The 114,122-nt window shown below is 66.9% G+C and carries 104 protein-coding genes, 3 rRNA genes and 3 pseudogenes (1 of these 110 running past the window's edge); 87 read left to right on the top strand and 23 right to left on the bottom strand.

The window, feature by feature from the left end:
- The 4 genes in view from AC2JAJ_RS00550 to AC2JAJ_RS00535 are tightly spaced (at most 4 nt apart) and all read left to right on the top strand, a layout consistent with a single transcriptional unit that may run on beyond the window.
- On the top strand, positions 1–519 hold the 3' portion of the coding sequence (locus AC2JAJ_RS00550; RefSeq protein WP_501053291.1) for a 3-oxoacid CoA-transferase subunit A. 246 nt of this gene lie to the left of the window's left edge; only the last 519 of its 765 coding nucleotides appear in the window; its start codon lies off the left edge, out of view; it ends in the stop codon at positions 517–519.
- Between the two features lie 2 nt (positions 520–521).
- Positions 522–1,295, top strand: coding sequence for a CoA transferase subunit B (locus tag AC2JAJ_RS00545; protein WP_486414649.1), 774 nt, complete (start codon positions 522–524; stop codon positions 1,293–1,295).
- Complete coding sequence (locus AC2JAJ_RS00540) at positions 1,292–1,846, top strand: MaoC family dehydratase (protein WP_221383824.1); 555 nt, start codon at positions 1,292–1,294, stop codon at positions 1,844–1,846. The genes AC2JAJ_RS00545 and AC2JAJ_RS00540 overlap by 4 nt, the downstream gene beginning before the upstream one ends.
- A gap of 4 nt (positions 1,847–1,850) precedes the next feature.
- The gene (locus tag AC2JAJ_RS00535; RefSeq protein ID WP_501053290.1) at positions 1,851–2,690 is read left to right on the top strand and encodes an aldolase/citrate lyase family protein; all 840 of its coding nucleotides are present in this window, start codon (positions 1,851–1,853) and stop codon (positions 2,688–2,690) included.
- A 6-nt stretch (positions 2,691–2,696) separates the two neighbouring features.
- Here AC2JAJ_RS00535 and AC2JAJ_RS00530 read toward each other — a convergent pair whose 3' ends face one another.
- A complete protein-coding gene (locus tag AC2JAJ_RS00530) occupies positions 2,697–4,160 on the bottom strand; it encodes a lipase maturation factor family protein (RefSeq protein WP_486414650.1) in 1,464 nt (487 codons plus the stop codon).
- Between the two features lie 84 nt (positions 4,161–4,244).
- Between AC2JAJ_RS00530 and dxr the strand changes: the two genes are divergently transcribed.
- The 10 genes from dxr (at position 4,245) to AC2JAJ_RS00480 (ending at position 15,005) form a co-directional block, all read left to right on the top strand.
- The gene (dxr, locus tag AC2JAJ_RS00525; protein WP_486414651.1) at positions 4,245–5,429 is read left to right on the top strand and encodes a 1-deoxy-D-xylulose-5-phosphate reductoisomerase; all 1,185 of its coding nucleotides are present in this window, start codon (positions 4,245–4,247) and stop codon (positions 5,427–5,429) included.
- A gap of 17 nt (positions 5,430–5,446) precedes the next feature.
- Positions 5,447–6,778 (top strand): site-2 protease family protein, encoded by a 1,332-nt coding sequence (locus AC2JAJ_RS00520; protein ID WP_501053289.1) that lies wholly within the window; start codon positions 5,447–5,449, stop codon positions 6,776–6,778.
- A gap of 77 nt (positions 6,779–6,855) precedes the next feature.
- Entirely contained in the window at positions 6,856–7,575 is a 720-nt protein-coding gene (locus AC2JAJ_RS00515; RefSeq protein WP_486414652.1) for a MarR family transcriptional regulator, read from the top strand.
- 50 nt (positions 7,576–7,625) lie between these two features.
- Entirely contained in the window at positions 7,626–8,168 is a 543-nt protein-coding gene (locus tag AC2JAJ_RS00510) for a hypothetical protein (RefSeq protein ID WP_486414653.1), read from the top strand.
- A gap of 66 nt (positions 8,169–8,234) precedes the next feature.
- Complete coding sequence (locus AC2JAJ_RS00505; protein ID WP_221383817.1) at positions 8,235–8,528, top strand: YciI family protein; 294 nt, start codon at positions 8,235–8,237, stop codon at positions 8,526–8,528.
- 40 nt (positions 8,529–8,568) lie between these two features.
- Positions 8,569–9,735, top strand: a complete 1,167-nt coding sequence (gene ispG, locus AC2JAJ_RS00500) for a flavodoxin-dependent (E)-4-hydroxy-3-methylbut-2-enyl-diphosphate synthase (RefSeq protein WP_142134593.1) — start codon at positions 8,569–8,571, stop codon at positions 9,733–9,735.
- Positions 9,698–10,588 (top strand): GNAT family N-acetyltransferase, encoded by an 891-nt coding sequence (locus AC2JAJ_RS00495; protein WP_221384055.1) that lies wholly within the window; start codon positions 9,698–9,700, stop codon positions 10,586–10,588. The genes ispG and AC2JAJ_RS00495 overlap by 38 nt, the downstream gene beginning before the upstream one ends.
- 352 nt (positions 10,589–10,940) lie before the next feature.
- Positions 10,941–12,752: a proline--tRNA ligase gene (locus tag AC2JAJ_RS00490; protein WP_501053288.1), complete on the top strand. Its 1,812-nt coding sequence runs from the start codon at positions 10,941–10,943 to the stop codon at positions 12,750–12,752.
- Positions 12,749–13,543 (top strand): sulfite exporter TauE/SafE family protein, encoded by a 795-nt coding sequence (locus tag AC2JAJ_RS00485; protein WP_486414655.1) that lies wholly within the window; start codon positions 12,749–12,751, stop codon positions 13,541–13,543. Before AC2JAJ_RS00490 ends, AC2JAJ_RS00485 begins: the two co-directional genes overlap by 4 nt.
- A gap of 70 nt (positions 13,544–13,613) precedes the next feature.
- The gene (locus tag AC2JAJ_RS00480; RefSeq protein ID WP_486414656.1) at positions 13,614–15,005 is read left to right on the top strand and encodes a pyridoxal phosphate-dependent decarboxylase family protein; all 1,392 of its coding nucleotides are present in this window, start codon (positions 13,614–13,616) and stop codon (positions 15,003–15,005) included.
- Here the strand turns inward: AC2JAJ_RS00480 and AC2JAJ_RS00475 are convergent, their stop codons facing one another.
- The 3 genes from AC2JAJ_RS00475 to AC2JAJ_RS00465 all read right to left on the bottom strand — a co-directional run bounded on the left by AC2JAJ_RS00475 (position 15,006) and on the right by AC2JAJ_RS00465 (position 18,049).
- The gene (locus AC2JAJ_RS00475; protein WP_486414657.1) at positions 15,006–16,049 is read right to left on the bottom strand and encodes an aminoglycoside phosphotransferase family protein; all 1,044 of its coding nucleotides are present in this window, start codon (positions 16,047–16,049) and stop codon (positions 15,006–15,008) included.
- Positions 16,050–16,052: 3 nt separating this feature from the next.
- Positions 16,053–16,820 carry a VIT1/CCC1 transporter family protein gene (locus tag AC2JAJ_RS00470; protein WP_486414658.1) on the bottom strand — a complete coding sequence of 256 codons (768 nt, stop codon included), beginning with the start codon at positions 16,818–16,820 and terminating at the stop codon, positions 16,053–16,055.
- Positions 16,821–16,903: 83 nt separating this feature from the next.
- Positions 16,904–18,049 (bottom strand): DUF4439 domain-containing protein, encoded by a 1,146-nt coding sequence (locus AC2JAJ_RS00465; protein ID WP_486414659.1) that lies wholly within the window; start codon positions 18,047–18,049, stop codon positions 16,904–16,906.
- 103 nt (positions 18,050–18,152) lie between these two features.
- On the opposite strand from AC2JAJ_RS00465, the gene rimP reads away from it, so the two are divergent.
- The 5 genes from rimP to rbfA all read left to right on the top strand — a co-directional run bounded on the left by rimP (position 18,153) and on the right by rbfA (position 24,093).
- Positions 18,153–18,767: a ribosome maturation factor RimP gene (gene rimP / locus AC2JAJ_RS00460; RefSeq protein WP_473692929.1), complete on the top strand. Its 615-nt coding sequence runs from the start codon at positions 18,153–18,155 to the stop codon at positions 18,765–18,767.
- Positions 18,767–19,747 carry a transcription termination factor NusA gene (gene nusA, locus AC2JAJ_RS00455; protein WP_486414660.1) on the top strand — a complete coding sequence of 327 codons (981 nt, stop codon included), beginning with the start codon at positions 18,767–18,769 and terminating at the stop codon, positions 19,745–19,747. The genes rimP and nusA overlap by 1 nt, the downstream gene beginning before the upstream one ends.
- A gap of 175 nt (positions 19,748–19,922) precedes the next feature.
- Positions 19,923–20,270 (top strand): YlxR family protein, encoded by a 348-nt coding sequence (locus AC2JAJ_RS00450; protein ID WP_221384052.1) that lies wholly within the window; start codon positions 19,923–19,925, stop codon positions 20,268–20,270.
- 152 nt (positions 20,271–20,422) lie between these two features.
- A complete protein-coding gene (infB, locus tag AC2JAJ_RS00445; protein ID WP_486414661.1) occupies positions 20,423–23,329 on the top strand; it encodes a translation initiation factor IF-2 in 2,907 nt (968 codons plus the stop codon).
- A 254-nt stretch (positions 23,330–23,583) separates the two neighbouring features.
- A complete protein-coding gene (gene rbfA / locus AC2JAJ_RS00440; RefSeq protein WP_221383809.1) occupies positions 23,584–24,093 on the top strand; it encodes a 30S ribosome-binding factor RbfA in 510 nt (169 codons plus the stop codon).
- 77 nt (positions 24,094–24,170) lie between these two features.
- Here rbfA and AC2JAJ_RS00435 read toward each other — a convergent pair whose 3' ends face one another.
- Entirely contained in the window at positions 24,171–25,298 is a 1,128-nt protein-coding gene (locus AC2JAJ_RS00435) for a ScyD/ScyE family protein (RefSeq protein ID WP_221383808.1), read from the bottom strand.
- Positions 25,299–25,472: 174 nt separating this feature from the next.
- Between AC2JAJ_RS00435 and AC2JAJ_RS00430 the strand changes: the two genes are divergently transcribed.
- Together AC2JAJ_RS00430 and trxA are read left to right on the top strand one after the other, a co-directional pair.
- A complete protein-coding gene (locus tag AC2JAJ_RS00430) occupies positions 25,473–25,958 on the top strand; it encodes a nucleoside deaminase (RefSeq protein ID WP_221383807.1) in 486 nt (161 codons plus the stop codon).
- A gap of 2 nt (positions 25,959–25,960) precedes the next feature.
- Positions 25,961–26,398 (top strand): thioredoxin, encoded by a 438-nt coding sequence (gene trxA, locus AC2JAJ_RS00425; RefSeq protein ID WP_486414662.1) that lies wholly within the window; start codon positions 25,961–25,963, stop codon positions 26,396–26,398.
- On the opposite strand, the gene AC2JAJ_RS00420 is transcribed toward trxA, so the two are convergent.
- Positions 26,395–27,567, bottom strand: a complete 1,173-nt coding sequence (locus AC2JAJ_RS00420) for a pyridoxal phosphate-dependent aminotransferase (RefSeq protein ID WP_486414663.1) — start codon at positions 27,565–27,567, stop codon at positions 26,395–26,397. The genes trxA and AC2JAJ_RS00420 overlap by 4 nt on opposite strands.
- Positions 27,568–27,631: 64 nt before the next feature.
- Here AC2JAJ_RS00420 and truB point away from each other — a divergent pair, with 64 nt between their 5' ends.
- The 10 genes from truB (at position 27,632) to AC2JAJ_RS00370 (ending at position 37,698) form a co-directional block, all read left to right on the top strand.
- Complete coding sequence (gene truB / locus AC2JAJ_RS00415) at positions 27,632–28,567, top strand: tRNA pseudouridine(55) synthase TruB (protein ID WP_473692919.1); 936 nt, start codon at positions 27,632–27,634, stop codon at positions 28,565–28,567.
- Positions 28,568–28,569: 2 nt separating this feature from the next.
- Positions 28,570–28,923 carry a hypothetical protein gene (locus tag AC2JAJ_RS00410; RefSeq protein WP_486414664.1) on the top strand — a complete coding sequence of 118 codons (354 nt, stop codon included), beginning with the start codon at positions 28,570–28,572 and terminating at the stop codon, positions 28,921–28,923.
- A 19-nt stretch (positions 28,924–28,942) separates the two neighbouring features.
- Positions 28,943–29,419: a hypothetical protein gene (locus tag AC2JAJ_RS00405; RefSeq protein ID WP_486414665.1), complete on the top strand. Its 477-nt coding sequence runs from the start codon at positions 28,943–28,945 to the stop codon at positions 29,417–29,419.
- Positions 29,420–29,498: 79 nt separating this feature from the next.
- Positions 29,499–30,482 carry a bifunctional riboflavin kinase/FAD synthetase gene (locus AC2JAJ_RS00400; protein ID WP_486416762.1) on the top strand — a complete coding sequence of 328 codons (984 nt, stop codon included), beginning with the start codon at positions 29,499–29,501 and terminating at the stop codon, positions 30,480–30,482.
- 36 nt (positions 30,483–30,518) lie between these two features.
- On the top strand, positions 30,519–31,373 hold the full coding sequence (gene kynA / locus AC2JAJ_RS00395; RefSeq protein ID WP_486414666.1) for a tryptophan 2,3-dioxygenase: 855 nt from the start codon (positions 30,519–30,521) through the stop codon (positions 31,371–31,373).
- Positions 31,370–32,626, top strand: coding sequence for a kynureninase (kynU, locus tag AC2JAJ_RS00390; protein WP_486414667.1), 1,257 nt, complete (start codon positions 31,370–31,372; stop codon positions 32,624–32,626). The genes kynA and kynU overlap by 4 nt, the downstream gene beginning before the upstream one ends.
- A 183-nt stretch (positions 32,627–32,809) precedes the next feature.
- Positions 32,810–33,079, top strand: a complete 270-nt coding sequence (gene rpsO, locus AC2JAJ_RS00385) for a 30S ribosomal protein S15 (protein ID WP_221383798.1) — start codon at positions 32,810–32,812, stop codon at positions 33,077–33,079.
- Between the two features lie 243 nt (positions 33,080–33,322).
- Positions 33,323–35,581, top strand: a complete 2,259-nt coding sequence (locus AC2JAJ_RS00380) for a polyribonucleotide nucleotidyltransferase (protein WP_486416763.1) — start codon at positions 33,323–33,325, stop codon at positions 35,579–35,581.
- 113 nt (positions 35,582–35,694) lie between these two features.
- Positions 35,695–37,056 carry a M16 family metallopeptidase gene (locus AC2JAJ_RS00375; protein WP_473692911.1) on the top strand — a complete coding sequence of 454 codons (1,362 nt, stop codon included), beginning with the start codon at positions 35,695–35,697 and terminating at the stop codon, positions 37,054–37,056.
- 96 nt (positions 37,057–37,152) lie between these two features.
- Entirely contained in the window at positions 37,153–37,698 is a 546-nt protein-coding gene (locus AC2JAJ_RS00370; RefSeq protein ID WP_486414668.1) for a DUF1579 family protein, read from the top strand.
- A gap of 10 nt (positions 37,699–37,708) precedes the next feature.
- Here the strand turns inward: AC2JAJ_RS00370 and AC2JAJ_RS00365 are convergent, their stop codons facing one another.
- Entirely contained in the window at positions 37,709–37,894 is a 186-nt protein-coding gene (locus AC2JAJ_RS00365; RefSeq protein WP_486414669.1) for a hypothetical protein, read from the bottom strand.
- Positions 37,895–38,724: 830 nt separating this feature from the next.
- Between AC2JAJ_RS00365 and AC2JAJ_RS00360 the strand changes: the two genes are divergently transcribed.
- On the top strand, positions 38,725–38,910 hold the full coding sequence (locus AC2JAJ_RS00360; protein WP_501053286.1) for a hypothetical protein: 186 nt from the start codon (positions 38,725–38,727) through the stop codon (positions 38,908–38,910).
- Positions 38,911–39,379: 469 nt separating this feature from the next.
- Here the strand turns inward: AC2JAJ_RS00360 and AC2JAJ_RS00355 are convergent, their stop codons facing one another.
- The 3 genes from AC2JAJ_RS00355 to moaA all read right to left on the bottom strand — a co-directional run bounded on the left by AC2JAJ_RS00355 (position 39,380) and on the right by moaA (position 42,449).
- The gene (locus tag AC2JAJ_RS00355; RefSeq protein WP_486414670.1) at positions 39,380–40,984 is read right to left on the bottom strand and encodes an HNH endonuclease signature motif containing protein; all 1,605 of its coding nucleotides are present in this window, start codon (positions 40,982–40,984) and stop codon (positions 39,380–39,382) included.
- A gap of 63 nt (positions 40,985–41,047) precedes the next feature.
- Positions 41,048–41,314 carry a MoaD/ThiS family protein gene (locus AC2JAJ_RS00350; protein WP_501053285.1) on the bottom strand — a complete coding sequence of 89 codons (267 nt, stop codon included), beginning with the start codon at positions 41,312–41,314 and terminating at the stop codon, positions 41,048–41,050.
- A gap of 7 nt (positions 41,315–41,321) precedes the next feature.
- Positions 41,322–42,449 (bottom strand): GTP 3',8-cyclase MoaA, encoded by a 1,128-nt coding sequence (gene moaA / locus AC2JAJ_RS00345; protein WP_486414671.1) that lies wholly within the window; start codon positions 42,447–42,449, stop codon positions 41,322–41,324.
- 180 nt (positions 42,450–42,629) lie between these two features.
- Between moaA and AC2JAJ_RS00340 the strand changes: the two genes are divergently transcribed.
- The 8 genes and pseudogenes from AC2JAJ_RS00340 to AC2JAJ_RS00305 all read left to right on the top strand — a co-directional run bounded on the left by AC2JAJ_RS00340 (position 42,630) and on the right by AC2JAJ_RS00305 (position 48,690).
- Complete coding sequence (locus AC2JAJ_RS00340) at positions 42,630–44,177, top strand: molybdopterin-dependent oxidoreductase (RefSeq protein WP_486414672.1); 1,548 nt, start codon at positions 42,630–42,632, stop codon at positions 44,175–44,177.
- Between the two features lie 23 nt (positions 44,178–44,200).
- Positions 44,201–45,451 carry a molybdopterin molybdotransferase MoeA gene (locus AC2JAJ_RS00335; protein ID WP_486414673.1) on the top strand — a complete coding sequence of 417 codons (1,251 nt, stop codon included), beginning with the start codon at positions 44,201–44,203 and terminating at the stop codon, positions 45,449–45,451.
- Positions 45,439–45,933, top strand: a complete 495-nt coding sequence (moaC, locus tag AC2JAJ_RS00330) for a cyclic pyranopterin monophosphate synthase MoaC (RefSeq protein WP_221383789.1) — start codon at positions 45,439–45,441, stop codon at positions 45,931–45,933. Before AC2JAJ_RS00335 ends, moaC begins: the two co-directional genes overlap by 13 nt.
- Positions 45,930–46,461: pseudogene (locus AC2JAJ_RS00325) on the top strand (MogA/MoaB family molybdenum cofactor biosynthesis protein). The gene moaC and the pseudogene AC2JAJ_RS00325 overlap by 4 nt, the downstream one beginning before the upstream one ends.
- Positions 46,451–46,927 (top strand): molybdenum cofactor biosynthesis protein MoaE, encoded by a 477-nt coding sequence (locus AC2JAJ_RS00320; RefSeq protein WP_473692892.1) that lies wholly within the window; start codon positions 46,451–46,453, stop codon positions 46,925–46,927. Before AC2JAJ_RS00325 ends, AC2JAJ_RS00320 begins: the two are co-directional and overlap by 11 nt.
- A 111-nt stretch (positions 46,928–47,038) precedes the next feature.
- Positions 47,039–47,809, top strand: a complete 771-nt coding sequence (gene dapB, locus AC2JAJ_RS00315) for a 4-hydroxy-tetrahydrodipicolinate reductase (protein WP_221383787.1) — start codon at positions 47,039–47,041, stop codon at positions 47,807–47,809.
- A 3-nt stretch (positions 47,810–47,812) separates the two neighbouring features.
- A complete protein-coding gene (locus AC2JAJ_RS00310) occupies positions 47,813–48,292 on the top strand; it encodes a hypothetical protein (protein ID WP_221383786.1) in 480 nt (159 codons plus the stop codon).
- Between the two features lie 101 nt (positions 48,293–48,393).
- Entirely contained in the window at positions 48,394–48,690 is a 297-nt protein-coding gene (locus tag AC2JAJ_RS00305; RefSeq protein ID WP_486414674.1) for a hypothetical protein, read from the top strand.
- Between the two features lie 57 nt (positions 48,691–48,747).
- On the opposite strand, the gene AC2JAJ_RS00300 is transcribed toward AC2JAJ_RS00305, so the two are convergent.
- Positions 48,748–49,983 (bottom strand): heparan-alpha-glucosaminide N-acetyltransferase domain-containing protein, encoded by a 1,236-nt coding sequence (locus tag AC2JAJ_RS00300; protein ID WP_486414675.1) that lies wholly within the window; start codon positions 49,981–49,983, stop codon positions 48,748–48,750.
- A 581-nt stretch (positions 49,984–50,564) separates the two neighbouring features.
- Between AC2JAJ_RS00300 and AC2JAJ_RS00295 the strand changes: the two genes are divergently transcribed.
- From AC2JAJ_RS00295 to AC2JAJ_RS00265, 7 genes and pseudogenes are all read left to right on the top strand, one after another.
- Positions 50,565–50,849 carry a hypothetical protein gene (locus tag AC2JAJ_RS00295; protein ID WP_486414676.1) on the top strand — a complete coding sequence of 95 codons (285 nt, stop codon included), beginning with the start codon at positions 50,565–50,567 and terminating at the stop codon, positions 50,847–50,849.
- A gap of 233 nt (positions 50,850–51,082) precedes the next feature.
- A complete protein-coding gene (gene dapA / locus AC2JAJ_RS00290; RefSeq protein WP_221383783.1) occupies positions 51,083–51,991 on the top strand; it encodes a 4-hydroxy-tetrahydrodipicolinate synthase in 909 nt (302 codons plus the stop codon).
- A 40-nt stretch (positions 51,992–52,031) separates the two neighbouring features.
- Positions 52,032–53,723: a ribonuclease J gene (locus tag AC2JAJ_RS00285; protein ID WP_221383782.1), complete on the top strand. Its 1,692-nt coding sequence runs from the start codon at positions 52,032–52,034 to the stop codon at positions 53,721–53,723.
- A gap of 140 nt (positions 53,724–53,863) precedes the next feature.
- Positions 53,864–56,753: pseudogene (locus AC2JAJ_RS00280) on the top strand (FtsK/SpoIIIE family DNA translocase).
- Positions 56,754–56,770: 17 nt separating this feature from the next.
- Positions 56,771–57,430 carry a CDP-diacylglycerol--glycerol-3-phosphate 3-phosphatidyltransferase gene (pgsA, locus tag AC2JAJ_RS00275; RefSeq protein WP_221383780.1) on the top strand — a complete coding sequence of 220 codons (660 nt, stop codon included), beginning with the start codon at positions 56,771–56,773 and terminating at the stop codon, positions 57,428–57,430.
- On the top strand, positions 57,427–57,906 hold the full coding sequence (locus AC2JAJ_RS00270; RefSeq protein WP_486414677.1) for a CinA family protein: 480 nt from the start codon (positions 57,427–57,429) through the stop codon (positions 57,904–57,906). The genes pgsA and AC2JAJ_RS00270 overlap by 4 nt, the downstream gene beginning before the upstream one ends.
- Before the next feature lie 166 nt (positions 57,907–58,072).
- Complete coding sequence (locus tag AC2JAJ_RS00265; protein WP_260323035.1) at positions 58,073–58,525, top strand: helix-turn-helix domain-containing protein; 453 nt, start codon at positions 58,073–58,075, stop codon at positions 58,523–58,525.
- 93 nt (positions 58,526–58,618) lie between these two features.
- Here the strand turns inward: AC2JAJ_RS00265 and AC2JAJ_RS00260 are convergent, their stop codons facing one another.
- Positions 58,619–59,164: a MarR family winged helix-turn-helix transcriptional regulator gene (locus AC2JAJ_RS00260; RefSeq protein WP_486414678.1), complete on the bottom strand. Its 546-nt coding sequence runs from the start codon at positions 59,162–59,164 to the stop codon at positions 58,619–58,621.
- Between the two features lie 41 nt (positions 59,165–59,205).
- On the opposite strand from AC2JAJ_RS00260, the gene AC2JAJ_RS00255 reads away from it, so the two are divergent.
- The 6 genes from AC2JAJ_RS00255 (at position 59,206) to dapF (ending at position 64,865) form a co-directional block, all read left to right on the top strand.
- Positions 59,206–59,433 carry a DUF3046 domain-containing protein gene (locus tag AC2JAJ_RS00255; protein WP_221383777.1) on the top strand — a complete coding sequence of 76 codons (228 nt, stop codon included), beginning with the start codon at positions 59,206–59,208 and terminating at the stop codon, positions 59,431–59,433.
- Between the two features lie 241 nt (positions 59,434–59,674).
- On the top strand, positions 59,675–60,730 hold the full coding sequence (gene recA / locus AC2JAJ_RS00250; RefSeq protein ID WP_221384047.1) for a recombinase RecA: 1,056 nt from the start codon (positions 59,675–59,677) through the stop codon (positions 60,728–60,730).
- A 162-nt stretch (positions 60,731–60,892) separates the two neighbouring features.
- On the top strand, positions 60,893–61,417 hold the full coding sequence (locus tag AC2JAJ_RS00245) for a regulatory protein RecX (RefSeq protein ID WP_486414679.1): 525 nt from the start codon (positions 60,893–60,895) through the stop codon (positions 61,415–61,417).
- Positions 61,418–61,420: 3 nt separating this feature from the next.
- A complete protein-coding gene (gene miaB, locus AC2JAJ_RS00240; RefSeq protein WP_501053284.1) occupies positions 61,421–62,977 on the top strand; it encodes a tRNA (N6-isopentenyl adenosine(37)-C2)-methylthiotransferase MiaB in 1,557 nt (518 codons plus the stop codon).
- Between the two features lie 3 nt (positions 62,978–62,980).
- A complete protein-coding gene (gene miaA, locus AC2JAJ_RS00235; protein ID WP_486414681.1) occupies positions 62,981–63,877 on the top strand; it encodes a tRNA (adenosine(37)-N6)-dimethylallyltransferase MiaA in 897 nt (298 codons plus the stop codon).
- Between the two features lie 43 nt (positions 63,878–63,920).
- Positions 63,921–64,865, top strand: a complete 945-nt coding sequence (gene dapF, locus AC2JAJ_RS00230; RefSeq protein ID WP_486414682.1) for a diaminopimelate epimerase — start codon at positions 63,921–63,923, stop codon at positions 64,863–64,865.
- Here the strand turns inward: dapF and AC2JAJ_RS00225 are convergent.
- Positions 64,837–65,460 (bottom strand): class I SAM-dependent methyltransferase, encoded by a 624-nt coding sequence (locus AC2JAJ_RS00225; protein WP_486414683.1) that lies wholly within the window; start codon positions 65,458–65,460, stop codon positions 64,837–64,839. The genes dapF and AC2JAJ_RS00225 overlap by 29 nt on opposite strands.
- 420 nt (positions 65,461–65,880) lie before the next feature.
- Between AC2JAJ_RS00225 and hflX the strand changes: the two genes are divergently transcribed.
- Together hflX and AC2JAJ_RS00215 are read left to right on the top strand one after the other, a co-directional pair.
- Positions 65,881–67,461: a GTPase HflX gene (gene hflX, locus AC2JAJ_RS00220; RefSeq protein WP_486414684.1), complete on the top strand. Its 1,581-nt coding sequence runs from the start codon at positions 65,881–65,883 to the stop codon at positions 67,459–67,461.
- Positions 67,454–69,513, top strand: a pseudogene (locus AC2JAJ_RS00215) (ATP-dependent DNA helicase). Before hflX ends, AC2JAJ_RS00215 begins: the two are co-directional and overlap by 8 nt.
- A 32-nt stretch (positions 69,514–69,545) precedes the next feature.
- Here AC2JAJ_RS00215 and lexA read toward each other — a convergent pair.
- Positions 69,546–70,280, bottom strand: coding sequence for a transcriptional repressor LexA (gene lexA, locus AC2JAJ_RS00210; protein ID WP_486414686.1), 735 nt, complete (start codon positions 70,278–70,280; stop codon positions 69,546–69,548).
- Positions 70,281–70,670: 390 nt separating this feature from the next.
- On the opposite strand from lexA, the gene AC2JAJ_RS00205 reads away from it, so the two are divergent.
- The 8 genes from AC2JAJ_RS00205 (at position 70,671) to AC2JAJ_RS00170 (ending at position 77,005) form a co-directional block, all read left to right on the top strand.
- Entirely contained in the window at positions 70,671–71,087 is a 417-nt protein-coding gene (locus AC2JAJ_RS00205) for a LysM peptidoglycan-binding domain-containing protein (protein ID WP_486414687.1), read from the top strand.
- A 91-nt stretch (positions 71,088–71,178) separates the two neighbouring features.
- A complete protein-coding gene (locus AC2JAJ_RS00200) occupies positions 71,179–72,297 on the top strand; it encodes a histidinol-phosphate transaminase (RefSeq protein WP_221383767.1) in 1,119 nt (372 codons plus the stop codon).
- A 75-nt stretch (positions 72,298–72,372) separates the two neighbouring features.
- The gene (gene hisB / locus AC2JAJ_RS00195) at positions 72,373–72,999 is read left to right on the top strand and encodes an imidazoleglycerol-phosphate dehydratase HisB (protein WP_221383766.1); all 627 of its coding nucleotides are present in this window, start codon (positions 72,373–72,375) and stop codon (positions 72,997–72,999) included.
- Positions 72,996–73,760: an imidazole glycerol phosphate synthase subunit HisH gene (hisH, locus tag AC2JAJ_RS00190; RefSeq protein WP_486414689.1), complete on the top strand. Its 765-nt coding sequence runs from the start codon at positions 72,996–72,998 to the stop codon at positions 73,758–73,760. Before hisB ends, hisH begins: the two co-directional genes overlap by 4 nt.
- The gene (locus AC2JAJ_RS00185) at positions 73,761–73,919 is read left to right on the top strand and encodes a CG2302 family histidine operon protein (RefSeq protein WP_486414690.1); all 159 of its coding nucleotides are present in this window, start codon (positions 73,761–73,763) and stop codon (positions 73,917–73,919) included. It abuts the gene before it with no gap.
- A gap of 51 nt (positions 73,920–73,970) precedes the next feature.
- Complete coding sequence (gene priA, locus AC2JAJ_RS00180; RefSeq protein ID WP_221383763.1) at positions 73,971–74,717, top strand: bifunctional 1-(5-phosphoribosyl)-5-((5-phosphoribosylamino)methylideneamino)imidazole-4-carboxamide isomerase/phosphoribosylanthranilate isomerase PriA; 747 nt, start codon at positions 73,971–73,973, stop codon at positions 74,715–74,717.
- Between the two features lie 22 nt (positions 74,718–74,739).
- Positions 74,740–75,660, top strand: coding sequence for an SseB family protein (locus AC2JAJ_RS00175; protein ID WP_486414691.1), 921 nt, complete (start codon positions 74,740–74,742; stop codon positions 75,658–75,660).
- Positions 75,661–75,715: 55 nt separating this feature from the next.
- Positions 75,716–77,005 carry an MFS transporter gene (locus tag AC2JAJ_RS00170; protein WP_486414692.1) on the top strand — a complete coding sequence of 430 codons (1,290 nt, stop codon included), beginning with the start codon at positions 75,716–75,718 and terminating at the stop codon, positions 77,003–77,005.
- A gap of 150 nt (positions 77,006–77,155) precedes the next feature.
- Here the strand turns inward: AC2JAJ_RS00170 and AC2JAJ_RS00165 are convergent, their stop codons facing one another.
- Complete coding sequence (locus AC2JAJ_RS00165; protein WP_221384102.1) at positions 77,156–77,554, bottom strand: DUF1844 domain-containing protein; 399 nt, start codon at positions 77,552–77,554, stop codon at positions 77,156–77,158.
- A 249-nt stretch (positions 77,555–77,803) separates the two neighbouring features.
- Here AC2JAJ_RS00165 and infC point away from each other — a divergent pair, with 249 nt between their 5' ends.
- The 4 genes from infC (at position 77,804) to AC2JAJ_RS00145 (ending at position 80,825) form a co-directional block, all read left to right on the top strand.
- A complete protein-coding gene (gene infC / locus AC2JAJ_RS00160) occupies positions 77,804–78,958 on the top strand; it encodes a translation initiation factor IF-3 (RefSeq protein ID WP_501053467.1) in 1,155 nt (384 codons plus the stop codon).
- 121 nt (positions 78,959–79,079) lie between these two features.
- Complete coding sequence (gene rpmI, locus AC2JAJ_RS00155) at positions 79,080–79,274, top strand: 50S ribosomal protein L35 (protein WP_221384100.1); 195 nt, start codon at positions 79,080–79,082, stop codon at positions 79,272–79,274.
- 118 nt (positions 79,275–79,392) lie between these two features.
- On the top strand, positions 79,393–79,782 hold the full coding sequence (gene rplT / locus AC2JAJ_RS00150) for a 50S ribosomal protein L20 (protein WP_018771574.1): 390 nt from the start codon (positions 79,393–79,395) through the stop codon (positions 79,780–79,782).
- Between the two features lie 71 nt (positions 79,783–79,853).
- Complete coding sequence (locus AC2JAJ_RS00145) at positions 79,854–80,825, top strand: TrmH family RNA methyltransferase (protein ID WP_486414694.1); 972 nt, start codon at positions 79,854–79,856, stop codon at positions 80,823–80,825.
- A 206-nt stretch (positions 80,826–81,031) separates the two neighbouring features.
- Here AC2JAJ_RS00145 and AC2JAJ_RS00140 read toward each other — a convergent pair whose 3' ends face one another.
- Positions 81,032–81,307, bottom strand: a complete 276-nt coding sequence (locus AC2JAJ_RS00140) for a GlsB/YeaQ/YmgE family stress response membrane protein (RefSeq protein ID WP_018771572.1) — start codon at positions 81,305–81,307, stop codon at positions 81,032–81,034.
- A 194-nt stretch (positions 81,308–81,501) separates the two neighbouring features.
- Here AC2JAJ_RS00140 and AC2JAJ_RS00135 point away from each other — a divergent pair, with 194 nt between their 5' ends.
- Positions 81,502–82,461 carry a cation diffusion facilitator family transporter gene (locus AC2JAJ_RS00135; protein ID WP_221384098.1) on the top strand — a complete coding sequence of 320 codons (960 nt, stop codon included), beginning with the start codon at positions 81,502–81,504 and terminating at the stop codon, positions 82,459–82,461.
- Between the two features lie 51 nt (positions 82,462–82,512).
- Here AC2JAJ_RS00135 and AC2JAJ_RS00130 read toward each other — a convergent pair whose 3' ends face one another.
- The gene (locus AC2JAJ_RS00130) at positions 82,513–83,721 is read right to left on the bottom strand and encodes an MFS transporter (RefSeq protein WP_501053283.1); all 1,209 of its coding nucleotides are present in this window, start codon (positions 83,719–83,721) and stop codon (positions 82,513–82,515) included.
- 154 nt (positions 83,722–83,875) lie between these two features.
- Between AC2JAJ_RS00130 and AC2JAJ_RS00125 the strand changes: the two genes are divergently transcribed.
- On the top strand, positions 83,876–84,322 hold the full coding sequence (locus AC2JAJ_RS00125) for a (deoxy)nucleoside triphosphate pyrophosphohydrolase (RefSeq protein WP_221384096.1): 447 nt from the start codon (positions 83,876–83,878) through the stop codon (positions 84,320–84,322).
- Between the two features lie 10 nt (positions 84,323–84,332).
- On the opposite strand, the gene AC2JAJ_RS00120 is transcribed toward AC2JAJ_RS00125, so the two are convergent.
- Genes AC2JAJ_RS00120 through AC2JAJ_RS00110 form a run of 3 tightly spaced genes read right to left on the bottom strand, consistent with a single transcriptional unit; the run spans position 84,333 to position 86,589 of the window.
- The gene (locus tag AC2JAJ_RS00120) at positions 84,333–85,430 is read right to left on the bottom strand and encodes an Rv2578c family radical SAM protein (protein WP_501053282.1); all 1,098 of its coding nucleotides are present in this window, start codon (positions 85,428–85,430) and stop codon (positions 84,333–84,335) included.
- Between the two features lie 59 nt (positions 85,431–85,489).
- A complete protein-coding gene (locus tag AC2JAJ_RS00115) occupies positions 85,490–86,137 on the bottom strand; it encodes an SIMPL domain-containing protein (RefSeq protein ID WP_486414696.1) in 648 nt (215 codons plus the stop codon).
- Positions 86,137–86,589 carry a hypothetical protein gene (locus AC2JAJ_RS00110; protein WP_486414697.1) on the bottom strand — a complete coding sequence of 151 codons (453 nt, stop codon included), beginning with the start codon at positions 86,587–86,589 and terminating at the stop codon, positions 86,137–86,139. Before AC2JAJ_RS00110 ends, AC2JAJ_RS00115 begins: the two co-directional genes overlap by 1 nt.
- A 200-nt stretch (positions 86,590–86,789) precedes the next feature.
- Here AC2JAJ_RS00110 and pheS point away from each other — a divergent pair, with 200 nt between their 5' ends.
- Together pheS and pheT are read left to right on the top strand one after the other, a co-directional pair.
- The gene (gene pheS / locus AC2JAJ_RS00105) at positions 86,790–87,851 is read left to right on the top strand and encodes a phenylalanine--tRNA ligase subunit alpha (protein WP_486414698.1); all 1,062 of its coding nucleotides are present in this window, start codon (positions 86,790–86,792) and stop codon (positions 87,849–87,851) included.
- Between the two features lie 2 nt (positions 87,852–87,853).
- A complete protein-coding gene (gene pheT, locus AC2JAJ_RS00100; RefSeq protein WP_486414699.1) occupies positions 87,854–90,397 on the top strand; it encodes a phenylalanine--tRNA ligase subunit beta in 2,544 nt (847 codons plus the stop codon).
- An 89-nt stretch (positions 90,398–90,486) separates the two neighbouring features.
- Here pheT and AC2JAJ_RS00095 read toward each other — a convergent pair whose 3' ends face one another.
- Positions 90,487–91,452, bottom strand: coding sequence for a quinone oxidoreductase family protein (locus tag AC2JAJ_RS00095; RefSeq protein WP_486414700.1), 966 nt, complete (start codon positions 91,450–91,452; stop codon positions 90,487–90,489).
- A gap of 159 nt (positions 91,453–91,611) precedes the next feature.
- Here AC2JAJ_RS00095 and argC point away from each other — a divergent pair, with 159 nt between their 5' ends.
- The 10 genes from argC (at position 91,612) to AC2JAJ_RS00045 (ending at position 101,659) form a co-directional block, all read left to right on the top strand.
- Positions 91,612–92,643, top strand: coding sequence for an N-acetyl-gamma-glutamyl-phosphate reductase (gene argC, locus AC2JAJ_RS00090; RefSeq protein WP_486414701.1), 1,032 nt, complete (start codon positions 91,612–91,614; stop codon positions 92,641–92,643).
- Positions 92,640–93,806, top strand: coding sequence for a bifunctional glutamate N-acetyltransferase/amino-acid acetyltransferase ArgJ (gene argJ, locus AC2JAJ_RS00085; protein ID WP_221384088.1), 1,167 nt, complete (start codon positions 92,640–92,642; stop codon positions 93,804–93,806). The genes argC and argJ overlap by 4 nt, the downstream gene beginning before the upstream one ends.
- A 41-nt stretch (positions 93,807–93,847) precedes the next feature.
- Positions 93,848–94,804: an acetylglutamate kinase gene (gene argB, locus AC2JAJ_RS00080; protein WP_221384087.1), complete on the top strand. Its 957-nt coding sequence runs from the start codon at positions 93,848–93,850 to the stop codon at positions 94,802–94,804.
- Complete coding sequence (locus AC2JAJ_RS00075; RefSeq protein WP_501053281.1) at positions 94,801–96,072, top strand: acetylornithine transaminase; 1,272 nt, start codon at positions 94,801–94,803, stop codon at positions 96,070–96,072. Before argB ends, AC2JAJ_RS00075 begins: the two co-directional genes overlap by 4 nt.
- A complete protein-coding gene (gene argF / locus AC2JAJ_RS00070) occupies positions 96,069–97,073 on the top strand; it encodes an ornithine carbamoyltransferase (RefSeq protein ID WP_486414703.1) in 1,005 nt (334 codons plus the stop codon). Before AC2JAJ_RS00075 ends, argF begins: the two co-directional genes overlap by 4 nt.
- Complete coding sequence (locus AC2JAJ_RS00065; protein ID WP_221384084.1) at positions 97,073–97,603, top strand: arginine repressor; 531 nt, start codon at positions 97,073–97,075, stop codon at positions 97,601–97,603. Before argF ends, AC2JAJ_RS00065 begins: the two co-directional genes overlap by 1 nt.
- 43 nt (positions 97,604–97,646) lie before the next feature.
- A complete protein-coding gene (locus tag AC2JAJ_RS00060; RefSeq protein WP_221384083.1) occupies positions 97,647–98,852 on the top strand; it encodes an argininosuccinate synthase in 1,206 nt (401 codons plus the stop codon).
- A 5-nt stretch (positions 98,853–98,857) separates the two neighbouring features.
- Positions 98,858–100,285, top strand: coding sequence for an argininosuccinate lyase (argH, locus tag AC2JAJ_RS00055; protein WP_486414704.1), 1,428 nt, complete (start codon positions 98,858–98,860; stop codon positions 100,283–100,285).
- Positions 100,286–100,351: 66 nt separating this feature from the next.
- Positions 100,352–100,900, top strand: coding sequence for a pyridoxine/pyridoxamine 5'-phosphate oxidase (locus AC2JAJ_RS00050; RefSeq protein ID WP_486414705.1), 549 nt, complete (start codon positions 100,352–100,354; stop codon positions 100,898–100,900).
- 21 nt (positions 100,901–100,921) lie between these two features.
- The gene (locus tag AC2JAJ_RS00045) at positions 100,922–101,659 is read left to right on the top strand and encodes a maleylpyruvate isomerase family mycothiol-dependent enzyme (protein WP_486414706.1); all 738 of its coding nucleotides are present in this window, start codon (positions 100,922–100,924) and stop codon (positions 101,657–101,659) included.
- Between the two features lie 2 nt (positions 101,660–101,661).
- Here the strand turns inward: AC2JAJ_RS00045 and AC2JAJ_RS00040 are convergent, their stop codons facing one another.
- Positions 101,662–102,156, bottom strand: a complete 495-nt coding sequence (locus AC2JAJ_RS00040) for a methylated-DNA--[protein]-cysteine S-methyltransferase (RefSeq protein WP_486414707.1) — start codon at positions 102,154–102,156, stop codon at positions 101,662–101,664.
- Entirely contained in the window at positions 102,153–103,670 is a 1,518-nt protein-coding gene (locus AC2JAJ_RS00035) for an AlkA N-terminal domain-containing protein (RefSeq protein ID WP_486414708.1), read from the bottom strand. Before AC2JAJ_RS00035 ends, AC2JAJ_RS00040 begins: the two co-directional genes overlap by 4 nt.
- A gap of 129 nt (positions 103,671–103,799) precedes the next feature.
- Between AC2JAJ_RS00035 and AC2JAJ_RS00030 the strand changes: the two genes are divergently transcribed.
- The 6 genes from AC2JAJ_RS00030 (at position 103,800) to rrf (ending at position 114,074) form a co-directional block, all read left to right on the top strand.
- The gene (locus AC2JAJ_RS00030; protein WP_486414709.1) at positions 103,800–104,495 is read left to right on the top strand and encodes a DNA-3-methyladenine glycosylase; all 696 of its coding nucleotides are present in this window, start codon (positions 103,800–103,802) and stop codon (positions 104,493–104,495) included.
- 51 nt (positions 104,496–104,546) lie between these two features.
- Positions 104,547–106,775: a HelD family protein gene (locus AC2JAJ_RS00025; protein ID WP_221384076.1), complete on the top strand. Its 2,229-nt coding sequence runs from the start codon at positions 104,547–104,549 to the stop codon at positions 106,773–106,775.
- 29 nt (positions 106,776–106,804) lie between these two features.
- Complete coding sequence (gene tyrS, locus AC2JAJ_RS00020; RefSeq protein WP_486414710.1) at positions 106,805–108,118, top strand: tyrosine--tRNA ligase; 1,314 nt, start codon at positions 106,805–106,807, stop codon at positions 108,116–108,118.
- 497 nt (positions 108,119–108,615) lie between these two features.
- Positions 108,616–110,137: ribosomal RNA gene (locus tag AC2JAJ_RS00015) — 16S ribosomal RNA — on the top strand.
- Between the two features lie 516 nt (positions 110,138–110,653).
- A 23S ribosomal RNA gene (locus tag AC2JAJ_RS00010) occupies positions 110,654–113,782 on the top strand.
- A 175-nt stretch (positions 113,783–113,957) separates the two neighbouring features.
- A 5S ribosomal RNA gene (rrf, locus tag AC2JAJ_RS00005) occupies positions 113,958–114,074 on the top strand.
- The 16S, 23S and 5S rRNA genes sit together here, the layout of an rRNA operon.
- Positions 114,075–114,122: the final 48 nt, after the last annotated feature.

Genomic DNA, 114,122 nt, shown 5'->3' with positions numbered 1-114,122 from the left:
AAAGAGTTCGCCCGCCAGTACCTTGCCGGCGAGCTCGAGGTGGTGCTCACCCCGCAGGGCACCTTGGCGGAGAAACTGCGGGCCGGCGGCGCCGGCATTCCGGCGTTCTACACCAAGGCGGGGGTGGGCACCCAGGTGTCCGACGGCGGCCTGCCGCAGAAGTACGACGCGCACGGCGGCATCGCGGTTGCCTCCGCCCCGAAGGAGGTCCGGTCGTTCGGCGGCGTGGACTACGTGCTCGAAGAATCCCTCACTCCCGACTTTGGGCTGGTGCATGCCTGGAAAGGCGACCGGCACGGCAACCTCGTCTTCCACGCCACCGCCATGAACTTCAACCCGCTGTGCGCCATGGCGGGACGCATCACCATCGCGGAGGTGGAGGAACTCGTCGAACCCGGCGAACTGGACCCGGAACACATCCACACCCCCGGCATCTTCGTCCAGCGCGTGGTCCTGGCGCAGGACGGCGAGAAGCGGATTGAAAAGCGCACGGTCGCACTCACCCAGGCAGGAGCGTAACCATGGATCCGAACAGCCCTGAAGCACCCCGGCCGGAAGCAGTCCGTCCCGAATACCGGCGCGCCGCCTCCCAGCATGACGCCCCCGGGGACGGGCGGGACACGACGGAAACCAAAGGCTGGACCCGCAACGAGCTGGCGGCCCGGGTGGCCAAGGAACTCCACAACGGCCAGTACGTGAATCTGGGCATCGGGATGCCCACCCTGATCCCCAACTACATCCCGGCAGGCGTCGAAGTGGTGCTGCACTCCGAAAACGGGATCCTCGGCGTCGGGCCCTACCCTGCGGATGACGCCGTCGACCCTGACCTGATCAACGCGGGCAAGGAAACGGTGACGGTGAACAAGGGCGCAGCCTTCTTCGACTCGGCAGCCTCCTTCGGCATGATCCGCGGCGGGCATGTGGACGTCGCCGTCCTGGGCGCCATGGAGGTGGCCCAGAACGGTGACCTGGCCAACTGGATGATCCCCGGCAAGATGGTCAAGGGCATGGGCGGGGCCATGGACCTGGTGTTCGGTGCCAAGAAGGTGATCGTGATGATGGAGCACGTGGACCGGAACGGCAACCCCAAGATCGTTCGGGAATGCTCGCTGCCGCTGACGGGCAAGGGGTGCGTGGACCGGATCATCACGGACCTGGCCGTGATCGACGTCGTCCAGGACCCGTCCGGCCCGCGCCTGGTCCTGCGCGAACTGGCGCCCAATGTTTCGGCGCAGGACGTCGCCGCCGCCACCGGCGCGGACCTGTTCGAGGAAGACCAGGAACTGACGGTATGACGCACGGGGTTTCCGCTGGGCCGGCCGCCGGGAAGGACGACGCCGGCCCCCGGGTCATCGAGCAGCGCGGGCTGTACTTCGACGAGCTGGAGGAGGACGTCATCTATGCGCACCGCCCCGGCCGGACGGTGACCGAAACCGACAACGTCCTGTTCACCACCCTCACCATGAACACCCAGGCCCTGCACCTGGACGCAGCCTGGAGCGCCGGGCAGCCCTTCGGCCAGCGGCTGATGAACTCCATGTTCACCCTGGCCACGATGGTGGGCCAGTCCGTCACCCAGCTGACCCAGGGGACCATCATCGCCCAGCTCGGCCTGACCGACGTCTCCTTTCCGAACCCCCTCTTCCACGGCGACACGCTCTACACGGAAACGGTTGTCACCGGGAAGCGGCTATCGGCCTCCCGCCCCGGCCAGGGCATCGTGACCATGGAGCTCACCGGGCGCAACCAGGACGGCACGGTGGTGGCACGGGCCACGCGCAATTGCCTGATGTGGACCCGGGAGGCCCACAGGGAGGCACACACCGGCCAAAACACCGGAGAATAGCCTTATGACTTTTGTGATGGGACCTGCCCTGCTCTTCTGCCCTGCCGACCGTCCCGAGCGGTACCAGAAGGCCGCCGCCCGGGCCGACGCCGTGATCCTGGACCTTGAGGACGCGGTGGCGCCTGGGGACAAGCAGCGCGCCCGCGGCGCGATCCTCGCCCAGCTGGGGACTACAGGGGTCGAGCCGGAGCTTGAGCCCAGCTGCACCATCGTCAGGGTGAATCCGGTCGGCACCGAGGACTTCGAGAAGGACCTGCACTGCCTGGCCCACACCCCGTACCGCACGGTGATGCTGGCCAAAGCCGAGAGTGCCGAACAACTCAAGGCACTGGAGGGGTACCAGGTGATCGCGCTGTGCGAAACGGCAATGGGGGTGCTGAACGCCCCGGCCATCGCCGCCGCCCCCAATGTGGTGGGCCTGATGTGGGGTGCCGAGGACCTGCTGGCAACCCTCGGCGGTACCTCCAGCAGGAAGGACGACGGCGGCTACCGGGCTGTGGCGCTGCACGCCCGTTCGTCCGTGCTCCTTGCCGCCCGGGCCTACGGCAAGGAGGCCGTGGACGCGGTCTACACCGACATCCCCGACCTCGACGGGCTGGCTGCGGAAGCTGCCGACGCCGTCGCCTCGGGGTTCAGCTCCAAGGCATGTATCCACCCCAGCCAGGCAGCCGTGGTCCGCAAGGCCTACGCGCCCTCCGAAGCCGAGGTTGCCGCTGCTGCCGCCCTCCTGGATGCTGCCGGGTCGGCCGGATCAGGGGTGTTCCGGTACGCGGGAAAGATGATCGACGGACCCATCCTCAAGCACGCCCAGGAGATCATCCGCCGGGCCCAGGGAATGGGCTAGGACGCTTCAGCCCAACCGACCCTTCGACCGGCGCAGCGACGACGGCGGGATCGGCTCATGCAGCAGCGTGCGCACCCAGCGGTTGCCGGTTTCCCGGAACTCCTTGCGCGTGGCAAAGCGGTAATGGAAGCTGCGCACGCGCACCCAACGGGGCGCGGCGCCGTCGAACGGGTCATGACGGAGCAGCCGCAGCACCTGCCGGTCCGCTTCCAAAAGCTTGGCCAGGAAGGCGTAGAACCACTCCTCGTGCACGCTGCGCAGCGGCAGGAACCACATCAGCCAGTCCAGCCGCAGGTGGTACGGCGCCCACTGCCGTGGCAGCCGCCGCACGTCCCCGGGCTTTCCCTTGAAGCCGTATTCCCGCCAGCCCGAGGAGTCATCCGGGTCCTCATCCAGCGTGCCTTCCACTACGATCTCGATGCGCTGCTTCGTCACAGTGCCGAAGGCGCCGTAGGTGTTGACCAGCTGCCAGCGGTTGAAGCTGGCGTTCATCAGCTGGCGGCGGGAGAACAGGTTCCGCAGCGGCCAGTAGCTCAGGACCAGCAGCAGCAGGGTGGCGGCCAACGTGATGGCCAGCCACCACAACGGGGTTTCCCGGTCTGTTCCCGCGTGCCAGTCCCCGGGAACCGCCGGGATCACCGCGTGGGCCACCGGATCGCTCACCGCGGCGAACGCCAGCACGATCGCGATCCAGTTCAGCCAGGCGAAGTTGCCGCTGGCCACCAGCCACAACTGGGTGACGATGACCACCCCGGCGGCCACGCTGGCCACCGGCTGGGGCGCGAACAGGAAGAAAGGAACCACCAGTTGCGCGAAGTGGTTGCCCACGACTTCAATGCGGTGCAGCGGCTTGGGCAGCAGGTGCGCCTGGCGGCTGAGCGGCCCGGGCATGGGCTGGGTCTCATGGTGGTAGTACAGGGCCGTCAGGTCCCGCCACTCCCGGCCGCCGCGGATCTTGATCATGCCCGCCCCAAACTCCAGCCGGAACACCAGCCACACAACCAGGATGAGGATGGTCCGCGGCGGGTCGGTCTGGTTCGAGCCCAGGAAACCCACGGTGAAGCCTGCTTCCAGGAGCAGCATTTCCCAGCCGAAACCGTAAAACGTCTGGCCCACGTTCACGATGGACATGTAGAGCAGCCACAGGGCAAGGAACGCTGCCAAGGGGACCCAGGGCGGCCCCAGCTGCGGGATTCCGGCCACCAGCAGCGCCGAGACCACCAGGCCAACGGCGCAGACAGCGCGCAGCAATCCGTCCGAATACCGCCAGCGGAACAGGGTGGGACGGCGCAAGCGGCTGAAGCCGGCCAGGAATTCCGGGACGGGAAGAAGGCCGCGCTCGCCGAGCAGGGCGGGGAACTGGTTGAGCGTGGACAGGAACGCGACGAAGTACAGCGCAGCCACCCCGCGCTGCAGCACCTGCCGCGCCAGTTCATACTCCGGCGCGTCGAACCAGGAGAGCCAGTCCACGAAAACCACGTTACGCCGGGCCGCCCTGTGGTCAAGGAGCGGGGCCGGCGCAGCAGGCCGGGAACGGTGCGGGATACTTAATCAATGCAGCCACGCAGAATCGTCATCCTCGGATCCACCGGTTCCATCGGCACCCAGGCGATTGACGTCGTCGACGGCGCCCCGCACCTTTTCGAGGTGGTGGCACTCAGTGCCGGCGGCGGAAACCTGGAGCTGCTGGCCCGGCAGGCTGTCCACACCGGTGCCGCCGCCATCGGCATCGCCGGTGGCGATCCAGCCCGGCTTGAATCGCTCATCGCTGAAGCGGCCACCGAAGCAGGCCGCCGGGGCTACCGGCCGGAGATCATTTCCGGCCCGGATGCTTCCACCCGGATCGCCGCGGTACCGGCGGACGTGGTGCTCAACGGCATCACCGGCTCCATCGGACTGGCACCCACGCTGGCGGCCCTGCAGGCCGGGGCCACCCTGGCCCTGGCCAACAAGGAGTCCCTGATCGTGGGCGGCAGCCTGGTCAAGGCCGCAGCCCGGGACGGCCAGATCGTTCCCGTGGACTCGGAGCATTCGGCGATTGCCCAGTGCCTGCGCTCCGGCACCGCCGCCGAAGTGGACAGACTCGTCCTCACCGCGTCCGGCGGTCCCTTCCGCGGCCGCAGCCGGGACGCGCTCCACGAAGTGACCCCGCAGGAGGCACTGGCCCACCCCACCTGGGACATGGGCGTGATGGTCACCACCAACTCCGCCACCCTGGTGAACAAGGGCCTGGAAGTCATCGAGGCGCACCTGCTGTTCGATATTCCGCTGGACCGGATCGACGTGGTGGTCCATCCCCAGTCCGTGGTCCACTCCATGGTCCAGTTCATCGACGGCTCGACCATAGCCCAGGCTTCCCCGCCGGACATGCGCCTGCCCATCGCCCTCGGGCTCGGCTGGCCGCATCGGGTGGCAAAGGCCGCTCCCGCGTGCGACTGGACCCAGGCGGCCACCTGGACCTTCGAGCCCCTCGACGTGAAGGCTTTCCCCGCCGTGGACCTGGCAAAGGAAGCCGCCAGGCAGGGCAGCACCTTCCCCGCGGTCTTCAACGCGGCCAACGAGGAAGCGGTGACGGCGTTCCACGCCGGCCGCATCAGGTTCACCGACATCGTGGATACGGTGGCGGGCGTGCTCAGCGAACATTCAGGTTCCTCCGGGCTGACGGTGGAATCCGTACTGGATGCTGAAAGCTGGGCACGCGCCCGCGCCCATGAACGTTTAGCAGTCAGCAGTCTCTAGGAAGCAGCAGCACCTCCATGACCCCTGTCCTACTTTTCATCCTCGGTGTCGTCTTCGTGGCGATCGGCATCGCTGTGTCCATTGCGCTGCACGAGGTGGGCCACCTGGTGCCGGCCAAGCTCTTCAAGGTGCGCGTCACCAAATACATGATCGGCTTCGGGCCCACCCTCTGGTCCCGGCGGAAAGGCGAAACGGAGTACGGCGTCAAGGCCGTCCCGCTGGGGGGCTACGTCTCCATGATCGGCATGTACCCGCCGAACAAGGACGACGGAACCGTCCGGCCCTCCAGCACCGGCATGTTCCAGACCCTGGCCTCGGAAGCCCGCTCCATGGCGCACGAGGAGGTGGGGCCGGGCGACGAAAACCGCGTGTTCTACCGCCTGCCGGTCTGGAAGAAGATCATCGTGATGCTCGGCGGCCCGGCCATGAACATGGTCCTCGGCCTGCTCCTGACCGCCGTGCTGCTGATGGGCTTCGGCATTGCCACGGCCACCACCACCATCGCCGACGTCTCCAAGTGCCAGGTGGCGGCGGGCCAGACCGTCGACCCGGATTCGGCCGACTGCCAGCTGACGCCCGCGGCGGCCGCAGGGCTCAAGCCCGGCGACACCATCACCTCCTTCGATGCCAAGGCTGTTACCAGCTGGGCGCAGCTGACCGAATGGATCCGCGCCTCCGCCGGCAAGGAAGTGGCCATCACGGTCCAGCGGGACGGCAACCCGGTGTCCACCACGGTGACCCCGGTGCTCTCGGCCCGGCCGGTGATGGGACCCGACGGACGGCAGGCCACCGACGCTGACGGCACCCTGCAGTACCAGGAGGTCGGCTTCCTTGGCATCGGCGCGCAGACCGCGCTGGTACCCCAGCCGGCGTCGTCCGTGCTGCCCATGGCGGGGGAGAACATCCGGCAAGTGGCCGGGGTTGTCTTCAACCTGCCGGCCCGCGTGGTGGGCGTCGCGAAGGCAGCCTTCAGCGAAGAACCACGGGACCCCAACGGCCCCATCAGCGTGGTGGGCGTGGGCCGCGTGGCAGGGGAGGTGGCAGCCATGGAGGCCGTACCGATGCAGTCCCGGGTGGCAACCCTCGTTGGCCTGCTGGCGGGCCTGAACTTTGCGCTTGCCGTGTTCAACCTGATCCCGCTGCTGCCGCTGGACGGCGGCCACGTTGCCGGAGCACTCTACGAGGGCGCGCGGCGCCAGGTGGCAAAGCTGCGCGGCCGGCCGGACCCGGGGGCCTTCGACATCGCCAAGCTCCTGCCCGTCACCTATGTCGTGGCAGCCCTGCTGATGGGCATGAGCGTGCTGCTCATTTACGCGGACATCGTGAAGCCCGTCAATCTGTTTGGATAGTCACCCCGCAACGGTTGATTTACAGATATCAGTCAATTTTGATTGATTATCCGCAATCAGCCGGATACGGTTGATGGATGTTCGTCATGACCATCGACCAGCGGGGCAGCACCGGGGACGTGGACAGGGTTCCGCACCTCCTCTCCGAACTGGCCGCCCTCGACCTGCCGCGCCCGGAACAGTCCAGCTTCGAGCAGTCCGGCTTCGAGCAGTCCAGCTTCGAACGGCCCAGCTTCGAACGGTCCGTGGGGGATGAGGTGCAGGGTGTGGTGCAGGATGCCGCCGCCGTCGTAGCCATCGCCCTGCACGCCCTCCGCCACGGGCGCTGGTATGTGGGAATCGGCGTCGGCACCGTGTCCCTGCCCGCTTCAGCCAGCCCCCGCGAGGGCACGGGAACGGCCTTCGTTGCTGCCCGGAAGGCCGTCGAACTGGCCAAGGCCGCCGGGTCCCAGGTCCCGTTGTCGGTGGTAGCCGGCACTATTGCCGGTGGAGCGGGCGGAGCCGCGGCGGAGGAGGTGGGGCAGGCATGTGCCAACGCGGAAGCGGTGCTGCGGCTGCTGGGCCGCCTCGTCCAGGAACGCACCGAGGCCCAGTGGCGGGTGGTCGATGCGCTGCGCCGCCAGGGCCCTGGCCGGCACGGAAGCCAGAAGCAGGTGGCACTGGAACTTGGAATCACCGAGCAATCGGTGAGCCGTACCGTGCTCCGCTCCGGATGGCAGGAAGAATGGGCCGCACGGCCTGCCGCCGCAATGCTGCTGGAACATGCCGATTCCCTCATCCCCGGCGCAGGGGCATGAGGGCCGCCGTTCCGTGGCGGAGCGGATGACAACCCTGGAGGAGGAGTCCAATGGACGCACTGTGGATTGCTGCCGCCCTGGTGGTTGCCGGCTTCGTCGGCTGGCCCGTCACCGCGCTGGTGTTCAAGCTGGCCAGGACCATAGATGACAAGGCGGACGCCGCCAAAGCTGCCGAGGAAGCCCGCCGGGCAGCGGAAGACCCCGCTGCCGACGTCACCGTCGGCCCCGCCTCCCGCGACCCCGCCGACACAGGCCACCAGGACCCCGGCGACCAGTCCGTGGACAGCGAGTTGACGGTGCAGCCCGGCCAGCCGGCGTCGGGCACTTCCGCCGGGGCAGCCACTGCCCACGGCCAGCGCATCCTGCGCGGGGGAGCCATCATCGGGGTGCTGGAGCGGCTGGGAGTCTGCCTGGCGATCCTCACCGGCCAGCCTGTGGCCATCGCCTACATTGTGGCCATTAAAGGCCTGGGCCGGTTCGCCGAACTCAAGGAAACGCCCGTCGCCGCTGAACGCTTCATTATCGGGACGCTGGCCTCGATGCTCTGGGCGGCCGGAACGGCTGCCGCGGTCAAGGTCCTGTTCCTGCACTGAGCCGCCGGGTGCCGGGCGCCTGCCGCCGGCTGCGTGCGAAGCCAGCCATGGCGATAGGGTAGCCGTATGACAGTTTTTGCCGTTGAGTATGTTTATGCCGCCAACTCCACCGAAACCCGCAACGAGATCCGCCCCGCGCACCGTGAGTGGAGCGGGAACCTGGCGCAGGACGGCGTCATCCTGGCCAGCGGCCCCTACGGTGACGGTGCCGGCGCCCTGCTGATCTTCAAGACGGCAGACGAGGCCACACTCAACTCGATCCTCAAGCAGGATCCCTACGCAGCAGCAGACGTCATCGCCGGAATCCGCATCACCGAGTGGTCGCCGGTGATCGGCATGTTCGCCGGGCTCGCCGCGTAGCCGCCGCCTCCTCCATACCGCTTCAACTCAAGGAGTCCACGTGACCTCGGTCAGCCTGGGAATGCCGTCAGCACCGCCGCCCGTCCTTGCCCCGCGCCGCAAGACGCGCCAGATCAAGGTCGGCTCAGTGGGGGTAGGGTCCGATTACCCCATCAGCGTGCAGTCCATGACCACCACGCCCACCACGGACATCAACGCCACCCTGCAGCAGATCGCTGAGCTGACGGCTTCCGGCTGCGACATTGTCCGCGTGGCCTGCCCCTCTGCGGATGACGCGGAGGCGCTGCCCATCATTGCCCGGAAGTCCCAGATCCCGGTGATCGCGGACATCCACTTCCAGCCCAAGTACGTTTTCGCCGCCATTGAGGCCGGCTGTGCCGCCGTCCGTGTGAACCCGGGGAATATCCGGAAGTTCGACGACCAGGTGAAGGAGATCGCCGCCGCCGCAAAGGACCACGGCACCTCCATCCGCATCGGCGTTAACGCCGGATCCCTGGAACCGGGCATCCTCAAGAAATACGGCAAGGCCACACCCGAGGCGCTGGTCGAATCGGCCGTCTGGGAAGCCTCGCTCTTCGAGGAGCACGGCTTCCACGACTTCAAGATTTCGGTGAAGCACAACGATCCCGTAGTCATGGTGGCCGCGTACGAAATGCTTGCCGAAAAGGGTGACTGGCCGCTGCACCTGGGCGTCACCGAGGCCGGACCGGCATTCCAGGGCACCATCAAGTCCGCCACTGCGTTCGGCGCCCTCCTCTCCCGCGGCATCGGCGACACCATCCGCGTCTCGCTGTCGGCGCCCCCGGTGGAAGAGATCAAGGTGGGAAACCAGATCCTCCAGTCCCTGAACCTGCGCCCGCGCAAGCTGGAAATCGTCTCCTGCCCGTCCTGCGGCCGCGCCCAGGTGGACGTGTACACCCTGGCAGAGCAGGTCACCGCCGGCCTGGAAGGCATGGAGATCCCGCTGCGCGTTGCAGTCATGGGCTGCGTCGTGAACGGGCCGGGCGAGGCCCGCGAGGCCGACCTCGGTGTTGCCTCCGGAAACGGCAAGGGCCAGATCTTTGTGAAGGGTGAAGTCATCAAGACTGTCCCTGAGAGCGCGATTGTTGAGACACTGATCGAAGAGGCCATGCGTATCGCGGAAGAGATGGGGGAGGCCGATGGCGAAGATGCTGTCAAGGGTAGCCCCGTGGTTAGCGTCTCGTAGGGACGTTCCGGACCCTGCGGGCCTTTCCGTCCGTACACTCGACGGCCATGATACCGGCGCGCTGAGGCTGCTGGCGCAGCAGGACCCAGTGGCCAACGTGTTTATCCTTGCCCACTTGCGGGCTACGGGCACCGCTGCACCAACCAGTGGCGGCGCTGGGATCATTGGCATTTTCGACGACGGCATCCTTTCGGGTGCCTGCTGGGCCGGGGCCAACCTGGTCCCGGTCCAGCTGGACCCGGCCCTCGCACCCCTCGTGGCGGAGGCGGCCAACAGTTCGGGCCGCCGCTACGCCTCAGCATTCGGCCCCGCGGAGGCCGTGCTCGCCATCAACGCCGAACTGGCGGAACTGGGCCACCGGGCCCACGAGGTCCGCGATGACCAGCCGCTGATGATCATCGACGAACCTCCCCGGGTGCAGCCCAACCCGGGGCTGGGCCACGGAAACCTGGCCGACTTCGACCGCATCCTCCCGGCGTGCGCAGCCATGTTCGAGGAGGAAGTGGGCTATTCGCCGTACCTTGGCGGCAGGGAGTTCTACAGCCGCCGCGTGGAAGGCCTCATCCGGCAGGGCCACTCCCTCGTCCACCTCAACGACGCCCGCGAAGTGGTGTTCAAGGCCGAGCTGGGCGCTGTCACAGCGGACGTCACCCAGGTCCAGGGCGTGTGGATGAACCCGCTCTTCCGCGGCCAGGGGCTGAGCTCCGGCTACATGTCCGCCGTAGTGGAACAGGCGCAAAAGATAGCCCCCATTACGAGCCTGTACGTCAACGGCTTCAACACCAGGGCGCGGTCCACCTATGAGCGGGTGGGCTTCCGCCAGGTGGGCACGTTCGCTACCGTTCTTTTCTAGTTGCCCTGCCGCCGTCCCGGCCTGAAGGCCAGCTTGTGAAAAGTACTTGTCAAACGTGTGCGCGATCACATAAGTTCAATCTAGCTGCGCTGGAAGTGGGGTGGGCGGTCTCACCAGTCCTCACCAGTACTTAGGCGATAACGGCGTTGAGCCACGCCCGGATGCGATGACCAGCCTCATTGGGGGGCCAGGGGCTTTGTTATTCCGGGCGTGGCTCTACTGTGTCCGGGCTTCCTCCCGTGAGCGTCACCCCGCGCAGTCCGTGCCAGAGCGCAGGTGCCGGTAGATTAGTACCCAGACGATTTTGTCCGGCCCTGCTGACCCAGCACTTCCCCAGAAACGGATACCACCCGTGGTCCTACGCCTGTCCAAGCTTTTCCTGCGCACGCTGCGCGAAGATCCCGTCGACGCCGAGGTCGCCAGCCACAAGCTCCTCGTCCGCGCCGGCTACATCCGCCGCGCGGCCCCCGGAATCTACACCTGGCTCCCGCTGGGTCTGAGCGTCCTGCGCAAGGTCGAGCAGGTGATCCGCGAGGAGATGGCGGCCATCGGTGCCCAGGAGGTGCACTTCCCGGCGCTGCTGCCCCGCGAACCCTACGAGGCCACCAACCGCTGGACCGAATACGGTGAGGGACTCTTCCGCCTCCAGGACCGCAAGGGCGCCGACTACCTGCTGGCCCCCACGCATGAGGAAATGTTCACCCTCCTGGTCAAGGACCTCTATTCGTCCTACAAGGACCTGCCCCTGAGCCTCTACCAGATCCAGAACAAGTACCGTGACGAGGCGCGCCCCCGGGCCGGCCTCCTCCGCGGGCGCGAGTTCATCATGAAGGATTCCTACTCCTTCGACGTCGACGACGCCGGCCTGGACGCCAGCTACGCCGCCCACCGCGCCGCGTACCTGAAGATTTTCGAACGGCTCGGACTCGAAGTGGTGCCTGTGGCAGCCACCGCCGGGGCCATGGGCGGTTCCAAGAGCGAAGAGTTCCTCTTCCCCACCGAGATCGGTGAGGACACCTTCGTCCGCTCCGCCGGCGGCTACGCAGCCAACGTCGAAGCGGTCACCACCGTTGTCCCTGCGGACATCGACTTCAGCAACGCCCCGCCCGCCGAGGTCCTGGACACTCCGGACACGCCGACCATCGAGACCCTTGTTGCCGCGGCCAACCAGATTGCCCCGCGGGCAGAGGCCGACGGCGGTGCATGGACTGCCGCGGACACGCTCAAGAACGTGGTCCTCGCCGTCACGCTGCCCACCGGTGAGCGCCAGCTGGTGGTCATCGGAGTGCCGGGCGACCGCGGGGTGGACCTCAAGCGCGTCGAGGCGAACATTGGCGCCTTCCTTCCGGTGGCCGGCGAAATCGGGCTGGAGCAGGCGGGCGAGGAAGACCTCAAGAAGCAGCCACTGATCGTCAAGGGCTACCTCGGCCCCGGCCTGTCCCTGGACGAGCCGCTCCTCGGCGCCGAAAGCGCCACCAACCTGCTCTACCTGGTGGACCCCCGCGTAGTCCGCGGCACCGCATGGATCACCGGCGCCAACGAGGCCGGAAAGCACGTCTTCGGCCTGGTGGCCGGCCGCGACTTCGGCTGGGACGGCGTGATCGAATGCACCGAAGTCCGCGCCGGTGACCCCTCACCTGACGGCTCCGGCCCCCTGGAAACGGCGCGCGGCATCGAGATGGGCCACATCTTCCAGCTTGGCCGCAAGTACGCCGAAGCGCTGGACCTGAAGGTCCTGGACCAGAACGGCAAGCAGGTGGTTGTCACCATGGGCTCCTATGGCGTCGGCGTCACCAGGGCCGTCGCTGCCCTGGCCGAAGCCAACCACGACGACCGCGGCCTGGTCTGGCCGCGCGCCGTCGCCCCGGCCGATGTGCACGTCGTGGCGGTCGGGCGCGGCGAGGAGATCTTCGAAGCCGCCGAAAAGCTTTCCGCCGAACTCGAAGCGGCCGGCCTGGACGTCATCTATGACGACCGGCCCAAGGTTTCGCCCGGCGTGAAGTTCGGTGACGCGGAACTGGTCGGCGTGCCCACCATCCTGGCCGTCGGCCGCGGCCTGGTGGACGGCGTGGTGGAAATCAAGGACCGCCGCAGCGGACAAGCCGAGAACATCGAGGTGGACAAGGCAGTCGACTACGTGGTCAACGCCGTCCGCAACCAGTGACCTCCGGCTTCGAATCGATCCAGCTCACCACCATCATCCTGATCGTGGTGGCCGGATTCGCTGCAGGCTGGGTTGATGCCGTGGTGGGCGGCGGAGGATTGATCCAGCTGCCCGCCCTGCTGCTCGTACCGGGCATTGCGCCGGTCCAGGCCCTGGCAACCAACAAGATGGGCTCCATCTTCGGGACCGCCACCAGCGCCGCAACGTACTATCGGCGGGTGGGCCCCGACCTTCGCACGGCCGTTCCGATGGCGGTCATAGCGCTTGCGGGAAGTTTCGGCGGTGCCAGCCTGGCGGCCATCCTTCCCGCCGGGGTGTTCAAGCCCATCATCGTGGTGGCCCTGGTCGCCGTCGCGCTTTTCACCGCGCTCCGGCCGAGCGTCGGAGAGCTGACGGAGCTCCGGCACGACCGCCACAAGCACTACGTTGTTGCCTGCCTGATCGGTGCCGTGATCGGCTTCTACGACGGCCTGATCGGCCCCGGGACCGGTTCGTTCCTGGTCATCGCCCTGGTGTCCGCCATGGGCTATGCCTTCCTGGAGGCCAGCGCCAAAGCCAAGATCGTGAACATGGCAACCAACGCGGGGGCCCTGATGTTCTTCCTGCCGCACGGTTCCATCCTGTGGGGCCTCGGGCTGCTGCTTGGCGGGGCAAATATGGCCGGCGGCTACCTCGGCGCCCGCACCGCCGTGAAGCAGGGCAGCAAGTTCGTCCGGGTGGTCTTCCTGGTGGTCGTTGCGGCCCTGATCGTCAAGCTCGGCTACGACGTCTGGCAGGAAAACTTCTCCTGACCCTCCCGGCCACGGTGGTCCGGGCAAGGTGGTCCTCGTGGCATGTGCCGGCCGGGCGTAGCATGCAGGTATGTCACACGGCGACGACGAGTACGCCCGGGCCCTGGCGGCCGCGGCACGCCATTCGGAAGCCTGGCTGCACAGCCTTCCGGACCGCCCAGTGGGACCCCGCAGCAACGCATCGGAACTCGCCGCGGTGTTCGGCGGCCCGCTTCCTGACTCGGGGATGCCGGCCGCGGACGTCATCGACTTCCTGGCCCGGGAAGCGGAACCGGGACTGATGGCCATGCCCTCCGGGCGCTTCTTCGGCTGGGTCATCGGGGGCACCCTGCCGGCGGCCCTCGCCTCGGACTGGCTGGTCAGCGCCTGGGACCAGAACGCGGCCATGCGCTATGCCACGCCCGCCACGGCCGCCATCGAGGACAGCGCCGGAAAGTGGCTGCTGGAACTGCTGGGGCTGCCCGGCGGGGCCGACGTCGGCTTCGTCACCGGGGCCACCATGGCCAACTTTACCGGGATGGCGGCCGCCCGCTGGCGGCTCCTGGCCGACGCCGGGTGGGACCTGGACCGGGACGGGCTGTCCGGCGCACCGCGAATCCGCTGCTTCGTGGGCCGGGAACGGCACGACACAGTCGACCTTGGCCTCCGGTACCTGGGACTCGGCAGGCCAACCCAGGTCGACGCCGACGCGCAGGGCCGCCTGCTTCCCGCCGCGCTGGACGCCGCCCTCGCTGCCGGCTCCGGCCCCGCCCTGGTGTGCCTCCAGGCCGGCAACCTGCACTCCGGCGCCTTCGACCCCTTTGCCGAGGCGATCGCCGTCGCACGCAAACACGGCGCGTGGGTCCATATCGACGGGGCCTTCGGGCTGTGGGCCGCCGCTGCACCCGAACTGCGCCGCCTCACCGAGGGATATGAGGAGGCCGACTCGTGGGGGACCGACGCCCACAAGACCCTGAACGTGCCCTACGACTGCGGGATCGCCGTCGTCCGGGACCCGTCGGCCCTGCGCGCCGCCATGAGCCTGCACGCGAGCTACCTGGTGCACGAGGCGGAAGGCCCCGGCGACCCGTTCGAGAAGGTCCCCGAGCTGTCCCGCAGGGCGCGGGGCGTACCCGTGTGGGCCGCCCTCAAGAGCCTCGGCAGGGACGGGGTGGCTGCCCAGGTGGCGGGACTGGCAGCCGCTGCCTCCGCGATCGCCGAAGGGCTGGCAGCCCTGGACGGTGTGGAGGTGCTCAACGACGTCGGCTACACCCAGGTGTGCGTCGCCTTCGGCGATGACGCAACGACCCGCGCGGTCACCGCACGGATCATCGGGGAGGGGCGGGTCTGGATGTCGGGCTCGCGCTGGCGGGACCGCGACATCCTCCGCGTTTCGGTGAGCAACTGGCACACGGCAGGCAAGGAAGTCGGCGCCGCTGTGGACGCCGTCCGGTCGGCGCTGGCCGCGGTGCGGGGAACCTGATTACTCCCCGGGCTCCGGCAGCGCGTGGGCATGCGGCAGGCCTTCCAACGTCCGGCCGGCGAGGGTGCTGGCCACCCAGAGCGAGCGGGCCAGGTCCCCGGATTGGCCGTGCGCGGCCGACCAGAGGGCGTTGTCCACCTCCCTGGCAATGGCCCACTGCCGGGACACCTCCGGATCGAGGCCAGCGGCGGCGCTGAAGCTGCGGCAACGGCGCAGCAGGCCCTTGCCGGGCTGGTCCGCCGGCAGGTCCCGGAGGCGGTTCCACAGCAGCGGTGCCACGGCGAACTCGGGCTCGCCAATCATGGGTTGCGGGTCGATGGCGGCGTACCCGCCGGCCGTGCCGCCCCCAGCTTCGGCTGCCGCCGCACCCTCAACCGGCGCCGCGGGCCGCGCCAGGATATTCAGGAAATGCAGGTCGGTATGCACCAGGACATCATGGGCTGAGCGCCGTCCCACGGCGCCACGGGTCTGGCAAACCTCCAGCGCCGCTTCCAGCAGCCAGCGCGGTAAGGGCCGGCCCAGCTGTTCCCACTCGGCCGGAAAGTCGTCGCTCCACTGCTCGGCCCGGGCGGCGATGTGGCCAAACTCCCGCCACTCGGGCCGGTGGTCCGGGACCAGTCCCAGTTGCCGTACCGTCCCGCCCCAGACGTGCGCAGCCTCGTCCAGGGGCAGCTCCGCCGCGGATCGGCCGGCGTCCAGACGCTCCAGCAGCATGGAGCAGGCCTCGGCATCCGCTGCCAAGAGTGACACCGCACCCCGTCCGCCCCACAGTGCCAGCGCGTGGCGTTCCAGTTTGGCCTCGTCGTGGGGAAAGGCAACCTTGAGCACCGCGGCGCTTCCGTTGTCCCGCCGGACCGGGATGACGATGGCGCCGTGGCCGTGCCAGGGAACACTGCCGGGCGCGAGGTCAGGCGTGAGCCGCCACTGGTCCAGACATTGCTCTACCAGGTCCGGAAGCAAGGAGAGCCAGGACCGTCCGGCGCTGCTGCCGGAGTACCGCGCCGCCAGGCCTGCGGGAATGGGGATCAGCGGGTGGGGCAACACGCCTCAGACCACGCCCGAGGCGCCCAGCAGGTTGCCGATGATGAACGTCGCCGCCAGCGCCAGGGCGCCGCCCACCACCACCCGGACCGCAGCCTTGGTTTTTGAGCCGCCGCCGATCCAGGCGCCCAGCGCCCCGGTCAGCGCCAGCGCCACCAGGACGGCGGCGAATGTCAGTGGAACCCGGATCTCCGCCGGGGGCAGAAGGATCGCCAGCATCGGCAGGACCGCGCCGATGGTGAAGGCGATGGCGGAGGCGAAGGCAGCATGCCACGGGCTGACGATGTCTGTCTCATCGATATTGAGTTCGGCGGACAAATGCGCCGCGAGGGCGTCGTGCGCGGTCAGTTCTTCGGCAACCTTGGCTGCCGTCTCCGGGGTCAGCCCCTTCGCCTGGTAAATGGATGTGAGCTCGGCCAGTTCTTCTTCCGGTTCCTCCGCCAGCTCCCGGCGTTCCTTGTCGATCAGGGCGCGCTGGCTGTCGCTTTGGCTGCTGACCGAAACGTATTCGCCCAGGGCCATGGACACCGCGCCGCCCACTACGCCTGCCACGCCGGCGGCCAGGATGGGACCGGTGTCGGCCGTGGCGCCGGCCACGCCCACCACAATTGCCGCGACCGAGACGATGCCGTCATTTGCGCCCAGGACGCCCGCACGCAGCCAGTTCAACCGGTGCGCGATGTCGTTCCCGTGCGGTTCGGTGTCCAGATGGCGGTTCAGCCCGCGGCCGGCATCAGGGGTTCCGGCAGGGCCGGCCGGTTCGTATGGGTCCATGCCTCCAGCAAACCATCACAGCATGGCCGTCGCCACTCTCCAGGGCAGCGGGTTCCGAAAGATTGTTTCGGTGTGGCCGGTGTTTACGTGGCCGTCGGGGAGGGAGCCTGGGCCGGCCCGGAGGGAAGGCCGGGCAACCGGTCAACATCCAGCGGAAGGCCGGGAACAGGGCCCGGATCGGCGCCCCAGCGGGCGGCGCGCCCGGCTGCCGACTGCAGTGCCGCCACCGCCCATGCCCGGACTGTCCCCCGCGAAAGTGCCACCAGATCGCCGTAGGCCGCCATTGTTGCTGCCTCAAGCCTGCCCAGTCCGGCTGCCGGCGCGGCAAGGAACCGGGCATCCAGGGCATACCCGGGCTGCTGCGGCGCCCCTGTCGCGCAGACCAGGGGGAGCCGGGCTTCCGCTCCCTGCAGGAGGTCATCGTGCTGCCCCAGATAGGTCAGGGCAGTCCCCGCATCGGCGGCAGCGAGGCGGGGGAGGGCCGCCTGGTAGCCATAGACTGCCTGCTGCTCCGCGGCCAAGGCGGCAGCCAACGCCGCACCCGGCCCGGTGCCTTCCGGCCCGGTGCCTCCCCGCCCGGTGCTTTCGGCTGCGGGAACGGCCGGGCAGGAAGGACCTGTTTCCGCCGGAACAGGAACTGCCGCCACTGGTCCCGGATCAGCCGGTGCCACCGGTGCTCCTGCCGCGGCGGCAAGCCGGGCTGCGGCCAGGAGTTGCGCGGTGCCCGTGCCGGCGAGGAGCCTGGCCATCCCGCCGTCGGCCTCCTGCGCGTCCTTGATGCGTTTGGTGCCGCTGGCCACGAGTGCGCTGGCAAGGCCCGACATCCCCTCCTGTGCGGATGTCGGTGTGGGTTCGGGCAGCCCGGACGCAGTGGTGGCGGCAGGAGATGCCGAAGCGGGGGCGGTTGTCCCTGTGCCCGCCTGCCCTCCCGCGGCAGCAGGGGCCAGCAGGGCCCTGGCCTGGATGGTCAGCAAGGTCACAACAGGGTCCACCGATGCGGCATCCACGGTACCTGCGGCCGCAAGTTCCATCCCCGCTGCCCGCAGGTCCATGGCGTCCTCCAGGGCGGCCGCGCGGGCCACTTCGGTGAACGGCGGCTGCGCAGGGGCGGGATTTTCCGCGGGAACAAGGGCGAAACCGAGGCTCAGGACAACCAGGGCTGCCAGCGAAACAACGGCGTAGCGGACGCTGCGCATGCGGGGGCTGCTGGCCTGGCTGTCGTCTTTCACAACAGACCATGGTGCCACGGCGGCGGCAACCCGGTGCACCACGGGCCCGGTAAAATAGCTACGCTAGTAACACCACATCATCTATAGGGAGGCGGCCGGCATCGTGAGCAATGCAGAAGCCACGGCTTCACCAGACCACACCGGAACGGGAAGCGGAACCGCGCCGGCCCACAATCCCGAAGCCGCCCGGCTCCGGGCCCTCCTGGAACCAGCGGTCCAGGCCAACCGCCTGTACCTCGAAGACGTCGCCATCAACATTGCCGGCTCGCACCGCGTGGTCCACGTCGTGGTGGACCTGCCCCAGGAAGAGACCGGCGGCGTCAGCCTCGACGTCATCGCCGACATCTCAAAGGTGCTCTCCGACGTCCTGGACAGCGACCCGGGCACCGACAGCCGGCCATACGACCTCGAAGTGTCCTCGCCCGGCGTTGCCCGCCCGCTGACCGAGCCGCGCCACTGGCACCGGGCCAAGGGCCGGTTGGTCAAGGTCAACGTCGTCCAGGGCGAAAACGTCACCGGCCGCATCCAGTCGGTGGACGGCGACGGCGTGACCCTCGTCCCCGAGATTGCCGTCAAAAAGGGAATGAAGCCCAGGCAGGGCGATCCCATCAAGCTTCCTTTCGACAGGATCCGCAACGGAAAAGTCGAGATCGAATTCAGCCACCTCCCGGAGGACGGTCTGGAACCTGAACACAATGGACCTTCTGAGGAGGCCTGATGGATATTGACATGAGCGCACTGAGGCTTTTGGAGCGTGAGCGTGAAATCCCGCTGGACCTCCTGATCCCCACCATCGAGCAGGCGCTCCTGGTGGCCTACCACAAGTCGCCCGGCGCCTTCGAAAAAGCGCGCGCCGAGCTGGACCGCAAGAGCGGCCACGTCACCATTTGGGCTGTGGAGCTGGACGACGACGGGGCCCCCATCGGTGAATTCGAGCACACCCCTGAGGGGTTCGGCCGCATCGCCGCCAGCACCGCGCGCCAGATCATCCTGCAGCGCCTGCGCGACGTCGAGGACGACAACGTCCTGGGCGAGTTCAAGGGACGCGAAGGTGAACTGGTCTCCGGCACCATCCAGCAGGGCAACAACCCCCACATGGTCCAGGTCAACCTCGGCTCGGTGGAGGCGCTGCTGCCGCCGCCCGAGCAGGTCCCGGGCGAAAAGTACATCCACGGCAACCGTCTGCGCGCCCTGGTGATCGATGTCCACCGCGGCACCAAGGGCCCGGCAGTCACGCTGTCCAGGTCCCACCCCGGGCTGGTCCGGAAGCTCTTCGAACTCGAAGTGCCGGAAATCGCCGACCGCTCCGTGGAGATCGTGGCGCTGGCGCGTGAAGCCGGCCACCGCACCAAGATCGCGGTCAAGGCCAAGGCTCCCGGCATCAATGCCAAGGGTGCCTGCATCGGCGAAATGGGCTCCCGGGTCCGCGCTGTCATGACCGAGCTCAACGACGAGAAGATCGACATCGTCGACTTCAACGAGGATCCGGCAACCTTCATCGCCAGCGCCCTCTCGCCGTCGCGCGTGAATTCCGTCACCATCACCGACGAAGCCACCCGGTCCGCCCGCGTGGTGGTCCCGGACTACCAGCTGTCGCTGGCCATCGGCAAGGAGGGCCAGAACGCCCGCCTGGCCGCCAAGCTGACCGGCTGGCGCATCGACATCGTTTCGGACGCCGCGGGCAGCCGGGACAAGTAACGGCCTGCGGCGCAGCGACAGCCGCGCCGCAGCCGCACGTTGGGGCAGAACGCCCCGGAGGGGCTAGAATAGATAAGACCGCGCCTAACGGCCGGCAGTCGTGTGCCTTGGGCATGCTCGTTTCCGTCACCGCGGAGCCGGGTTGCCCGTGGCCAGCAGAGTGAACGTCAGGACGATGACCGTGGCAGAAGTGCTTTCCCCCGGAAATCAGCCTGAACGCACCTGCATCGGATGCCGCAAGAAGGGCCCGCGGTCGCAGTTGCTCCGGCTCGTTGCCGCCGGCAGCGGTTCAACCGCTGTTGTGGTGGATGAACGACGCCGGATGGCTGGCCGGGGTGCCTGGCTGCACCCCACCGAATCGTGCCTGGCTCTGGCGACAAAGCGGCGGGCCTTCGGACGCGCCCTTCCGGGCACGACCGGGACAGCCGCCGTCGAACACTGGATCACGTCAGGTCCGAACGTTGCGGAGGCGCAAGCCGCCACAACACCAACCGTCCAACCTGAAAGCGGGTCAGAAATCTGATGGAAACCCGATGAGTTCCCAGCGATGAGTGCGTAACGATGACAACTTTGTTGCGCTCTGCAATGGGCCCCTTCGCATCAACAGCGGCCGGGGTCCGCAGTAAGAAGTAGACGGTTCGTGCCTGGCTCGGTGCGGACCGAGACAGGAGAAATGTGGCCAAGGTCCGCGTACATGAGCTCGCCAAAGAGCTCGGTATAACTTCCAAAGATGCAGTGACAAAACTGCAGGAACTGGGCGAATTCGTTCGCTCCGCCTCTTCCACCATTGAGGCCCCCGTCGTGCGGAAGCTGCGTAACGCCTTCCCCGACGCCGCTGCCAAGTCAGCAGCGCCCGCCGCCGCACCCAAGGCGCCGGCACCCGCAGCAGAATCACGTCCTTCAGCGCCGGCCCCCGGCCCCGCTGCCCCCAAGGCTCCGGCCCCCAAGGCACAGGCACCGGCCCCGGCAGCCCCCGCCCAGGCAGCAGCCCCGGCAGCCCCCGCCGCGGCAGCGCCTGCCGCCCCCGCGGCTCCGTCTGCAGGTGCTCCAACTTCGAGTGCTCCGTCCACCGGCGCCAAGCCCGGTGCCCGTCCGGCCCCCAAGGCTGAGACCCCGGCTCCTTCCGCCCGTCCTGGTGGTTCCTCGCCGTCCGCCGGCCCCCGCCCCGGCGGTCCCCGTCCGGGCAACAACCCCTTCGCCACCTCACAGGGCATGCCCCGTGGCCGTGGCGGAGACGGCGAGCGCGCTCCGCGTCCGGGCAACAACCCGTTCGCCACGTCCCAGGGCATGCCCCGTCCCGGCGGCAGCCGCACCGACGGCGACCGTCCCGGCGGTCCGCGTCCGGCAGCAGGCGCAGGTGGACCCCGTCCCGGCGGTCCGCGTCCGGCAGCAGGCGCGGGCGGACCCCGTCCGGCAGCAGGCGCAGGTGGACCCCGTCCGGGTGCGCCGCGTCCCGGCGGACCCCGTCCCACTCCCGGCATGATGCCCAACCGCACTGAGCGTCCCGCACCCGCAGGTGCAGGCCGTCCCGGCGGCGGCCGCGGTCCCGGACGCCCCGGTGGCGCTCCCGGAACCGGTGGTCCCGGTGGCGGCGGCGGTGCTCCCGCCGGCGGTGGCTTCGGCAAGGGCGGGCGCGGCCGCGGCGGCACCCAGGGTGCCTTCGGCAAGGGCGGCGCAGGCCGTGGCAAGCAGCGCAAGTCCAAGCGCGCGAAGCGCCAGGAACTTGAGCAGATGAGTGCCCCGTCGCTGGGTGGCGTGAGCGTACCCCGCGGCGACGGCAACACTGTTATCCGGCTTCGGCGCGGCTCGTCCATCACGGACTTTGCCGACAAGATCGAGGCAAACCCCGCCGCACTGGTCACCGTGCTGTTCCACCTTGGTGAAATGGCCACCGCCACCCAGTCGCTGGACGAGGACACCTTCGCCCTGCTCGGCGAGGAACTGGGCTACAAGCTCCAGGTCGTCTCGCCGGAAGACGAGGAGCGCGAGCTGCTCTCCAGCTTCGACATCGACTTTGACGCCGAACTCGAAGCCGAAGGCGACGAGGAACTTGAGGCACGTCCTCCGGTTGTCACCGTCATGGGCCACGTCGACCACGGTAAGACCCGCCTGCTCGATGCCATCCGCAAGTCCGACGTCATGGCGGGCGAACACGGCGGCATCACGCAGCACATCGGTGCCTACCAGGTCACGCACAACCACGAGGGCACCGATCGGAAGATCACCTTCATCGATACCCCGGGCCACGAGGCGTTCACCGCCATGCGTGCCCGTGGTGCGAAGGTCACCGACATCGCCATCCTGGTGGTTGCAGCGGACGACGGCGTCATGCCCCAGACCGTTGAAGCCCTCAACCACGCCCAGGCGGCCAACGTGCCGATCGTCGTGGCAGTGAACAAGATCGACAAGGAAGGCGCCAACCCGGACAAGGTCCGCGGCCAGCTGACCGAGTACGGCCTGGTTCCCGAGGAATACGGTGGCGACACCATGTTCGTGGAGGTCTCTGCCCGCCAGAACCTGCACATCGACGAACTGCTCGAGGCCGTCCTGCTTACCGCGGACGCAGCCCTGGACATGCGCGCCAACCCGAACAAGGACGCCCGCGGTATCGCCATCGAAGCGAACCTGGACAAGGGCCGCGGTGCGGTTGCCACCGTCCTGGTGCAGTCCGGCACGCTGCGCGTCGGCGACACCATCGTTGCAGGCACGGCCCACGGCCGCGTCCGTGCGATGTTCGACGACGACGGCAGCGCCCTGACCGAGGCCGGCCCGTCCCGCCCCGTCCAGGTGCTGGGCCTGTCCAACGTCCCGCGTGCAGGTGACACCTTCTTCGTGACCGCTGACGAGCGCACCGCCCGCCAGATCGCCGAGAAGCGTGAAGCCGCCGACCGCAACGCCGCCCTGGCCAAGCGCCGCAAGCGCATCAGCCTTGAAGACTTCGACCAGGCCGTCGCCGAAGGCAAGATCGACACCCTCAACCTCATCCTCAAGGGTGACGTGTCCGGTGCCGTCGAAGCCCTCGAGGACGCGCTGCTCAAGATCGACGTCGGCGAAGGCGTGCAGCTGCGCGTCATCCACCGCGGCGTGGGTGCCATCACGCAGAACGACGTCAACCTGGCAACCGTCGACTCCGCCGTCATCATCGGCTTCAACGTCAAGCCGGCCGAGCGGGTCGCCGAACTGGCCGACCGCGAAGGCGTGGACATGCGGTTCTACTCCGTCATCTACGCTGCGATCGACGACATCGAGATGGCGCTCAAGGGCATGCTCAAGCCGGAATACGAAGAGGTCCAGCTCGGTACCGCCGAAGTCCGCGAAGTCTTCCGCTCCTCCAAGTTCGGAAACATCGCCGGCTCGATCGTCCGCTCGGGCATCATCCGCCGCAACAGCAAGGCACGCGTCAGCCGCGACGGCAAGATCATCGGTGACAACCTCACCGTCGAGTCGCTCAAGCGCTTCAAGGACGACGCCACCGAGGTCCGCACGGACTTCGAGTGTGGTATCGGTCTTGGGTCGTACAACGACATCGTCGAAGGTGACATCATCGAGACCTTCGAGATGCGCGAGAAGCCGCGCGTCTAAGCCTCGGTGCTTCACCTGGCTGGGCGCCTCCGAGTTTTGGGGGCGCCCCGCCCCTACGCTGGGCGGCAAAGGATCTAGCGATCCTTTGCCGCCCAGCTCCGGTAGGCCCGATGCCACTCCCGGGCGCCCCCAAAACTCTCCGGCATCGTCGTTGGCCCGCCTTTCTTGCGTGGCACATAACTGAAGCGTCCGTTGGTTGCCCTGTTGCCGCCGTCGTACGTCCCTTATTTTTTTCTTCTTATAGGAGTTTGTTCATGGCTGATCCGGCACGTGCTGCCAAGTTGGCGCAGCGGATTAAGGTTGTTGTTGCTGAGGCCTTAGGCCGGAGGATCAAGGATCCTCGGGTTGAGGGCGTTACTGTTACCGATGCCCGGGTGACCAATGACCTGCAGCACGCCACTGTTTACTACACCGTTTTCGGTGACCAGGCTGTCCAGGCCGATGCTGCCAAGGGGCTTGAGAAGGCCAAGGGTGTGCTCCGGCAGGAGGTTGGCCGGAACATCACCGCCCGCCTGACCCCCACGCTCGAGTTTGTCGCGGACCAGATTCCGGTCAACGCCTCCAACCTGGAGGAACTGCTCCGGGAGGCCCGGAAGCGGGACGCCGAGGTGGCTGCCCTTGCCGCGAACGCCCGGCACGCAGGCGACGCCGACCCGTACAAGTCCGATGCGCCAGCCGATGTTGACATCGACGAGGACGACTTCGACGAAGAGGACCTGGACCTCAGCGGCGACGAAGACCTCGACGAGGATGGCAGCAAGTAGGACGCACGCCAGGGCCCGGGAGCTGATCCCGGGCCCTGGCCGTTTTTATGAAGGCCGCCGGCTTGATTGCTGGTTGCCTACCGGAGGTCGGCCTTGATGACCTTCCCCGCCGGTGGTTGTGACGGGTCGCCGAGGGCGTCGATCGTGGCGTAGAGGTTGTGGCCCTTGACCTCGACGTCGGCCGGCAGGTTGACCTTGAGGAACTGCGACCGGTGGCCCGAGCAGGTGAACTTCACGATCTCGCCGCCGAACAGCGAAGCAACGTAGATGTCGCCTTCATCGGTGACGGCAAGTCCGGTGGGGGTCAGGATGTGGTCCGCCCACAGGTCAACGTCGCCGTTGGAGGGATTGATCTTGAAGATCGCCCCGCGCTCACCCAGCTCCGGACCCTCCGTGCCGCCCGGCAATGACGTCACATACAGCATGCCGTCCGGACCCAGCGCGACATCGGTGGGAACGGGCTCAAACGCGTACTTATGCCCTGCCACGCAGTCCGGCACCTTGAAGGTTCCACCGTGCATGTCGGTGGGAACCACGAATCCCTTGGGAATGACCGCCGGCCGTGGTGGCAGGACCGCAAGGGTGTCGATGTCACCGTCCTTCAGGTTGACCTTGAGGACGGCGTTCATACCGGCATCGGCAACATACGCGGTGTCGTCCTTCACTGCCAGGGCGTAGGGATGGGAGTCCACCAGGCCCTTGTACTTGGCGGGCGGGAAGGCCGGCCAGTCGGCGAGGCATTTGGCGCTCACGTCATCGCCAAACCCATAGCGCTGCTTTCCGTCGGGATTCTTGCGCCGTTCGTAGTCGGCGAAGTTGGCGATGGTGTCCACATCGCCCTTGGCGTCAATGGACTTCAGGTATCCGTGCAGTGCTGCCGGATCGCCCTGCCCTGCGCCCACGCTCTCCAGGAAGAAGGTGGTGCTGCCGCGCGTGTCCGAGCCCGCGACCTCCCAGCCTTTGGGCGTCTCCGTGGCCAGGTTGTCCGTGGAGCCATCACGGTTGACGCGCGTCAATACGCCGAGGAAGTCCTGCGAGACGAGGACCGATTTGCCGGGCCCGGCGCTCAGGTGCAGCGGTGAAACGAATCCGCTGGCCAGCACGTCGTAGTCCTGTGTGGAGTCGCCGGCGACGGCAGGGCCCGCGGAGGCTATGAAAGCAGCAGTGGCCGCCATGGAGGCCAAAAGGGTGAGTCTCTTCTTCATTGGGTACCCCGGGCTGGAAGCCCTTGTTGATCCGGTTAAGGAGCCTCCGCAGAGGCGGAATATGGAACCCCCGGCGTAAGAGTAGGCCTCTACCAGCGGGTATGTACTGCTGGCATACCCCCCAATTTCCCCCTTTTCCATCCCCTAACGCTGCGCTGTGGCTAGGATCGTGCTATGACGTCCGAAGACCGGGGGAACGGCCCCTTCCAGTACCTTGAACAGGCCGTGCAATTGGCCACCTGGAACGTCAGCCAGGGCGGCGGGCCCTTCGGCGCGGTGGTGGTGACGCCGGACGGGACAGTCCATGAAGGCGTTAACCGGGTGACCCGGGACAACGACCCCACGGCCCATGCCGAAGTGGTCGCCATCCGGGCAGCGGCCGCGGCGACGGCGAACTTCGACCTCGGCGGCTCGGTCCTCTACGCCAGCTGCGAGCCGTGCCCGCTGTGCCTGGCTTCCGCATTGTGGGCAAGGATCGGCCACGTCTACTTCGCCGCCGACCGCCACGGGGCAGCGGCGGCGGGCTTCGACGACGCCCTCTTCTACGACTACTTCAGCGGCAGCAAGCCCGAACTGATGCCGGTCACCCGGGATGACATCCCGACGTCGGACATCCCCTTCCAGACCTGGCGCGCCTTCGAGGGCAGGACGGAATACTAGCCATGGAACCGGTGCTCATCAGCTGCCCCGCCTGCGGAAAAACCAACCGGGTGCCCGCCTCGGCAGCGGGCCATCCCCGGTGCGGCAACTGCAAGGCCGACCTGCCGTGGATCGTGTCCGCGGACGATACCGACTTCACCGCGGTCGCGGAAAACTCGCAGGTTCCCGTACTGGTGGACTTTTGGGCCGCGTGGTGCGGGCCCTGCCGCATGGTCAGCCCGGTGCTGGACAAGCTCGCCCGGGAACGCCCCGGAAAGATCAAGCTGGTGAAAGTGGACGTGGACAAATCGCCACGGCTGTCGCAGCGCTTCGAGGTGCAGGCCATCCCCACGCTGATGGTGATAGTCGACGGCAAAGTGGCTGCCCGCCAGGCAGGCGCCGCCCCGGCGAACGTCCTCCGCTCCTGGCTGGACAACGCCGTCGCCGGCGCGCGTAACTAGCCCGCGGAACGGCTGCCGTCCCTGGCAGGAAGCCGCGACAACCCCTCCAGCAGGTCCTGCTTCCGGCCGCACAGGGCGACGCGCACCCACCCCTCGCCAATGGACCCGAACGCCGTTCCCGGTGCCAGCGCCACCCCTGATTCGGCGAGGAAGCGCCGCACCCACGTGCGTACGTCACCGCCGGTGACGTGGGACATGTCCGCCCAGAGGTAGAAAGCGCCATCAGCCCTCAGGTAGGGGATGCCCTTGGCGTCGAGCACGGCGGATGCGGCGTCCCGGTTGGTCCGGTAATGCCCGTGCGCGTGCCGCACGTAGTCCTGAGGGCCGGTGAGGGCGGCAAGCGCCGCGTACTGCGGCGGTGACGCCACACAGGAGACGATCGACTCCATGACGTTGTCCATCTTTTGTTCAAGCCCGGGCGGGCAAATCAGGGCCCCGATCCGCAGCCCCGTCAGGCCATACGTCTTGGACAGCGTCAGGGACGTGAAGACGCGCGCGTCGCCGGCGGTGCCGCCGTCGAACCTCGCCGGACTGATGTGCCGCACGTCGTAGGTGAAAGCCTCGTAGCACTCGTCGGAGATGACCCACAGGTCATGGCGGCGGGCCAGGTCCATCAGTTCCCGGATCACGTCCTCTCCGAGCACCGCGCCGAGGGGGTTCGAGGGGGAATTCAGGACCAGCACCCGGGTGCGCGCGGTGATCAGGGCCGCCACGTCGTCCACCCTCGGCTGGAAACGGTGGTCCGGGCGCAGCGGATACAACACGGGCATGGCGTTGAGCAGCCGGGCGGTCATCGCGAAGGTGGGGTAGCCCGGGTTCGGAATCAGGATCTCGTCGCCGGGGGAGAGCAGCAGGCTCATGGCGAAGTGGAGCCCTTGCTGCGCCCCGGACACCACGTAGACCCGGTCCGCGCCGACCTCGACGCCTTGCTCAGCCCGGAACCTCGCGGCGAAGGCTTCACGCAGGGCGGGGATTCCCGCGTTCGGGGTGTAATTGGTTTCGTCCCGGTCAAGGCAGGCAATGCCGGCGTCGAGGACGTGGCGGGGGAGGGGGAAACCCGGCTCGCCGATGCTCAGCACCAGGGCATCCGGGGTACGCCAGGCGGCTTCCGTGATTTCGCGGATCTGGTTGACGGGCACGTCGCGGACATGGGCGGCAAGCTCAGGCATGCCAGCCATCCTAGCTGCGTCCCGCTGCGCCGGGGCGCCAATCAGCGCCGATATACTGGTAGGCGTGCTTTCTGGACTGGTGATAGTGGACAAGCCGCAGGGATGGACCAGCCATGACGTGGTTGGCCGGATGCGGCGCCTCGCGGGTACCCGGAAAGTGGGGCATGCAGGCACCCTGGATCCCATGGCAACAGGGGTGCTGGTTGTAGGAATCAACAAGGCCACCCGGCTGCTCACCTACATCGTGGGGACGTCCAAGACCTACACGGCCACCATCCGGCTGGGCCAGTCCACCGTGACGGACGACGCCGAAGGGGACGTGGTTGCCACGGCCGGCACCGCCGCCGTCCACGAGCAGGCAATCCACGACGGCGTCGCCGCCCTGACAGGCGACATCCAGCAGGTGCCCAGCAGCGTCAGCGCCATCAAGGTCAACGGCGAACGCGCCTATGCGCGTGTCCGCTCCGGAGAAGACGTCAAACTGGCCCCGCGCCCTGTCACCATCCACCGGTTCGAGGTCCACGGCATCAGGCGCGACCCGGTGGCGGACGTCATCGACCTGGACGTCACCGTGGAATGCTCCTCGGGAACCTACATCCGGGCCCTGGCCCGGGACCTCGGCAACGCGCTGGGCGTCGGGGGCCACCTCACCGCCCTGCGCCGCACGCATGTGGGCCCGTATTCCCTGGACCAGGCCCGCACCCTGGAGCAGCTCGCCGAAGAGCTCAACGTGCTGGACATGTCCGACGCCGCCCGCGCACTCATGCCCAACCGGGAACTGAGCGCCGAGGAAACCACCGAGATCTCGTTCGGGCGGCGCATCGCCGCCGGCGCCGCACCGGGGAGCCCGTCAGCGGCCACCGCCGAGCATCCCGCGGCCGCGTTTGCCCCGGACGGCAGCCTGGTGGCACTCCTCGCCGATGCCGGAAACTACGCCAAACCCGTGCTCGTGTTCGCCCCCGGCAGCGGCTCGCCCGTCGGCGCCCCCGCGGAGGCCTAGGCGTGGACGCTTTCTTTTACATCATCCTGGTCGTCGGCCTGGTGTCCACGGTGCTCTGCGTGGGCGCCGGAATCCTTCGGAAGGCACCGAACGACGTCACCATCCTGTCCGTCGTCGCGGTGGAAGTGGCCCTGGTCGTGTATCTCGTCGGCTCCATGGTGCGCGTGATCGCCGGGGAGGCAATCGCCGGCGAGGCCTGGGAGTTTTGGGGCTACATGGCCACCGCCATGCTCCTGCCTCCGGCCGCCGTCTACTGGTCCATCCTGGAACGCACGCGGTGGAGCAACTTTGTCCTGGCCGCCGTCGGCGTCACCGCGCTGGTGATGGCCGCCCGAATGAACCAGATCTGGTACTGAAGTGGAAGAAGCACGCAGCATGAAAGACCAGCAGCCCCGTACCGCCGCAGACGGCGCGCCCTTGCAGAACAGCCGCAACACCCGCAACACGGGCCCCGGACGGCTGCTGATCGCGGTGTACGGGGTGTTTGCCATTTCCGCCACGGCACGTGCCGGGTACCAGATCCTCACCAAGTTCTCCGAAGCCCCGGTAGCGTACCTGCTCTCCGCGTTCGCCGCCCTGGTGTACGTCGTTGCCACCGTATCCCTGGCCAAGTCCGGCACCACCTGGTTCAAGGTGTCCGTTGCCGCGGTGCTGGTTGAACTGGTGGGAGTCCTGGTGGTGGGGGCCCTGAGCGTGTTCGATTCCGTGCAGTTCCCGCACGAGACCGTGTGGTCCCTCTTTGGCCGCGGCTATGGTTTCATCCCCCTTCTGCTTCCGGTGCTCGGCCTCGTGTGGCTGTACCGGCGCCGCCCCTCCCGGGCCACAGCGCCGCGGGCCGGGGCACGGCAGTGAATCCGGGTACCCTTGAAGAGTTCCGCGGCCGGCAAGGTGCAGGAACATCGAATGTGTGCAGTCAGCTAAGGCGAGGGTGATGGTCTACATCTGGAACGATCCGTCCGAGGTCCCGGCGGACTTCGGCCCATCCGTCGTCACCTTCGGGAACTTCGACGGCGTTCACCGCGGGCACCAGCAGGTGCTCTCCCAGCTGATCCGCTCGGCACGCCGCAGCCAGGCAAAGGCCGTGGCAGTAACCTTCGACCCGCATCCCGCCCAGGTCCACCGGCCGGAAGCCGCGCCCGAACTGATCATGGGCCTGGACGACAAACTGGAAGCACTGGGCGAACTCGGCCTCGACGCCATCCTGGTGGTCAAGTATTCACTGGACCTTGCCAGCCTGACGGCCGAAGAGTTCGTGGAGCAGTACCTCGTGGACTGCCTGCACGCCAGCCAGGTGGTGATCGGCCACGACGCCCGCTTCGGCAGGGGCAACTCCGGCGACCTGGACACCATGAAAGCGCTGGGCGACAAGTTCGGTTTCGACGTCCAGGTCATCAGCGAGTTCGGCTCCGAGGGCTACCCGCTTCACGAGGACGACGGCAAGGACCGCCGCTGTTCGTCCACCTGGGTTCGTGAAGCCTTGCAGGAGGGCGACGTCGTCACCGCGGCCGCCGTGCTGGGGCGCCCGCACCGGATGCGCGGTGAAGTTGTCCACGGTGCAGCCAGGGGCAGGGCGCTCGGTTTCCCCACCGCGAACCTTTCATCCAGTGCCTCCGGGCTGATCCCCGCGGACGGGATTTACGCGGGATGGCTCGTGGACCAGGCCGGTAAGCGCTGGCCGGCCGCCATCTCCGTGGGTTCCAACCCCACGTTCGACGGCGTAAGCCGCCAAGTGGAGGCACACGTGATCGACCGGCCCAAGGAGGCCGTGGAGGACTTCGATCTGTACGGCCAGACAGTAATCGTGGAATTCGTCGAGCGGCTCCGAGGCATGGTGGCCTACCGTGGGCCTGAGGCCCTGGTGGAACAGATGCAGCTTGACGTGGTCCAGGCGCACGAGCTCCTGGCCGGCCACTGACGCATCCGCCGGGTGGACCATAACGAAAGGCAGCACGTGTCCGTCGAAAAAAACACCCGCAAGCTGGACAAGGGGATCGTCCGCGACTTCAGCTCCCGGATGAGCTACGCCTCCTACCTGCAGCTGCCCACCCTGCTGAGCGCCCAGCAGCCCGTCAGCCAGCCCGAGCACCACGACGAGATGCTGTTCATCATCCAGCACCAGACCACGGAGCTGTGGCTGAAGCTGGTCCTGCATGAACTGCGCAGCGCTGCCGCATGGCTTCGGTCCGACGACCTGGGCTCGGCGCTCAAGGGCATTGCCCGGGTCAAGCACATCCAGAAGACGCTCACGGAGCAGTGGTCCGTGCTCGCCACGCTGACGCCAACGGAGTACTCCCAGTTCCGTGGCTTCCTGGGGAATTCCTCGGGCTTCCAGTCCGCCCAGTACCGCGCCGTGGAATTCATCCTGGGAAACAAGAACCGCAAGATGCTGCCGGTCTTCGAATCCGATCCCCAGGATTACGCCATGCTGGAGGAGCTCCTTACTGCCCCGAGCATCTACGACGAATTCCTGGCCTACCTTTCGCGGCAGGGGTTTGCGGTGCCGCGTGCGGTCCTGGACCGGGACGTCACCCGGGCACACGAGTTTGCCCCGGACCTGGTGCCGCTCTTCAAGCACATCTATGAACATGCCGCGGACAACTGGGCCGCCTACGAGGCGTGCGAGGAACTGGTGGACCTGGAGGACAACTTCCAGCTCTGGCGCTTCCGGCACCTGCGCACCGTCCAACGGACCATCGGCATGAAGACGGGCACCGGCGGATCCAGCGGCGTGACCTTCCTGCAGAAGGCCCTGGAACTGACGTTCTTCCCGGAACTATTCGCTGTCAGGACGGAGATCGGACAATGAGCCAACACCTGCAAGACATTCCAGCAGCCGCCGGGGCATTGGAGCAGCGCGCCGCGGAGCTTGACCGCCAGGATCCACTGGCCCAGTACCGCGGCCACTTCGTCGGTACCGACACTGCCCTGTCCTACCTGGACGGCAACTCTTTGGGCCGGCCCCTGAAGCGGACAGCGGAGGACATCGCCGCCTTCATCAATGACGAATGGGGCGGCCGGCTCATCCGCGGCTGGGACGAACGCTGGCTCAACCTGCCCCACGCGATCGGGGACCAGCTGGGCCGGGCGGTACTTGGGGCCGCGCCGGGCCAGACCATCATCGCCGATTCCACCACCGTGGTGCTGTACAAGCTGATCCGGGCGGCCCTGGCCGCAGTGCAGGACCCGGACCGCAATGAGCTGGTGCTGGACACCGAAAACTTTCCCACCGACCGCTACCTCGTGGAAGGTATCGCCCTTGAGGAAGGCCTGACGCTGCGCTGGATCACTCCCGATCCCGCAGCCGGGGTGACCGTTGAACAGGTGCGCGAAGCAGCAGGGCCGCGCACCGCCGTCGTACTCCTCAGCCACATCGCCTACCGCTCCGGGCACCTGGCGGACCTGCCGGCAATCACCGCGGCGGTGCACGACGCCGGCGCCCTGGTGGTGTGGGACCTGTGCCATTCAGCGGGGTCGGTGGAGATCGACCTCGACGGCGCAGCCGTGGACTTCGCTGCGGGCTGCACTTACAAATACCTGAACGGCGGCCCGGGCTCGCCAGCGTTCGCGTATGTCAACGCCCGGCACCTGGACTCGCTGAACCAGCCCATCTGGGGATGGATGGGCCGCAAGGACGCCTTCGAAATGGGCGCCGGCTACCAACCCGCCGAGGGTATCCGCGGGTTCCTCAGCGGCACCCCCGCCATCTTCGGGATGCTGGCCATGCAGGGCACCCTGGACCTCATCGAGGAAGCCTCCATGGCCGCTGTCCGGGCCAAATCCGAGAAGCTGACAGCCTTCGCCGTGGAATTGTTCGACGCGTGGCTGGCGCCGCTGGGCGCTGAACTGGCCTCGCCGCGCGACCCCGCCCTGCGCGGAAGCCACATCACGGTGGACCACCCGGACTTCACCAAGGCCACCGTGGAGGCGCTGTGGGACCAGGACGTGATCCCCGACTTCCGGGCACCGCGCGGCATCCGGGTGGGCCTGTCGCCGCTGAGCACCAGCTTCGGGGAAGTCCTGCAGGGCATGGCAGCCATCCGTGACAGGCTGGCCGGCTGATCGGCGCTGTTTCGACAAGGTTAGGGCGCGGCCGGTAAACTGGACGATGGATCCGGCTGCAGTCCGTGGCGGCTGGGTCCTGTTGCCCATGGCCAGATCCGGTTTACCGGTCCTGGACGCAGGCGGCAGACCCGGCGGTGAGTTTCCGACCGGGCCCGCACGGCACATTCCCAAGGAGTAATTGTGGCACTTGACGCCGCTGTAAAGCAGTCCATCATCAAGGAATACGCTACCGGGGAAGGCGACACCGGTTCGCCCGAGGTCCAGGTTGCCGTTCTGACCCAGCGGATCAAGGATCTGACTGAGCACATGAAGGAGCACAAGCACGACTTCCACACCCAGCGCGGTCTGCTGGCCATGGTTGGTCGTCGCAAGCGTATGCTGAGCTACCTCAAGAAGACCGACATCGCCCGCTACCGTTCGCTCATCGAGCGCCTCGGCCTGCGCCGCTAGTCTGGCTTTGGGGCGGCCCTTCCACCATGGAATGGGCCGCCCTTTCCAAAAGAAAAACTAAACAGGAGGATCAACCGCATCACGCATTCGCGGTCCTCGGTAGTGATCCCCGGGAACGGCTTCAGCGACTGAAGCCGGCGGCCCGTGGGTCTCGATCGATGACCGGGTGCAGGGCCAGTAGACAGATGCTGGGCTGGGTTGATGCGGCTGGACTTCCGTGAAACAGAAACGGAGGTGACTCTCTTGGAGGGTCCCGAAATCCAGTTCTCAGAGGCAGTCATTGACAATGGCCGTTTCGGCAAGCGGGTCATCCGCTTCGAAACCGGCCGCCTCGCCAAGCAGGCAGCAGGCGCTGCCATGGTGTACATCGACGATGACACCGCCCTGCTGTCCGCCACCACCGCCGGCAAGCACCCGCGCGAGGGCTTCGACTTCTTCCCGCTGACGGTCGACGTCGAAGAGCGCATGTACGCCGCCGGCCGCATCCCGGGCTCGTTCTTCCGCCGCGAAGGCCGCCCGTCCACCGAAGCCATCCTGGCCTGCCGCCTGATGGACCGCCCGCTGCGCCCGGCCTTCATCAAGGGCCTGCGCAACGAGGTCCAGATCGTCGTGACCGTCCTGGCCATCAACCCTGACGAGCTCTACGACGTGGTGGCCATCAACGCTTCCTCCATGTCCACCCAGCTCTCCGGGCTGCCGTTCTCCGGCCCCATCGGTGGCGTCCGCGTTGCCTTGGTCGCCGACGAAAACGGCTCCCAGTGGGTTGCGTTCCCCAAGCACTCCCAGCTGGAGAACTCGGTGTTCAACATGGTGGTGGCCGGCCGCGTGGCCGGTGACGACGTCGCCATCATGATGGTCGAAGCCGAAGCAACCGACAACTCCTGGAACCTCATCAAGGAACAGGGCGCCACGGCCCCCACCGAGGAAGTCGTTGCCGAAGGCCTCGAGGCTGCCAAACCGTTCATCAAGGCACTCTGCGACGCCCAGGCTGACCTGGCTGCCCGCGCGGCCAAGCCCACCGTCGAATTCCCGGTCTTCCTGGACTACGAGGACGACGCTTACGCCGCCGTCGAGGCCGCTGCCGCGGAGAAACTGGCTGCTGTCTTCCAGATCGCCGACAAGCAGGAACGCGACAACGCCTCCGACGCCCTGAAGGACGAGGTCCTCGCCGACCTTGCCGGCCAGTTCGAAGGCCGCGAGAAGGAGCTGTCCGCAGCGTTCCGCTCGGTCACCAAGCACGTGGTGCGCCAGCGCATCCTCAAGGACCAGGTCCGCATCGACGGCCGTGGCCTGACGGATATCCGCCAGCTCACCGCCGAGGTCGAGGTCCTTCCCCGCGTCCACGGCTCCGCCATCTTCGAGCGCGGCGAGACCCAGATCATGGGTGTCACCACGCTGAACATGCTGAAGATGGAACAGCAGATCGACTCGCTGTCGCCGGTGAAGACCAAGCGCTACATGCACAACTACAACTTCCCGCCGTACTCCACCGGTGAAACCGGCCGCGTGGGCTCGCCCAAGCGCCGCGAAATCGGCCACGGCGCCCTGGCCGAGCGCGCTCTGGTGCCGGTCCTGCCGTCCCGCGAGGAATTCCCCTACGCCATCCGCCAGGTATCCGAGGCCCTCGGTTCCAACGGTTCGACGTCGATGGGTTCCGTCTGCGCCTCCACCCTGTCCATGCTGAACGCCGGTGTGCCCCTGAAGGCCGCCGTCGCCGGCATCGCCATGGGCCTGGTCTCCGACCAGGTTGACGGCCAGACCCGCTACGCGGCACTGACCGACATCCTCGGCGCCGAAGATGCCTTCGGTGACATGGACTTCAAGGTTGCCGGTACCTCCGAGTTCGTCACCGCCATCCAGCTGGACACCAAGCTGGACGGCATCCCCGCCTCGGTCCTGGCGGCAGCCCTGAAGCAGGCCCGCGAAGCCCGCCTGCACATCCTCGAGGTCATCAACTCGGCCATCGACACCCCGGACGAGCTCTCCGAGTTCGCGCCGCGCGTCATCGCCGTGAAGATCCCCGTGGACAAGATCGGCGAAGTCATCGGCCCCAAGGGCAAGATGATCAACCAGATCCAGGAAGACACCGGCGCCGACATCTCCATCGAGGACGACGGCACGGTCTACATTGGCGCTACCAACGGTCCGTCTGCAGAAGCAGCACGCTCCGCCATCAACGCCATCGCGAACCCGCAGGTCCCGGAAATCGGCGAGCGCTACCTGGGTACGGTCGTCAAGACCACCACCTTCGGTGCCTTCGTGTCGCTGACCCCGGGCAAGGACGGCCTCCTGCACATCTCCGAACTGCGGAAGCTCGCCAACGGCAAGCGCGTGGACAACGTCGATGACGTCGTCTCGGTCGGCCAGAAGATCCAGGTGGAAATCACCAAGATCGATGACCGCGGCAAGCTCTCCCTCGCCCCGGTGGTAGCCGAGGACGAGGCCGCCGGCGACACCGAGCGTGCCCACGCTTCGGAGCCCGCTGAAGGCTCTGACGCCTAGCAGTTTCCGGACTTCCGGCATAGCACTGAATCGGCGGGGCCGGTGGATGATCCACCGGCCCCGCCGCTGTTACGATGGCAGCCAGATCCGGCTGCCCCCTTTGAAAGGCCTTCATGACTGTTGTACCCCTGCCGCTTGAGCAGAACCACGCCGGTGACACCCTGGTCCACGGCTCCGACGGAGGGTCCGAGGTGCGCCGGTCCGTGCTGCCCGGGGGAGTGCGGGTACTGACCGAGGCGATGCCGGGCCAGCGGTCGGCCACGATCGGGTTCTGGGTTGGCGTGGGGTCACGCGACGAGGCCCCCGGCCAGCACGGTTCCACCCACTTCCTGGAGCACCTCCTGTTCAAGGGGACCAAGCGGCGCACGGCGCTGGAGATCGCGTCCGCATTTGACGAAGTGGGTGGAGAATCCAACGCCGCCACGGCCAAGGAAAGCACCTGCTACTTTGCCCGCGTCCTGGACACCGACCTGCCCATGGCCATCGATGTCATCGCGGACATGATCACCGGCGCCGTGCTGGATCCGGACGAGATGGAGCAGGAGCGCGACGTCATCCTCGAGGAAATCGCCATGGACAGCGATGACCCCACGGATGTCGCCCACGAACACTTTGTCTCCGCTGTCCTGGGCAGCCACCCCCTGGGCCGGCCCATCGGCGGTACTCCCGCCGCGATCAAGGCCGTGGCCCGTGACTCGGTGTGGGAGCACTACCGCCGGTACTACAAACCGGAGGAACTGGTCATCACCGCGGCCGGCGGGCTGGACCACGACGTCGTCTGCGGGCTTGTGGTTGATGCCCTTGAGTCCGCCGGGTGGTCGCTTGAAGCCGACGCTGCCCCGGTGAAGCGCCGCTCCACCGAACGTGCGCTGATCACAGGAACGGCGGGCCTTCACGTGGTCAAGCGTGCCGTGGAGCAGGCAAACATCATCATGGGATGCCCCACCATCGTCGCCACCGACGAACGCCGCTACGTGATGAGTGTCCTGAACGCGGTCCTGGGCGGCGGCATGTCTTCCAGGCTGTTCCAGGAGATCCGCGAGAAGCGCGGCCTGGTGTACTCCACCTACTCCTTTGCTTCCTCCTACGCCGACGCCGGCTACTTCGGCATGTACGCCGGCTGCACGCCGTCCAAGGTGCGGCAGGTGCTGGACCTGCTGGCGGTCGAGCTGGACAAGCTGGCAGAGCACGGCATATCCGAGGACGAACTCCGCAAGGCGGTGGGCCAGCTCGGCGGCGGGATCGTACTGGCGCTTGAGGACACCGGGTCCCGGATGTCCCGGCTGGGCCGTGCCGAGCTCGTCTCAGGCGAGTACCAGGACATCGACGAGACCCTGCGCCTCATCAAGGCGGTCACCGCAGAGCAGGTGCAGGAGCTGGCGGCCGAGCTTGCCGCCGCGCCGCGCACCGTCACTGTCGTAGGCCCATTCGAGGAGTCGGAAACCTTCGGGTTTCCAGCCCGGGTACCGGTGTAGCCGCAGCACTATGGTTCCCCGGACACGGCCGGTACCGCGGGTTTAAGATAACCCCATCCGGCGCTGTTTCCAGCGTGCCGGGGTGAGGGGAGTACCGTGCAGGGATCCGCAGCGGGAGGCGGCTGGGAGGTTCACGACGACGTCGGCGCGCCTGCCGCCGGCCATCCCGCCTTGACAGGATTGATCGGTCACTGGCGCGGAACCACCCTCCTGGCGGCCGGTCCGTGGGGGCCGGAGCGCAGCGTGGACGCTGAGGTGTCCTACAGCCCCCTGGCCGGCGGCTTCGGGGTGGTGCAGAGCTACCGGCACGTGGAGGCCGACGGCAGGCACTTTGAAGGACATGGCATCTTCAGCATCGACCCCGTCCGCAAGGACGTGCTCTGGTACTACGTCGACAGCACAGGCGCACCTCCCGCTGCCGCCGCCCGGTGCACCTGGCACGGCGGCGTCATCAGGGTCGAGCGGCAAAGCGGCGCAGGCTGGACCCGCCATGCCATCAGCGTTGAGGGCGGCGTCCTGCAGCACGTGACTGAGCTGCGCTCAGCGGGCACGTCCGACGCCGATGCCGGGCCACGTGCGGATGCCGACGGAAAGTACCCGGCCTACAGGCCGTTCATGCGGTCAGTCTTCCGCCGCGCCTGACGGCTTGGGCTCACTGCGTTTCAATGATGCGGGTGGTCGGTGCGCCAGCGAGGGCGGGAGCATTCGCGGGGGAACGCCAGACCTTGGTCCGCAGGTCAATCAACAACCGCTCCGCCTGGGCGAGGTCTGCGAAGTCCAGTTCCACCACGATGATGTGTGGCTCGCCCACCGGACGGCCAATCCGGTGCGTGAGCACGCCGGAAGCTGCCCTGCCAACCGGATCCCGGTCGAAGGCCGCCTTCCCAGGTGTCGAAGTCCGTGATGCTGTGTTCTATCTGCAGGGTGTACATGCCCGCTCCTCCTTGCTTTCTCCTCCGGGGTTGCCCCAGCCTGGGACTTCCCACGCTGCCAAGGTAGACCGCTGCGCCTGCGGCCGGTATCCCAGAAATCTGGGTTGCTTGCCTTTACGGGGATGATCCTGCGGTTGGAGACCGGTGCGGGAGCATACTGGGGACATGACCAAGGGCTGGGCTGAAGATCGAAGCCTGGAGCGCATCCGGCTCCTTGCAGGCTCGGACCTGGACCACAAGGTTCTGCGCGGAGCAGTGCCCGCCGAACTTGGCAGGATGCTGGCCTTCGATGCCTTTGTGTGGCCCCTCTGCGATCCACGGACGGCTGTCGGGATGGCGCCGCGGGCCAGGATTCCCTGCCCGCAGGAGCTGCCGCGCCTTATCCGCCTCAAGTACCTTTCCGGACCGGGCCGGCGGACCTCCCTGATGCATGCTTCGCCTCCGGCAACCACCCTTGTGCACGCGGCACAAGGAGACCCTTCACGCAGCCCCGTCTGGAATGGATTACTGGAGCGCTACGGCGTCCGCGATGTGCTGTCAGCCGTGTTCGCGGACAAATACGGTTGCTGGGCATGGCTCGATCTGTGGCGGACAGGCGCGTCGGGCCGTGTCACCGGCGCTTTTCCGACCACGAGATTGCCGGGTCGCAGAGGCAGTAACGCCCGCGCTGCGCGGCGCAGCTGCCAGGGAGTTCCGCAATTTGCCGGCACCCGGACCGAATTCGGAGCCTGCAGCCGTGCGGCCGGACCTTCCAGAGCAGGCCGTCCTGACCCTGGACGAAGAACTGGCGATAGCAGGCCAAACCGCATCCGTGGACGAATGGCTGCAGTTGCTGCAGCCCGGACCGTTCCCGCATCAGCACGTTCCTGCTGAAGTACTGAACGTGGCTGCCCAAACTGATGGCCAGGGAGGCCGGCGTTGATACCCACCTTGCGGAGTGCCGGGTCCATGTCGGGGCGGGGCACTGGGCGTCCCTCCGGTCCAGCCGCATGGCGTCCGGGATGCCTGGTTCGACCCCACCTCTGGCAGTGACCATCCAGGCCTGTTCCGCTCCTGAACGGCTCGACCTCTTTGCCCGGGCATTTGGCCTCACGCCCCGGCAAGGGGAGTTTCTGCGGCTGGCCGCGGCAGGGGTGGACACGGAGGCCATGGCCGAGGCCCATAACGTGACGGTGTACACGGTGCAGGACCAGTTCAAGCAAATTTTCCAGACCTTCGGAGTCCACAGCCGCGCAGCCCCGCTTGCCATGGCCCTGGGGCTCGTGCCAGGACGCAATAGCCGGGTGCTTCTCCCACTGGCACCGGCCCTCCACGCACTTCAAACCAAAGCTGTGACTCCCCACCGGACTCCGCGCGGCAACTCCGGTCTTAACCTGCTGCTGCCAAGGCCTTTACGTCAGCAGCAGGCGCCAGTCCGTCTGGGGGTCGGCCGGCAGGATAAAGGGCTTTGCGTAGAAGTCGTCCCAGAGGGGGGCTGCCGGGCAGAGGTCATCAGGGTCGAGCAAGTTGCTGCCGGGTGGTTCTTCGGGTGGCGGATTGATGTCAAGGGACAGTGCACCATGAGGCCAGTGGGTTGGTTCGGGGTCGGGTTGTTCGGGGTTGTAGGTGCGGCCGGTGGGTGAGGTCCAGCCGGGTGGTTCGTTGGTGGTGGCGGGGGTGGGGGTCCAGCCGCTGGTGTGTTTGAGGCGGTGGTGCTTCGGGCAGAGTTGTCCCAGGTTGGAGGCGCCGGTTTCTCCGCCGTTGTGCCAGGCGGTGAGGTGGTCGGTGTCGTTGTCCAGTGATCGGTTGGTGCAGCCGGGGAAGGTGCACTTGCCGTCCCGCATCCTGATCCAGCGTTTGATGGTCTCGGGAAGCCGGTAGCTTCTGCGGCCGATTTCCAGCGGTGCCCCGTCGCGGGGGTCGACGAGGACGCGGTAGAACGACTCCGCCCCGTCCGCGACCAGCCGCCGTGCCATCGAGGCGGGAATCGGCCCGTGGCCGTCGAGGATGGCGGGTTCGTCGGTGAGGCCGAGGAGGGATAACACCGGAACCATAACCAGCACATCAGCCCTCGGGACGGGAACCTGGCCGAGGGCCGTGGTTCCTGGTTGCGGGGAACTGCCATCGCCGTAGCCGGTGTCGCCGGAGTTGATGGTTCCGGCGCCGAGGAGCAGGCTGGCGGCGATGTCGGGGCGGAGTTGGGTGATGGTGCGTGGTTCGTCGGGGCCTTGGAGGCCGCGGGCGATGGCGGTGGTGCGGTTCCAGATCGCGGAGGCCGTGTCGCCGGGGAGGTAGATCGTCACCCGGGCCATGCCGTCCCGGTCGGGACGGTATTCCATCCGCCGGTCGGCGGCGCTTTTGGTGTGGCGGGTCTCGATCGATTCGGGGTGGTGGCGTTCGCGCCAGGCGCGGGCCTTGGCCCGGAACCGGGACGGGACGAGTTCGCCGGGTGCGGCGCCGCGGGCCGGGTTCGGGGCGTGGGGGTCGAAGAAGTGCGCCACCAACGACGCTGCCCCGGCGGGGCTGAGGCCTTCGGTTTCATCCACGACGACGCGCGCGTGCTGCCACGAGATGGCCCCGGCGGTTAGTGCGTCCATGACCGGCGGCAGGGAGCAGACCTGCTGCGACTGGTGGACGAACGCCCCGGCTGCCGCGGAGCTGATGGTCAGGACCCCGGCGATCTCCTCCACCGCGGACATCTCCGCGTAGGTGCGTTCCGGCACGGACGCCTCCGGCGGGGTCATGGCCTGCTGGATCCGGATGCAGTCGGCCGCGTCCCGGGCCTGCCCGGCCTTGAGTTGGGCTTCCAGCCTGGACCTCAGTTCCATCCGCTCCAGCCGGATCCCGTACTGCCGCTGCAACACATCCACCCCAGCGCCGGCACCGTGACCATCAGCACCGCCAGCGGAAGCGAGTTCGGTGTCCTCCAGGAACAGCGCATCAAGGGCAGCAACAGAGGCATGAACACCCTCCATCCCCGCCCCTGAACCGCTCACTGAACCGCCGCTGATTCCCATAAAAACATCATCCAACGGAGCACTGACATTCAAAGCGGGTCGGCTCCCCGAGGCAGGAAAGTCCTACCCGCCGGCGAACGGAGGCAGCACATCCACCACGTCGTCGGCACCCAGTACGGTCGCTTGACCGCGCACGGCCACTTCATTCAACAGGAAGCTGCTGCGGGCGAGGATTCTCGCCAGGGGCGGGGTGCCGGCAGGCGGCTCCGGCCGCTCCACGGCAAGTACTGCCTGCAGGAGGTCGGCCACGGTGGCCCCTTCGGGCAGGTCGAACTTCTCTTCCTCGAAACCGGCGGCGGCGCGTGCGGCAGCGAAGTAACGTACTTGCATTGTCTTGTCAGCCCCCGATGGCGCTCATGCTGCGGTCCGGCTGGACGAAGTCCGGAGCGTCAAGGCCCACGTGGTCCATCCCGTGGGCTTTTGGTTTGATCCACATGGCATCCTGCCACCGCCAGGCCAGTTCGTCGTCCCCGGCCCCTGAACGCAGCAGGCCCAGCAGGTCGAATTCCTCCCGGGAAAACAGGCAGCTCATGATCTTGCCCTCGGCAGTGATCCTGGTGCGGCGGCAGTCCGAGCAAAACGGCTCGGTGACTGAGGCAATAATCCCCACGGTTCCCAGCACGGGACCGTCCGGCTCCGCAGAACCCGCCGCCCGCCGTCGTACTTCAAAACGTTCCGCGGGTGCGCCGTCCCGGGCCCGGCGGTCGGGACTCAGGACGAAGTCCCGGGAGAGCAGTTCGCGGATCTCGGCCGCGGTGATCATGTTCCGGCGGGTCCAGCCGTGGTCGGCATCCAGCGGCATCTGTTCGATGAAGCGGAGTTCGTAGCCGCGTTCCAGGGCCCATGCCAGCAGCTGCGGCGACTCGGCGTCGTTGATGCCGCGCATCAGCACCGCATTGAGCTTCACGGGGCCCAGCCCTGCTGCCCATGCGGCGTCCACGCCGGCCAGGACCTGGTCCAGGAAGGGCCGCCGGGTCAGTTTGGTGAACGTTTCCTCGTGCAGGGAGTCCAGCGACACGTTGATCCGGGTCAGGCCGGCCGCCTTGAGCGCCGCCGCCTTCTTGGCCAAACCAACCCCGTTGGTGGTCATTGAAATCGGCAGGTCCGGGTGGTTCCGGCGCAGGGCGGCGATGATATCCACCAGGTCGTGCCTGACCAGCGGCTCGCCGCCGGTGAGCCGGAGTTCACGGACCCCCAACTGCTCCACGCCGACACGGACAATCCGCACGATTTCCTCTGCCGACATGACGGCCTGCTTTGCGAGCCACTCAAGGCCCTCCGCGGGCATGCAGTACGTGCAGCGAAGATTGCATTTGTCCGTCAGCGACAGGCGCATGTCCGTGGCGCGGCGGCCGTACCGGTCCGTCAGTCCGGCAGGCGCGTCCGCGGGCCGGCTGGGGGGAACGGTGGGCAGCGTCGGCGCTGCCTCCTGCCTTGGCTGCGGCATGCCTAGCTGGACACTCATGAATTCAGGCTACGCCACGATGAGCCACGCATCACAGCCGTGACCCTTCCGAGTCGCCGGCGGACAACTGGGAAAGGAACGGCGCTTGGGACTGCCGGCCAAACTAAACTGGAGGTGGAGTCCCCGGCCAGCGCAACGCACGACGGCGGAGCGGGCCTTGGGGAGCGAACGGACAGTCGCATGCGGCAAGAGGCAGCGCCAACGAGGCATGGGGGCCTTGCAGCGGCCGCCGGCATCGCGGCCGTTGCCGGCGGCGTGGTGGCAGGGGAGCTGCTGGCCGGTTTTGCCAGCCCCTCACTGTCGCCACTCACAGCCGTTGGCGGTGCCGTCATCGACGCCGTTCCGCCGGGCCTCAAGGACTGGGCCATTTCGCTTTTCGGCACTGCTGACAAGGCAGCGCTCCTGGCCGGCATGGCGTTGGTCATCGCCGCGCTGGCCGGGCTGGCCGGCATGCTGGAGGAACGCCGCCGGTTTGCCGGCGTGGCACTGTCAGGGCTGTTCGGCCTCGCCGGTGCTGCCGCCGTTCTGACCCGCGCCCAGGCAACTCCGGCCGCCTTGACGCTCCCGGTGGTGGCCGCGCTCGTCGCCGCCTTCCTGCTGCGGTTCCTGATCCGTAACCTGCAGGCGCGCGAGGCGGAGCCCGTCCCGGGGAGCCAGCCGCGCCGCAGCTTCCTGCGGGCCCTTGCCGTGACGGGTGCCGCATCCGCCCTGGGCGGGGCGGCGGCCCTGATATGGCGCGGTGCCGCGGTGGCCGTCAGCGAAGCCAGGGCCCGCCTCAGACTGCCCGCCGCCGCGTCCCCGGCGCCGGACATCCCAACAGGTGCAGAAGCGGGCGTACCCGGAACGCAGCCACTGGTCACCCCGAACCGGGATTTCTACCGGATCGACACAGCCTTGTCCGTTCCTTCGATCAACCCGGACCAATGGACACTGAAGGTGACCGGGATGGTGGACCGGGAGGTGGAACTGAACCTCGCCGAACTCCTGGCCAAACCACTGGTGGAGCGGCACATCACTATCGCCTGCGTCTCCAACGCCGTGGGCGGGGATCTGATCGGGAACGCCCGCTGGCTGGGCTGGCCGGTCCGCGGACTGCTCGCCCAGGCCCGTCCGCGTCAAGGGGCGGACATGGTGCTCTCCCGCAGCGCCGACGGCTGGACCGCCGGCACACCGCTGGACGTCCTGGCGGACGAAGGCCGGGACGCACTGCTCGCCGTCGGCATGAACGGCGAGCCGCTGCCGCTTGAGCACGGGTTCCCTGTCCGCTTGGTGGTCCCGGGCCTGTACGGGTACGTGTCGGCCACCAAATGGGTCACGGAGCTCAAGGTCACCAGGTTCGCCGACGACGCGGGCTACTGGACTCCCCGCGGCTGGTCCGAGCGCGGCCCAGTCAAGACCTCGTCGCGGATCGACGTGCCCCGCAGCGGACGCCCGGTCAGCGCCGGAACCGTTGTTTTCGCCGGCGTGGCCTGGGCACAGCACACGGGCATAGGGAAAGTGGAACTGCGGATTAACCGGGGACCGTGGCGCGCGGCGGAGCTGGCCCCCGGCATTTCACATGACACCTGGTACCAGTGGAAGCTGGGCGCAGACCTCACGCCGGGGCAGTACGAGGTCCAGGTCCGGGCCACCGACCTGCGGGGCATCGTCCAGGATGAAACGCAACGGCCGCCGGCCCCTGACGGGGCCACTGGATTCCACACGGTTAGAGTGGACGTGAAATCCTGAAGGCCGCGACCGAAGGCGTACCCATGACCAGCCATCCCCAGCACGGCCATGCCCAGCCCGCAGCAGGGCATGCACGCTCCGTTGCGGATCATGCCGCCGCCGTCGTGGACCTCCTCCACGCGGTCCGGGCTGCGGACCGCGCCGAAACACTTCCGCTGAGCCAGGCACTGGGCCGGGGCCTGGTGCGGGACATCACAGCGCCGGTCAGCCTGCCGCCCTTCGCCAACTCCCAGATGGACGGCTATGCCGTCCGTTCCGGGGACATTCCCGACGGCGGCGCGGACCTTCGCATCATGCCCCCGGTTCCTGCGGGGTCGCGTCCGCAGCCGCTGGAGCCCGGGACGGCCGCTCCCATCATGACCGGTGCCATGATCCCGGCGGGGGCCGACGCCGTCGTACCCATTGAACGCGCCGCGCCGGACCACTTTGTGGACGCGGGGTACGGAGCCACCGTGAAGCTGCCCGCCGTGCAGGCCGGAACCTGCGTGCGCGCCGCCGGCAGCGACATCCCCATGGGGGAGCGGGCGCTGGCCGCCGGAACGTTCCTGGGCCCGGCGCAGCTGGGGCTGCTCGCCGCGCTCGGCATCCCGGACGTCGAGGTGTACCGGGCCCCGGCCGTCCTGCTCGTGGCCACCGGGGACGAGGTGGTGGAACCTGGAAATACGTTGGAGCCGGGCAGGATCTACGACGCCAACGGCACCCTGCTGGAAGCGGCCATGCGGCAGGCAGGCCTGGCCGTCAGGCGCGCCGGGATCTCCACGGACAACCCGGACGAACTGCGGAGCCTGCTGCGTTCCAAAGGCCAGGGAGTAGACCTGATCGTCACCACGGGCGGAGTCAGCAAAGGCGCCTACGAGGTGGTGCGCCAGGCGATGGCGGACCAGGCCGTGGAATTCCTGCACGTGGCCATGCAGCCGGGCGGACCGCAGGGGATGGGAACGTTTGACGGCGTCCCTTTCCTGGGCTTTCCAGGCAACCCGGTCAGCTGCCTGGTGTCCTTCGAAATGTTCCTCCGGCCGGCCCTGGCAACACTGCTGGGGGCACCGGCGCCCAGGCTGCCGCTCCGCGCCCGCCTGGGCCAGGCACTCACCTCGCCAGGACAGAAGCACCAGGTCCGCCGCGGCATCCTGAGCGCGGACGGCACCGTGCACCTGGAAGGCGGCGAAAGCTCGCACCTGATGCACGCGCTCGCAGGCTCGAACGTCCTGGTCCACGTCCCCGAAGGCGTCTCTGCGCTCGCCGCAGGGGATGAGGTGGAAGTATGGATGCTGTGAATTCAGAACAGACACCGGCAGCCTTGACGCACCTGCGCCAGGACGGCAGCGCCCAGATGGTGGACGTCTCCGCCAAGGCAGAGACAACGCGGGAAGCCACAGCCACCGCCACCGTCCACACCACCGCCGAGGTGATGGAACTCCTTGGTACCGGCGGCCTTCCGAAGGGTGATGCCCTGGCAGTTGCCCGCGTGGCCGGCATCATGGCCGCCAAGAAGACTCCGGAACTGATCCCGCTCTGCCACCCGCTGCCCATCTCCAAAGTCACCGTCGACTTTGACCTCGGTCCGTCCGCGGTCACCATCAAGGCCAGCGTCAAGACACGGGGGGTCACAGGCGTTGAGATGGAAGCCCTGACCGCCGCCTCGGTGGCGGCCCTGAGCGTCTATGACATGATCAAGGCCGTGGACAAGCACGCGGTCGTAACGGACATCCTGGTGCTGGCCAAGAGCGGCGGCAAGAGCGGGGACTGGGCACTGTGACCAACCCTGGAATCCTGGATGTCCCGGAACCGCACCGGCACGGCGACGTGCAGGGGCGCAAGGCCGGCATCGTGATCGCCTCCACCCGCGCCGCGGCGGGGATCTACGACGACGAGACCGGCCCCGTCATCGCCGACTGGCTGACCGAGCACGGCTTCGACGTCTTCCCGCCGATGGTGGTTCCCGACGGGGAGCCCGTGGCAGGCGCCATCCGGGCGCTCCTGACCCAGCGTCCCGCCGTCGTCATCACCAGCGGAGGCACGGGCCTGAGCCCCGATGACCGCACCCCGGACGTCACCCTTCCCTTCCTCGACCGGGAAATCCCGGGGATCATGGAAGCCATCCGGCGCGCCCGGCGCCGCCAAGACGCCCCTGGCAGCACTGAGCCGGGGCTTTGCAGGCGCGGCCGGACAAACCTTTATAGTGAATCTGCCCGGTTCACCGAAAGGGGTCATGGACGGACTGACTGTCCTGGACCCGGTGATCGGGCACCTCTGCGACCAGCTGGAAGGCGGACATGGGCACTGAAGCAGCATTCGAGGTGGTATCCGCAGTCCTGAGCGCGGAGCCCATCTCCGTTGACCAGGCGATCGCCGCCGTGGAGAGCGATACCGCCGGCGCGGTGGTCAGCTTCAGCGGCGTGGTCCGCAACCACGACGGCGGCAAGGCAGTTCAGCGGCTCAGTTACAGTGCGCACCCCACGGCGCACCAGGTGATGGCCGACGTCGTCGCGCGGCTTGTTGCCGAGCAGAACGCTGCCGGGGACAACGGCGGGGATGCCGTGCAGCAGCCGGTCCGGATCTGGGCGGCGCACAGGATCGGAATGCTGGAAATCGGCGATCCCGCGCTTGTGTGCGCTGTTTCCGCCGCGCACCGGGGCCAGGCCTTCGCTGTCTGCTCCGAGCTGGTGGACCGGATCAAGGAGCAGGTCCCCATCTGGAAGGAACAGTTCTTCTCCGACGGGACCGTGGAATGGGTCGGCGCAGGCGGCTGAGGGCCCGCCGTAAAACGTACGGATATCCGTAGGTTATCCGGCTGCTTCCTGCGAGGTAACGCACGCGGCCCGGTTCCTGCACGGGGCGGCCTCGCCGGTAGGCTTAACGGCATGACCGAACAACACTCCGCACCCAAACTGGTGGCCGTCCTGGGCGCCAATGGACGCATGGGCGCCGAGGCCGTCAAGGCCGTCGACGCCGCGCCCGACATGAAGCTCGTCGCAGCCTTGGGGCGGGGTGACTCGCTGGACCAGGTGGCAGCCGCCGGCGCCCAGTACGTGGTGGACCTGACGGTGCCCGAAAGCACCGAAGAAAACGTCCGCTTTGCCGTCGAGCACGGGATTCACGCCGTGGTGGGCACCACCGGCTGGGACGCGGGCAGGCTGTCCGCGCTCGAATCCCTGCTCGCACAGCACCCGCAGACGGGGGTGCTGATTGCCCCCAACTTCGCCCTGGGCTCGGTGTTGGCCTCGGCCTTCGCTGCCAAGGCATCCAAGTACTTCGAATCGGTGGAAATCATCGAACTGCACCACCCGGACAAGGTGGACGCCCCCTCCGGCACCGCCGTGCGCACTGCCCAGCTCATTGCGGCGGAGCGGGCTGCGGCAGCGCTGCCGCCCAGCCCGGACGCCACCACCAGCGAAATCGCCGGAGCCCGCGGCTGCGAGGTGGACGGCGTGCGCGTCCACAGCGTGCGGCTCCGCGGCCTCGTGGCCCACCAGGAAGTCCTGCTGGGCGGTCCCGGGGAACAGCTGACCCTGCGCCACGATTCCTTTGACCGCGCTTCCTTCATGCCCGGCGTGCTCCTGGGGGTGCGCAACGTCGCGGCGCATCCCGGGCTCACCGTCGGCCTCGACGGCTACCTGGACCTGGGGCTCTAGGCCGTGGACTCGCTCCTCTCCGGTTTCCGGAGGAACCGCACCAAGATCTGGGTGGGCGCAGTGACGCTGTTGCTGGTCTTCTACCTGGTGGTGTCCTTCCAGCGCTCGGTCCTGCTGCTGGGTGACAGCAACCTGACGGCCAAGGCCATCGGCGCCGCCTACCTGGTGCTGCCCGTCATCGGCGCGTGGGCCCTGATCCGCGAGCTCTTGTTCGGCGCCCGGACCGAACAGATGGCCAAGGTCCTCGAAGCCGAAGGCGGGCTGCCCGTGGACGAACTGCCGCGCACACCCGGTGGCCGTATCGTGCGGGCAGCCGCGGACGCGGAATTCGAAAAGTACCGTGCCGAAGCCGAGGCCGCTCCAGATGACTGGCGGTCCTGGTTCCGGTTGAGCTGCGCCTATGACGCCGCCGGTGACCGCAAGCGTGCCCGCGCGTCCATGCGCGACGCCGTCCGGCTCTTCACCACGGCCTCCCAGCTGTAACCTGGCCCGGCTGCCTGCCAGGCCGGCCGGGTTGCCGGCCGGGTCATCATCTGTCCAACTGCGATGTCCTGGACTCCATCTACACGGCCGAGATTCCTGAGATGTCCTACTTGGAGCCAAAGAACGGCGGCTTCCTGGCCATCAAGGTTTCGTGGGAGGCGGTGACCGGCACCAGCCTGTCCTCCCCGTCGAACTTCGTCGTCTACGACGCGGACGGCAAAGAGGGCGAACTTATCTACCTGGGCGAAGGCATGGGAGCCCTGCCCACAGAAGAGGTCAATGCCGGCGACGCACGCCAGGGAATCATCGCGTTCGACGTCAAAAAGGGCCCCGTCAAGGTCGTCGTGAACGACGACTTTGGCGACGAAGCATCGGCCTTCACCCTGACTCCGCAGTAGCCGGTCAGGACCGAACCCCGCGGCGCTATCTGGTGGCCCGCGGGGTTCTGTCGTTACCTAACGCAGGGCCGTGACCCCGCCGCGGCCCAGCCGGTTCGCCGCATGGCCCACCCATTCCAGGGGGCCTCGCCACGACAGCCGGGTGAATACCACGCCGAGAAGGATCGCAGTGGCGGCCTGGGCGAAGTACATCCCATCCTCCGTCCAGCCGGCAGGCAGCGGCTTCAGGTAGAAGCCCGAGAGCACCCAGACGTGGACGGTGTACAGGGTCAGCGTCATTGCCCCGGCGCCCCTCAACGGCAGCAGCAGGTCCAGGTCCACCCAATCCGCAAGCCGCTCCAGGAGCAGGCAGGCACCAATGACGGCCGCTGCCACGGCCGAGGTATGCAGCAGGTCAAGGGAGGTGCCCGAATGCGGTGCCGCGGAAGCCAGCCACCACCACGACCCCTCCTGTGACAGTCCTGTCAGGTTCACCTGCAGCACGCTGTCCAGCGGGTAGCCCGGTGAGTTGAGGACCTTCTCCAGCGCCCCGCGGCCGCCCCAGCTTTCCATCGCGGCGACGCCCAGGGCCTTGGCTGCTATCGCCACCACTGTCCCGGCCACGAGAAGGAAGACCGGGACCAGTGCCTTGGTGAGCGCCAGGCGGCCGATCACCAGTCCCACCAGCAGATAGGACAGCCACTGGAGCACCGGGTAGTAGCCCGTGAGGAACAGGTCTGCCAGCAGCTGAGATGGGACGGACAAGTCTTCCCAGGAAGGATTATGGCCCAGTTTCAGCGGCGGTTCGGAAGCAAGGAGCCATGGCCGCAGCAGGTATGCCAGCACCGGCGACGCCAGGATCCAGCCGGCAGCCCAAAGACAGAGGCGCTTCACGCCCAGCCCCAGGAACGGAAGGATGCACAGGAACAGCACCGCGTAGTGGACCAGGATGATGGCCACGTTGACTTCCAATGCCCCCAGGGAAAGTCCGACGGCGGCGATCACCAGGGCCCGCAGCGCCACGCCGCGTCGGGCGCCGGAGAGTTCCCGGCCCTCCACTGGCTCGTGCTTCCCCGTGGACAGCGCCAGTCCCACACCGGCCAGCACCGCGAACAGGGCGGCCGAGCGGCCGGAAAAGACGAGGCCCACCCACGTTGGGGTGAGGCTGGGGTTGGACTCGAACGTGGGCAGCAGGTGCGTGGCCATCATGCCCAGCAGGGCGAGGCCGCGGGCAGCGTCGATGCCTCGAAGGCGGCCCGGCTCCTGCCGGCCTGGGGTCTTCCGGGACCTGGTGGCCGGGATGCGGGACGTCATGAGCAGATCGTCTCACACCGTCCTTGCCGCCTGCTGTCAAGGGGAGTGTGCAGCAGCGCACGCAGCCGCCGGAACATTCGGCACATGAACTGCCGCGGTCACGGCCTCCGGCGCCAAGCCTTGTATTCGAATATATGTTCGAATAAGATGGCGTCATGCTCACGCCATCGCACGCAGCCCCGATGCAACCCGACAAGCGACGGCCGGGAGACCGGCAAGCAGGACACGCGGAAGCAGAGCACGCGGAAGCAGAACACGCGGAAGCAGGCCCCGCGCGCGGAGGAGCCGCGCAGTCGGGAGCCCAGCGAATGGAAGCCCGGCCCTTAGACGCGGGGCAACCGGAAGCCTGGGGTGCAGGGGCCCGGCAGGCGGGCGGCCGGCTGCCGGGAAGCCATCCCCCAGGAAGCACCCCAGGTGGCCAATCCTCCGCCGGCGCCGTGGGAGCAGCGGCCGGAAACCGGGGGAGCGGTGCCTGGCACGGTGCTCAGGACAGTGCTCCGGACAGTGTTCCGGACCGTGCTCCGGGCAGAGCTCCGGACCGTGCTCCGGAGAGCGCCCGGGACAGTGGTCTGCTCAAGGCCATGAGCCCCGGAGTGGTGGACTACCTGTTCCGGCAGCTCGTGGCCGGGCGGGCAGCGGCGGACGTCCAGTGGGAAAACGAAGGCATTAGCCTCGATGCCCAGCCTGAGGGAGCCGAGCTGGCCCGCCGCCTGTCGGAGACGGACATCGAAGCTTTGACTCCCGTGGAGCTGTTCCACTACGTCAGGGCGGCCCAGCGCCTCGTTTCCTGGGCTGAGGACCTGCGGCAGGCTGCCGTCGGCTGTTACTGCCATTCGGGGGCCGAGCCGCGGACGGAAAGCCCTTAGCTCAGGCATCGCCTCCAGCGGTCCGGGTGTTCCACTACGAAGCCCTGCAAGGGCGGCAGGATCCCGGTGGCGGCGGCCCACAGGCAGGCGGGGCAAACGAGGCCGTGCCTTCGCGGCCCGTGGGAAAACCCGCGGCGCCCACGGCAGCGCCGGCGGCCGGAAGAGCAGGATTTGACGCTCGTCACGCCCGTGGCATTGTCCTAACCAGCGGGAGACAGGGTAACGTTTTTTCCATGGCTGACTCTTCCGCGCACATCCCTGCCCTCGGTACCCTCCTGACCGCCATGGTTACGCCGTTCACCAAGGACGGCGCGGTGGATTACGACCAGGCGGCGGCGCTGGCCACCAAGCTGGTCGACGACGGCTGCGACGGCCTGGTGGTCACCGGCACCACCGGCGAAACGTCCACCCTGACGGATGAAGAGAACCTCGGCATGTTCCGCGCGGTCAAGGACGCCGTCGGCGGACGCGCCGCCATCATCGCCGGCACCGGCACCAATGACACCGCGCACTCGGTCCACCTGTCCCGGCAGGCCGCAGCCCTCGGCGTCGACGGTCTCCTCCTGGTGACCCCTTACTACAACAAGCCCAGCCAGGCCGGCGTCCGCGCCCACTTCGAGACCATCGCCTCCGCCGTGGACGTCCCCGTCATGCTGTACGACATCCCCGGCCGGTCCTCCATTCCGATCGAACCCGACACCATGATCCGGCTGGCCCAGCACCCCAACATCGTTGCCGTCAAGGACGCCAAGGCCGACCTCACCGCCGCCACCCGCGTCATGGCCGAAACCGACCTCCTCTTCTACTCGGGAGACGACGGACTCACCCTGCCCTGGATGGCGCTGGGCGCCGTCGGCCTGGTGGGCGTCACCACGCACGTGGCCACCCGCCGCTTCCGCGAACTCATCGACGCCGTCAATGCCAACGACCTCGGTACCGCGCGCAAGATCAACTTCGAGCTCCAGCCGGTGGTCCGGGCGACCATGACCCGGGTCCAGGGTGCCGTGGCGGCAAAGCAGATTCTTAAATGGCAGGGAGTCCTGCCCAACTCGATTGTCCGTTTGCCCCTCGTGGAGCCGGACGAAACCGAGATCGAAACCATCCGCGGGGATTTGGCGGAGGCGGGGCTGGTCTTCTCCTGAGGCTAAGACCGGCGCCCTTCCGCCTGGAAAGTAGTGCAATATGACCCAAACTGCCCTCACCGGCCTTGTCACCCCTCCACGCCTGCCGCAGGGCACGCTACGGATTGTCCCGCTCGGCGGGCTGGGGGAGATCGGCCGGAACATGGCCGTGTTCGAAATCGACGGCAAACTGCTGATCGTGGACTGCGGCGTCCTCTTTCCCGAGGAAACCCAGCCCGGCGTTGACCTGATCCTTCCGGACTTCTCCTACATCGAGAACCGGCTGGACGACGTCGTGGCCGTGGTCCTGACCCACGGCCACGAGGACCACATCGGCGCTGTGCCGTACCTTTTGCGCCTGCGCAACGACATCCCGCTGGTGGGCTCGCAGCTGACCCTTGCCCTGATCGAGGCGAAGCTGCAGGAGCACCGCATTCGGCCCTACACGCTGACCGTGGAAGAGGGCCAGGTGGAGAAGTTCGGCCCCTTCGAATGCGAGTTCGTTGCCGTCAACCACTCCATTCCCGATGCCCTGGCCGTGTTCATCCGCACCGCAGGCGGCACCGTCCTGCACACGGGCGACTTCAAGATGGACCAGCTCCCGCTGGATGGCCGGATCACCGACCTGCGGCACTTCGCGAAGCTGGGGGAAGAGGGCGTGGACCTGTTCATGTCCGACTCCACCAACGCGGACGTTCCCGGCTTCACCACGGCGGAAAAGGAAATCGGCCCCACCCTCGAGCGGCTGTTCGGGCAGGCCACCAAGCGCATCATTGTGGCGTCCTTCTCCTCGCACGTGCACCGCGTCCAGCAGGTCCTGGATGCCGCCGCCAAGCACAACCGCAAGGTGGCCTTCGTGGGCCGGTCCATGGTCCGCAACATGGCGATCGCGGAAAAACTCGGCTACCTTGACGTCCCCGCCGGACTCATCGTCGACATCAAGAACATCGACAACCTCCCCGACAACCGCGTGGTGCTCATGTCCACCGGCTCCCAGGGTGAGCCGATGGCAGCCCTCTCCCGGATGGCGAACGGCGACCACCGTGTGGTGGTGGGCGACGGTGACACCGTCATCCTGGCCTCCAGCCTCATCCCGGGCAACGAGAACGCGGTGTTCCGGATCATCAACGGCCTCCTCAAGCTCGGTGCCGACGTCATCCACAAGGGCAACGCCAAGGTCCACGTTTCCGGCCACGCGGCCGCCGGGGAACTGCTCTACTGCTACAACATCCTCGAGCCCCTCAACGCCATGCCCGTGCACGGCGAAACCCGCCACCTGATTGCCAACGGCAAGATTGCCATCGAGTCCGGCGTGCCGGAAGCCAGTGTCATCCTCGCGGACAACGGCACCGTCATCGACCTCCGCGACCACCAGGCAGACATCGTGGGCCAGGTTGAGGTGGGCTTCGTCTACGTGGACGGCTCAAGCGTGGGCGAGATCACCGATGCCGACCTCAAGGACCGCCGCATCCTGGGCGACGAAGGCTTCATCTCCATCATCACGGTCATCCACCGCGCCACCGGCAAGGTGGTGTCCGGTCCGGAAATCCACGCCCGCGGCGTCGCCGAGGACGATTCGGTCTTCGATGACATCATCCCCAAGATCAACGCGGCCCTGGAGGAAGCAGTCCAGAACCACGCCGACCACACCAGCCACCAGCTCCAGCAGGTGGTCCGCCGGGTCGTAGGCACCTGGGTCAACCGGAAGCTCCGCCGCAAGCCCATGATCATCCCGGTGGTCCTCGAAGCCTGACGGGCATTCCCGCCACCGTTGGCATGCTGTCCTTCGAAGGGCCCGGTTCCCAGGAGCCGGGCCCTTCGCGCATCCCCGCGGGCTGGCCGGGGAACTCCGATATCCCGGGAATGGGAGCCTTGTTCCGGTAGCGTGGAACCATGGCCACACGCACTACTTCCGCGCCCAAAGGTACCGGCAGGGGCGGTTCGGGCACCAAGTCCGGCAGCTCCACAGGCCGCGGAACCGGCTCCACCTCCGGCAGGTCCGGACGAGGCAGCGGCTCGTCCAGCACCGCACGCACCCGCCAGCTCCCCGCCGTCGAATACCACCAGCCCTGGCTGCTCCGCGTGGTGGGCGGAGCGTGGCTGGGACTGGGACACCTGGTGGGCGGGGGAGTGCGCCGCATTGGCCATGACGTCAGCGACCTGCCCCCGGAAGAGCGCCGCGATGGCGCAGCCCTGTTCAACCTTGCGCTGGGGACCTTCATTGCCACCTTCGCCTGGTGGGGCCTGACCGGATGGTTCCCGGACGCCGTGTACGCGGTTGTGAACGGCACCTTCGGCTGGATCTCCCTCCTGCTTCCGCTCATGCTCTTCGTCTGCGCCTTCCGGCTCTTCCGCCGGCCCGAGGATGGCAGGGGCAACAACAGGGTGGGCATTGGCTTCCTGATCATGACCTTCGCCGGGTGCGGCCTGGCCCATGTCCTCGGCGGCCAGCCGACCGTTGCGCAGGGCTTCGACGGGCTCCGGCAGGCCGGCGGCATGCTCGGCTTCCTCGCCGCCACGCCGCTTGCCGCCATCCACCCGGCCGTGCCGGTGGTGCTCTACGCGCTGCTCGCCTTTGTGTCGCTGCTCATCATCACGGCAACCCCCTTTACCGCAATCCCGCGCCGGCTTCGCGGTGCGTACGAGCACCTTATGGGCATCGACCTGATGGAGCAGGACCAGCCCGGTGATGTCCATGACCGCAGCTACCTGGAGCGGACCCAGCCGGCCGCGCCGAAGAAGAAGCGCAAGCTCTTCGGCAAGGACGAGGAGCCCGACGCCGGCCTGGACGGCTACGTGGGCGATGAAGCCTTTGAGCACGCCGTTATTGACGACGACGAGCGCGAGCCTGCGCGGCCAGCCCCCGGCGTCCGGCGCCCCACCCAGGCGGAGATCGCCGTCGAAAAGATCAAGGCCGCCCAGGGCCTGGGCAAGGCGGAGCCCGGCTCCGGAGAACGCAACCGAGGCCATCCCTCTGGTCATTCCCGGCGCTGCAGCTCCTGCACGCCCCGCCGGCCCCGCTCCCACCGTTCCATCCAACCCTGTGGCGCCTGCACCGCCGCCCGTCCCCATCCCGCAGCGCACCGAACAGTTGTCCCTCGCGGGGGATGTCACCTACACCCTCCCCGCCTCGGACTACCTGACCCCGGGGTCCATCCCGAAGGAGCGCACGGAAGCCAACGACGCAGTCGTCGCTGCCCTGACTGACACCCTCCAGCAGTTCAACGTCGACGCCACCGTCACCGGCTTCAGCCGCGGCCCCACTGTGACCCGGTACGAGATCGAGCTCTCGCCCGGCACCAAGGTGGAGCGCGTCACGGCGCTGTCCAAGAACATTTCCTACGCCGTGGCGTCCAGTGACGTCCGGATCCTCAGCCCCATCCCCGGCAAATCTGCCATCGGCATCGAAATCCCCAACACGGACCGTGAGACCGTTTCCCTGGGCGATGTGCTCCGCAGCCAGAACGCACGCCGCACCGACCACCCGATGGTGATGGGCGTGGGCAAGGACGTTGAAGGCGGCTACGTGGTGGCCAACCTGGCCAAGATGCCCCACCTGCTGGTGGCCGGTGCCACCGGTGCCGGTAAGTCGTCCTTCGTGAACTCCATGATCACTTCCATCCTCATGCGCGCCACCCCGGACGAGGTGCGCATGGTCATGGTGGACCCCAAGCGGGTGGAGCTCACCGCCTACGAAGGCGTGCCGCACCTAATCACGCCGATCATCACCAACCCGAAGAAGGCTGCCGAGGCGCTGCAGTGGGTGGTCCGCGAGATGGACGCCCGCTATGACGACCTCGCCAACTACGGCTTCAAGCACATCGACGACTTCAACAAGGCAGTCCGCGCGGGCAAGGTCCAGCCGCCGCCCGACTCCAAGCGGGTGATCCGCCCCTACCCCTACCTGCTGGTGATCGTCGACGAACTCGCTGACCTCATGATGGTGGCCCCCCGCGATGTCGAAGATTCCATCGTCCGCATCACCCAGCTGGCCCGTGCTGCCGGCATCCACCTGGTCCTTGCCACCCAGCGACCATCCGTGGACGTGGTCACCGGCCTCATCAAGGCCAACGTGCCGTCCCGCATGGCGTTCGCCACGTCCTCCGTCACGGACTCCCGTGTTGTCCTGGACCAGCCCGGCGCCGAAAAGCTCATCGGCCAGGGTGATGCCCTCTTCCTCCCCATGGGTGCGTCCAAGGCAATGCGCGTCCAGGGCGCCTGGGTCTCGGAGTCCGAGATCCACAAGGTGGTGGAGCACGTCAAGGGGCAGCTGCAGGCCGTCTACCGCGACGACGTCGCCCCCGAGGCGGAGAAGAAGCAGATCGACGACGACATCGGCGACGACCTCGAGGTGCTGCTGCAGGCCACGGAGCTGGTGGTGACCACCCAGTTCGGGTCAACTTCGATGCTGCAGCGCAAGCTCCGCGTCGGGTTCGCGAAGGCCGGCCGGCTCATGGACCTGCTCGAGTCGCGCGGGGTGGTGGGCCCCTCCGAGGGCTCCAAGGCCCGCGACGTACTGGTCAAGCCGGACGACCTCGCCGCCGTCCTGGCCGCCATGAAGGGACAGGAGGCCCCCGCGGCGCCGGACTCCCAGACAGCGGCGCTCAGCGACAATGCCAACGCGAACATCGCCCAGGGCGGCTACGCCGAGGACCTCGTGGCGGCAGACCTCGACAAGCGGAAGCAGAACGTCGAATATTACGACGGCTCTGATTCCGCTCCGGGCGGGTATGGCGATGACGACGACGGCTCCGAGGACGCCTGGTCCCTCACCGGGCGCTAGCCCGGTAGCCTAGAACCGTGACTAGCACCGATGCAACCGCCGCCGGCCAGGGCCGTGCCGGGGTCTGGAACCTTCCCAATGTCCTGACCATGATCCGCATCGCGCTGGTTCCATTCTTCGTATGGTTCCTCGTGGCCGATGCCCCCGGGCTGCACAGCGTCTCGGGCCCGTGGCGCTGGGCAGCGGTGCTGGCGTTCGCCGTCGCCATCTACACGGACAAGCTCGACGGCGACATCGCCAGGAGCCGCAACCTCGTCACCGATTTCGGCAAGATCGCCGATCCCATCGCCGACAAGCTCCTCATCGGTTCGGCCCTGGTGATGCTCTCCCTGCTGGGGGAGCTGCCATGGTGGGCCACCCTGGTGATCCTGGTCCGCGAGTGGGGCATTACGGCCTTGCGGTTCTTCGTGATCCGTTACGGCGTCATCCCGGCTTCCCGGGGCGGCAAGCTCAAAACCGTCGTGCAGACTGCCGCGATCTTCCTGTACCTGCTGCCTTTAGGGGCGTTCGCGCCGTGGATGGCCTGGATCGCCTTCGCCGTGATGATGGCGGCGGTGGCAATTACGCTGTGGACCGGCGTCGAATACGTCATTGAGGCGCTCCGGCTGCGCGCCAGGGGGAAACGGCAGGCCGGACCGGCCGCGGGACGATCGGATAAAGGGCAGGAGCAGGCATGAGCAACCTCCACCATCTTGCAGCACAGGCTGTCCGGCTGGCCCTGGAGTCGCGGCTGACAGTGGCCACCGCGGAATCCCTGACGGCGGGAATGGTCTCGGCCGTGCTGGCTGACACTCCCGGTGCATCCGGCATGCTGCAGGGCGGGGTAGTGGCCTACCAGAACTCCGTAAAGGAAAACGTCCTGCACGTCTCTGCCGAACTGCTGGCACGCGCAGGGTCGGTCGACCCGGACGTGGCCAGCGCCATGGCCGCGGGTGCGCGGACCGCCCTTGGTGCCGACGTCGGGGTGGCCACCACCGGGGTGGCCGGACCGGACGCGCATGACGGAAAGCCCGTGGGCCGCGTGTACATCGGCATCGCAACGGCCGCAGGGGCCACAGGATTCGAGTACTCCTTTACCGGCAGCCGGCCCGACATCCGCGCCGGCGCCTGCGCGGCAGCCCTGGAACGGCTCCTCGAAGCCTTGTCCTCCTGAGGTTTCCGCCGCCAAGTTACCGGGCGTAAAGTTGTGGGGAACAAAAGCCGGTACCGATTAGTTATTACATTGTGTCGCTTCCGGATAGCGGAGGCGCCTAGGATGAAATGACCATGACGGTCCGCTCCACGGCGGGCCTGACCAATGAGGGAGCAAGGCGATACAGATGGTAAAGCAGCCCGTATCCGTAAACGGCGTTGTCCGCTGGAAGGATGTGGGCCTCGCCGAACAGGCTAAGAGCGAACAGAAGGAGCGCAAGATGGTAGTACTTCGTCACGAAATCGGTGATGTCCTGCGCGATGTCCGCCAGCGGCAGGGACGTACGCTCCGTGAAGTTTCGCACAGTGCCCGTGTCTCCCTGGGATACCTCAGCGAAGTGGAGCGCGGCCAGAAGGAAGCATCATCTGAGCTTTTGTCCTCGATCTGCTCGGCACTGGATGTTCCGCTGTCCAGCATGCTCCGCGAGGTCAGTGACCGCGTGGCAGTGGCTGAGGGCGTAGCAGTTCCGGACACCGTCCCGCAGGAATTCTCGCAGCGTTACGGCCGCGACCTTGAGCGCGACCTCAACACTGAACTGAACGACGAGCTTTCCAATGGCCTTCTCTCCGGCGCCCGGTAAGGGCAGTCCGGACCAGGCCACCTAAAGCACGGCCTTATACAGAAGGAAGCCTCCGGCAATGCCGGAGGCTTCCTTCTGTTCTGCAACTCCTGTTCAGTCTTCCTGTGCCCGCGGCGCGGACGGGGTATCCCCGTCCTGGGGCTCCCGGGGGAACCCGTCCCGCTCGTAGGTGGAGTTGAGCTTGGCCATATAGCGCGCCAACTCCTGCAGGTCCGCCACCGGCCATTCACGCAGCCGCTCCTGGAACACCTGGCGCCGCGCGTCCTGTACCTGGTGCATCTTCTCCTCACCCTTGGGCGTGAGCCGGATGGACTGCGCGCGCCGGTCCAGCGGGTCCGCCTCCTTCGACACCAGCCCCAGGCTTTCCAGGAACGCGATCTGGCGGCTGACCGACGGCTTGCCCACCCCGATGTTCATGGCGAGTTCGGTAAGGCGGATAGGCCCCTCGCGGCGGATGACGGTCAGCAGCCCGTAGGCTGCGGGTTCCATGTCCGGGTGCACTTCCCGCGAGAGCTGGTTGGAGATGGCCCGGGCCCGCCGCCAAAAAAGACTGATCTGGTGTTCGACGTTTTGCAGGGCCTCATCGGCGGCAGCTTCGCCTGCGCCGGACTCGGACGGGGCATCGGGGGAGTTGCTCATGGCAACAATTCTAGGGTCCACACTCATGAGAGGATTTATCGATGCGAATCAGCGAGTACTGGCGGCTCATGGACGACGAGTTCGGCGCGGGCTACTCCCGCGTCCTGAGCAGCACCCTGGTCCTTTCCGGGGTGGGCGGCCGCACCGCGGACCAGGCCCTGGCAGCCGGGGTGGAGCCGCGCAGGGTGTGGCTGGCAGTCTGCGACGTCCAGGACGTGCCGGCCGAACGGCGGCTGGGACGGGACATCCCCCCGCGCCGGGACCACTGACCTGGCCACGGCTTCCCAGGACCAGCGGGGCAACGGCCTTCCGGGCACCAACTACTGCTGACACGCCGCACGGCGCCGGCTCTTCGAATACCTGTTCGGATAAAGCTATGCTTTTCCTATTGGGTTTATCCACATAGCCGTCGTCCTCAGGCCGGAATGTCAGTGGGTCCCCTTAGCGTCAGAGATGACCAAGAAAACGGCCGCGAAGGCCACCATCGAGAAAGCATTAGAGGTGTCAACCATGGCGGCAGCCCCGGATCGTGCCAAGGCGCTGGAAGCAGCGCTGGCCCAGATTGACAAGCAGTTCGGCAAGGGTTCGGTGATGCGCCTGGGCGACGAAGTCCGCGCCCCCATCGAAGTCATTCCCACCGGCTCCATCGCACTGGACGTGGCCCTCGGCATCGGCGGCCTTCCCCGCGGCCGCGTCATCGAAATCTACGGCCCGGAATCCTCGGGTAAGACCACCGTGGCCCTGCACGCCGTAGCGAATGCACAGCGCGCGGGCGGCATCGCCGCCTTCATCGACGCCGAGCACGCGCTGGACCCGGACTATGCCGCAAAGCTGGGCGTCGACACGGACGCCCTCCTGGTGTCCCAGCCGGATACCGGCGAGCAGGCCCTGGAGATCATGGACATGCTGGTGGGCTCCGGCTCGCTGGACGTCATCGTTATCGACTCCGTTGCCGCCCTGGTGCCCCGCGCTGAAATCGAAGGCGACATGGGCGACAGCCACGTGGGCCTGCAGGCCCGGCTCATGAGCCAGGCCCTCCGTAAGATCACCGGCCGCCTGAGCCAGACGAAGACCACGGCGATCTTCATCAACCAGCTCCGCGAAAAGATTGGCGTGTTCTTCGGTTCCCCCGAAACCACCACCGGTGGTAAGGCCCTGAAGTTCTACGCGTCGGTCCGCATCGACGTCCGCCGCATCCAGACGCTCAAGGAAGGCGCCGATTCTGTCGGTAACCGCACCAAGGCCAAGATCGTCAAAAACAAGATGGCCCCGCCCTTCAAGGTCGCCGAGTTCGACATCATCTACGGCCAGGGCATCTCCCGCGAGGGCGGCATCATCGACATGGGCGTGGAGCATGGCATCATCAAGAAGTCGGGCTCGTGGTTTACCTATGACGGGGACCAGCTGGGCCAGGGCATGGAGAACTCCCGCCGCTTCCTCCGCGACAACCCCGAGCTCGCCGCTGAACTGGAGCGCCTGATCAAGGAGAAGCTCGGCGTCGGGGTAAAGGCGGCCGAAGAGGAGCCCAAGGATTCGCCGAAGCTGAAAGCCGTCGACGGGTTCTAGCCGTTGAGCTGGTCGTCTGAAGCGCAGCGTCCTGAAGCGCCCGTTCAGGGAACGGGCGCAAGGGACAGCCGGTCCCCGAAGGGGCGGCCCCGGCGGAACCGTTCCGGAAGCCCTTCTGCAGGGCACCCGGGCGGGTTCGCCGTTCCGGACGATCCCCGGGCCGTGGATGCTGAGCCGGATCCGGTTTCCGTCGCCCAGGCCATTGTCTACCGGCAGCTGACGGCGTCCGCCAAGAGCAGGCTGCAGCTGGCACGGAAGCTCGCCGAACGGAACATCCCGGAGGACGTTGCGGAATCGGTCCTGGACAGGTTCGAGGAAGCGCGCCTGATCAACGACGCCGAATTCGCCGACATGTGGGTCAGGAGCCGTGCACAGTCGCGCAAGCTCGCGAAGGGTGCGCTCCGGCGTGAGCTGGCCGACAAGGGCATCGACCAGGAAACCGCCAGTGCAGCCTTGGAACAGCTGACGGACGCGGACGAGGAAGCTGCGGCGAGAACCCTGGTGCAGCGTAAGCTGCGTCCCGGAACAGACCTTTCCGGCCAGGCAGGGCGGGAGAAAGCTGTCCGGCGGCTGGCGTCGATGCTGGCGCGAAAGGGCTATCAGCCCTCGCAGGCGTTCCGGATCGTCAACGAGGTCCTCGATTCCCAGGATCCCGTCAGCGATCCGCTGGGGAACCGGTACCCTTAACGGGTGAGTTTGACCATCCCTTCCTCCCCTTCCAGCGCCCCCACCCCTGCGGCAGAAGCCACCCCGCAGGATGCCGGCAGCCGCCCGCGTACGTACCAGGTGCGCACCTTCGGGTGCCAGATGAACGTTCACGACTCGGAGCGGATGGCCGGAATGCTTGAAGATGCCGGCTACGTGCCGGCGGAGGGCGAACAGGCCGACGTTGTGGTGTTCAACACCTGCGCGGTCCGTGAAAACGCCGACAACAAGCTCTACGGCAACCTCGGCATCCTGGCCCCGGTCAAAGCAGCCAACCCCGGAATGCAGATCGCCGTTGGCGGCTGCCTGGCGCAGAAGGACCGGGAAACCATCCTGAAGAAGGCTCCGTGGGTTGATGCGGTCTTTGGCACCCATAACGTGGGTGCGCTGCCCGCCCTCCTTGATCGGGCCCGGCACAACAACGAAGCACAGCTGGAGATCCTGGAATCCCTGGACGTCTTCCCGTCCACCCTTCCCACCAAGCGGGACTCTGTGTACTCCGGCTGGGTATCCATCTCCGTCGGCTGCAACAACACCTGCACCTTCTGCATCGTGCCCTCCCTCCGCGGGAAGGAAAAGGACCGCCGGCCGGGGGAAATCCTCGCCGAGATCCAGGCGCTTGTCGACGACGGCGCCATCGAGGTTACGCTGCTCGGCCAGAACGTGAACTCCTATGGCGTCGAATTCGGCGACCGCCAGGCCTTCTCCAAGCTGCTGCGGGCCTGCGGCGAAATCGAAGGACTGGAACGGGTTCGCTTCACCAGCCCCCACCCTGCCGCCTTCACCGATGACGTCATCGACGCCATGGCCGAAACGCCCAATGTCATGCCGCAGCTGCACATGCCGCTGCAGTCCGGCTCCGACAGCATCCTCCGGGCCATGAAGCGCTCGTACCGCTCCACGAAGTTCCTGGGCATCCTGGACAAGGTCCGGGAAAAGATCCCGAATGCCGCGATCTCCACCGACATCATCGTCGGTTTCCCCGGCGAAACAGAGGAAGATTTCCAGGCCACGCTGGACGTGGTGGAACAGTCGCGCTTCGCCACCGCCTTCACCTTCCAGTACTCCAAGCGCCCCGGCACGCCCGCCGCCGATCTGCCCGACCAGCTGCCCAAGGCGGTGGTCCAGGAACGCTTCGAGCGGCTCACCGCGCTGCAGGACCGGATCGCCGCAGAGGAGAACCGGAAGCAGCTCGGCCGCCGGGTGGAAGTCATGGTCACCGCCCAGTCCGGCCGCAAGGCCGAGGAGACCCACCGCCTCTCGGGACGTTCGCAGGACCAGCGGCTGGTCCACTTCTCCGTCCCGGACGGTGCTCCTGCGCCCAGGCCCGGGGACCTCGTGACCGTGACCGTCACCGAGGCCGCCGCGTTCCATCTCATCGCCGATCCCACGCCCGAGGACTACCACCTGCGACGGTCACGGGCCGGCGACGCCTGGGACAGGTCCCAGGCAGACTCCTGCGGGGCTCCGGCCCCGGGTGCCGGTGCGGGCCAGAAGGGTGTCTCCCTCGGCATGCCCTCGCTGCCGCTGCGCACCCGCTGACAGGTGGACGCTCCGCCCGTCATCGCCGTCGTCGGCCCTACCGGCTCCGGTAAGTCCGACCTCGCCGTCAACCTTGCCCTCGAACTTGACGGCGAGGTCGTCAACGCCGACGCCATGCAGTTCTACCGCGGCATGGATATCGGCACGGCCAAGATGACCGTGGCCGAACGCAGGGGAGTGCCGCACCACCTGCTGGACATCCTCGACGTAACGCAGGAAGCGAGCGTCTCCGACTTCCAGCAGCAGGCCCGCGATGCCATTGCTGACATCCACGCACGCGGTAAACGCGCCATCCTGGCCGGGGGCTCCGGGCTCTACGTGCGGGCTGCCCTGGACGTGCTGGAGTTTCCCGGGACGGACCCACGGCTTCGGAAACGGCTCGAGGCGGAACTGGCGGACCAGGGGACGCCCGCAATGCTGGCCAGGCTACATGCCGTGGACCCGGTTTCGGCGGAACGGCTGTCCGATGACCGGAGGATCATCCGCGCACTGGAAGTCCATGAGCTCACCGGCCGGCCCTTCAGCTCCTTCATGCCGCGCCGCGAGTACTACCAGCCAGCCATCCAGGTGGGGCTCAGCGTGGACCGCGAGGTCCTGCGGGAGCGACTGGCCGCCCGCGTGCACCGGATGGTGGATGCCGGGCTGCTCGCCGAGGTTCAACGCCTCGACGCCCAAGGCCTGCGCAGCGGCAAAACCGCCTCCCGCGGCCTCGGGTATTCGCAGTTCCTCCGGGTTCTCGACGGTCTTTCCACTGTCAGGGAGGCAGCGGAGGAAACCATTGTGGCCACCCGGCAGTTTGCCCGCCGGCAGCTCACCTGGTTCCGCGCCGACCCCCGCATCAGCTGGCTGGACTGGCAGGATCCTGACCTCAACAGCAAGGCCGCAGAGCTGTCCAAGTAGCCGCGTTTCAGCACCGGCAGCATCCGCCGCTACGCTTGACACCATGGATGCCACCTCCACAGAAACTTCCGAGTCCGCCTTCCGCACCCTGGGCGGGCTCCGCTTTTCCAAGGGGCACGGGACCGGCAACGACTTCGTCCTGACAGCCGATCCTGACGGGACGCAGGCCATCGACGCCGGTCAGGCCGCGGCGCTCTGTGACCGGCACCGCGGCATCGGCGCCGACGGGCTGATCAGGGCCGTGCCGTCACGTTTCCTTCCCGAAGGCCGCGAACTGCTCTCCGAAAATCCCGACGCGGAATGGTTCATGGACTACCGCAACGCCGACGGCTCACTGTCCGAAATGTGCGGCAACGGGGTAAGGGTCTTCGTCCACTTCCTGCGTACCGAGGGCCTGGTCAATTTGCCCGACGGCGGATCGCTCGCCATCGGCACCCGGGGCGGGGTCAAGACCGTGGTCCGCACCGGGGATGGCTACGCGGTGGACATGGGGCCCTGGGAGTTCATCTTCCCCGGCGAAGCCAGCGCCAAGGCCATGGATTCCCTGGTCACCGCTGACGGGCTGGAAGTTGCCAGGCCGGCACTCTCGGTGAGCATGGGCAACCCGCACACCGTGGTGGCCCTTGCCGAACTGTCCGAGCTGGCCGGCACCCGGCTCTTCACCGCGCCGAAGGTGGATCCGGTTCCCCCCAACGGAACCAACGTCGAGTTTGTGGTGCCCGCGGAACCGCTGGTGCACGACGGCGTCGGCTCAGTCACCATGCGCGTGCACGAACGCGGCGTGGGGGAGACCCAGTCCTGTGGCACCGGAGCGTGTGCGGCCGCCGTCGCCATCCGGCACTGGGCCGGCGCCGAGGCGCCTGACACCTGGCGTGTCCACGTTCCCGGAGGCGTGGTGGGCGTGAAGTTCTTTGCCGGCCCCGGCGGCCACGAGCACGTTGAGCTCAGCGGCCCCGCCGTCATTGTGGCGAGCGGGACTCTTTCCTGACCGTGAGGATGCGGAAGGACTTGGACGTCGATGCGCGCGACACCGTGAAGGATTCGTCCAATTCGGCTGCCAGCCAGCGCTGCAGCGAGTCCGAGCCCAGGTTCTTCTGCACCACCAGCCACGCGGTGCCGCCGTCGGCCAGCCGCGGAAGCCACAGCCTGAGCAGCGCATGCAGCTGATCCTTGCCGATGCGGATGGGCGGATTCGACCAGATTGTGTCGAAGCGCACTTCGGGGTCCACGGACTCAGGCGTTCCCGCGACCACATTGGACAGGCCGAGTGATGCCGCGTTCTCATTGGTCAACGCGATGCAGCGTTCGTTGACGTCCACCGCGTAGACCTTGGACTCCGGGGCGAGCAACGCCATGGTGAGGGCGACCGGACCCCAGCCGCACCCGATGTCCAGCAGATTCCCGGCGGGATGTGGTGGCGGGACTTCGGCCAGGAGGACGGCGGTTCCCTTGTCGATTCCGTCCGGGCTGAAGATGCCGGTGGACGTCTGCAGCTTTCGCGTCTGGCCTGCCAGTTCAACCGTGAGCGGTTTGCGGGTAAAGGGGCCGGCGGGGGTGGCGCTGAAATAGTGTGCGGACTCCATAACTGGCCAGAGTAGTTCCCCTTGCAGCGTAATGGGAAACCGCGGCCGCAGGCCTCTGCTACGGTTTAACGCATGTTCCTGATCTTCGAGTAGCCGGCCCGGGCTTAGCCCGCTCCGCAGCAACGTCCCACAGCGACGCAGGCGAACATCGCCTTCCGCTTGTGCACCGGACCAGTCGCCAGGCGTCTGCTCCGGCCGCCGGACAATACTCGAAGTCAGTCTTTTCGCTGCACTTCCCGCCATTTCTCCGGCCTTTCCTGCCGCCTTTGTGACGCGGCACCGTCCGCTGCCCGCCAAGAAGGCCGGCGGCGCCAGCAACCAGGAGAACATGTGACCGCAGGTCGTCAGCCCACCGCGAATTCTTCAGCACATTCCACCGATCGGCACTATTCTGGAACTGCCGAATCTTCAAAGGAGACCATGACCAGCCACCCCAACACCGGTTCCGATCCAGCCGCCCAGGACATGAGCCCTGAGGAAATCCAAGCTGTCATCGACCGGATCCTCGCCAAGGACGTACCGGCCAAGAACGTCAGCACGCCCGCCGGTGAAGGCAGCGGCAATGGAAAAAAGGTCCTCGGCACCGCGCAGGCCATTTCCCGCCTTGATGAGGAACACAGCGCGTTCGACGGCGACCAGCAGGACCTCGAGGAACGCCGCGCCCTGCGCCGGACGGCAGGCCTGTCCACCGAACTCGAGGACGTCACCGAGGTCGAATACCGCCAGCTCCGCCTGGAGCGGGTGGTCCTGGCCGGCATCTGGTCCGAGGGAACCCTCGCAGACGCCGAAAACTCGCTGCGCGAGTTGGCCGCCCTCGCCGAGACGGCCGGCTCCGAAGTACTCGACGGCCTCGTTCAGCGCAGGGACAAGCCGGATCCCGGCACGTTCCTTGGATCCGGTAAAGCCCAGGAACTCAAGGACATCGTCATGGCCACCGGCGCGGACACCGTGGTGGTCGACGCCGAACTGGCGCCATCCCAGCGGCGTGGCCTCGAGGACATCGTCAAGGTCAAGGTCATCGACCGCACGGCCCTGATCCTGGACATCTTCGCCCAGCATGCCAAGAGCCGCGAGGGCAAGGCCCAGGTTGAGCTGGCCCAGCTCGAATACCTGCTTCCACGCCTTCGAGGCTGGGGTGAATCGATGTCCCGCCAGGCCGGTGGCCAGGTGGGTGGCGCAGCTGCCGGCATGGGCTCCCGTGGCCCCGGTGAGACCAAGATCGAACTGGACCGCCGGCGGATCCGTACGCGCATGGCCAAGCTGCGGCGGGAAATCGCCGCGATGAAGCCTGCCCGCGAGACCAAGCGCGCCAATCGCCGTCGTAATGAAGTCCCCTCGGTGGCCATCGCCGGGTACACCAACGCCGGAAAATCTTCGCTGCTCAACCGCCTCACGGACGCCGGCGTCCTCGTGGAGAACGCACTCTTCGCCACGCTCGATCCCACCGTCCGCAAAGCTGAGACGGCTGACGGCCTGGGGTACACGCTGGCCGACACCGTCGGGTTCGTCCGGTCACTGCCCACCCAGCTCGTGGAAGCATTCCGCTCCACCCTTGAAGAGGTGGCGGACGCTGACCTGATCCTGCACGTCGTCGACGCCTCCCACCCGGACCCGGAAGGGCAGATCGCCGCCGTCCGCAAGGTCTTCAGTGAAGTCGATGCGCGCAAGGTGCCCGAGATCATCGTGCTGAACAAGGCCGACGCCGCGGATCCTTTCGTGGTGGAGCGGCTCAAGCAGCGCGAGCCGCGGCACGTGGTGGTGTCGGCCCGCACCGGCGAAGGTATTGCGGAGCTGCTGAAGGCCATCAGCGACGCCATTCCGCGGCCCAGCGTCAAGCTCGAACTGCTCATCCCGTATGACCGCGGTGACCTGGTCAGCAAGCTCCACGAGTCGGACGCGGAAATCATCAGCCTGGACCACGGGGAGACGGGCACCAAGGCCGTCGTGATGGTGCGGGAAGGCCTCGCGTCCGAACTGAAACCATTCGCCAGCAATGACTGACCCCGCGGCCGGAAAAGCCACGGAGACGGCCGGCGGGCAGTTCGTCCTCGAACTGCTCGACCGGGCCGTTGCGGGCATGGGCGGGCAGAGCCGCGCGGGCCAGCACGAAATGGCGCGGCAGGTGGCGCAGGCGATCGAAACGGGCAACCACCTGCTGGTCCAGGCCGGCACCGGCACCGGCAAATCGCTGGCCTACCTTGTGCCGCTCATTGCCCATGCGCTCGAAAGCGACAAACCCGCGCTGGTCTCGACAGCCACCCTGGCACTGCAGACGCAGATTGTGGGCAGGGACCTGCCCAGGCTCCTGAAGAATATCGGCCCGGCGCTGGAGCGCCCCGTCAAGGTGGCGCTGGTCAAGGGCAGGTCCAACTACGTCTGCCGGCACAAGCTCGAAGGCGGCTTCCCGTCGGAAGAACCTGCCGAAGGCCAGCTTTTCTCCCTCGGCGAGGACACGAGCGTCCCGCACTTCGCTGCCGCGGTGGGAGGCCCGGCCTCCCAGCTCGGCAAGGAAGTGGTGCGCCTGCGCGAATGGGCAGAGAAGACGGCCACGGGTGACCGGGACGAGTTGCTGCCCGGTGTTACCGACAGGGCCTGGCGGCAGGTCTCCGTGACTTCCATGGAATGCCTCGGGGCACAAAAGTGCCCCATGGCCGCCGAATGCTTCAGCGAGCTCGCGCGGCAGGACGCTGCCGAGGCCGACGTCGTGGTCACCAACCACGCCATGCTCGCCGTCAGTGCCTTTGAGGGGCTGGCGGTCCTGCCCGAGTACGATGTCGTGGTGGTGGACGAAGCCCACGAACTGCAGGACCGGGTCACCGGGGCCGTCACCGGGCAGCTGTCCGTGGCCATGGTGCACGCGGCCGCCGCAGGCGCACGGAAGCACACCGCCATCACCGTCGACGCCCTCAATGCCGCCGCTGCCAACCTGGAGCTCGCCCTGGCGGGCGCCCCGGGCGGCCTGCTGCCCAACGGCCTGAACGATGAGCAGCTGGACTGCGTGGACCAGTTGCGGGAAGCCTGCCGTGCCGCGTTGTCCGATTCGAAGGGGGACGGCAACACCACGGCCGACGGCGGCAGGCAGCTTGCCAGGTCACGGCTCATGCTCATCCTGGAACTCTGCGAGCGGCTGATCGCCGCCCGGGAGAACCGCGAGGTGGTCTGGTTCTCCCGCGCCAGCACATTCGATCCGGGCCAGGCGTATTCCCAGCCGGACGAGAGCGCGCCGGTACTGATCAACATCGCCCCGCTCTCCGTCGCCGGAAGGCTGCGCGAAGGGCTCTTCGCCGGGCACACGGTCGTGCTGACGTCCGCTACGTTGGCCATCGGTTCCGCGTTTGAACCGGCCGCGGGCGGCCTGGGCCTGATTGGCGAGGGCGCACCCAGCTGGACCGGGGTGGATGTTGGCTCGCCCTTCGACTACCCGCGGCAGGGGATCCTCTATGTGGCCGGGCACCTGCCCAAACCCGGGCGCGGTGTTTCGCCCGAAGCGCTGGCCGAACTGGAAGCACTCATCAAGGCCTCCGGCGGGGGAGCGCTGTGCCTGTTTTCGTCCCGCCGCGCGGCGGAGGAGGCCGCGGATGCCCTCCGCGCCAAGGTCGGCGTGAAGATCCTCTGCCAGGGTGAGTCCACCATGACCGCGCTGGTCAAGCAGTTCGCGGACGAACCTGACACCTGCCTGTTCGGAACCATGTCGCTGTGGCAGGGGGTGGATGTTCCCGGCGGGTCGTGCCGGCTGGTGGTGATCGACCGGATTCCGTTCCCGCGCCCGGATGACCCCCTGATGACGGCACGTTCACGGGCCGTGGCACAGGCCGGGGGCAACGGTTTCATGTCCGTCTCAGCAACCCATGCAGCGATCCGCCTCGCGCAGGGGCCGGCCGGCTCATCAGGTCAACGGGGGACAAAGGCGTGGTGGCTGTCCTGGATTCCCGCCTGGCCACCGAACGCTATGCCGGATTCCTGCGGGCTGCCCTGCCGCCGTTCTGGTCCACCACGGACCGCAGCAAGGCTTTGGCGGCCCTCAGCCGGCTGGGGGCCGAAGCCTCCGCCTAGGACGGGTACAGCGGATCAGCGGGTACGGCGGATCACAGTGAGCGCAGGACGGAGACCACTTTGCCCATGATGGTGGCGTGGTCGCCCAGGATGGGCTCGTACTGCGTGTTCTGCGGGAGCAGCCAGGTGTGGCCATCGCGCTGCCGGAACGTCTTGACCGTGGCCTCGTCATCCAGCAGCGCAGCGACGATGTCACCGTTGGCGGCGTCAGCCTGGCGCCGGACCACCACCCAGTCGCCGTCGCAAATGGCCGCATCCACCATCGAATCACCGGCCACCTTGAGCATGAAGAGCTCACCCTGGCCGACGAGCTGGCGGGGGAGCGGCATGACATCTTCAATCACCTGGTCCGCCAGGATGGGACCGCCGGCCGCAATGCGGCCCACCAGCGGAACCATGGCGGTATCCAGCGCTGTGGGCAGCTCCGTTACGGTGGCTCCTGCACCGGGTGCGTGCAGCGACGGCGTACCCTCGGCCTTGGCTGCGCCACGGTCCAGGGTGAGGGGCATCAGCACTTCCATGGCGCGGGGCCGTTTCGGGTCCCTGCGGAGGTAGCCGAGCTTTTCCAGCTGTGAAAGCTGGTGGGTCACACTCGAAAGGCTTGCGAGGCCCACCGTATCCCCGATCTCGCGCATTGAGGGCGGATATCCGTTCTCATTGACTGAGCGCTGGATCGTTTCGAGGATCTTCTTCTGCCGTGGTGTCAGGCCCTTGGCGCTCCTCTTGTGCTGCGGGGCCGTCCTGCCTCCGGCGGCTGCTGCTGCCATAAACGCCAATGCCTTTCGGTTGCCACCGGACCTCCCGCACCGTGCTGTCCAACAGCGCTGCCGGAAGGATCCCCACCGTCATTGTCAGACCCTGCTGGTCAACTTTCCTGGTGGTTGTTCTTTGTTCTCAAAGCTAGGCCAGCCACATCGCTTTTTCAAACATTTGTTCTAGCGAGTCTCGACATTGTTCGTTGATAAGTGCTAAAACTGAACCAGCAAAGTTCGAACATGTGTTCTAGTCCGCGTCTACCCGTTCGAAGATGGCACCGGAAAACCAGATCCGGGGTGATCTTCAGAAGGGATGGCCGCGGCGGGTGCGGAAGGCGGTACCTCCGCCGGTGCCCGGCCGGTTTGGTTGCAGCACAGTATTGGTCCAGGAGGGCTAAGTTCATGTCAGCTTTATCTCTTCCCCAGGTTTCCCGTCCGCGGCAGTTCCCGGTGCAGCAACTGCTGTCCCGCCGCGAACCAGCACGCCGCGTCAGTCAGGCGCCGTCCGGCCGGATTCGACTGACCCGCCGCGGCAGGCTCGTCCTGATCGGCATCCCGGCCATGCTCCTGGCTGTGCTCCTGTTATCCTTGTCCGGCCTCTTCAACTCCCCGGCCAAGGCCGCCGATTCCGCAGCTGACCTTGGGCTGACGCCCACCGTGACCGTGACGGTCCAGCCCGGCCAGTCCCTCTGGGCTATCGCAGGTGAAGTCGCACCAGGCCGCGACGCCCGCGACGTTGTTGCGGATATCGTGCAGCTCAACAATCTCGCGGCCGGTGCCGTCCTGCCCGGCCAGCAGCTTTTCGTTCCCACCCGCTGACCGGGGCGGGCCCGGCCGTGCGGAGCCACGCCGAGGGCGAACAGAAGCTGTCACATTTTCCGGTCGTTCCCGAGGCAACTAAACTGTTCAGGTGAATGACCAGCTAGAACGTCTGAACCGGCTTCCCCTCCGCAGCAACCTTCGCGGGCTCACCCCCTACGGGGCACCCCAGCTGGATGTCCCCATCCTCCTCAACGTCAACGAGAACACCCACGGTGTCCCGGCCGATGTGCGCGCAGCCATCGCTGCCGCCGTGACCGAGGCCGCTGCGGGACTGAACCGCTACCCGGACCGGGAGTTCACAGATCTTCGGCGGGCACTGGCGGAATACCTTGGACACGGTTTGGACGCGTCCAACCTGTGGGCAGCCAACGGGTCCAACGAGGTCCTGCAGCAAATCCTTCAGGCCTTTGGCGGCCCCGGCCGCACCGCCCTCGGTTTCCCGCCCACGTACTCCATGTACCCTCTGCTCGCCAGCGGCACGGACACCCGCTACATCACCGGCGAACGCGCGGGGAACTACGACCTCAGCGCAGAATCGGCAGCCCGCCAGGTCAGGGAACTCCAGCCGAACATCGTGTTCCTTTGTTCCCCGAACAATCCCACCGGGACCGGACTCGGCCTTGATGTCGTGGAGGCCGTCTACGACGCTGGGGCGGAAAGCCAGACCATCGTGATCGTTGATGAGGCTTACCACGAGTTTGCCCACGAGGGCACGCCCAGCGCCCTGACCCTGCTGCCCGGCAGGGAGCGGCTGATCGTCTCCCGCACCATGAGCAAGGCCTTCGCGCTGGCCGGCGCCCGCCTCGGCTACATGGCTGCAGCCCCGGAAGTCACCGACGCCCTCCGCCTGGTGCGGCTGCCGTACCACCTCTCCGCCATCACGCAGGCAACAGCCCTCGCTGCCCTCGAGCACCGGGAAGCGCTGATGGCGGAGGTCGAGGACATCAAGAAGCAACGGGACCGCATCGTCGAAGGCCTGACCCGGATGGGCTTGACCCCCGCCGCTTCGGATTCCAACTTCGTTTTCTTTGGCGGCCTCGAGAATCCCCACCAGGTCTGGCAGGAACTCCTGGACGCGGGCGTGCTGATCCGCGACGTCGGAATCCCCGGCCACCTCCGGGTCACGGCAGGCACTGAGGCGGAAACCACAGCGTTCCTTACGTCACTGGAACGCATTCTTGCCGGACAGGCCGCGCTTCCCGCCTAGACTTGATACAGCGGCTTCCGGGTGCAGCAGCGCTGGACGCCTTGAACCAACCACTCCCTAAAAGGATCCTTCACCATGACTTCCACCGGATCGAACGCCGCCGAGGCCAGGACAGCCCGCATGGAGCGAGCCACCAGCGAGTCGTCCGTGCTCGTGGAAATCAACCTTGACGGTACCGGCGTCTCGGACATCGACACCTCAGTGCCGTTCTACGACCACATGCTCACTGCCCTGTGCAAGCACTCGCTGATCGACATGACAGTGAAGGCCACCGGCGATATCCACATCGACGTCCACCACACAGTGGAGGACGTCGCCATCACCTTCGGCGAGGTCCTGCGCTCGGCGCTCGGCAACAAGGCAGGCATCCGCAGGTTCGGCGAAGCCACCGTCCCGCTGGACGAAGCACTGGCCCACGCCGTAGTCGACGTCTCGGGCCGGCCTTACCTCGTCCACGGCGGCGAGCCTGCAGGCCAGGAATACCACCTGATCGGCGGCCACTTCACCGGGTCCCTCACCCGGCACGTGTTTGAAGCCATCACGCTGCACGCAGGTATCTGCCTGCACATGAACGTGCTTGCCGGCCGCGACCCGCACCACATTGTCGAGGCGCAGTTCAAGGCCTTTGCCCGCGCCCTGCGCGCCGCCGTCGAACCCGACCCCCGCGTAGAGGGCATCCCTTCCACCAAGGGCGCGCTGTGAGCGGGCAGATCCTCAAGGACGGTGCCATCGTCGATCCCTCCGCCTCGCGGAAGCTGCCTTCGCCGGAGGGCAAGCCGACCGTCACGGTGCTCGATTACGGTTCGGGAAACGTCAGGTCCGCCGTGCGTGCCTTGGAGCGCGCCGGTGCGGAGGTGATCCTCAGCGCCAAGCCGGAGGATGTGCTCAATGCCGACGGTTTGGTGGTGCCCGGAGTGGGCGCTTTCGAGACCGTCATGCGCGAACTCAAGGCAGTGGACGGGATCCGGCTCATCGGCAGGCGCGTTGCAGGCGGGCGGCCAGTGCTGGGCATTTGCGTCGGCCTCCAGGTCCTGTTCGAAGCAGGCGTGGAACACGGCACCGAAGCCGAAGGCATCGGCGAATGGCCCGGCAAGGTGGAGGCGCTGCCGGCGGACGTCGTTCCGCACATGGGCTGGAACACCGTCAAGGTTCCGGAAGGCTCCAAACTCTTTGCCGGCGTCGAGAACGAACGGTTCTACTTCGTGCACTCCTACGGCGTGCAGGAATGGAACTTCGACGTCATTCAGCCCCGAATGGCACCGCCCCTGGTCACGTGGTCCGAGCACGGAGGCCCGTTCATTGCCGCCGTCGAAAACGGCCCGCTGTGTGCCACGCAGTTCCACCCGGAGAAGTCCGGCGATGCCGGCGCGCGGCTGCTGCGCAACTGGGTGGAAGGGCTGCGCAAGCCCGCCGCCAGCCACCCCGGGACCAGCGAAACCCCCGGCACCGGCAGCGACGCCTGAATGTGGTCCGTCCTGCTGATGGGCCTCGCCGGACTCCTGATCGGCGGCGCCATCGCTTTCCGGCAGCAGCACAGGCCGTTGTGGACGCAGGTTGTGTTCTGCGTCCTGGCCGCGATGTCGCTGCTCGCTGCGTACCTGCTGACGGTCCCCGCCGGCTGACCGCCACCCGGCCTTCCGTTTGCCTCGACAGAACCAACACCAAGGATGAGTATGACCACCGCATATGACCTGCCGGTACTTGAACTGCTGCCCGCCGTCGACGTCGTCAATGGCCAGGCCGTCCGGCTCGTCCAGGGCGAGGCGGGCAGCGAGACGAGCTACGGCACCCCCCTCGAAGCGGCGCTGAACTGGCAGCAGCAGGGTGCTGAATGGGTGCACCTGGTGGACCTGGACGCAGCTTTCGGACGCGGCTCGAACGCCGACCTGCTCCGCGAGGTCGTGGGCCGGCTGGACATCAAGGTTGAACTCTCCGGTGGCCTCCGCGACGACGAAACGCTGGAAGCGGCCCTCAACCTGGGCGTGGCGCGCGTCAACCTTGGTACTGCTGCCTTGGAAAACCCGGAGTGGACGCGCCGGGCCATCGAGCGTTTCGGCGACAAAATCGCCGTCGGGCTGGATGTCCGCGGAACCACGCTGGCCGGCCGCGGCTGGACCAAGGAAGGCGGAGATCTCTGGGACGTCCTGGACCGCCTCGAGGAAGCCGGGTGTTCCCGGTATGTGGTCACAGATGTGACCAAGGACGGCACGCTCCAGGGCCCCAACGTTGAACTCCTGCGCCAGATGGTGGAGAAGACCGGCAAGCCCGTTGTCGCGTCCGGTGGCATATCGAGCCTTGACGACCTGAAGGTGCTGCGTTCGCTGGTGCCGCTGGGCGTGGAAGGCGCCATCGTGGGCAAGGCCCTCTATGCCGGGGCCTTCACGCTTCCCGAAGCACTCGACGTCGCCGGCCGCCGCTAGGCGCCGGGAGGGCCGCCGCGTCATGCCTGCTTCAGAAGGCCAGTCCAGCCCCAGCGACCTGCCCGGCTCCGACAGGGCGGGCACCCCGGCCGCGCGCCAGTTGCCGGGGCACATTGCCGCTGCCCTGGCGGGGGCGGGCGGGAGCGCGGATTCAGCGGGACAGCCCTGGGCCGGGCGCAGCCTGGCCGGGGAAGACGCCCGGATCCACAACTTCGAGGACGACGACGGAACGGCCGATGCCGGCTACCTCGCCGCCGTTGCCGCGCTCCGGAAGGGGGCGGGCGGCGAGGCGGACGTGGTCGCCGCGCTGGCAACTGCAAGGGTCTTCATCCCCATCGTGGCCCAGCTTGCAGAGGAAGCGGAAACCGGACACGGCCTGCACGCCGATAAGCAGGCGGACATGGCGCTGGTCACCCTCCGGGCGGCCGACGGGCGGACTGCCCTTCCCGCCTTCACCTCGGCAGCGGCCCTGGCCGCCTGGCATCCCGAGGCACGGCCGGTGGCGGTGTATGCCGCGCGGGCGGCGCTCTCCGCAGTGGCAGAAGGCGCCGAACTCGTGGTCCTGGACCCGGGAGCGGACCTGACGTTCGTGGTACGCCGGCCCGCCGTCTGGGCGCTGGCCAAGCAGCAGGAGTGGACCCCGTCCTACCTCGACCTGGAGCTGGCCGCCGGGATGGGCCGCGGCGCCCAGGCTTTTCCTGCAGTCCGCAGCATCGAGCTCAAGCCCGGCGGGGGAGTACAGGCCCTCGCGGCCGACGGCTCACTGGTTCCTGGCGGCGGCGCCGGGCCGGAGCTGCAGGTGGTGCTGTACCTCGAGGATGGCCTCGACGCCCCAGCAGTGCAGGCCCTGGTGGCCGGGCTCCAGGGGGAGTGGTCCCGGAATGTATTGTTTGGAGAGCGCGTGGACTCGCTGGAAATCAAGCTGAGGCGCGCTTCCCACTAGCTCCAGACTGCGGGTGATCCCCGGGCGGTCTGCGGCATACCTGGAGGATCGCTTCGTGAATTTCACTCTCTACCGGGAGTTGCTTGCCGTCCGGCCCATCCGGCGTCTGCTGCTGGTGGGCATGGTTGCCCGCATTCCGCATTCCGCGGCCGGGGTGCTGCTCACCCTGCACATCGTCCTCACCCTGGGTGAAGGCTATGCGGCGGCCGGTGCAGCCGCAGCCGTGATGACCATCGGTATTGCCGTGGGCGCTCCCTGGCGCGGGCGCCGTGTTGACACTGCCGGCCTGCGTACTGCGCTGATTCCTTCTGTGGTCTCGGAAACCGTCATATGGTCCGTAGTGCCGCATGTGTCCTACCAGTGGCTGCTTCCCCTTGTTTTCGTTGGCGGCCTGTTGACGCTGCCCATCTTCAGCGTGGTGCGCCAGTCGCTGGGGGTCCTGGCCGACGGCGGGCAGCGCCGCACCGCGTTTGCCCTGGATGCGATCAGTACCGAAGTTGTGTTCATGATCGGGCCTGCCGCCGGCGCTGTGGTGGCCACCAGCGGCTTCACCACCGCCGGCCTGACCGTGGTGGGCGTCTCCACGTCCCTTGCCGGGCTGTTCCTGATGTGGTTCAACCCGCCCACCCGCAGCCGGGAGGAAACGCTGGAGAGCGCGAAGGACCAGCGCCGTGCTGCGGAAGCCGCTGTCGTATCCGCCGCCCCGGCCCACGTGCAGGAAGCTGCCGCCGGGCTGGTGCCTGCCGGAACCGCGGATTCATCCGGCCTGCGGGCGAAGGTGGCCGGCAACTTCGCCTGGTTCACGTCCACGGTGGCCGCCGTGTTCGCCGTGGCAGCCGGCGCCGGGATGGTCCTCAGCGGGACGGACGTGGGCATTGTTGCGGCGCTGGAGACCGGCGGGCACCAGCGCGAAATCGGCGTCGTGTTCCTGTTTTGGTGTGCGGCATCGGTGGCGGGCGGGCTCCTTTATGGGGCCATGCACCGGCCCGTCCCGCCCATCATCCTGCTCCTGGGCATGTCCGCGCTGACGGTGCCCATGGCGTTCGCCCAGGACACGTGGAGCCTCGCCATCGTCTCCCTGCTGCCCGGCATCCTGTGCGCCCCCGTGCTCTCCGCCGCGTCCGAAAAGGTCGCAGACCTGGTGCCTGAGGAACGGCGCGGGGAGGCAATGGGCTGGTACGGTTCGGCCCTGACTGCGGGGGTGGCACTCGGTTCGCCGCTGGCGGGCGTCTTCATCGACGTGATGGGACCGTCCGGCGGGTTTGTCTCCGTGGGTGCTGCCGGGGTGGCACTGTGCCTCGTCGGACTGGTTCTCCAGCAGCGCCGGCGCAGAGCCGCCGCCTGAGCCATTCCCCCGGTCATCGATTGCTCCGCAACTGCCCTTTTGGCCCCGCTAAACGGCAGTTATGTAGCAGTGGATTGTGTTAAAGCGCGACGGCGGGACGACCTCCACAGGCCGTCCCGCCGTTGCGCGTTCACACAGGGGAGTCGTGCGTTAGTTGACGGCCCCGGTGTACTTCTCGCCGGGGCCCTTGCCGGGCGCGTCCGGGATCAGGGACTCCTCACGGAAGGCAAGCTGAAGGGACCGCAGGCCATCACGCAAGGGACCGGCATGCTGGGAGCCGATCTCAGGGGCGGCGGCCGTAACCAGGCCTGCCAGGGCGGTGATCAGCTTCCGGGCCTCGTCAAGGTCCTTCAGTTCGGCCGCGTTCTCCTCTGCGGCCAGGCCAAGCTTGACGGCTGCGGCGCTCATCAGGTGCACGGCAGCCGTGGTGATGACCTCGATGGCGGGAACTTCCGAGATGTCCCGGATCTGCGCGGAGACATCCGGGGCGGCGCCGGCTCCATCCCCGGCGGCCTCGAAAACGTATGAATTACTGTCTGGGGTGCTCATACTGGTAAGCTTGACACAGACCGACTGGATGTCGTTATTTCAGGGATTGTCCCAAAACAATCAGGTTCCCAGCAGCGCTTTGCGGCGTTGACGGGAATCTTTTCTGTAGAATGACATGCAGTTTGCAAGCGGAGTTCTCTCCCACCCGCGTCGGCCGTTGTCCTTGTGGTTCCCCGGAACCCTTCAAGGACGCAAGGTTGCCGGGTACCAGGTTGGGCATTGGCCCGGACGTGTTCCGGAGCCGTGCAGGTGCATCCAGCAGTGGATGCGCCACCATACCTATCGAGGCCTTCGATTGCTCCGGCAATTGGGGGCCTTCTCTATTTGCCGGAAATCAACAACAAACACAGGAGCTTTAACATTAGCGAGCCAAGAATCAATGAGCGTATCCGCGTCCCCGAGGTGCGGCTGGTCGGCCCTGCAGGTGAACAGGTAGGAATCGTCCGTATTGAGGATGCCCTGCGCCTGGCTGCCGAGTCCGACCTGGATCTCGTTGAAGTTGCACCTCAGGCGAAGCCTCCGGTGTGCAAGCTGATGGACTTCGGCAAGTACAAGTACGAGGCCGCGGTCAAGGCGCGCGAAGCCCGGAAGAACCAGACGAACACCGTTCTGAAGGAAATCCGCTTCCGCCTGAAGATCGACACCCACGACTACGAGACCAAGCGCGGCCATGCCCTGCGCTTCCTCGGAGCCGGGGACAAGGTCAAGGCCATGATCCAGTTCCGTGGCCGCGAACAGCAGCGTCCGGAAATGGGCATCCGCCTGCTCCAGCGCTTCGCGGACGACGTCGCCGAAGTCGGCGTGGTGGAGTCCAGCCCCCGCATCGACGGCCGCAACATGGTCATGGTGGTTGGTCCGCTGAAGAACAAGGCTGAGGCCAAGGCAGAAGCACGCAGGGCCACCCAGCGCGCGGAAGCCAAGGCACAGAACGAAGCCAAGGCTGCGGGACGCGTTGACACGTCCGGTCAGGACCAGGCCCCCATGACGCAGTCACTGGCGGACCTCCTGCCCGAGGGTTTCACCGTTTCGACCGACCCGGAGGCAGCTCCCGCTGAAGCGCCTGCCGCCGAAGCACAGGCCGCCGAGGCTCCCAAGCAGGAAGCTCCCAAGCAGGAAGCCCCCAAGGCTGCCGCGCCGAAGCAGGAAGCTCCCAAGCAGGAAGCCCCCAAGGCTGCCGCGTCGAAGCAGGAAGCTCCCAAGCAGGAAGCCCCCAAGGTTGCCGCGCCGGCTGCCAAGCCTGCAGCAGCGCCGAAGTCGGAAGCCGCGGCGCCTGCTGCGTCGGCACCGAAGCCGGCCGCCGTGCCTGCTCCGCCGAAGCCGGTAGCGCGGCCCGCCGCGCCCAAGCCGGCTGCCCGGCCTGCCCCCAAGGCAGTGCCGAAGCCGGCCGGCAAGAAGACCAACTAGTTCATAGCTGCCGGAGGTTCTTTTCTCCGGCAGTCGGAAACCAGCATGCTGCCCGCAGGGGCGGCTGCGCGATAGAACTGCCAGCCCACGGGCCCGCAGAAACGTAAGGAGATCGGTTCCCATGCCGAAGATGAAGACCCACAGTGGTGCTAAGAAGCGCTTCAAGCTGACCGGCAGTGGAAAGCTGCGCCGCCAGCAGGCCAACCGCCGCCACTACCTGGAGCACAAGTCCACCCGCCTGACCCGCCGCCTCGCCGGCGACAAGATCGTCTTCAAGGGCGACGCCAAGGTCATCCGGAAGATGCTCGGCATCTAATTTCCAAGTTCTTTGACTGGCCGCCAGCCGGCGGTCCGTCACCTGCCAAACAGCCTTCTCAGGCCGCCGGAATACCGGCAGTAGATGCTTGGGATCAGATTTTCGAAGGAGTACGCACGTGGCACGTGTGAAGAGGGCGGTCAACGCCCACAAGAAGCGCCGGGTTGTTCTTGAACGCGCAAAGGGTTACCGCGGACAGCGTTCGCGCCTGTACCGCAAGGCCAAAGAGCAGCTGCTGCACTCGTTTGTGTACAGCTACGGTGACCGCAAGAAGAAGAAGGGCGACTTCCGCCGCCTCTGGATCCAGCGCATCAACGCTGCTTCCCGCGCCAACGGCCTCACCTACAACCGCCTGATCCAGGGCCTGAAGGCTGCTGAGGTTGAGGTTGACCGCCGTATGCTGGCCGAGCTGGCTGTCTCTGACGCCAACGCCTTCGCCGCGCTGGTCCAGGTTGCCAAGGATTCCCTCCCGGCCGACACCTCCGCCAAGAAGGCCGCCGCAGCCTAGCAGCAGCCAGCAGCCCTGCCGCGAAGGGCTCCGTTCAGGAACAGGTGGCAGCAGCTACTACAGTTCTTCATATGAACGAAACCGGGCGCCCGCAAGATTTACCGCTGTCCAACCCCCGAGCCGATCGGGTCAGGGACGTGGCAAAGCTTGCCGGGCGCCCGGCGCGTTTAAAACGCGGCCAGTTCCTTGCCGAAGGTCCGCAGGCGGTCCGTGAGGCGCTGAAACTGCACCAGCAGCGCCTTGCCGCAGGAGCTCCCGGCGTGGTCACCGAGGTCTACGCCAGCGAGGGCTGCCTCGATCGGTTCCCTGAGTTCGAGCAGCTTGCCGAGGGCACGAATGCCCGCGTGGCCACCGACGAGGTCCTGGCGGCCATGGCCGATACGGTCAACCCGCAGGGGATCGTCGCCGTCTGCCGTTTCGTCGACGTCACCCTGGAGGACGTGCTCGATGCCGGGCCGCGCCTGATTGCCGTGCTCTGCCAGGTCAGGGACCCCGGCAACGCCGGAACAGTGTTGCGCGCGGCCGATTCCGCCGGTGCCGACGCCGTAGTCTTCACCACCTCCAGCGTGGATATTTACAACCCGAAGGCCGTACGCTCCACCGCTGGCTCGCTGTTTCACCTGCCCGTGGTCCTGGCGGCAGATCCGGCCGAACTTGCCGCGGCGTGCAGCGCCCGTGGCATCGGTATCCTCGCAGCCGACGGTTACGGGCAACTGGACCTGGACGTACTGCAGGACGAGAATGCCCGGCGCAGGCTCACCGGCACGGGGCCGGAATCGGCCTACGACCTTGGCGCACCCACTGCCTGGTTTTTCGGCAACGAGGCGCAGGGCCTCTCGGACGAGGAACTGCGGCTGGCTGACCACCGGGTGGCCGTCCCCGTCTACGGTGCCGCGGAAAGCCTGAACCTGGGCACCGCAGCGACAGTATGCCTCTACGCCAGCGCCCGTTCCCAGCGTCGTGCTGAGGCCACGGCGGGACAGGGGAGTGCGGGCCAGGGCAATTCCGGGCAGAGTAATTCCGGCCAGGGCAATTTCGCATAGTGCAGGGCAATTCCAGACAGCGCAGCGCAGGAGAGGAGGCCGCGGCGTCGGACGTGCCGGGCGCCACGGCACACCGAGCGCCACGGCACACCGGGCACAGGGGAAGCGGGGGAACACGGGGGTACACGGGGCAGGCCGGGCACCCCAGGGCACAAAGAAAGGCCCCGGAAACTCCGGGGCCCGTTGGTTATTGGATGACAGAGCGGTCAGGGTGCGCGGGTAGCCTTTCCACGCCCGGTAACGGCTCCGTAGATGCCGGCAACAAGAAGGCCGCCGACGATAGCGAGAATCCAGGTGCCGAGGTCGAAGAAGGCAAGATCGCCCTTGTTGAACAGGAGGCTGCCAATCCAGCCGCCAACAATGGCGCCTACAACACCGAGGATGAGGCTGGTGACCCAGCCGCCGCCGACCCGTCCGGGCATGACGGCCTTAACGATGGCCCCAACGATCAGGCCCAAAATGATCCAAGCAAGAAAACCCATGTCTCCTCCTTATAATGACCGGGATTAACAGTCCCGATGAGGCTCAAGCTAACATAAGCGCCCCCCGAAAGTCAGTAGGCCCCCGGCGGGCGCTGCATGGCCGCAGCCGCTGCGGGTACGGTAATCAGTGGGCGGGCAGGCAGGGATCCCGCAGTTTCCGACTGTTCCACAACCGGTGAAGAGGTGAGTCCCAGGTGGCTGCAAGTGGCGGTACCAAAGCGATTGTTGCGGCCCTGGCCGCGAACCTGACCATTGCGGTCCTGAAGTTCCTGGCGTACTTACTGACGCTGTCCTCATCGATGCTGGCTGAGGCCATCCACAGCCTTGCCGACTCCGGCAACCAACTGCTGCTCCTGCTCGGCGGGAAGAAGTCCCAGCGGGCCGCGAGCCCGGAGCACCCTTTCGGCTACGGCCGCGAACGCTACATCTATGCCTTCATCGTGTCCATCGTGCTCTTCAGCGTCGGTGGCCTCTTTGCCCTCTTCGAAGCGTGGCAGAAGCTCCAGCACCCGCACGGCATCGAGGGCGGGTTCTGGTGGGTTCCGCTGGCCGTGCTGGCGGGAGCCATCATCGCGGAGTCCTTCTCGTTGCGGACGGCAATCATTGAATCCAACCACACCCGCGGCAGGCAGTCGTGGGTCAAGTTCGTGCGCAGCGCCAAGCAGCCCGAACTGCCGGTGATCCTGCTTGAGGACTTCGGTGCCCTTCTTGGCCTCGTGTTTGCACTGATCGGCGTAAGCCTCACCCTGGTTACGGGCAACGGTGTTTGGGATGCCGCCGGCACCGCCATGATCGGCCTCCTGCTGGTGGCAATCGCCGTGGTGCTGGCACTGGAAACCAAGTCGCTGCTCCTGGGCGAGTCCGCCACGCGGGAAGACGTGCAGCGGATCAGGACGGCCATCGAGTCCGACGGCGGCCGGATCATCCACTTGAAGACCCTGCACCTGGGCCCGGAGGAACTGCTCGTTGCGGCGAAGATCGCGGTCAGCAGGACTGCCACCGGCGAAGAGATCGCCCAGGCCATCGACGGCACCGAGGAGCGGATCCGCGCCGCCGTCCCCATCGCCCGCGTCATCTACCTGGAGCCCGACCTCCACCGTGCGGCGGCAGGCGGCGCGGGCCAGGAACCCGCCGTCGCTGCTCCCCGTCCTTAAGGGACGGACAGCCACGGGGCCGCCGGAAGCCGGTCGCCTAGGGGAGCCTGCTCAGGCAGCCGGCGGCCTTTTGCGTTCCAGCAGGCCACTGGCAAGCGCGACGCCGAAGCCGAGGACGGCCAGGACGGCACCGACCAGGGCAGGGGCAACAAATCCCCAGCCCAGGGAGATAACGAGGCCGCCGAGGAACGCGCCCAGGGCATTGGCGACGTTCAGGGCGGCATGGTTCAGCGACGACGCGAGCGACGGCGCATCCGGGGAGGCGTCCAGGAGCCGGGTCTGCAGCGCCGGAATCAGCATTGAACCGGCGGCTCCAACAACAAACACCATCACGAAGGCGCTCCACGCCCAGTGCGCTGCAACGGCATAGACCACCAGTGCGACGGCAATGGCGGGCAGGACCCGGTACAGGGTGCCCATGACAGACTTGTCCGCGAGCCGGCCGCCCACGATGTTGCCGGCCACCATGCCCAGCCCGTAGAGCGCCACGACCAACGGAATCAATGCCGAAGGGATGCCGGCTACCGCGGTCATGGTGTGCGCGATGTAGGTGTAGGTGGCGAAGAAACCGCCGAAGCCCACAATGCCGACCAGCAGGGCCAGCCAGACCTGGAGGCGCTTGAGTGCCCCGAGCTCGCGGCGGATGCTCGCGTCCGGATGGGCCTGGCGGAACGGCACAAACCGCCATACCAGCAGGAAGGCCAGCACGCCGATGGCCCCCACGAGGACAAACAGGAAGCGCCAGCCATAGGTTTGGCCCAGCCAGGTTGCGAACGGGACGCCTACTACATTGGAGACGCTCAAGCCCGCCATCACCATGGAGATGGCCCAGCCCCGCCGCGTGGCCGGCACCAGGGACGCCGCGATCACCGCGGCTACACCGAAGAACGCCCCATGCGGCAGGCCGGCGGCGAAGCGCGACACCAGCATCGTCCCGTAATCGGGGGCTGCGAACGAGCTGAGGTTGGCAAGGGTGAAGAACAGCAGGAGCCCCAGCGCGAGCCGCTTTCGGGGCAGTTTCGCACCGACGGCGGCCAGCACGGGAGCGCCGACCACCACGCCCAGGGCATAGGCGGAAATCAGGTGCCCGGCCTCGGGGGTGCTGATGGCCAGGCCCTGCTCCACCTCCTTCAGCAGTCCCATCATGGTGAACTCGGTGACGCCGATGCCCACGCCACCCATGGCCAGGGCAAAAATAGCCATGCCGATGCCGGGTGATTTGGTGGACGCTGCCGTGGACGATTGAAGAACGCTGCTCATATGCCTGCTTTTCGACTGCTGGAACTGAAAACGGGGCGGCTGCCACGGCAGTGGGGCAGAAGGTCCGACGCGTCCGCTGACCCTGCGGGCGAGGACGTTCCCACGGAGGGGAGGGGGTTCCGGGACATTCCATTGTCGCCCATAGAATGGGGCGGTGACTGGACTGATACAGGTGGTGGGCGGAGCCGTTGTGGACAGCCTGGCGGATCCGGCAGCACTGCTGGTGGCCAGGCGGAGCGCGCCGGAGCACTTGGCGGGGCTGTGGGAGTTCCCTGGCGGGAAGGTGGAGCCCGGCGAGGAGCCCGAGGCTGCGCTGGTCCGCGAGCTTGCGGAGGAGCTGGGAATTGGAGTCCGGCTCGGCCCGGAGCTGCCTTCCGGAACGGACAACGGCTGGCCCCTGAATGACAGGGCCAGCATGCGCGTCTGGTTTGCCGGGATCACCGGGGGCGAGCCGCTGCCCCTTGAGGACCACGATGAACTCCGCTGGGTGGACCTGCGGGACAGCACTGCCGTCCTGGGCCTGCCCTGGATCCCCGCCGACTATCCGATTGTCCAGGCGCTGCTGGAATCGGTGGCGGCCCCGCTCCGCCAGCCCCGGTGAACCGGATCAGCTAGAACAGGGAGTCCTGCACCGGCGGCACGGACGCCGGGAAAGCTGCGCCGGCGCCACTTCCTGCGGGAATGACGCCGGCAGGGTACTCCGCCTCCTCGGCCCGGGGATCGTCCAGGTTCCGGTGGCTGAACCCGGCAGAATGGGCAAAACCATGGCGCGCCTTGAAGTAGCGGACCTTGCCGGCCAGCCACGTGCGGTACTCCTTGGAGGCGTAGGAGCCGGTCCCGTAGAGGCGCCGGTAGCGGCCCGCGAGTTCCGGGTGGTGTGCTGCGATCCACTTCATGAACCACTCACGCGTACCGGGCTTCAGGTAGAGGGCGCCTGCGCTGACCCCGGTTGCACCGGCTGCCGCCAGCGAGCCGAAGAGGGCATCCAGGGCTTCGTCGCTGTCGGAAAGCCACGGCAGGATGGGCATCGCCATGACGCCGCAGGGAAGGCCCGCCTCACGCAGCCGCGAGACGAGCTTGAGCCGCGCGCGCGGCCCCGGGGTGCCGGGCTCGATGGCTTCGGAGAGGGCTTCGTCCGTCATTGCCAGGGAGATTCCCAGGCCCACGGGAACCTGGGTGGCAGCACTCTTGAGCAGCGGGATGTCCCGCGCGAGCAGGGTTCCCTTGGTCAGGATGGACAGGGGAGTTCCGGAGTCGGCCAGGGCGGAGATGATTCCCGGCATCAGCCGGTACCTTCCCTCGGCCCGCTGGTAGGGGTCGGTGTTGGTGCCAAGCGCCACCTGCTGCCGCGTCCAGGACGGCTTGGCCAGTTCCTTCCGGAGCACCTCCCCGGCGTTGACCTTGACCACCACCTGGCTGTCAAAGTCCAGTCCGGCGTCGAAATCGAGGTAGGTGTGCGTCTTGCGGGCGAAGCAGTAGACACAGGCGTGGCTGCAGCCGCGGTAGGGATTGACGGTCCACTCGAACGGCATCCGTGATCCTGCGGGCACCTTGTTGAGCACTGACTTGGCGGTGACCTCATGGAAGGTGATGCCGGCAAACTCCGGGGTGGTGACGGAGCGGAGCAGCCCTGACAGCGGAAGCAGCGCCGCAGCAGGACCCTCCGCCGTGCCGGGATCCTGGACCAGGGCTTGTGCTTCCCATCTCATGGGTTCCATTCGAAAACATGTTCGAATGGAAGTCAAGGCCGGCGCGCGCCTCGGGCCCGCTAGTACCGCAGTTCCCAAACGACCGTGACTGCAGCGTCCACCCGGTTTTCGCCAGGCTCCACAGGCAGGCTTTCCACTGCTGCTGCCCGCTGCATCCCGCCGAGGGGAACCGGTCCCGGCGCGGGCCGCTGCTCCGCCACCGACAGCACCCGGCCCAGGGTGGCCGAGGCCAGGGCGGCAAACTGTTCGGCCATGCGGAGCGCGTCCTGCCAGGCGGACTCCCGGGCCCGCGCCCGTACGGATGAGTCGTCGGAAACCACCAGCTGCAGGCTGTTCAACCGGGCCGCATCACCGGCAGCGCCCACGGCTTCGGAGATGAGGCCGGGCGCCTGGGCGATGTTGCGCAGCCTGACCGAGAGGGTGCTCGCGGCGACGTAACCCACCACCTGCTGGCCCTCGCCGTCGCGCCAGGCGAGGTCGGCGCGGACGGTGAGGTTGGCGGTGCGGATATCAGCCCCGACCACGCCCCGGCTGCGGAGGGCGGAGGTGAGGGCCTGCATGCTGGTTCCAGCGGCAGAGTAAGCTTCCTCCGCCGACCCGGCGCGGCATTCGACGCCCATCGCCGCCAACATCACATCGGGCGGCGCCTCGGCCCATCCCGTCCCGGTGACGGTGACTGTGCCCTGGTTCCCGGGGACGCTCTCCATCAGGACTTTCTTCCTGCATGGACCGGGTAGCCACCCGCCGCCAGGCCTGCCCGGCGTTCGAAGACATTTGCCGTCCCGGGATTTCCGGCGCGGAGGACAGACCACCCGGCGGCGAGCAGGTACAGCGGGATGAAGGGCAGGCCCAGGCACCATGCGTACTGGCTGCAGTGCTTCTCCTCGTGGCCCAGGAGCGCGGGACGGGACAAGAGGTCGTCGGCGGCCCCGCGGCAGAGCACCACATTGCCCAGGGTGTAGGCATGGGCGTAGGGCAGGCGCCAGCGGTAACCGGAGGCGATCACCAGCCCGTGCGGGCCGCGGGTGATGCGCGCCCCAGCGGCGAGGGCGACGGCGAGTCCGGCCAGGGTGCTTCCGTTCAGCAGGTTCGCTGCCTGCCTGAGCCGCCGGGCCGCCGTCGGGGACGCCTGGGAGTCCGGGCGCTGCCGCAAAGTCATGAGGCCATGGTAGCCGGAGGCTTCAACTAGACTGGAGGGCAGTGGCCGCCGGTCCTGCCGGCGAGCCCTGACCTGGTCATTGAATGCACTGACGTTCAGGGCATTCATCCATGACCTGCCAGCGACGGACGCGCCGGGCGGGAAACCGCGCACGGCTGCCCCGCCCGCCGGCAGCCACGACTCGTAGCTAAGAACAGTAGATGACTGAAACTTTGCCGGGCGCCGCCATCCCGAACCCCACGGATGAGGCAGCCATCAACGCCGCTGTAGACCAGGCCATCACCGCCATCGACGGTGCGGCCACCCTTGACGAGCTGAAGGCGGTGAGGCTGGCGCACACCGGTGAAAAGTCGCCGCTCAGCCTTGCCAACCGCGAGATCGGCCGGTTGCCCAAGGACCAGAAAGCGCTCGCAGGTAAGCTGATGGGCGCCTCCCGCGGCCGGGTCAACAAGGCGCTCGCCGAACGGAATGCCATCCTGGAGGCGGAAAACGACGCGCGGATCCTCCTTGAGGAAACCGTGGACGTCACCGCGGCACCCCGACGCCGCCGGGCGGGCGCCCGGCACCCGTTGTCCACCCTGCAGGACCGCGTGGCGGACATCTTCGTGGGCATGGGCTGGGAGATCGCCGAAGGCCCTGAGGTCGAATCCGAGTGGTTCAACTTCGACGCGCTGAACTTCAAACCGGACCACCCGGCCCGCGAAATGCAGGACACCTTCTTCGTGGAGCCCCCCGAAGCCCACCTGCTCATGCGCACGCATACCTCCCCGGTGCAGGTCCGCTCCATGCTGGAGCGCGAAGTTCCGATCTATGTGCTGTGCCCCGGCAAGGTCTTCCGCACCGATGAACTGGACGCCACGCACACGCCGGTGTTCCACCAGTTCGAAGGCCTCGCCATCGACAGGAATCTGTCCATGGCGGACCTCCGCGGCACCCTGGAACACTTCGCCCGCCAGATGTTCGGCGAGGAAGCCCAGATCCGGCTCCGCCCCAACTACTTCCCGTTCACGGAGCCTTCCGCCGAACTGGACATCTTCCACCCCGGCGCCAAGGGCGGCCCGGCCTGGATTGAATGGGGCGGCTGCGGCATGGTCAATCCCAACGTCCTGCGGGCCGCGGGCATCGACCCCGACGTCTATTCAGGCTTTGCCTTCGGCATGGGCATCGAGCGCACCCTCATGTTCCGCAACGAGGTGGGGGACATGCGCGACATGATCGAAGGCGATGTACGGTTCAGCGAGCACTTCGGGATGGAGATCTAACAGTGCGTATCCCACTTTCCTGGCTGCGTGAATTCGCGGCAGTACCGGCCGAAGCAACGGCCGAAGATGTCATGGCCGAGCTGGTCAAGGTCGGTTTCGAAGAGGAAGCGGTCCACCGCCCTACGGACACCCTGCGGGGCCCGATCGTGGTGGGCCAGGTCCTCAGCCTGGTCAAGGAACCGCAGGCCAACGGCAAAACCATCAACTGGTGCCAGGTGCGTGTTGTCCCCGAAGGCCAGGAGCAGAAGCTCACCGGCAAGGGCATCGACCCCTCGGGCGTCCAGGGCATCATCTGCGGCGCCCACAACTTCGTGGAGGGCGACAAGGTAGTGGTCACCCTGCCCGGCGCCGTCCTTCCCGGCGACTTCCACATCTCCGCCCGCAAGACCTACGGTCACCTTTCGGCCGGTATGATCGCCTCCGTCCGCGAACTGGGCATCGGCGAGGACCACGACGGCATCCTGGTGCTGTCCCGCATCGGCCTGGACCCCGAAGTGGGCACCGACGCCATGGAACTGCTGGGCCTCTACGATGAAGCCGCCGAAATCAACGTCACCCCGGACCGCGGCTACGCCTTCTCCATCCGCGGGGTGGCCCGTGAATACGCGCACGCCACGGGTACCGCCTTCACGGACCCGGCCAGCAAGGTCCAGGCCCCGGCGGAGCTTTCCGGCGGCTACGGGGTCAAGCTCAACGACGACGCGCCCATCTACGGCAAGCCCGGCTGCGACCGCTTCGTTGCCCGCACCGTCCGCGGCGTGGACGCCACGAAGCCGACGCCGCCATGGATGGTCTCCCGGCTCCGGCTGGCAGGCATCCGTTCCATCTCCCTTCCGGTGGACATCTCCAACTACGTCATGCTCGAACTGGGCCAGCCCACGCACTGCTACGACCTGGACACGCTCTCCGGCGACATCGTGGTGCGCCGCGCCGCGGCAGGGGAAAAGATCACCACGCTGGACGGCAAGGAACGCACCCTTGACGCCGAGGACCTGCTCATCACCGACGACTCCGGCGCCATCGGCATCGCAGGCGTGATGGGCGGCGCCGCAACCGAGGTGGGCGATTCGACGTCGAACATCCTGGTGGAAGCGGCGCACTTCGACGAGGTCTCCATCGGCCGTTCCCGCCGCCGGCACAAGCTGCCCTCCGAAGCGTCCAAGCGCTTCGAGCGCGGCGTGGACTGGCAGGTGGCGGGCGTTGCCGCGCAGCGCGTGGTGGACCTCCTGGTGGAGCTGGCCGGTGGCACGGCGGATGACGCGGGGACCGATGTGGGCACCGCTCCGGAAACCATCACCATAGAACTGCCCGCCGGCTTCGCCGCCGCCCGCATCGGAATCGACTTCACCGAAGAGCAGATTGTCACCTCGCTTGAGGACCTGGGTGCCGTTGTGGTGAAGCACGACGGCGGCTGGACCGTTACGCCGCCGAGCTGGCGCAACGACCTGGAAACCAAGGAAGACCTCACCGAGGAAATCGCCCGGCTGGTGGGCTACGACAAGATTCCGGCCACGCTGCCGGTGGCGCCTCCGGGCCGCGGCCTCACCCGCATCCAGCAGCAGCGCCGGCGCCTGATCCAGGCCCTGGCCGATGCCGGACTCACCGAGGTGCTGTCCTACCCGTTCGTGTCCAAAGCAGCCAACGACACCTTTGGCGTGGCTGAACAGGGTGCAGAGCGCAGCGCGGTCAAGCTCGCCAACCCGATCAGCGAGGAGCACGGCTACCTGCGCACCTCCATCCTGCCGGGGCTGATCGAGGTGGCCAAGCGGAACCACTCCCGTGGCTTCCGCGACCTGGCGCTGTTCGAATCGGGCCTGGTGTTCCTGCCCGGCGAAAACATGGGCACTCCATCCATCCCGCCGCTGGGTGCCAAGCCCGCCGACGAGGTGCTGGACGCACTGTTCGACGGCGTCCCCGCCCAGCCGTTCCACGTCGCCGCCATCCTCACCGGCCACGATTCCCCGGCCGCCGCTGGCCACACGCCCCGTGCCTGGGACTGGGCTGACGCGCTCGATGTCGCCCGGCTCACCGGCGACATCCTCGGCGTCGACCTCGTTGCCAGCCAGGGCAGCCACCAGGCGTTCCACCCCGGCCGGACGGCGCAGCTGGCGCTGCGCACCGGGGAAGTGGTGGGCTACGCAGGGGAACTGCACCCCAAGCTGCTCGCCGCTTCGGACATGCCGGCCCGCACCGTCGCCCTTGAAATCGACGCTGACGCCCTGTTCGAGGCTGCGCCGGACGTGATCGTGGCCCGCCATATTTCCACGTTCCCCGTGGCCACCCAGGACGTGGCCCTGGTGGTCCCGGCCGAGGTCCCGGCCGACGACGTGCGCGCCGCGCTGCGCGAAGGCGCCGGCGAACTGCTCGAGGACGTCGCGCTGTTCGACGTCTATGCGGGCAAGGGTATCGAGGAGGGCAAGAAGTCGCTGGCCTTCGGGCTTCGCTTCCGGGCCGCGGACCGCACCCTGACGGCGGACGAAGCTTCGGCAGCGCGCGAAAGCGCCGTTGCCCTGGCCGCGGAACGGTTCGGCGCCGTCCAGCGCTAAGCAACGCGTCCCCCGGCACAACAAGGAGTCCCCGCAACCGTCATGGTTGCGGGGACTTCGGTCTTTCAAGCCGCTTCAGGCTAAGCCCGTCAGGGGACCAGGATGACCTTGCCGGTGGTCTTGCGGCCTTCGAGGTCGCGGTGCGCCTGCGCTGCCTGGCTCAAGGGGTAGCGGGCACCGATCCGGACGTTGAGGCTGCCATTGGCGGCGGCAGCAAAGACCTCGTCCGAGCGCCAGCGCCGCTCAACCGCGTTCCGCAGGTAGTGGCCCATGGTGGGGCGGGTGAGGAACACCGAACCCGCGGCATTGAGCCGCTGAGGGTCGAAGGGCGGTACCGGGCCTGAGGCGGCTCCGAAAAGGACCAGCATTCCCCGGACGCCGAGGGCGCTGAGGGAACCGTCGAAGGTGTTGCGGCCTACGCCGTCGTACACCACGTCCACGCCCTTGCCGCTGGTGAGTTCGCGCACGTGATGCGGAAAACCCTCGTAGCGCAGCACGTGGTCCGCGCCGGCTCCGAGGGCGAGGGCTTCCTTCTCATCGTTGGACACCGTGGTGACCACCCGGGCACCCTTGGCCTTGAGGAGCTGGATGAGCAGCAGCCCGACTCCGCCCGCCCCGGCGTGCAGCAGCACGGTGTGCCCCGGCTCCACCTTGAAGGTTGAGTTGATCAGGTAGTGCGCAGTGATGCCCTGCAGGGGAAGGGCCGCGGCGGTGAAGACGTCCAGGCCCTTCGGCACGGGGAGCGCGGCCTCCTCGTCCACCAGCGCATAGTCGGCGTAGCAGTTGACACCCTCCGCCGTAGCCAGGCGGTCGCCTACGGAAAAGCCTGTCACGCCCTCACCCACGGCCTCCACCGTGCCAGCGGCCTCCGACCCGGGGATGAATGGATAGGGCACTTTATAGGTGCCGCTGCGCTTGTACGTATCGATGAAGTTCACCCCGGCCGCCCCGACCCTGAACAGCAGCTGGCCCGGGCCCGGAACCGGCTGCTCAACCTCGGTGTACTCCAGGACTTCCGGTCCACCTGCCTGCCGTGCGACGATTGCGTGCGTCATTGCTCTCCTTCCCCGGGCGCCTTTGCGGCCCGGCTGCCGGAACCCATCCTAGGGACTTCCTACGGCGGCAGGACAAGTTCCGGCCACGCTCCGGACGGCAGCACCTTGCCTGCATAAATATCGGTGCTAATGCATAACTATTGCTGTATAGTCGGGTGCATGACTATTTCTGTTGCGGTCTCCGGTGCCAGCGGCTACGCCGGGGGAGAGGTCCTCCGCCTCCTGGCCGGCCATCCGGGTGTGACCATCGGCGCCATCACGGCCCACAGCAACGCAGGTTCCCGCCTCGGTGAGCTGCAGCCGCACCTGCATGGACTCGCCAGCCGCATCCTTGAAGACACAACCGTGGCGAACCTGTCGGGCCACGATGTCGTCTTCCTCGCCCTGCCGCACGGTGCCTCCGCCGACATCGCCGCCCAGCTGCCGGAAGGGACAGTAGTGATCGACGCCGGCGCCGACCACCGCCTTGAGGACCCCGCTGCCTGGGAAAAGTTCTACGGCTCCGCCCACGCCGGCACATGGCCCTATGGGCTTCCGGAGTTGCCGGGCCAGCGTGAGGCCCTCAAGGGCGCCAAGCGCATCGCCGTTCCCGGCTGCTACCCGACGTCCGCCCTCCTCGCCCTGGCCCCGGGGTTCGCTGCCCACCTGCTGGAACCCGACGACGTCGTCGTTGTTTCCGCGTCCGGCACCTCGGGTGCGGGCAAGGCCGCCAAGGTTAACCTGATCGGCTCCGAGGTCATGGGCTCCATGAGCCCCTATGGCGTGGGTGGGGGCCACCGGCACACGCCGGAGATTGAGCAGGGTCTTTCCAACGCGGCGGGGGAGAAGGTCACCGTTTCCTTCACGCCCACGCTTGCTCCGATGAGCCGGGGCATCCTCACCACCGCCACTGCGAAGGTCAAGGCCGGCACCACCACCGCGCAGCTGCGGTTGGCCTGGGCCGAGGCCTACGAGGACGAGCCGTTCGTGCACCTGCTGCCGGAGGGACAGTGGCCGACGACCAAGTCGGTTGTGGGCTCGAACCATGCGGCCATGCAGTTGGCGCACGACGCCCACACGGGACGGTTGATCGTCACCTGCGTCATCGACAACCTCACCAAGGGCACTGCCGGCGGCGCCGTGCAGTCCATGAACATCGCACTCGGCCTGCCCGAAACCGCCGGCCTCAACCTGCAGGGAGTTGCCCCGTGACCATCACCACACCCCAGGGATTCCGGGCAGCCGGCATCACCGCCGGACTCAAGGCCTCGGGCAACCCGGATCTCGCCCTGGTCGTCAACGACGGGCCTGCCAAGGCCGCCGCCGCCGTCTTCACCAGCAACCGCGTGGCAGCAGCCCCCGTGCACTGGTCCCGCCAGGTGGTCTCCGACGGCCGCGTGGACGCCGTCATCCTCAATTCCGGCGGAGCCAACGCCTGCACCGGACCCACCGGCTTCCAGAACACCCACAGCACAGCGGAAAAAGTGGCCGAGGTCCTGGGCATTTCTGCCACCGACGTCTTTGTCTGCTCCACGGGCCTGATCGGCGAGCAACTGCCGATGGACAAGATCCTCCCCGGCGTCGAGGCGGCGGCGGCGGCGCTGAGCACCGACGGCGGACCGGATGCCGGCACCGCCATCATGACCACGGACAGCGTGCCCAAGTCTGCGCTCTTTATCGGCTCTGACGCCGACGGCAACGAGTTCAGCATCGGCGGCATCGCCAAAGGCGCCGGCATGCTGGCCCCCGGCCTGGCCACGATGCTGGTGGTCCTCACCACCGACGCCGCAGTCGAGTCCGAAATGCTCGACGTCGTCCTGCGCGACGCCACGCGCGTCACCTTCGACCGCGCCGATTCCGACGGCTGCATGTCCACCAACGACACCGTGGTCCTGCTGGCCTCCGGCGCCTCCGGCGCCGTGCCCTCCGCCGAGGCCTTCGGTACCGGGCTGACCCAGGTCTGTGCCGAGCTGGCACGGAAACTGATCGCGGACGCCGAGGGCGCCAGCCATGACATCGCCATCCGCACGTTCAACGCGGCCAGCGAAGCGGATGCCGAAACAGTCAGCCGCGCCGTAGCCCGGTCCAATCTGTTCAAGGCCGCCATCTTCGGCAAGGACCCCAACTGGGGCCGCGTCCTGTCGGCCGTGGGCACTACCGACGCCGCCTTCGAGCCGGACAAGCTCAACGTTGCCATGAACGGGGTCCAGATCTGCCGCAACGGCAGCATCGGCGACGACCGCGGCCTGGTGGACCTGGAGCCGCGCGAGGTCCACGTGGAGATCGACCTGCAGGCCGGCAACGCCGAAGCCACGATCTGGACGAACGACCTCACCCACGACTACGTCCACGAAAACAGCGCCTACTCCAGCTAGGCCGGGCGGCGGGCCACGCGCCCGCTGCGGAAAGTGACAGCATGAACACCCAGACGCGTGAAACCACCAGCATGTCCGACGCCCAGGACAAGGCGGCAACCCTGATCGAGGCCCTGCCCTGGATCCAGCGGTTCGCCGGCAGCATCATGGTGATCAAGTACGGCGGCAACGCGATGGTCAACGACGATCTCCGCCGTGCCTTCGCCGAGGACATCGTGTTCCTGCACCACGTGGGCATCCACCCCGTGGTGGTCCACGGCGGCGGCCCGCAGATCAACTCGATGCTGGGCCGGCTCGGCATCGAATCCGAGTTCAAGGGCGGCCTGCGCGTCACCACGCCGGAAGCCATGGACGTGGTCCGGATGGTCCTTACCGGGCAGGTGGGCCGGGAACTGGTGGGCCTGATCAATTCCCACGGCCCCTACGCGGTGGGTATGTCAGGTGAAGACGGCGGCCTGCTCCGCGCCGTGCGGACCGGGACCGTGGTGGACGGCGAAGAGGTGGACCTGGGGCTGGTAGGCGAGGTGGTCGGCGTCGACCCCACCGGCATCATGGACATCCTCGAGGCCGGCCGCATACCGGTCATCTCCACCGTTGCGCCCGAGATCGTTGATCCTGCCAATGCCGCCGATGCGGCACAGTTCCAGGCCACCGGGCAGGTCCTGAACGTCAACGCCGACACCGCTGCGGCCGCCGTCGCCTCCGCGCTGGGCGCCTCCAAACTGGTGATCCTGACCGACGTCGAAGGCCTCTACGCCAACTGGCCGGACAAGTCGTCCCTGATTTCCTCCCTTACGGCCTCCGAGCTGCGGGATATGCTGCCCCGGCTCGAATCGGGCATGATCCCCAAGATGGCCGCCTGCCTGAAGGCCATCGACGAGGGAGTGGAACGCGCGCACATCGTGGACGGGCGCCTGCCCCACTCGATGCTTCTTGAAACATTCACGACGGCGGGCATCGGCACCCAGGTTGTCCCGGACGAGGAGATCAACGGATGAACAAGAACACCCCGGTGGTTGAGCCGGCCGATACCCCGGTGACCGAGCTGGTGGAAACCACAGGGCACGCCGGCTCCGAGTGGCTCTCCCGCTACTCCTCTTCGCTGATGGGCGTGTTCGGCACCCCGCAGCGTGTCCTGGTGCGCGGCGCCGGGTGCCTCGTGTGGGACGCCGACGGCAAGGAATACCTGGACCTGCTGGGCGGCATCGCCGTCAACGCCCTGGGCCACGCCCACCCCTTCGTGACGTCGGTCATCTCGAGCCAGCTGGCCACCCTGGGCCATGTCTCCAACTTCTTCACCAGCCCGACGCAGGTGGCCCTTGCCGAGAAGCTGCTTGAGCTTGCCAAGGCGCCCGCTGGCTCCAAGGTCTTCTTCAGCAACTCCGGCACCGAGGCGAACGAGGCCGCGTTCAAGCTGGCCCGCCGCAACACGGGTGGCAGCGCCGCCAAACGGACCAAAATCATTGCCCTTGAAGGCGCGTTCCACGGCCGCACCATGGGGGCGCTGGCCCTCACGGCCAAGGAAGCCTACCGCACCCCCTTCGAACCGCTGCCCGGCGGAGTGGTGCACATCCCGTTCGGGGACATCGCCGCGCTGGAGGCTGCCGTGGATGAAACGGTGGCTGCCGTCTTCCTGGAGCCCATCCAGGGCGAAGCCGGCGTCAGGCCGCTGCCCCCGGGCTACCTCAAGGCCGCGCGGGAGGCCACCAGCAAGGCCGGCGCCCTGCTGATCCTGGACGAGGTCCAGACCGGCATCGGCCGCACCGGCAAGTGGCTCGCGAGCGAGGACGCAGGCATCGTCCCCGACGCCATTACGCTGGCCAAGGGCCTCGGTGGTGGGTTCCCCATCGGTGCCCTGATCACGTTCGGTGAGCAGGCGTCGTCGTTGTTGTCCGCGGGCCAGCACGGCACCACCTTTGGCGGCAACCCGGTGGCGACGGCGGCCGCCCTCGCCACGCTGCACGCCCTGGAAAGCCAGAATGTGCTGGCGAACGTCAAGGCCGTGGGGGAGCACCTGCGCTCGGCGCTGGCCGCGATCCCGGGAGTCACCGAAGTCCGCGGGGAAGGCCTCCTGATCGGCTTCGACCTGGACGCGGAGGTCGCCCCGGCAGTGGTGCAGGCCGCCCTGGACGCCGGGTTCATCGTCAACAGCCCGGGCCCGCGCACCATCCGCCTTGCCCCGCCCCTGATCCTCACCACGGCACAGGCCGACACCTTCCTTGCCGCCTTCCCGGCAATCCTCCAAGCAGCAAAGGACGCCCAGTGACTTCCGCAAACACCCGGCACTTCCTCAAGGACACCGACCTTACGCCCGCCGAGCAGGCCGAGGTCCTGGAGCTCGCTGCCCGCATGAAGGCCGCCCCCTACAGTGTCCAGCCGTTCGCCGCCGAAGGCAGCGGCCGCAAGACCGTCGCCGTGATCTTCGACAAGACCTCCACCCGCACCCGGGTTTCCTTTGCCACCGGAATCGCCGACATGGGAGGCAACGCCCTGGTCATCAACCCGGGCGAGGCACAGATCGGCCACAAGGAATCAGTGGAGGACACCGCCAGGGTCCTCGAGCGCATGGTGTCCACCATCGTGTGGCGCACCGGTGCGCACGCCGGCCTGGTGGCCATGGCGGAGAACTCGAAGGTGCCGGTCATCAACGCCCTGTGCGACGACTACCACCCGTGCCAGCTCCTCGCCGACCTGCTCACCGTGAAGGAGCACAAGGGCGGGCTCAAGGGCCTGACCATGAGCTACCTCGGTGATGCCGCCAACAATATGGCCAACTCGTACCTGCTGGCAGGCGTCACGGCCGGAATGCACGTCCGTATTGCCGGACCGGAAGGCTACCTCCCGGCCGCGGACATCGTGGCGGCAGCCGGGGAGCGCGCGGCCGAAACCGGCGGCTCCGTGCTCATCACCACCGACGCCAAGGAAGCGCTGCAGGGTGCGGACGTCGTCGCCACCGACACCTGGGTGTCCATGGGCCAGGAAACCGAAAAGGAAGCCCGGATGCAGCTGTTCCGGGACTACTCCGTCGACTCGGATGCCATGGCACTCGCTGCGGATGACGCCGTCGTGCTCCACTGCCTGCCCGCCTACCGCGGCTACGAAATTTCCGCCGATGTCATCGACGGCCCCCAGTCCATCGTGTGGGACGAAGCGGAAAACCGGCTGCACGCGCAGAAGGCGCTGATGGCATGGCTGATGCACCAGTCCGGCCTGGCCTTCGTCGAGGGACTCGCACCGGTTGAAGGCACCGGGGAGAGCACGTTCTAGTGTCCACCAACCCGTCGGTGGCGGGCTCCAGCCCGGCCACCAAGACAGCCCGGCAGGCGCGCATCACCGCGATCCTCACCGGGCAGTCCGTCCGGTCGCAGGCGGAGCTGGCGGCGCTGCTCGCGGACGACGGTGTACAGGTCACCCAGGCCACACTGTCCCGCGACCTGGTGGAACTGGGCGCCGTGCGCGTGCGCGGCAAGGAGGGCGTCCTGGTCTACGCGGTGCCCGGCGAAGGCGGCGAACGTGCCGCCAAAAGCGGTGTCACCCAGGAAATCCTGGATGCCCGGCTCGCACGGCTGTGCAGCGAACTGCTGGTGACCGCGGAGGCCTCGGCCAACCTCGTGGTGCTGCGCACCCCGCCCGGCGCCGCGAACTTCCTGGCCCTGGCGATCGACCATTCGGTGATGCCGTCCATCCTGGGCACCATCGCCGGCGACGACACCGTGCTGCTGGTGTCCCGCGATCCGCTGGGCGGACCCGACCTGGCCGCCCGCTTCCTGCAACTGGCTGAAGAGGCCGGGCAATAAGCTTGAAGACAAACACAACAATCCCCAACAAGGAGCATGCAAAGTGACTGAACGCATCGTGCTGGCCTACTCAGGCGGCCTGGACACGTCCGTAGCCATCGGCTGGATCGGTGAAGCCACCGGCGCCGAGGTCATCGCCGTGGCGGTCGACGTCGGACAGGGCGGGGAATCGCTGGAGACCATCCGCCAGCGCGCGCTGGGCTGCGGCGCCGTCGAGGCCTACGTGGCCGACGCATCGGACGAGTTCGCCAACGAGTACTGCGTGCCCACGCTGAAGGCCAACGCCCTGTACCAGGGGCACTACCCGCTGGTGTCCGCCATCTCCCGCCCCGTCATCGTCAAGCACCTGGTCAAGGCTGCCCGCGAATTCGGCGCGACCACCGTGGCCCACGGCTGCACCGGCAAGGGCAACGACCAGGTCCGCTTCGAAGTGGGCATCCAGACCCTCGGCCCGGACCTGAAGTGCATCGCACCCGTCCGCGACCTCGCCCTCACCCGTGACAAGGCCATCGCCTTCGCCGAGGAAAAGGGCCTGCCCATCGAGACCACCAAGAAGAACCCGTACTCGATCGACCAGAACGTCTGGGGCCGCGCCGTGGAAACCGGCTACCTCGAGGACATCTGGAACGCCCCCACCAAGGACATCTACGACTACACCGCCACGCCGGAGTTCCCGCCGGCACCGGACGAAGTCATCATCTCCTTCGAAGCAGGCGTTCCCGTGGCGATCGACGGCGTCAAGGTCACCCCGCTGCAGGCCATCAAGGAACTCAACCGCCGCGCCGGCGCCCAGGGCGTGGGCCGCATCGACGTGGTCGAGGACCGCCTGGTGGGCATCAAGTCCCGCGAGATCTACGAAGCCCCGGGTGCCATGGCGCTGATCACCGCCCACAAGCACCTCGAGGACGTCACCATCGAGCGCGAGCAGGCCCGCTTCAAGGCCACCGTCGGCCAGCGCTGGGCCGAGCTGGTGTACGACGGACAGTGGTTCTCCCCGCTCAAGCGTTCGCTGGACGCCTTCATCGAGGACACTCAGAAGTACGTCTCCGGTGACATCCGCATGACCCTGCACGGTGGCCAGGCCATCGTCAACGGCCGCCGCTCCGACACCTCGCTGTACGACTTCTCGCTGGCCACCTACGACACCGGCGACACCTTCGACCAGTCCATGGCACGCGGCTTCATTGAGCTGTGGGGCATGTCCGCCAAGGTTGCCTCCGGCCGCGACATCCGGGTCGCAGGGAAGTAGCCCGCGTGGCTGAGCAAAAAACCGAGGCTACGAACGCAGGTGCCCTCTGGGGCGGCCGGTTCGCCGGCGGCCCCGCCGACGCCCTCGCGGCCCTGAGCAAGTCCACGCACTTTGACTGGCGGCTGGCGCGCTACGACATCGCCGGTTCCAAGGCGCACGCCCGCGTGCTGCACAAGGCCGGGCTGCTGGACGACGCGGAGCTGGACGGCATGCTTGCCGCCCTCACCCGGCTGGATGAGGACGTAGCGTCGGGTGCCTACGTGCCGGCCGAGTCGGATGAGGACGTGCATGGTTCGCTGGAGCGCGGGCTGATCGAGCGGGCCGGCGCCCAGCTGGGCGGAAAGCTCCGCGCCGGCCGGTCCCGCAACGACCAGGTGGCCACGCTGGGCCGCATGTTCCTGCGCGACCACGCCCGGATCATCGCCCGCGGGGTCCTGGACACCGTTGACGCGCTGGTGGAGCAGGCCAAGGCCCACCACGGCGTGGCCATGCCGGGCCGTACCCACCTGCAGCATGCCCAGCCGGTCCTGCTCAGCCACCACCTGCTGGCCCACGCCTGGGCGCTGCTGCGCGACGTGCAGCGCCTTCAGGACTGGGACAAGCGGGCAGGGGTTTCACCCTACGGCTCCGGCGCGCTGGCCGGGTCCTCGCTCGGCCTCGACCCGGAAGCGGTGGCTGCAGACCTTGGGTTCTACTCCGCCGTGCACAACTCGATCGACGGCACCGCGTCCCGCGACGTCTTCGCCGAGTTCGCCTGGGTCTGTTCCATGATCGGCGTGGACCTGTCCCGGATCTCCGAGGAAGTCATCTTCTGGGCCACCAAGGAGTTCTCCTTCGTCACGCTGCACGACTCGTACTCCACAGGGTCCTCGATCATGCCGCAGAAGAAGAACCCGGACGTGGCGGAGCTCGCCCGCGGGAAGGCCGGAAGGCTGATCGGCAACCTGACCGGGCTGCTGGCCACGCTCAAGGGCCTGCCGCTGGCGTACAACCGCGACCTGCAGGAGGACAAGGAACCGGTGTTCGACGCCGCCGACACCCTGGAGCTGCTGCTCCCGGCCGTGTCCGGCATGATCGCCACCCTGACGTTCAACACCGAACGGATGGAGTCGCTGGCCCCGCAGGGCTTCGCGCTGGCCACGGACATCGCCGAGTGGCTGGTCCGCCAGGGCGTGCCGTTCCGCGAGGCGCACGAGCTGTCCGGCGCCGCCGTCAAGCAGGCCGAGTCCCGCGGCGTGGAGCTGTGGGACCTCACGGACGAGGAATATGCGGCGATCTCGGAGCACCTCACCCCCGAGGTCCGCACGGTCCTGTCCACCGAGGGATCCCTGAACAGCCGCAACTCCCAGGGCGGCACGGCACCGGCCGCCGTCGAACGCCAGCTGGCTGTGCTGGAAGGCGAGCTTGCCGGCGTCAGGGAGTACGCAAAGTAACCAGCAGGGTTCAGGGGCTCCGCGGATATCCGCGGGGCCCTTTGCGTCTGTGGTTAGGCTGGCTCCATGAGCGAAACCTTCCGCAAGTTCCTTCGCACCCTTCCCGACTTCCCCTCCGGCCTGCCCGCTTTCGACCCGGAGAAAGCGCCGCAGGAGCCCGCCCTGCTCTTCAAGCAGTGGCTTGATGAGGCGCTGGACGCGGGGGAGCAGCAGCCGCACGCCTTCAGCCTTGCCACGGTGGGCGGTGCTTCCGGTGACGGTCCGCAACCGTCCTCCCGGATGCTGATCCTGAAGAACATTGACGACGACGGCTGGCACTTCGCCACGTCCCGTACGTCCCGCAAGGGCCGGGAACTGGCCGAGTTGCCGAGGGCAGCGATGAACTTCTACTGGGCCCGCCTGGGCCGCCAGGTGCGGGTGGTGGGCACGGTGGTTGAACTCTCCACAGAGGCCTCCGCCGTCGACTGGCACGAGCGGCCCCGCGCCGACGGCAGTGACAATCCGAACTGGCAGCTCTACGCCCTGCGGCCCGCCGAAATCGAGTTCTGGCAGGCCAGCAACGACGGCGACCACGTCCGCCACCGTGTCGGGCCGGACGGAAGCCCACTGGACTGACCACTCGACTAGGCTGGCCGCATGACCTCTCCAACTCCTGCCGCCCTGCTGGCTGAACTGCACAATGCTGCCGATGCCCTGGCCGCCGAGCTGGACCGCATCCCCGCCGAGGGCGCTGCCGCGCCGTCCAGCCTGCCGGGCTGGAGCCGCGGGCACGTGCTGGCCCACCTCGCCGGCATCTGCAATGCGTTGGCGCGCCAGGTGGAGTACGGCCGGAACGGCCAGACAGTGGAGCTGTACGACGGCGGCATGGAAGGACGCAACCGCGCCATCGAGCTCGCCGCCGGGCACCGCCTCGCGCAGCACCGGGAGGACCTGGATGCCGCGCTGCAGCGGGCGCTGGCAGCCTTTGATGCGCTGGAAGCGGACGAATGGCAGACGCCCATCGCATTCCGCAATGGCGTGATTTTCGACGCCGGGCTGGCGCTCTGGCGGGAACTCGTCATCCACACCTCCGACCTGGCCACGGGCAGGGGACCGGAAACGTGGAGGGGCCAGTTCTGCTCGCACCTCTTCGATTTCCTGGCCGCCCGTGTTCCGGCATCCGCCCGGTTCGTGCTGCAGCCCGTTGCACTTCCGCCGCTGACCCTCGGTGCCGGCGGCAGCACCGTCGTCGTCAGCGGCATGGTGACGGACATTGCCGCGTGGCTCGCCGGACGCGAACCATCATTGGACAGCCTGCGCGCCTCCGCGGCCGGCGACAGCACCGACCTTCCCGAACTGCTGCCCTGGCCTTCCGCCATGCCTGCTGCCAAATAGGGTTAGGCAGCTTCGCGGGCCAGCAGGCTTTCCTTGACCCGCAGGCCCCACCGGAAGCCGCCCAGGGAGCCGTCGGTGCGGATCACGCGATGGCAGGGGACGAAGAGGGCGGCCGCGTTGAAGGCGCAGGCACTGGCAGCGGCCCGGACGGCCCGGGGGTTCCCTGCCAGGGCCGCGTATTCGCTGTACGTGACCGGAAACCCGGGCTTAACCTCCCGCAGGACCTCCCATGCGTGGGCGCGGAACGGCCCGGACTGCTGGCGGACGGGCACGGCCATGGCCGGGACCGGATCTCCCGAGTAGAAGGCTTCGACGGCGGACGAGATGCTGGCCAAGTCCCGCACCTCTTCGACAGCGTCCGGGCGCAGGCCGGGATGGACCTGCCCGGTCAGGTCCGCCAGGCTTGCCGTCCAGCCCGAGGCCAGGACCACGCCGCCCCGGGCGAGGATGGTGAACGGCCCGTCAGGGGTGGACATTTCCAACAGTTGCGCTTTCATGGCATCCCTTTCGCGGGAATGGTGGTTACGGAGGTCTTGCCGGGCCGTGCCGCTGGGGGGCGTGCCGCTGCCCGCCAGAGATGCATTGTGGCGTAGGAACGCCACGGGCTGGCTTCACGGAAGTCCGGGCTGAAGGCGTGCTCCCTATTATCGAGGGCACGGACGCCGTTCCGGACCGCGGCGTCGTTGGCGAGGAAGATGTCAGGGGCGCCCAGGACACGCATGGCCACGTACCCTACGGTCCAGGGACCCACCCCCGGCAGGGGCAGCAGCGCGGCCGTGAGGCCAGGCAGGTCATTGCCGTACCCGAAGTCGAGCCGGCCTGACGCCATGGCGGCCGCAGCCTGCAGCAGCGACTCCGTCCTCCGCCGGGGACCGCGCAGCAGGTGTCCCGCGGCAGCGATTTCGGCCGGGGCAGGAAACAGCCGGTCCAGCCCGTCTCCGGGGGTGCTGCTGGGACTGCCGGCCTCGGCCAGCTGGGTCAGGGCCGTCCGTGCCGCCGCCACCGTGATCTGCTGCCCCACCATGGCACGGACCAGCAGTTCCTGCGGATCCAGGGCTCCGGGCATCCTCATGCCCGGGGCCTGGGCGACCGAGGGGGCCAGGCGGCTGTCGGCTGCCAGCACGGCGTCAATGGCTTCCGGATCGGCGTCCAGGTCGAAGAGCCTGCGGACGCGGCTGAGCAGCGCGGGAAGGTCACGGAGATCCACCGCGCCGACAGTGAGGGTCAGGGGCCGCCCCCGGGCGCCGTCGTCGTACTCCACCCGGAACCGGGCGTCGCCGTGGGGGAGCCGCAGGGTGCGCGCGTAAGAGGTGGGCGTACCTTCCTCGATCCCGGGGATCGCACGGACAGCCAGAAAGGAGAAGATTCCGGGGTCGAAGGGTTCCCGGTACGGCAGGCTGAGCACGAGCGATGTACTGGAGCCCCCGTCCTTACGGTGAGTTCCCGCGCCGTGAACCGGGGCTGTGCCGCGGAGTGCGGTAGGCGTCATGCCGAACACCTCGGCGATGGTGTCGTTGAACTGCCGCACGCTGTTGAAACCGGCGGCAAAGGCGATATCCGCCAGCTTCATCGGGGTGGACACCAGCAGCGTTCGCGCGGTTTGGGCCCTGCCCGCGCGGGCCAGCGACAGGGGGCCGGCACCGAGTTCCTGGGTCAGGATCCGGTTCAGCTGGCGGGGAGAGTAGCCAAGCCGGGCAGCGAGGCCTTCCACACCGTCCCGGTTGATGACGCCATCATTGATCAGCCGCATGGCGCGCCCGGCGATGTCCTGCCGCACGTTCCAGGCCGGCGTGCCCGGCACGGCCTCGGGCAGGCACCGCTTGCAGGCGCGGTAGCCGGCGTCGTGGGCGGCGGCGGATGTCTCGTAGAACGTGACGTTGGATGCCTTGGGGGTCCGTGCGGGGCACGATGGCCGGCAGTAGATCCCGGTGGTACGTACCGCGGTGTAGAACTGGCCGTCGAAGCGGGGATCGCGGGCGTCGATGGCCCGGTAGCGCTGCCAGAAGTCCATGCCCCAATCCTGCCAGCCCACGGGAGCTGCTTCTAGCGGAAATCGGACATGGCCGTGGCGCGGCGGCAGCCAGTGCCCGGCCGCTTCATGGCGCGGATGAATGCCGTGCCAGCCGGGTAAGGTCAATCAATGAACCACAGCGCCTTGCCTGCCGGAATGGAACTGCGGGACTTCCTCTCGGGAGACGCCCGCCAGCTTGCCCCACTGCTGTTGGGCGCCGTGCTGACCCATGAATCCCGGGACGGTGCCGTCTCCGTACGGCTCACGGAGATAGAGGCCTACCTTGGGCCCGAGGATTCCCTGCACCCCGACCCGGGCTCGCACACCTACCGTGGCCCCACACCGCGCAACGCTCCCATGTTCGGCCCCGCCGGGCACCTCTACGTCTACTTCACCTACGGAATGCACCACTGCACCAACATCGTGTGCGGCCCGGCGGGCGTGGCGTCCGCGCTCCTGCTGCGCGCAGGCGAGATCGTGGACGGGCTGGAGCTGGCGCAGCGGCGGCGGCCCACGTCGAAAAATCCCGCCGACCTCGCCAGCGGCCCGGCCCGCCTGGCCAAGGCGCTGGGACTTACGACGGCGGACAGCGGACGCGACGCGCTGGCCCCACCCTTCAGGCTGGAGCTTCCGTCCGTCCCCGGCGGTCCCGTCAGTTCCGGCCCCCGGGTGGGCGTGGCGGGGGCCGGGGGATCGGAGCAGTACGCCTGGCGGTTCTGGCTCGCGGGCGACCCCACTGTGTCGAAGTACAAGGCCGCGAAGCCGCGGGCCCGCCGCCAGGCAGCGGACGCGCCGCCGGGCACCGCCACATTTGACCAGCGTTAATCGAAATGGTTGTAGAATGGACGGTCTGTCTTTCGCGATAGGGGAACGTTGATGCACGACGCCGAATTGGCTCACGAACGGGAGTATGTAGCCGGCCTGTATGCCCGGCTGGAAGAGCTCCGCGAGGAAAAGCGTCGCCAGCTGGCGCAGGTCCGCCGGGCCGGAGCCGTGGGCACCATGCAGAACGTTTCGGAACGTGACGCGTTCGCCGCGCTGTATGAGGACCGCCTGGCGCAGCTGGACGCCGTGGACGACCGACTGGTGTTCGGCCGCCTGGACCTGGACTCCGGCGAAGCGCAGTACATCGGCCGGATCGGCCTGACCACCGAAGACCTGCAGCGGCTGATGGTTGACTGGCGGGCGCCCGAAGCCGGGCACTTCTACCAGGCCACCGCCTTTGACCGGCAGGGCGTGCGCCGCCGCCGGCACCTGATCCTGCAGGGACGGGACGTCAAGGCCATCGAGGACGATGTCCTGGACGCCGCCATGCTCACCGATGACGAATCGCTGCAGGGCGAAGGGGCCCTGCTGGCGGCGCTGAACTCCAAGCGGACCGGCCGCATGTCGGACATCGTCAGCACCATCCAGTCGGAGCAGGACCGGATCATCCGGTCCTCCATCTCCGGCGCCGTCGTGGTGCAGGGCGGACCCGGCACCGGCAAGACCGCTGTGGCGCTGCACCGCGCCGCCTACCTGCTCTACACCCACCGTGACCGCCTCAAGAGTGCAGGCGTGCTGCTGGTGGGCCCGTCGTCGTCGTTCATGAAATACATCGAACGGGTGCTGCCGTCCCTGGGCGAGACCGGCGTGGTCATGGCGAGCCTTGGCCGGCTCATGCCCGGCATCCAGGCCGTCCCGGAAACCGATGCGGACGTTGCCGCGTTGAAGGGCAAGCTGGAGATGGCCGCCATTGTGGCCAACGCGGTCTCCAACCGGATGCGTGTTCCGGCCCGGAACCGGATCCTCGAGGTGGACGGCCGTAAGCTGACCCTCACGCCCAAGCAGGTCCGGCGTGCCCGGGAACGCGCGCGTTCCACCGGCAAGCCGTACAACGAGGCCCGCGTGACGTTCGTCAAGATCCTGCTCCGCGAACTGACGGAGCAGATGACCGAACTCGTCGAGGCCGGGAACATCGGCAACAACGCCGACCGTTCCTATCTTGCCGAGGACGTCCGGACAGCGCGCGACGTGCGGATTGCGCTGAACCTGTGCTGGATGCCGATGACGCCGGAGAAGTTGATCTCCGACCTCTTCAGCAAGCCGGAAGTGCTGGAATTCTGCACCCCCAACCTCACCCCCGCCGAGCGTGCGCTGCTGCTGCGCCCGGCCGGCGCGCCATGGACTGAATCCGACGTCCCGCTGCTGGATGAGGCCGCCGAGCTGCTGGGCGAGCTGGACCCCGCCGCCGGACGCGGGCTGGCGCAGCAGGAGCACGACCGTGCCCGGGACCTGGCGAACGCGAAGCAGACCCTCGTCAACATGGAGGCTGCCGGTGTGGACGCGCTCATGAGCGCGGAGGACCTGGTGGAGCAGAACCAGGAACGGCTCGCCCGGCAGACGGCTGCCGAACGGGCAACGAGCGATCGCACGTGGGCCTTCGGGCACATCGTGGTTGACGAGGCGCAGGAGCTTTCCCCCATGCAGTGGCGGCTCCTGGTCAGGCGTTGCCCCCTGAAATCCTTCACCATCGTGGGCGACATCGCCCAGACCAGCTCGGTGGCCGGGGCGAACTCGTGGCAGGGCGCCCTCGCCCCGATGTTCGGCGACCGCTGGCAGCTGGAGGAGCTGACCGTCAACTACCGCACGCCCTCGCAGATCGCCGAAGCCGCGGTCCGCATGGCCAACGCGGCCGGCCTGGTGGTTTCCGCGCCCAAGGCGGTCCGGGAGGGCCGTTGGTCGCCCATCATTGACGAAGTGGCGCCCGGCGCCGTGGTCAGCCGCCTTGTCGAGGTCCTGCCGGAGGAGTTGGAGGCGCTCGACGGCGGCCTGCTCGCCGTGATTGCCGACGGTGACCTGCTGCCGGAAGCCACCGCAGCGCTCCGCGCCGCCTACGGCCGCCGGATCGGCACCGGGGCCGGCAGCTACGAGCAGGACATCGTGGTCATCAGCCCCCGTGAGGCTAAGGGCCTGGAGTTCGACGGTGTGGTGGTGCTGGAGCCGTCCATGATGCTCAACCACCGGCATGGCAAGGTCGGGGACCTCTATGTTGCCATGACCCGGCCCACCCAGCGGCTGCGGCTGATCGCTGCCGAACCGGTACCCGAAGGCATCGCCCGCTGACCCGGCGCGATCCTGCTAACTTAGAAGGCGTGCCAGAACTGAACATCCTCGAACCGCAGCGCAACGACCCGACTTTTGCCAATGTCTGGCAGGAGTTGAAGTGGCGTGGCCTGGTCCATGTCTCCACCGACGAAGCGGAGCTCGAAAAGCTCCTCGCCGACGGGCCGGTCACGTACTATTGCGGCTTCGATCCCACCGCTCCGAGCCTCCACCTGGGCAACCTGGTCCAGTTGCTCGTGATGCGGCGGCTTCAGCTTGCCGGGCACAAGCCGCTGGGGCTCGTGGGCGGTTCCACCGGCATGATCGGTGACCCGCGTCCCACCGCCGAACGCACGCTGAACACCAAGGACACCGTGGCCGAGTGGGTTGGCTACCTGCAGGCGCAGGTCAGCCGCTTCCTCAGCTTCGAGGGCGACAACGCCGCCCGGATCGTCAACAACCTCGACTGGACGGCTCCGCTGAGCGCCATCGACTTCCTGCGCGAGGTCGGCAAGCACTTCCGCGTGGGCACCATGCTGCGCAAGGACGCCGTCGCCTCCCGCCTTAACTCCGACGAAGGCATCAGCTACACCGAGTTCAGCTACCAGATCCTGCAAGGTATGGACTACCTGCAGCTCTACCGCGACTACGGCTGCGTCCTGCAGACAGGCGGCTCGGACCAGTGGGGCAACCTGACCAGCGGAACGGAGCTGATCCGCAAGGTGGAGGGCAAGAGCGTGCACGCGCTGGGAACCCCGCTGATCACCAACTCGGATGGCACCAAGTTCGGCAAGAGCGAGGGTAACGCGATTTGGCTCGACGCCGGCATGTGCAGTCCCTACGCCTTCTACCAGTTCTGGCTGAACACGGCCGATGCCGACGTTGTGGACCGGCTCAAGGTCTTCACCTTCCTCACCCGTGCCGAGATCGAAGAGATCGCCGTGTCGGTGGCCGAGCGTCCGTTCGCCCGCGAAGGCCAGCGGAAGCTTGCCTTTGAAGTGACCTCCCTGGTGCATGGGGTGGAAGCGACCGAAAAGGTGATTGCGGCCTCGGCCGCCCTGTTTGGAAACGGCGACCTTGCCGCGCTGGACAAGCCCACGCTGCAGGCGGCCACTTCCGAGCTTCCGTCCGCCACCGTCCAGGTGGACGAGCTGGGAATTGTGGACCTGCTGGTCGCGACCGGGCTTTCGGAGAGCAAGTCGGCAGCCCGGCGCACTGTGGGTGAAGGCGGCGCCTACGTGAACAACGAAAAGGTGCTCGATCCCGATGCAGTGATCTCCGAATCCGAATTGCTGCATGGGCAGTACCTCCTCCTTCGGCGGGGGAAGAAGAACCTGGCCACTGTTGAGGTGCTGGTTCCCTAGCGCGTTGCCCCGCAGTACCACATGCACGCCCTCCGGCGGCCGATTTGCGCGGCTGCCGGGGGGCGTGTATTGTTTTCTGAGTCGCCGCCGCTGAGTGGTGACAAACCCCCAACTCATAAGAAGCAATTCTTTGCCACGCAGGACGTGGATGATGGAAATTGCTTCTTATTTTGCTGGGCGGATTCATTCCACCGGACGAATTCGCTGAAACAAGCGGATTTGCAAAAGTGAATATGAATGAAATAAGCTTGAAACATCGCAGCGAAGAAATACGGAATACAAATTCAGGAAATTGAATTGGTTTCGGGAATATTCGAATGTGTCTGTTGTTTGAGAACTCAATAGTGTGCCATGTTTGTTGATACCGATTTTTTATGAATTGGTTGAATTTGCTGTGCCGCCACCCCGTGGTTGGCATGGTGTTTTTAGCTGGTTTCAAATTTTGTGCAGCCTGGTTCCGCGTTATTTCCGTGGTTCTTGGTTGTGTCTGTTTTTCTTCAACGGAGAGTTTGATCCTGGCTCAGGATGAACGCTGGCGGCGTGCTTAACACATGCAAGTCGAACGATGAAGGGAGCTTGCTCCTGGATTAGTGGCGAACGGGTGAGTAACACGTGAGTAACCTGCCCTTGACTCTGGGATAAGCCTGGGAAACTGGGTCTAATACCGGATATGACCTTCCATCGCATGGTGGTTGGTGGAAAGCTTTTGTGGTTTTGGATGGACTCGCGGCCTATCAGCTTGTTGGTGGGGTAATGGCCTACCAAGGCGACGACGGGTAGCCGGCCTGAGAGGGTGACCGGCCACACTGGGACTGAGACACGGCCCAGACTCCTACGGGAGGCAGCAGTGGGGAATATTGCACAATGGGCGCAAGCCTGATGCAGCGACGCCGCGTGAGGGATGACGGCCTTCGGGTTGTAAACCTCTTTCAGTAGGGAAGAAGCGAAAGTGACGGTACCTGCAGAAGAAGCGCCGGCTAACTACGTGCCAGCAGCCGCGGTAATACGTAGGGCGCAAGCGTTATCCGGAATTATTGGGCGTAAAGAGCTCGTAGGCGGTTTGTCGCGTCTGCCGTGAAAGTCCGGGGCTCAACTCCGGATCTGCGGTGGGTACGGGCAGACTAGAGTGATGTAGGGGAGACTGGAATTCCTGGTGTAGCGGTGAAATGCGCAGATATCAGGAGGAACACCGATGGCGAAGGCAGGTCTCTGGGCATTAACTGACGCTGAGGAGCGAAAGCATGGGGAGCGAACAGGATTAGATACCCTGGTAGTCCATGCCGTAAACGTTGGGCACTAGGTGTGGGGGACATTCCACGTTTTCCGCGCCGTAGCTAACGCATTAAGTGCCCCGCCTGGGGAGTACGGCCGCAAGGCTAAAACTCAAAGGAATTGACGGGGGCCCGCACAAGCGGCGGAGCATGCGGATTAATTCGATGCAACGCGAAGAACCTTACCAAGGCTTGACATGGACCGGACCGCCGCAGAAATGTGGTTTCCCCTTTGGGGCCGGTTTACAGGTGGTGCATGGTTGTCGTCAGCTCGTGTCGTGAGATGTTGGGTTAAGTCCCGCAACGAGCGCAACCCTCGTTCTATGTTGCCAGCGGTTCGGCCGGGGACTCATAGGAGACTGCCGGGGTCAACTCGGAGGAAGGTGGGGACGACGTCAAATCATCATGCCCCTTATGTCTTGGGCTTCACGCATGCTACAATGGCCGGTACAAAGGGTTGCGATACTGTGAGGTGGAGCTAATCCCAAAAAGCCGGTCTCAGTTCGGATTGGGGTCTGCAACTCGACCCCATGAAGTCGGAGTCGCTAGTAATCGCAGATCAGCAACGCTGCGGTGAATACGTTCCCGGGCCTTGTACACACCGCCCGTCAAGTCACGAAAGTTGGTAACACCCGAAGCCGGTGGCCTAACCCCTTGTGGGAGGGAGCTGTCGAAGGTGGGACTGGCGATTGGGACTAAGTCGTAACAAGGTAGCCGTACCGGAAGGTGCGGCTGGATCACCTCCTTTCTAAGGAGCACCTACAGCAACCATTCATCGTGTATGCGGTGGTGTGGTGTTGTCAGGAAGCAAGCCCGTTGCGCAGGCGTCTGTTCTGCGGCGGGTGCTCATGGGTGGAATATCAACGAATTTGCCGGGCACTGGGTGTCTTGTTCTTCTCTAGTACGAACCATTTGTGTGGTTCTGGAACGGTGGGGCGGGTTTCCTGGTGGTTGGTTATGGCACACTGTTGGGTCCTGAGGCAACAGGACCATGTGGCGGCTCTCCTGGTGGGGGTTGTTGTGTGGGGCTTTTGTTTCTGGTTTCCCTGCCGCGACGCTTCACTCATGTTTGGCTCCCTTTTGGGGGGTTGGTGTGTGGGGTGTGTGGTGTGGGGTTGTTGTTTGAGAACTACATAGTGGACGCGAGCATCTTGTATAAGAAGCAATTTCCAAGATTATGAACCTGGATCTGGTTCGTGTGCCCTGTGGGTGCGCGGGACAGTTTTTGTGGTTCTCTCGAGTGTTTTTTGTTTTTGATCTTTGTGGTCAAGTTTTTAAGAGCACACGGTGGATGCCTTGGCATTAGGAGCCGATGAAGGACGTAGGAATCTGCGATAAGCCTGGGGGAGTCGATAACCGGACTGTGATCCCAGGGTGTCCGAATGGGGAAACCCCGCTAAGCGCGCGAGTGACTTGGTGACCCGTACCTGAACACATAGGGTGCGTGGGGGGAACGCGGGGAAGTGAAACATCTCAGTACCCGCAGGAAGAGAAAACAATAGTGATTCCGTTAGTAGTGGCGAGCGAACGCGGATCAGGCTAAACCGTTCCATGTGTGATAGCCGGCGGGCGTTGCATGGTCGGGGTTGTGGGACTTTCCATACCAGTTCTGCCGGGCTGGTGGGGTGTGATGTGCGCGCATAGGTGAACGGTTTTGAAAGGCCGGCCAGAGAGGGTGTTAGTCCCGTAACCGTAATGCGTTTGTGCCGCCTGTGAGAGTATCCCAAGTAGTACGGGGCCCGAGAAATCCCGTGCGAATCTGTCAGGACCACCTGATAAGCCTAAATACTCCCTAATGACCGATAGCGGACCAGTACCGTGAGGGAAAGGTGAAAAGTACCCCGGGAGGGGAGTGAAACAGTACCTGAAACCGTGTGCTTACAATCCGTCGGAGCAGCCTTGTAGCTGTGACGGCGTGCCTTTTGAAGAATGAGCCTGCGAGTTAGTGTTACGTCGCGAGGTTAACCCGTGTGGGGCAGCCGTAGCGAAAGCGAGTCTGAATAGGGCGTGTGAGTGGCGTGATCTAGACCCGAAGCGAAGTGATCTACCCATGGCCAGGTTGAAGCGACGGTAAGACGTCGTGGAGGACCGAACCCACTTCAGTTGAAAATGGAGGGGATGAGCTGTGGGTAGGGGTGAAAGGCCAATCAAACTTCGTGATAGCTGGTTCTCCCCGAAATGCATTTAGGTGCAGCGTTGCGTGTTTCTTATCGGAGGTAGAGCTACTGGATGGCTAATGGGCCCTACAAGGTTACTGACGTCAGCCAAACTCCGAATGCCGGTAAGTGAGAGCGCAGCAGTGAGACTGTGGGGGATAAGCTTCATAGTCGAGAGGGAAACAGCCCAGACCACCAACTAAGGCCCCTAAGCGTGTGCTAAGTGGGAAAGGATGTGGAGTTGCCCAGACAACCAGGAGGTTGGCTTAGAAGCAGCCACCCTTAAAAGAGTGCGTAATAGCTCACTGGTCAAGTGATTCCGCGCCGACAATGTAGCGGGGCTCAAGTACACCGCCGAAGTTGTGGCATTCACACATATCTCTAAGCCTTTGTGGTTCAGGAGTGTGGATGGGTAGGGGAGCGTCGTGTGGGCGGTGAAGTCGCGGTGTAAACCAGCGGTGGAGCCTACACGAGTGAGAATGCAGGCATGAGTAGCGAAAGACGGGTGAGAAACCCGTCCGCCGAATGATCAAGGGTTCCAGGGTCAAGCTAATCTGCCCTGGGTAAGTCGGGACCTAAGGCGAGGCCGACAGGCGTAGTCGATGGACAACGGGTTGATATTCCCGTACCGGCGAAAAACCGCCCATGCTGAGCGGGGGATACTAACTGCCCGAAACCTGCCCGACACCCCTTGTGGGTGAAGGGTTTTGGTGGAGCGCAGGACCTGATCCCGGGAGGCAAGCGTATTAACAGGTGTGACGCAGGAAGGTAGCCGAGCCGGGCGATGGTTGTCCCGGTCTAAGGATGTAGGGCGAACGGTAGGCAAATCCGCTGTTCATGATGCCTGAGATCTGATGGGACCCCCGTATGGGGGGATTTGGTGATCCTATGCTGCCGAGAAAAGCATCGACGCGAGGTTTTAGCCGCCCGTACCCCAAACCGACACAGGTGATCAGGTAGAGAATACCAAGGCGATCGAGAGAATTATGGTTAAGGAACTCGGCAAAATGCCCCCGTAACTTCGGGAGAAGGGGGGCCCCAACCTTGAACGGACTGCGCGTCCGGGAGGGGATCGGGGCCGCAGAGACCAGGGGGAAGCGACTGTTTACTAAAAACACAGGTCCGTGCGAAGTCGCAAGACGATGTATACGGACTGACTCCTGCCCGGTGCTGGAAGGTTAAGAGGACCGGTTAGCCTCACGGCGAAGCTGAGAATTTAAGCCCCAGTAAACGGCGGTGGTAACTATAACCATCCTAAGGTAGCGAAATTCCTTGTCGGGTAAGTTCCGACCTGCACGAATGGAGTAACGACTTCCCCGCTGTCTCAACCATAAACTCGGCGAAATTGCAGTACGAGTAAAGATGCTCGTTACGCGCAGCAGGACGGAAAGACCCCGAGACCTTTACTATAGTTTGGTATTGGTGTTCGGAGTGGCTTGTGTAGGATAGGTGGGAGACGTTGAAGCCCGGACGCCAGTTCGGGTGGAGTCATCGTTGAAATACCACTCTGGTCACTTTGGACATCTAACTTCGGCCCGTAATCCGGGTCAGGGACAGTGCCTGATGGGTAGTTTAACTGGGGCGGTTGCCTCCTAAAAAGTAACGGAGGCGCCCAAAGGTTCCCTCAGCCTGGTTGGCAATCAGGTGTCGAGTGTAAGTGCACAAGGGAGCTTGACTGTGAGAGAGACATCTCGAGCAGGGACGAAAGTCGGGACTAGTGATCCGGCGGTACATTGTGGAATGGCCGTCGCTCAACGGATAAAAGGTACCTCGGGGATAACAGGCTGATCTTGCCCAAGAGTCCATATCGACGGCATGGTTTGGCACCTCGATGTCGGCTCGTCGCATCCTGGGGCTGGAGTAGGTCCCAAGGGTTGGGCTGTTCGCCCATTAAAGCGGTACGCGAGCTGGGTTTAGAACGTCGTGAGACAGTTCGGTCCCTATCCGCTGCGCGCGCAGGAAATTTGAGAAGGGCTGTCCTTAGTACGAGAGGACCGGGACGGACGAACCTCTGGTGTGTCAGTTGTACTGCCAAGTGCACCGCTGATTAGCTACGTTCGGATGGGATAACCGCTGAAAGCATCTAAGCGGGAAGCTCGCTTCAAGATGAGATTTCCATACACATTTATGTGTGAGAGGCCCCCAGCCAGACCACTGGGTTGATAGGCCGGATGTGGAAGCGAGGACTAACGACTCGTGAAGCTGACCGGTACTAATAGGCCAACAACTTACACCACACAGAAACATACAAACTCTGCTTGCGTCCACTATGTGGTTCCCAACCAACAACCCCCGTTGCTGGTGGAACCAATTAACTGAATAACAACACCACCATGCTGTCCCAGGACAGCAAGTCGTAACCACACAAGATTTCCCAACCCCAGCCACGGCTGACGGTCCGGGTACAAGGGTTACGGCGGTCATAGCGTGGGGGAAACGCCCGGTCCCATTCCGAACCCGGAAGCTAAGACCCACAGCGCCGATGGTACTGCACCCGGGAGGGTGTGGGAGAGTAGGACACCGCCGGACACACACCAATGGTCGAGGCCCCAACCACACGGTTGGGGCCTCCCGCCG

It is taken from the genome of Arthrobacter sp. MOO21, from assembly GCF_057369995.2.
Note: the sequence above shows the minus strand (reverse complement) of the source record. Positions and strands in the feature narration are given on the sequence as shown.

Bases quoted from the DNA above. Each gene is read 5' to 3' on its own strand.
- AC2JAJ_RS00545 (WP_486414649.1), top strand. From the start codon at position 522: ATGGATCCGAACAGCCCTGAAGCACCCCGGCCGGAAGCAGTCCGTCCC.
- AC2JAJ_RS00540 (WP_221383824.1), top strand. From the start codon at position 1,292: ATGACGCACGGGGTTTCCGCTGGGCCGGCCGCCGGGAAGGACGACGCC.
- AC2JAJ_RS00535 (WP_501053290.1), top strand. From the start codon at position 1,851: ATGACTTTTGTGATGGGACCTGCCCTGCTCTTCTGCCCTGCCGACCGT.
- dxr (WP_486414651.1), top strand. From the start codon at position 4,245: ATGCAGCCACGCAGAATCGTCATCCTCGGATCCACCGGTTCCATCGGC.
- AC2JAJ_RS00520 (WP_501053289.1), top strand. From the start codon at position 5,447: ATGACCCCTGTCCTACTTTTCATCCTCGGTGTCGTCTTCGTGGCGATC.
- AC2JAJ_RS00515 (WP_486414652.1), top strand. From the start codon at position 6,856: ATGTTCGTCATGACCATCGACCAGCGGGGCAGCACCGGGGACGTGGAC.
- AC2JAJ_RS00510 (WP_486414653.1), top strand. From the start codon at position 7,626: ATGGACGCACTGTGGATTGCTGCCGCCCTGGTGGTTGCCGGCTTCGTC.
- AC2JAJ_RS00505 (WP_221383817.1), top strand. From the start codon at position 8,235: ATGACAGTTTTTGCCGTTGAGTATGTTTATGCCGCCAACTCCACCGAA.
- AC2JAJ_RS00495 (WP_221384055.1), top strand. From the start codon at position 9,698: ATGCTGTCAAGGGTAGCCCCGTGGTTAGCGTCTCGTAGGGACGTTCCG.
- AC2JAJ_RS00480 (WP_486414656.1), top strand. From the start codon at position 13,614: ATGTCACACGGCGACGACGAGTACGCCCGGGCCCTGGCGGCCGCGGCA.
- AC2JAJ_RS00470 (WP_486414658.1), bottom strand. From the start codon at position 16,820: ATGGACCCATACGAACCGGCCGGCCCTGCCGGAACCCCTGATGCCGGC.
- nusA (WP_486414660.1), top strand. From the start codon at position 18,767: ATGGATATTGACATGAGCGCACTGAGGCTTTTGGAGCGTGAGCGTGAA.
- AC2JAJ_RS00450 (WP_221384052.1), top strand. From the start codon at position 19,923: ATGACCGTGGCAGAAGTGCTTTCCCCCGGAAATCAGCCTGAACGCACC.
- rbfA (WP_221383809.1), top strand. From the start codon at position 23,584: ATGGCTGATCCGGCACGTGCTGCCAAGTTGGCGCAGCGGATTAAGGTT.
- AC2JAJ_RS00435 (WP_221383808.1), bottom strand. From the start codon at position 25,298: ATGAAGAAGAGACTCACCCTTTTGGCCTCCATGGCGGCCACTGCTGCT.
- AC2JAJ_RS00430 (WP_221383807.1), top strand. From the start codon at position 25,473: ATGACGTCCGAAGACCGGGGGAACGGCCCCTTCCAGTACCTTGAACAG.
- trxA (WP_486414662.1), top strand. From the start codon at position 25,961: ATGGAACCGGTGCTCATCAGCTGCCCCGCCTGCGGAAAAACCAACCGG.
- AC2JAJ_RS00420 (WP_486414663.1), bottom strand. From the start codon at position 27,567: ATGCCTGAGCTTGCCGCCCATGTCCGCGACGTGCCCGTCAACCAGATC.
- AC2JAJ_RS00405 (WP_486414665.1), top strand. From the start codon at position 28,943: ATGAAAGACCAGCAGCCCCGTACCGCCGCAGACGGCGCGCCCTTGCAG.
- AC2JAJ_RS00400 (WP_486416762.1), top strand. From the start codon at position 29,499: ATGGTCTACATCTGGAACGATCCGTCCGAGGTCCCGGCGGACTTCGGC.
- kynU (WP_486414667.1), top strand. From the start codon at position 31,370: ATGAGCCAACACCTGCAAGACATTCCAGCAGCCGCCGGGGCATTGGAG.
- AC2JAJ_RS00375 (WP_473692911.1), top strand. From the start codon at position 35,695: ATGACTGTTGTACCCCTGCCGCTTGAGCAGAACCACGCCGGTGACACC.
- AC2JAJ_RS00355 (WP_486414670.1), bottom strand. From the start codon at position 40,984: ATGGGAATCAGCGGCGGTTCAGTGAGCGGTTCAGGGGCGGGGATGGAG.
- AC2JAJ_RS00350 (WP_501053285.1), bottom strand. From the start codon at position 41,314: ATGCAAGTACGTTACTTCGCTGCCGCACGCGCCGCCGCCGGTTTCGAG.
- moaA (WP_486414671.1), bottom strand. From the start codon at position 42,449: ATGAGTGTCCAGCTAGGCATGCCGCAGCCAAGGCAGGAGGCAGCGCCG.
- AC2JAJ_RS00340 (WP_486414672.1), top strand. From the start codon at position 42,630: ATGCGGCAAGAGGCAGCGCCAACGAGGCATGGGGGCCTTGCAGCGGCC.
- AC2JAJ_RS00335 (WP_486414673.1), top strand. From the start codon at position 44,201: ATGACCAGCCATCCCCAGCACGGCCATGCCCAGCCCGCAGCAGGGCAT.
- moaC (WP_221383789.1), top strand. From the start codon at position 45,439: ATGGATGCTGTGAATTCAGAACAGACACCGGCAGCCTTGACGCACCTG.
- AC2JAJ_RS00320 (WP_473692892.1), top strand. From the start codon at position 46,451: ATGGGCACTGAAGCAGCATTCGAGGTGGTATCCGCAGTCCTGAGCGCG.
- dapB (WP_221383787.1), top strand. From the start codon at position 47,039: ATGACCGAACAACACTCCGCACCCAAACTGGTGGCCGTCCTGGGCGCC.
- AC2JAJ_RS00305 (WP_486414674.1), top strand. From the start codon at position 48,394: ATGTCCTACTTGGAGCCAAAGAACGGCGGCTTCCTGGCCATCAAGGTT.
- AC2JAJ_RS00300 (WP_486414675.1), bottom strand. From the start codon at position 49,983: ATGACGTCCCGCATCCCGGCCACCAGGTCCCGGAAGACCCCAGGCCGG.
- AC2JAJ_RS00295 (WP_486414676.1), top strand. From the start codon at position 50,565: ATGAGCCCCGGAGTGGTGGACTACCTGTTCCGGCAGCTCGTGGCCGGG.
- dapA (WP_221383783.1), top strand. From the start codon at position 51,083: ATGGCTGACTCTTCCGCGCACATCCCTGCCCTCGGTACCCTCCTGACC.
- AC2JAJ_RS00285 (WP_221383782.1), top strand. From the start codon at position 52,032: ATGACCCAAACTGCCCTCACCGGCCTTGTCACCCCTCCACGCCTGCCG.
- AC2JAJ_RS00270 (WP_486414677.1), top strand. From the start codon at position 57,427: ATGAGCAACCTCCACCATCTTGCAGCACAGGCTGTCCGGCTGGCCCTG.
- AC2JAJ_RS00265 (WP_260323035.1), top strand. From the start codon at position 58,073: ATGGTAAAGCAGCCCGTATCCGTAAACGGCGTTGTCCGCTGGAAGGAT.
- AC2JAJ_RS00260 (WP_486414678.1), bottom strand. From the start codon at position 59,164: ATGAGCAACTCCCCCGATGCCCCGTCCGAGTCCGGCGCAGGCGAAGCT.
- AC2JAJ_RS00255 (WP_221383777.1), top strand. From the start codon at position 59,206: ATGCGAATCAGCGAGTACTGGCGGCTCATGGACGACGAGTTCGGCGCG.
- recA (WP_221384047.1), top strand. From the start codon at position 59,675: ATGGCGGCAGCCCCGGATCGTGCCAAGGCGCTGGAAGCAGCGCTGGCC.
- dapF (WP_486414682.1), top strand. From the start codon at position 63,921: ATGGATGCCACCTCCACAGAAACTTCCGAGTCCGCCTTCCGCACCCTG.
- AC2JAJ_RS00225 (WP_486414683.1), bottom strand. From the start codon at position 65,460: ATGGAGTCCGCACACTATTTCAGCGCCACCCCCGCCGGCCCCTTTACC.
- hflX (WP_486414684.1), top strand. From the start codon at position 65,881: ATGACCAGCCACCCCAACACCGGTTCCGATCCAGCCGCCCAGGACATG.
- lexA (WP_486414686.1), bottom strand. From the start codon at position 70,280: ATGGCAGCAGCAGCCGCCGGAGGCAGGACGGCCCCGCAGCACAAGAGG.
- AC2JAJ_RS00205 (WP_486414687.1), top strand. From the start codon at position 70,671: ATGTCAGCTTTATCTCTTCCCCAGGTTTCCCGTCCGCGGCAGTTCCCG.
- hisB (WP_221383766.1), top strand. From the start codon at position 72,373: ATGACTTCCACCGGATCGAACGCCGCCGAGGCCAGGACAGCCCGCATG.
- AC2JAJ_RS00185 (WP_486414690.1), top strand. From the start codon at position 73,761: ATGTGGTCCGTCCTGCTGATGGGCCTCGCCGGACTCCTGATCGGCGGC.
- priA (WP_221383763.1), top strand. From the start codon at position 73,971: ATGACCACCGCATATGACCTGCCGGTACTTGAACTGCTGCCCGCCGTC.
- AC2JAJ_RS00175 (WP_486414691.1), top strand. From the start codon at position 74,740: ATGCCTGCTTCAGAAGGCCAGTCCAGCCCCAGCGACCTGCCCGGCTCC.
- AC2JAJ_RS00165 (WP_221384102.1), bottom strand. From the start codon at position 77,554: ATGAGCACCCCAGACAGTAATTCATACGTTTTCGAGGCCGCCGGGGAT.
- rpmI (WP_221384100.1), top strand. From the start codon at position 79,080: ATGCCGAAGATGAAGACCCACAGTGGTGCTAAGAAGCGCTTCAAGCTG.
- AC2JAJ_RS00145 (WP_486414694.1), top strand. From the start codon at position 79,854: ATGAACGAAACCGGGCGCCCGCAAGATTTACCGCTGTCCAACCCCCGA.
- AC2JAJ_RS00140 (WP_018771572.1), bottom strand. From the start codon at position 81,307: ATGGGTTTTCTTGCTTGGATCATTTTGGGCCTGATCGTTGGGGCCATC.
- AC2JAJ_RS00130 (WP_501053283.1), bottom strand. From the start codon at position 83,721: ATGAGCAGCGTTCTTCAATCGTCCACGGCAGCGTCCACCAAATCACCC.
- AC2JAJ_RS00120 (WP_501053282.1), bottom strand. From the start codon at position 85,430: ATGAGATGGGAAGCACAAGCCCTGGTCCAGGATCCCGGCACGGCGGAG.
- AC2JAJ_RS00115 (WP_486414696.1), bottom strand. From the start codon at position 86,137: ATGGAGAGCGTCCCCGGGAACCAGGGCACAGTCACCGTCACCGGGACG.
- AC2JAJ_RS00110 (WP_486414697.1), bottom strand. From the start codon at position 86,589: ATGACTTTGCGGCAGCGCCCGGACTCCCAGGCGTCCCCGACGGCGGCC.
- pheS (WP_486414698.1), top strand. From the start codon at position 86,790: ATGACTGAAACTTTGCCGGGCGCCGCCATCCCGAACCCCACGGATGAG.
- AC2JAJ_RS00095 (WP_486414700.1), bottom strand. From the start codon at position 91,452: ATGACGCACGCAATCGTCGCACGGCAGGCAGGTGGACCGGAAGTCCTG.
- argC (WP_486414701.1), top strand. From the start codon at position 91,612: ATGACTATTTCTGTTGCGGTCTCCGGTGCCAGCGGCTACGCCGGGGGA.
- argB (WP_221384087.1), top strand. From the start codon at position 93,848: ATGAACACCCAGACGCGTGAAACCACCAGCATGTCCGACGCCCAGGAC.
- AC2JAJ_RS00075 (WP_501053281.1), top strand. From the start codon at position 94,801: ATGAACAAGAACACCCCGGTGGTTGAGCCGGCCGATACCCCGGTGACC.
- AC2JAJ_RS00050 (WP_486414705.1), top strand. From the start codon at position 100,352: ATGAGCGAAACCTTCCGCAAGTTCCTTCGCACCCTTCCCGACTTCCCC.
- AC2JAJ_RS00045 (WP_486414706.1), top strand. From the start codon at position 100,922: ATGACCTCTCCAACTCCTGCCGCCCTGCTGGCTGAACTGCACAATGCT.
- AC2JAJ_RS00040 (WP_486414707.1), bottom strand. From the start codon at position 102,156: ATGAAAGCGCAACTGTTGGAAATGTCCACCCCTGACGGGCCGTTCACC.
- AC2JAJ_RS00035 (WP_486414708.1), bottom strand. From the start codon at position 103,670: ATGGACTTCTGGCAGCGCTACCGGGCCATCGACGCCCGCGATCCCCGC.
- AC2JAJ_RS00030 (WP_486414709.1), top strand. From the start codon at position 103,800: ATGAACCACAGCGCCTTGCCTGCCGGAATGGAACTGCGGGACTTCCTC.
- AC2JAJ_RS00025 (WP_221384076.1), top strand. From the start codon at position 104,547: ATGCACGACGCCGAATTGGCTCACGAACGGGAGTATGTAGCCGGCCTG.